Here is a 110,969-nt window from a genome sequence, read left to right on the forward strand (position 1 = left end):
GCCGGCGGACCTCAAGCATTTCAAGGCCATGACCCTCGGCAAGCCGATCATCATGGGGCGCAAGACTTGGGATTCCCTCGGCCGTCCATTGCCCGGCCGGCTCAATCTGGTGGTCAGCCGCCAGGAAGGGCTGCTGCTGGAAGGTGCGGAAGTCTTCACCAGCCTGGAGGCCGCCCTTGAGCGCGCCGACGCCTGGGCGCGGGAGGAAGCAGCCGAGGAACTGATGCTGATCGGTGGCGCCCAGCTTTATGCCCAGGGCCTGGCGATAGCCGACCGCCTCTATCTCACCCGCGTGGAACTGGCGCCGGAAGGCGATGCGTTCTTCCCGGAAGTGTCGCAGCAGGACTGGCGCCTGGCTTCCAGCATCGAGCACGAGGCGACGACGGACACGCCGGCCTACGCCTTCGAGGTGTGGGAGAAGCGCTGACGCGCAGGATTTGGGCGTGAAGTCATCCGGGACTGCTGCGCGGTCCTTCGCGAACGAATGCGCTTACACGCTCAGCTCCCTGAGCTCCGTTCGCACCTTCCCTTCTTCGATCCGCAGAAACCCCACCGACACCGGCAGGCTGAAGCGCCTGGGTCCGGCGCTGCCCGGATTCACGTGCAGAAGCCCGGCGCGTTCGGTGATCAGCGGCTTGTGGGAGTGGCCGGTGACTACCACGCTGAAGCCGCGCCCGGCGAGATCGCTGGGGATATCCGCCTGGTCGTGCACCAGATAGATGCCGATTCCGCCCAGCCGCAACGCTTCCGCTTCATTGATGCCATCCGCCCAGGTTTCACGGTCGTTGTTGCCGCGCACTGCGGTAAGCGGTGCCAGTTGGCGCAGGGCGTCGAGGATTTCAGGCTTGCCGATATCGCCGGCATGCAGGATGTGGTCGCAGCCTTGCAGGGCCGCCATGGCCTGGGGGCGGAGGAGTCCGTGGGTGTCGGCGATCAGGCCAATGCGGAGGGTTGTCATGGAATGGGCCTCATCACTGGATGAAGCCCATTCTGCCACTCAGCGAGGGTGCGCCGGGGTTTCCGGCAAGAACCAATTCAGCAGCAGGGCGCAGAGGCCGCCGGTGGCGACGCCGGATTCGAGGATGTTGCGCAGGGCCGCCGGCATGTGCGCGAGAAATTCCGGCACCTGGGATACGCCCAGGCCCAGGGCCAGGGAGACGGCGATGATCAGCAGGGCGCGACGATCGAGCGTGGTGCCGGCGAGGATATTGATGCCGGACGCGGCCACGGCGCCGAACATCACCATGGCGGCGCCGCCCAGCACCGGCTCGGGAATCGCCTGGAGCACGCCGGCCACTGCCGGGAACAGGCCCAGCAGCACCAGCATCAGCGCGATCCACAGGCCGATATGGCGGCTGGCGATGCCGGTCAACTGAATCACGCCGTTGTTCTGCGCGAAGATCGAGCTGGGGAAGGTGTTGAACAGGCCCGCCAGCAGCGAGTTGGCGCCGTTCACCAGCACGCCACCCTTGATCCGCTGCATCCACAGCGGGCCTTCCACCGGCTGCCGCGAGACCTTGCTGGTGGCGGTGACGTCGCCGATGGCTTCCAGGGAGGTGACCAGGTAGATCACCAGCATCGGCACGAACAGCGACCAGGAGAAGCCCAGGCCGAAGTGCAGCGGCACTGGCACTTGTACCAGCGGCGCGTCGTGCAGGCCGCTGAAGTCCAGGCGGCCGAGCCAGGCGGCCAGCGCATAGCCCACCAGCAGAGCGATGACGATGGCACAACTGCGCATCCACACCAGCGGAATGCGGTTGAGCAGCAGGATCACCCCCAGCACGGTGCCGGACAGCAGCAGGTTCTCGCCGTTGGCGAAGCTGCCGTTGGCCATGGCGCCGAAGCCGCCGCCCATGCTGATCAGGCCGACCTTGATCAGGGTCAGGCCGATCATCAGCACCACGATGCCGGTCACCAGCGGGTTGATCAGGCGCTTGACGAAGGGCAGCACGCGGGAGATGCCCATCTCGACGAAGGCGCCGGCCATCACCACGCCGAGGATGGCGGCCATCACCGCTTCCACCGGCGTGCCCTGCTTGACCATCAGCGCACCGCCGGCGATCAGCGGGCCGACGAAGTTGAAGCTGGTGCCCTGGACGATCAGCAGGCCGGCGCCGAAGGGGCCAAAGCGCTTGCACTGGACATAGGTGGCAATACCGGAAGCCACTAGGGACATGGAGACGATCAGGTTGGTGTCCCGCGCCGATACGCCCAGCGCCTGGCAGATGAGCAGGCCGGGGGTGACGATGGGCACGATGATGGCCAGCAGGTGCTGCAACGCGGCCAGCAGGGCGGCCAAGGGGCGCGGCTTGTCTTCCAAGCCGTAGAGCAGCTCGCTGCGGGGCTCGGTTACGGGGGGCTTTTCCAGTGAAGTCATGGCGATCGACCGCAAAAAAGCGGCGATTCTACTGCGTGGGAGGGGTTGGGCGAAGCGATAGCCGTCCAATGAGAATCTGTAGGAGCGATTTCAATCGCGATAGGGTCGCGTAGCGGCCCCAATTGCAGGGCAACTCTGCGGGCTCTGCATTCGCGAATGAATTCGCTCCCACAAGAAAGTAGAAAGCCCGGCGCAAGGCCGGGCTATCCATTGGAGCGGTTGCGATCAGCCTTCCAGCATCGACTTGTCGCGCACCGCGCCCTTGTCGGCGCTGGTGGCCAGCAGGGCGTAGGCCTTGAGGGCGGTGGTCACCTTGCGCGCGCGCGGCGCGGCGGGTTTCCAGCCTTTCTTGTCCTGCTCGACGCGGCGGGCGGCCAGTTCGTCATCGGACACCAGCAGGTTGATGCTGCGGTTGGGGATGTCGATCAGCACCTTGTCGCCATCCTGCACCAGGCCGATGGCGCCGCCCGCGGCGGCTTCCGGCGAGGCGTGGCCGATAGACAGGCCCGAGGTGCCGCCGGAGAAGCGCCCGTCGGTGAGCAGGGCGCATTGCTTGCCCAGGCCCTTGGACTTCAGGTAGCTGGTCGGATACAGCATTTCCTGCATGCCCGGGCCGCCTTTCGGGCCTTCGTAGCGGATGATGACGATGTCGCCGGCCTTCACTTCGTCGGCGAGGATGCCTTTCACGGCGCTGTCCTGGCTTTCGAAGATCTTCGCGGTGCCTTCGAAGACGTGGATGGACTCATCCACGCCGGCGGTCTTCACCACGCAGCCGTCGAGGGCGATGTTGCCGTAGAGCACCGCCAGGCCGCCTTCCTGGGAGTAGGCGTGCTCGACACTGCGGATGCAGCCTTCGGCGCGGTCGTCGTCCAGGGTGTCCCAGCGCGTCGACTGGCTGAAGGCGACCTGGGTGGGGATGCCCGCCGGGCCGGCCTTGAAGAAGGTGTGGACCTTCTCGTCGCGGGTCTGGGTGATGTCCCACTGGGCGATGGCGTCGGCCATGCTCGGGCTGTGCACGGTGGCGACGTCGGTGTGCAGAAGGCCGCCACGGGCCAGCTCGCCGAGGATGGAGAAGATGCCGCCGGCGCGGTGCACATCCTCCATGTGGTACTTCTGGATGTTCGGCGCCACCTTGCACAGCTGCGGCACCTTGCGCGAGAGGCGGTCGATGTCGCGCAGGTCGAAGGCCACTTCCGCCTCCTGGGCGGCGGCCAGCAGGTGCAGGATGGTGTTGGTGGAACCGCCCATGGCGATGTCCAGGGTCATGGCGTTCTCGAACGCCTTGAAGTTGGCGATATTGCGCGGCAGCACGCTGTCATCGCCCTCACCGTAGTAGCGCTGGCACAGCTCGACGGCCAGGCGGCCGGCGCGCAGGAACAGCTGTTCGCGGTCGGCGTGGGTGGCCAGGGTGGAGCCGTTGCCCGGCAGCGACAGGCCCAGGGCCTCGGTCAGGCAGTTCATCGAGTTGGCGGTGAACATGCCGGAGCAGGAGCCGCAGGTGGGGCAGGCGCTGCGCTCGTATTCGGCGACCTTCTCGTCGGAGCAGGAGTCGTCGGCGGCGACCACCATGGCGTCCACCAGGTCCAGGCCGTGGCTGGCCAGCTTGGTCTTGCCGGCTTCCATCGGGCCGCCGGAGACGAACACCACGGGGATGTTCAGGCGCAGGGCGGCCATCAGCATGCCGGGGGTGATCTTGTCGCAGTTGGAAATGCAGACGATGGCGTCGGCGCAGTGGGCGTTGACCATGTATTCCACGGAGTCGGCGATGATCTCGCGGCTCGGCAGGGAATAGAGCATGCCGTCGTGGCCCATGGCGATGCCGTCGTCCACGGCGATGGTGTTGAATTCCTTGGCCACGCCGCCGTGCTTCTCGATCTCGCGGGCGACCAGCTGGCCCAGGTCCTTCAGGTGCACGTGGCCAGGCACGAACTGGGTGAAGGAGTTGGCGATGGCGATGATCGGCTTCTTGAAGTCCTCGTCCTTCATCCCGGTGGCGCGCCACAGGGCACGGGCGCCGGCCATGTTGCGGCCGTGGGTGGAGGTTTTCGAGCGGTAATCGGGCATGACGGTTTCCTGCGGCTGATCAGGTATCGGTAAGAGTCTCATCGTGAGCGCGGAACGAACCGGATGCAAACGGCAGATGGCCGTTCGGTCGGTGGTGGCCGGAAGGCGGGGCGGGGTCTCCGCTCGCTCGGCCGGGGCTCACAGGCCCGCCGGAGGATGGTTGGCGAGGAATCGCCCGATTCTACGCCGGGCCCGACCGGCAGGGAAAGGCTGGCGGTCGGGCCCGGCGCGTGGCGCCGCCCCTGGTGTGGCGGAGGGACGCCGCGATCAGCTGTTGGGCAGCAGGCGGCAGGTCAGGCTCTTGATGTAGCGGGTCTCGGCGATGGCCGGGTGCACCGGGTGGTCCGGACCCTGGCCGCCGCGCTCCAGCAGGAGGATGTTGCGATCCAGGTGGCGGGCGCTGCCGAGCAGGATGTTCTGCAGGTCGTCTTCCGGCAGGTGCATGGAGCAGGAGGCGCTGACCAGGATGCCGTCCTTGTTCAAGAGGCGCATGGCCTGCTCGTTGAGGCGGCGGTAGGCGGCTTCGCCGTTCTTCAGGTCCTTCTTGCGCTTGATGAAGGCCGGCGGGTCGGCCACCACCACGTCGAAGCGTTCCTCGGCGGCCTTGAGCTCCTTGAGGGCTTCGAAGACGTCGCCTTCGACGCAGGTGACCTGCTCGGCGACGCCGTTGAGGGTGGCGTTGCGCTCCACGCCGTCCAGGGCGACACCCGAGGCGTCGACGCAGAACACTTCGCTGGCGCCGAAGGCCGCGGCCTGCACGCCCCAGCCGCCGATGTAGCTGAACAGGTCGAGTACGCGCTTGCCCTTCACATAGGGCGCCAGGCGCGCGCGGTTCATGCGGTGGTCGTAGAACCAGCCGGTCTTCTGGCCTTCCATCACCGGCGCTTCGAACTTCACGCCGTTCTCTTCCAGGGCGACCCACTCGGGCACCACGCCAAAGGCGGTGTCGACGTAACGCTCCAGGCCCTCGGCGTCACGGGCGCTGGAGTCGTTCTTCCAGAGCACGCCACGGGGTTTCAGCACCTGCACCAGGGCGTCGAGGACGGCGGCCTTGTTGCGCTCCATGGCGGCGGAGGCGAGCTGCACCACGAGGATGTCGTCGAAGCGGTCCACCACCAGGCCGGGGAGCAGGTCGGAGTCGCCGTAGACCAGGCGGTAGAAGGGCTTGTCGAACAGGCGCTCGCGCAGGCTCAGGGCGACGTTGATGCGATGCACCAGCAGGGATTTGTCCAGCACATGCTTGACGTCGCGGGACACCAGGCGGGCGCAGATCAGGTTGTTCGGAGAGAGCGCCACCACGCCCAGGGGCTTGCCGCCTGCGGCTTCGAGGATCGCCTGGTCGCCCGGCTGGAACAGGTTCAGCGGGGTGGCGACCACGTCCACCTCGTTGCTGTACACCCATAGGTGGCCGGCGCGCAGGCGTCGGTCGGCATTGGCTTTGAGGCGCAGGCTGGGCAGGGACATGACAAAGGCTCCGGCAAAAGAGCGCGATTATAACGCAGCGGCAGGCTTCGCCGCTGTGTGGTCGATGGCCGTTCAGCCGGTTCGAGCGGTCCATTCCTCGCACGCGCAAAGCGGCGAGATCCCGGGGTCGAGGCAATCGGCAACAGAGCGGAACGTCCCTTGGGGATGCGTTGAAATCTACCTTCGAACGCTCATTTTCCACGCTATATCGGCGCGCCTGCGTCCGATATCGATTCGCATGGTTTTCGCGTGAAGATTTTTCGTACAAGTCCTGAGTCCTTTGTTTGGGGTGTTAATAGGAGTATTCCTATTAGTTGGTCGGGTTGGTTTGAGTGCAACTTTTTCAATATATTGGGCGAGTTGTTTTCACTGGCAGGAATACTTCAATGTCATTCGTTCTCCATTCAAAGTATTTCCATTTGCAGGCCTGAAAGAGGATCGCATCTGTTAATCCGGAATAGCGATTCATGCTGAATTTAGCAGGGGGCTTCATGTCTTCCGTTAAAGTCGTGTCCAGCTATGCGTCTGGGCGTATTGTCAAGCAGTAGAACATTAGGAGTTTTATATTCATGCAAGAACTGACCATGCAGGAAGTTGAAGAGGTTTCGGGCGCCGGTATTCTCGGCGGCATAAAAGGCCTCGTCGAGGGGGCCTACCAGGGCGCCATGGAGGGGGCCGAGCTGGGTGTCAGCGCCGGCAGCACGGGTGGCTCTACCATTGGCGGCATCTTTGGCCCGCCGGCTGCCGTGGTTGGTGGCACACTCGGTTTCATCGGATTCGGAGTCCTGGGTGCCATCAAGGGTGGTGTCGAAGGTCTCTTGTCGCCCGGCTGGTAATTATCAGCTGCGCGGAAAAGTTCAATGGCATCATTGATTGATGCCATTGAACTTGACTGTTTCGGATGAGTAAGGCGCGTCCCGGTTGGCCAAAAAAGTCGTTTGAACATCCTGTCGTATAGGGCGGGATGTTCGGATGTTTGCACGGGGATGTCCTGCGCGGTGATCGTGAAACTATCCGGTGCCATGGAGACGTCCAGTCAGTCCGATTAAACGGTCTCGGCCGCCTCGCGTCGAGGTAGCCAGCGCCACGGAAGTGCCCTTGAGTGTCGGCGCAGTTTTTTGGGCAGGATACCGCCCCAGACCCGAGTTCTCCGGGTAGACTGCGCGCTCAGCCAACTTCCGCCATCGCCCCTCATGGTTCAAGAACTCACCGCCGAGCAGATCCGCCAGGTCCTGCAGGGCATCAGCGTACCGCCGCAGCCGCAAATCATGGTCGACCTGCAAATGGAGCAGGTCATGCCCAACCCGGACCTGAAGACCATCGCCCGCCTGATCAGCCAGGACCCGGGCCTCTCCGGTGCGCTGCTGAAGATCGTCAACTCGCCCTTCTTCGGCCTCGCCAATCGCATCGCCTCGATCCAGCAGGCGGTGAACCTGCTGGGCTGCAACACGGTGATCAACCTGATCAACGCGCAGTCGATCAAGGGCGAGATGAGCGACGAAACCATCGTTACCCTGAACCGTTTCTGGGACACCGCCCAGGACGTCGCCATGACCTGCCTGACCCTGGCCAAGCGCATCGGCTACCAGTCGGCGGACGAGGCCTATGCCCTCGGGCTGTTCCACAACTGCGGCGTGCCGCTGATGATCAAGCGCTTCCCGGACTACATGGTGGTGCTGGAGGAGGCCTACGCCAGCGCGAGTCCCGAGCGCCGCGTGGTGGACACCGAGAATCGCCTGCTGAATACCAACCATGCGGTGGTCGGCTATTTTACCGCGCGCTCCTGGCGCCTGCCGGAGCACCTCTGCGAGGCCATCGCCAACCACCACAACGCCTTGTCGATCTTCAGCGACGACTCCGGGCGCGACGCCCAGCTCAAGACACTGCTGGCGATCCTCAAGATGGCCGAACACATTTGCGCCTCGCATCTGGTGCTGGGCAACCAGGCCGAGGACTATGAGTGGCTGAGCATCCGCGCCCAGGTGCTGGACTATGTGGGACTGTCGGAGTACGACTTCGAGAACCTCAAGGAAAGCATTCGCGAGCTCGGTCTGAGCTGAGCTCCGCTGCGCCATGAACCGAGATACCGATGCCTGAACTACCTGAAGTCGAAACCACCCGCCGCGGCATCGCGCCTTTCCTCGAAGGCCAGCGCGTCAGCCGGGTGATCGTGCGTGAACGCCGCCTGCGCTGGCCCATTCCCGAAGACCTGGACGTGCGTCTGTCCGGCCAGCGCATCCTGCGCGTGGAACGCCGTGCCAAGTACCTGCTGCTGGGCGCCGAAGCCGGCACCCTGATCAGCCACCTGGGCATGTCCGGCAGTCTGCGCCTGGTGGAAGCCGGCCTCGAAGCGGCCAGGCACGAGCACGTGGATATCGAGCTGGAGTCGGGCATGGCCCTGCGCTATACGGACCCGCGTCGCTTCGGCGCGCTGCTCTGGAGCGAGGACCCGCTGAACCACGAGCTGCTGCGCCACTTGGGGCCGGAGCCGCTGACCGAGCTGTTCGACGGCGAGCGCCTGTTCCAGCTGTCCCGTGGCCGCGGCATGGCGGTGAAGCCGTTCATCATGGACAACGCAGTGGTGGTGGGCGTCGGCAACATCTACGCCAGCGAGGCGCTGTTCGCCGCCGGCATCGATCCACGCCGCGAAGCCGGCTCGATTTCCCGGGCGCGCTATCTGAAGCTGGCGGTGGAGATCAAGCGCATCCTCGCCCAGGCCATCGAGTGCGGCGGCACCACCCTGCGCGACTTCGTCGGCGGCGACGGCAAGCCCGGCTACTTCCAGCAGGAGCTCTGGGTGTACGGGCGCGGCGGCGAGTTCTGCAAGCAGTGCGGCTCCGGCCTCCGGGAAGTCCGTCTCGGCCAGCGCGCCAGCGTCTATTGCCCGCGCTGCCAGCGCTGAATCCGTGCCGGGCCGGCCGGTTCGGCATCTCGCCTACCCACTCACAACGACAAGAAAGAAGACGGTTCCATGCAAGGCAACTACCTGCCCCGCAATCCTTTTGCCGAGGCGATCGGCCATGGCGTGCTGCGCCTGATGGGCTGGCGCATCGAGGGACGCCTGCCGGCCCTCGACAAGTTCGTGGTGATCGGCGCCCACCACACCTCCAACTGGGATTTCGTGCTCTTCCTCGCGGTGAAGTTCGTGCTGCGCCTGAACGCCCGCTGGTTCGGCAAGCACACCCTGTTCCGCTGGCCCTTCGCCGGGCTGCTGCGGCGCTGGGGTGGCGTGCCCATTCATCGCCACCTCAAGTCGAACAGGGTCGACCAGGCGGTGGAGCGTTTCCGCGAAAGCCGCGAGTTCATGCTGGTGATCTCGCCGGAAGGCACGCGCAAGCGAGTGGAACGCTGGAAGATGGGCTTCTACCACATCGCCCGTGGCGCCGGCGTGCCCATCGTCCCGACAGCCCTGGACTACGTGGGGCGGCGGGTGGTGATCGGCCCGCCTTTCGTTCCCAGCGGCGACGAGCAGTCCGACCTGCGCCAGCTGCTGGCCTTCTACCGGCCCCACGTCCCGAAAAAACCCGACTACGCTTTCAATGGCGATTGAAGGCCATCACGCTGTCAGTCCGCCCCGCACTGATATAGTTTTCCGCACACCCATAGCTGAAGGATCGCCCGCATGAACCTGTTCCGCACGACCGCTGCTGTCCTGGCGCTGACCACTGGCCTGCTGGCGCTGCCGGCGAATGCGGAAGTGGTGCAGGAAAACGTCAGCGGCGACCCCATGTACACCGCCGACGCCCCCACCGGCTACCGCATGGCCGGCGACATCGTCATTGCCCGGCCGCTGCTGCTGGGCGCCACCATCATCGGCACCGGCCTGTTCATCATCAGCCTGCCGTTCTCCGCCTTGGGCGGTAACGTCGAAGAAGCGGCCCAGGAACTGGTGGTGGTGCCGGCCAAGGAAACCTTCGTGCGCTGCCTGGGTTGCACCATGAGCGGCTACCGGAAAGATTGATTCCTGCTCCCCCGCGACGGCCCCTCATTCGGGGCCGTCGGCGTTTCAGGGGGGGCGCTCGCCGCGCGGGTGAACCCCGGCAGGGTCGGCGCTACCGCACCTTGTCGATTTCGAGCACGCTGGAAAGGCCGAGGCCGCGCGGGTCGCTGGCGGCTTCCAGGCTGCCCTTGGCCTTGTTCCAGAACAGCACCTGCTGGTTGCCGTAGTTGCGCTCCAGGGGCTTGAGGCTGTAGCCACGGGCGCGCAGTTCGGCGCTTTCGCTGCTGCTGAAGGCGCCCGGTTCGTGCTCGATCTGGTCCGGAAGGTACTGGTGGTGATAGCGCGCCACCGCCGGCCAGCGATTCACCGGCTGACCATCCAGGTACTCCAGCACCGAGAGCAGCACCATGCTGGGAATCCGGCTGCCGCCCGGCGTGCCGAAGGCGGTGAAGGCCTCGTCGCTCTCGATGAAGGTGGGGCTCATGGAGGACAGCGGTCGCTTGCCCGAGCCCACCGCATTGGCCTGGCTGGCGGTCAGCCCATAGGCGTTGGCACCTTCCGGGTTGGCGGCGAAGTCGTCCATTTCGTCGTTGAGCAGCACGCCGGTGCCGGGCACGGTGAAGGCCGCGCCGAAGGGCAGGTTGATGGACAGGGTGGCGGCCACCGCGTTGCCGTCCTTGTCGATCACCGCGAAATGGGTGGTGTGATCGCCTTCGCGCCAGGGCGGCGACGGCGGCAGGCTGCTGCTGGGGGTGGCGCGGCGGGCGTCGATGCCTTTCGCCAGCCGCTTCAGGTAGTCGGCGTCGAGCAGTTTGGCAGTGGGGATGGCGACGAAATCCGGGTCGCCGAGCAGGCCACGGTCGCGGTAGGCGCGGCGCAACGCTTCCACCACGTAATGGGTGCGCTGCACGCGGTCGGCCGTGCGCCAGGGCAGTTCCTGCAGCATGGCCAGGCTCTGGGCCAGGGCGATGCCGCCGGCCGACGGTGGCGGGGCGCTGATCAGCTCGCGGCCTTCGGCCAGGCGGAAGCGGATCGGCTGGCGCTCCACGGTCTTGTACTCGGCCAGGTCGCGCAGGCTCCAGATGCCGCCGGCGGCATTCACGCCCTGTACCAGTTTGTCGGCGGTGGCACCGCTGTAGAACCCGGCCTTGCCGTAGCGGGCGATGCGCTCGAGTGTGTCGGCCAGCTCCGGTTGGCGCAGCAGGCTGAACTCCTCCGGGATCTCGCCCTTGTGGTCGAGGAACAGCCGCGCCGTCTCGCGGTCGTCGCGCAGGGACGACAGGCGCCAGGCGGCGCGTTCGCGGTAGATGCGATCCACCGAGATGCCGTCGCGGGCCAGGCGGATGGCCGGGGTCAGGCTGTCGGCCAGGGGCAGGCGGCCGTAGCGGCCGGAGAGATCGGCCAGGGCCGCCGGCAGGCCGGGGATGGCGGCGGCCAGCGCGCCGTCCAGGGACAGGGCGGGATCGACCTTGCCGTTGCGCACGTAAAGGCGCGCGTGGGCGGCCAGGGGGGCACGTTCGCGGGCGTCGAGGAAGCGGTAGACGGGCTTGTCGCCGCCCTGGCGGAGCAGGAAGAAACCGCCGCCGCCGAGGCCCGATCCGTAGGGCTCGGCCACCGCCAGGGCAGCGCTGATGGCGACCGCGGCGTCGAAGGCGTTACCGCCGTGGGCCAGGGTTTCCAGGCCGGCCACGGTGGCCGATGGGTGGGGGGTGGCGACCGCCGCGCGGCCAGGCTCGGCGGCCTGCAGGGCGCCCGCGCAGAGCAGGAGCAGCGTCGCGAGCAGCGCGCCGCGGCGGTTGGCGCCGCAATCCGGGCGGCCCATGGGTCAGGCCTTGCCGGTGAGCTTCAGGTATTTCTGCATCAGCTCATCCTTGCTTTCGACATGGGCCTCGTCGAGGGGAATGCAATCGACGGGGCAGACCTGTTGGCACTGGGGCTCGTCATAGTGGCCCACGCATTCGGTGCAGAGGTTGGGATCGATCACGTAGATCTCCTCGCCCTGGGAAATCGCGCCATTCGGGCACTCGGGTTCGCAGACGTCGCAGTTGATGCAGTCGTCGGTGATCTTGAGGGACATGGGAACAACTCCTGCCGTCGCCGGACGGCGGCGGCCTTGTGCAGAAAATAGCGGAATTGTGCCGGATTGCCGCGATCGACGCACGCGCCGATCACGGCGGCGGGCCTGTTCAGGATCTCGCGAGCTGGCGAGTCAAGGCCGAGGGCGCGGAGTTTACGTGCGGCAAAGGAGCAAGCCCGAGGCCATTTCCAACGCCGCCATTCCGACGTGCAGCCGGTCCTGGGTCAGCGCTTGAAGCGCTCGGCCAGGGCCTGGGCCACGGCCGGGTGGACGAACTTGCTGATGTCGCCGCCCAGGGCCGCTATTTCGCGCACCAGGGTCGAGGAGATGAAGGAATACTTTTCCGACGGGGTGAGGAACATGCTCTCCACGTCCGGCGCCAGTTGGCGGTTCATGTTGGCCAGCTGGAACTCGTATTCGAAGTCGGACACCGCGCGCAGGCCGCGCAGGAAGACATTGGCGTTCTGCTCCTTGACGAAATGCGCCAGCAGGGTGGAAAAGCCCACCACTTCGACGTTCGGCAGGTGCTTGGTGACCTCACGGGCCAGTTCCACGCGCTGCTCCAGGCTGAACAGCGGATTCTTCTTCGGGCTCGCGGCGACGGCGATGACCACGCTATCGAACAGTCGAGAGGCGCGTTCGATCAGATCGCAGTGGCCCTTGGTGATGGGATCGAAGGTGCCCGGATACAACACTCGGTTCATCGCAACGTCCTGGCAGGGGACCGAAAGGGAATCGGATGGTAGCGCAGCAGGTCCCCGCGGCCAAGATTAGGTGGCACACGGGGACGTGCGGCAGGCGCGTCAGGCCCGCGCCAGGCGTTCGGCCAGGGCGCTGGCCAGCTTGGCCGTGATGCCATAGACCGACAGCTGCGGGTTGGCGCCGATGCTGGTCGGGAACAGCGAGCCATCGTGGATCGACAGGTTGGCCAACTGGTGGTGCCGGCCCAGGCTGTCTGTCACGGCCTGCGCCGGATCCTCGCCCATGGCGCAGCCACCCATCACATGGGCGCTGCCCAGGCGCGCGCGGTGCAGTTCCAGCGGCAGGCCGTCGATCAGGTTGCGCGCTTCGTCGAGGGTCTTCACGTAGCCGGCGCCGTTATGCAGCGGCAGCACGGCGCGGGCACCGGCGGCGAGCTGGATTTCGGCCATGACGTGGAAGGCGCGGCGAATGCCGTCCCAGGTGTAGTCGGTCATGCGGTAGTCGAGCACCGGGCTGCCGTCCCCGCGCAGCTCCACCGTGCCCTCGGCGCTCTCCGGGTGGAAGCCGTCGCGCATCAGCGCCAGCATCACGTTGGTATGGGGTAGCTGTTCCATGCGCAGGGCGTTGTCGACGCCGAAGTGTCCCAGCAGGGTGGTGGTGAGCGCGGGTTGCAGCGGCGGTACTTCCAGTTTGTAGGACATGCGCCCGGTGGTGCCGTCATCCCACTGGAAGTGGTCGGAATAGATGGATTGCGGCGCGCCGTAGAAGGGGTTGATGACCCGGTCGAACTGCGCGGCGGAGAAGTTCACCACGTGCAGGAAGGTGCGTTTGCCGAGCCGGCCGTTGGGGTCCGGCGCCCGGGAGCGCAACAGCACGCCGGGGGTGTTGATGCCACCGCCGGCGAGCACATAGTGGCGGGCCCTGACGGTGATCCGGCGGCCGTTGGGCGCCACGCAGCGCTCGTCCAGGCCGAGGCATTCGATGCCGGTGACCTTGTCGCCGTCGATTAGCAGCTTTTCGGCGCGGGCGAGGTAGAGCAACTCGCCACCCTTGTCCAGGGTGGCGGGAATGGTGGTGACCAGCATCGATTGCTTGGCGTTGGTCGGGCAGCCCACGCCGCAGTAGCCCAGGTTCCAGCAACCGCGCACATTGCGCGGGATCACCTTCCAGTGCAGGCCGAGCTTTTCGCAGCCCAGGCGGATCACGTCGTTGTTCGGGTTCGGCGGGATGGCCCAGGGCGACACGCCCAGGCGCTGTTCCATTTTCTCGAACCAGGGCGCCATCTCGGCCGCCGACAGGCCTTTCACGCCGTGCTCGCGGGCCCAGTGCTCAAGGGTCGGTTCCGGCGTGCGGAAGCTGGACGTCCAGTTCACCAGGGTGGTGCCGCCCACCGCGCGGCCCTGGAGGATGGTGATGGCGCCATCCTTGGTCATGCGCCCGATGCCTTCCTGGTAGAGGCTCGAGTACGCGTCGGCCTCCTGCATTTTGAAGTCGGAGCTGGTCTTCAGCGGGCCTTCCTCGATCAGCAGGACCTTGAAACCGGCCGCGCTGAGGATTTCCGCCGTGGTGCCGCCGCCCGCGCCGCTGCCGACGATGGCAACATCGGCTTCCAGGGTCAGGTCGCTGTCCAGGCGTGAGCCGTTGTGGGTTTTCCAGCCGCGGGCCAGGCCTTCGGCGAAGGGATCGGGTACAGGCATGTCAGGGTCTCGGACGAGTTCTTGTTATGGGAGACGGGCGCTCAGATCGACGGTGGGCCCGGATAGCCGCAGTGCGCCCAGGATTCCGGCCGGCCGTACCAGGCCATCATCACCAGCTTCAGCAGCGCGGCGTGGCCCATCTTCAGCAGGCCGATGGCGCTGTTCTCCCAGCGTTCGAGGAATTCTCGGATCGCCTGGTCGCTGGCCTTCTCCCAACTGCCCCAGACGCCGGTGAGCGGGCCGCGGGTGATGGGCAGGGCGAGCACGTCGAACAGCTGCAGCGTCAGCTTGAGCATTTCCGGCGACAGATGGTGCAGGGCGTAGTCCAGGCTCTGCAGGGTGCCGTCCACCGCCTGGGGCATACGCTCGGTGGGTACGGCGCCTTCCAGCATCACCGGCGCCAGGGCGCGGAGGAACGGCAGGTCGGACTCGCGCAGCACTGCGAAGCCGACAGCCGGGCCGCTGGCCGAGCAGCCGGTGAGGCTGGCGGTGACCCCGGCGGTGGCGAGGAAGGCCGAGCCGAACAGGCCGACCTTGAGCAGGTGGCGCCGGGAAAGACCGGGCGCCTGGAAAGTGGTTTCGCTCATTGTTGTTATCTGCCTGCGAAAGCCCGGTTCAGCGGACGAAGAGTGTGTACACCAGCTTCTGGATGGCCTTGCCGTAGGGTGGATAGATCATCTTCGCGGCATTGAAGCGCTGCTTGATGAACACGCCCTTGGCCTTACTGAACGTGAGGAAGCCTTCGTGGCCATGGTAGTGGCCCATGCCGGAAGGGCCGACGCCGCCGAAGGGCATGTCGTCCTGGGCCACGTGGAGCAGGGTGTCGTTCAGGCACACGCCGCCGGAGTGCGTTTCGTGCAGCACGCGCTGCTGCTCGGCCTTGCCGTAACCGAAGTAGTAGAGGGCCAGCGGGCGCGGCCGGTCATTGATGTAGGCAAAGGCATCGTCGAGGCGGCGATAGGGGACGATGGGCAGCAGCGGGCCGAAGATTTCCTCCTGCATCAGCTTCATCTCGTCGCTCGCGTTCAGCACCAGGGTATGGGGCAGGCGCCGGCCCTGGGTTTCGGGGAACAGCGGGACCAGCCGTGCGCCCTTGGCTTCGGCGTCGGCCAGGTAGCCGTTCAGTCGGCCCAGTTGGCGCTCGTTGATGATCGCGGTGTAGTCGGGGTTGTCCTTGAGTTGCGGGAAGAAGCCCTGCACGGCCTGACGATAGGCCTCGACGAAGCCCTCGACGCGGTCCTCGGGCACCAGCACGTAGTCCGGGGCCACGCAGGTCTGGCCGGCGTTCAGGGTCTTGCCGAAGGCGATGCGCTCGGCGGCGTCGGCCAGGGGGACGTCCGCGGAGACGATGGCCGGCGACTTGCCGCCCAGCTCCAGGGTCACCGGGGTCAGGTTCTCGGCGGCGGCGCGCATCACATGCTTGCCGATGCTGGTGGCGCCGGTGAACAGCAAGTGGTCGAAGGGCAGGCGGGAGAACGCCACGCCCATGTCGGCCTCGCCCAGGGCCACGGCCACCAGGTCTTCGGGGAAGATGCGCGCCAGCAGGTCCTTGACCAGTTGGGAGGTGGCCGGGGTGGATTCGCTCATCTTGATCATCACCCGGTTGCCCGCCGCCAGGGCGCCCACCAGAGGGCCGATGGCCAGGTACAGCGGGTAGTTCCAGGGCACGATCACGCCCACTACGCCAAGGGGCTGGTAGACCACCTTGGCCGAGGCCGGCTGGAATGCCAGGCCGACGCCACGGCGGGACGGTTTCATCCATTTCTTCACGCGCTTGGCGGCGTAATGGATGCCGTGCAGGCTGGGCATGATTTCCGCCAGCAGGGTCTCGTCGGCGGAGCGGTTGCTGAAGTCGCTGGAGATGGCGGCGATCAGCGCGTCCTGCTCGGCGAACAGCAGCTCGCGCAGGGACTTCAGCCACTGGATACGCTGCTCGGCGCTGGGCATGGGGTTGGCGCGGAACGCCTCGCGCTGGCCCTTGAACAGGGTCTCCAACTGGCTGATCTGCTGCTGGCTTTGTTGCAGGTAGGCGATATCGGCGACCATGGCGCGGTTCCTCGCGGTTCGGGGAGCGTCGTCCGCTCCGCTGGGCGGATACGGCGAGGCACTGTTGTTGTGGTGTCGCTGGACTTCTAGAGCAATTACTCTAATCTGTCAAATAGCTTGCCCGTCGGACTGCCCGGCGGCAGCCCAACGAAAGCAGGGCAAGCTGGCCGTGGGTAACACCGGGTGTTTCGCAATGCCTCGCCGGTGTACCTTTGCCGAGCCCCACCGAAAGCAGGAAAGTCCGTTCCGATGGCCCAACGACCCAAGACCCGCGACCGCATCGTTCTGGAGAGCCTCGGGCTGTTCAACACCCAGGGCGAGCGCAACGTCACCACCAACCACATCGCCGCGCACCTGGGCATGTCGCCGGGCAACCTCTATTACCACTTCCGCAACAAGCAGGAGATCATCGGCGAGCTGTTCAGCCAGTACGAAGCGCGGGTGGACGGTTTCCTGCGCCTGCCGGAAGGTCGCGCGGTGACGCTGGAGGACAAGACCTTCTACCTGGAGTCACTGCTGGCGGCCATGTGGGATTTCCGCTTCCTGCACCGCGACCTGGAGCATCTGCTGGAATCCGATGGGCAGCTCGCCGCGCGCTACCGCCTGTTCGCCCAGCGATGCCTGGACCACGGCCAGACCATCTACCAGGGGTTCGTGGAGGCGCGCATCCTGCTGATGACCCCGGCCCAGGTCGAGGCGCTCACCCTGAACAGCTGGATCATCATCACCTCCTGGGTGCGCTTCCTCTGCACCACCCGCGGCGAGGCCGGCGATCTCAGCCAGGAACTGCTGCGGCGCGGCATCTACCAGGTTCTGGCGCTGGAGAGTGGCTACCTGGCGCCCGAGTTGCAGCCGGCGGTCAAGGTGCTCTACGAGAAGTTGTACGTGCCGCTGCAGCAGGTGGTGCCGGCCTAACGGCAGCGTGCCAGCCAGCCGGGAATCCGCCGTTCCAGATAATAGGCTGGCTTGCCCGGCGCCCCTTCGACGAAGCCCACGTGGCCGCCTCGTTCGTGCAGTTCCATCTGCGTGGTGGCGGAGAGCTCGTGGGCGTCCGGCAGGCTGTGGCGAAACACGAAGGGGTCGTCGCTGGATTGGATCAGCAGGGTGGGCACGCGGATGCCGCCAAGGTAGTAGCGGCTGGAGGCCCGTCGGTAGTAGTCCTGGGCGTCGCTGAAGCCGTGCAGGGGCGCGGTGACGCGGCCGTCGAACTCCCAGAAGGTGCGCAAGTCGTCCAGGGGACCCAGGCGCTCCAGGATGGACAGGTGCTCGGCCTGGCCCTGATGGGCGAACAGGCGTTGCTTGTTCCTCACGTAGGCCACCATCTCGCGCATGAAGTGCCGTTGGTAGACCCGCGAGAAACCGAGGGCGATGCGGTCGGCGCATTGGTCCAGGCGATAGGGCACCGACACCGCCACCGCGCCCTGCAGGCCGCAATCCTCGCCCGTTTCGCCCAGGTACTTGAGCAGCACGTTGCCCCCCAGCGAGTAGCCCACCGCAAAGAGCGGCGCCAGTGGGCGGCTGGCGCGCAGGTGACGCACGGTGGTCGCCAGGTCCTCACTGGCGCCGGAGTGGTAGCCGCGCGGCAGCAGGTTGGGTTCTCCGGAGCAGCCGCGCCAGTTGATCGCCACGCTGGCCCAGCCACGCGCCGCCAGCTGCTGCTGCAGGCCGAGCACGTAGAGCGACTGGGAGGAACCGGTGAGTCCGTGCAAGACCAGCACCAGGGGCGCGGCGGCCTCGTGCGGGCCGTGCCAGTCCAGGTCGAGGAAGTCGCCGTCGTCCATCCACAGGCGTTCGCGCTGGCGCGAAAGCCGTGGCGGCTGGCGGCAGAAGGGCGACCAGAGGGTCTGCAGGTGCGGGCCGGGCAACCACCAGGCGGGCTGGAAGCCGGCGCTGGCGGTCGCAGGGGAGTAGAACTGGTTCATCGGGGTTGCCGTCGGTCAGGCGTTGCTGCTCTCGCCCGCTGCGCGCTGCCAGAGGGCGTAGTACACCTGGCCGGCTTTCTTCTCCCGGTGCAGGCGCCAGTTGCCCGGCAGGCCCAGCGTGGAGGGCGGGTTCTCGCTTTCGGTATAGACCCAGGCGCGGGGTGCCAGCCAGCCCCGTGTTTCCAGAAGGTTACAGACAGGTGTCAGGAGGTTCTGGTTGAACGGCGGATCGAGGAACACCAGGTCGAAGGCGCTGGGCGTTTGGGTGTCCAGGTAGCGCAGGGCGTCGCTCTGCAGCAGTTGACCACGGTCGCAGCGCAGCACGTCCAGATGGCTGCGCAGGGCGGCCACCGAGTCCGGGTTGAGGTCCAGCGCCAGGCCGGCGGCGGCGCCCCGGGACAGGGCTTCGAGGTAGAGCGCGCCGCTGCCGGCGAAGGGGTCGAGGACGCGGGCGCCCTCCACGTGAGGCGCCAGCCAGTTGAACAGCGTTTCGCGAACCCGGTCGGGGGTGGGGCGCAGGCCGGGGCCGTCGGGGAAGGCGAAGCGCCGCGAGCGCCATTCCCCGCCAATGATGCGCAGTTGACCCTGGCCGCCATGGGCGGGGCGCGCGGGTTTGGTGTTGGGCTTGCGCATCAGTGCTCCGGTACGCCGCTGGGCAGTTCGGCGGGTTTGGCGGTGGGCGGCGGCAGCTCCTTCTGCGGGACGGTCGGGCCGGCCGTGACGATGACGAACTGGTCGGGGTTCAGGTGCCTGGCCATGACGGCCTTGACCTGGGCCACGTCCAGCGTCTGGACCTTGGCCATGAAGTCTTCCAGGTAGGTCAGCGGCAGGTCGTAGAAGCCGATGGCGCCCAGTTGGCCGACGATGTCGGCGTTGCTGGCGGTGGACAGCGGGAAGCTCCCGGCCAACTCGCGCTTGGCATCGTCCAGCTCCTTCTGGGTGGGGCCTTCGGCCAGGTACTGGCGAACGATGTCCTGGATCAGCTTGAGGGTGCCCTGGCTCATCTCGGCGCGGGTCTGCAGGCCGATCATGAAGGGGCCGCGCACCTGCATGGCGGTGAACCCGGAGCTGATGCCGTAGGTCAGGCCGCGCTTCTCGCGCACTTCCTCCATCAGCCGGGTACCGAAACCGCCGCCGCCGAGGATCTGGTTGCCCAGGTAGAGCGCGGCGTAGTCCGGGTCGTTCCGGTCGATGCCGAGCTGGGCGAGCATCAGGTGGGTCTGGTTGGACGGGAACTCGATGTGGTTGACGCCCGCCTTGGGCGTTTCCGGCTCCGGCAGCCTGGGCAGCGCACCGCCTTGCGGCAGGGCCCGGGATACCTGGTTGGTGATGGTCTCGGCGTCGGCGCGGGACAGGTCGCCGACCAGGGCGATCACCACGTTGCCGGCGGCGTAGGCCTTCTGGTGGAAGTCACGCAGCTGGGCGACGCTGATGCCGGGAACGGACTTCTCGTTGCCTTCGCTGGCGTGGGCGTAGGGGTGCTGGCCGTAGAGCTTCTCGAACAGCTCCAGGCCGGCGAGCTTGCCGGGGTTCTGCTTCTGGTATTCGAAGCCGGCGAGCATCTGGTTCTTGATCCGTGCCAGGGAGTCCTCGGGGAAGGTCGGGGCACCGATCACCTGGGTGAACAGCTGCAGGGCCGGCTCGCGCAGTTCGGGAGTGGTCAGACTGCGCAGGCTGGCGATGGCCATGTCGCGGTAGGCACCGTTGCCGAACTCGGCGCCCAGGCTCTCGAAGCCTTCGGCAATGGCGGTGACGTCCTTGCCAGCCACGCCCTCGTTGAGCATGGCGTTGGTCAGGGTGGCCAGGCCCGGAGTGCCGCCATCCTGGCTGCTGCCGGCGGCGAAGGTCAGGCGCAGGTCGAACATCGGCAGCTCGGGGGCGGCGACGAAGAGCACCTTGGCGCCTTCGGCGGTCGTCCAGCTCTGGATATCCAGGGTACGGCGGCCTGGCGCCTTGCTGCCCAGCGCCGCGAGGGACTGCAGGCCGGCGGCAGGGGCCGGCGTGGCGGTTTCGGCGGTGGCGGTGCCGGCCGGGCGGTTGACGATGAATCCCAGCACGCCCAGCAGGGCGACCAGGGCCAGGCCGAGCAGGCCGTAACGCAGGCCATTGCGCTCATTCATGGTTGGCCTCCTCGGGCAGGATGTGGGCGACGCTCAGGCGCTCGCGGGTGAAGAACGTCCGTGCGGCGGCCTGGATATCGTCGGGTGTCACGGCTTCCAGGGCGGCGAGCTCCTGGTCCATCAGCCTCCAGGACAGGCCGACGGTTTCCAGCTGGCCGATGGTGGTGGCCTGGCTGGTGATGGAATCGCGCTGGTAGACCAGGTCGGCGATGACCTGGGCGCGTACGCGCTTGAGTTCCTCGGCACTGGGCGGGGTGCTCTTGAGGTCTTCCAGTTGGCGCCAGATGCCGGCCTCGGTCTGCTCCAGGGTCTTGCCTTTCTGCACGTTGGGCGTGGCGCTGATGACGAACAGGCTGTCGCCGCGGGGGAAACCGTCGTACCAGGCGGAGGCGCCGCTGACCAGTTCCTCGCCGCGCTCCAGGCGACTCGGCAGGCGGGCGCTGTAGCCACCATCGAGCAACGTGGAGAGCAGCCGCAGGGCATGAACCTGGCGGGCCTCCTTGGCAGTCGCCAGGCCCGGTACGTTGAAGCCCATGACCAGGCTCGGCAGCTGGGTGCGCACGTGCAGGGTCAGGCGGCGTTCGCCGGGGGTGGCCAGTTCCAGGGGCTTCTTCGCGGGTGGTACTGCGCGCTTCGGAATGTCGGCGAAATAGCGTTCGGCGAGGGCTTTGACTTCATCGGGGGTGACGTCGCCCACCACCACCAGGGTGGCGTTGTTCGGCGCGTACCAGGACTCGTACCAGTGGCGCAGCTCCTCCACCGTCATGCGGTTGAGGTCGGCCATCCAGCCGATGGTGGGGGTGTGATAGCCGCTGGCCGGGTAGGCCATCGCCTTGAAGCGTTCGAAGGCCTTTGCGGTGGGCTTGTCGTCGGTGCGCAGCCGGCGTTCTTCCTTGATCACCTCGATCTCGCGGGCGAACTCCTCGGGGGGCAACTTGAGGCTGGCGAGGCGGTCGGCCTCCAGCTCGAAGGCGACGCCCAGGCGGTCGCGGGCCAGTACCTGGTAATAGGCGGTGTAGTCGTCGCTGGTGAAGGCGTTTTCCTCCGCGCCGAGCTCACGCAGGATGCGCGAGGCCTCGCCGGGGCCGAGCTTGCGGCTGCCCTTGAACATCATGTGTTCGAGGGCGTGGGAGAGGCCAGTCTGGCCGGGCGTCTCGTAGCTCGAACCGACCTTGTACCAGAGCTGGGATACCACCACGGGCGCGCGATGGTCTTCGCGGACAACGACCTTCAAGCCGTTGTCCAGGGTGAACTCGTGGGTGGGTTGGTTGTCTGCGGCGAGGGCCAGGGCAGGCAGGCAGAGGGCGCAATAAAGCAAGCCGGCGGCTTGTCGGGCGATGGCTTTCATCGATGTTCTTGACCTGTCGGACGGCCCCGGCGGTCGTACCGCCAGCGGGCGAAGAGGTGCTAGGATACCCCATCCTTTCCCGGGGCGGCGAAGCGGGCCAGCGTAGAGCCAGCACTGCTGCTCCCTTGAGATGCAATCGACTCATGTTTGGTTCCAACGACGACAAGAAAGCTCCGGCTCCGGCCGGGGAAAAGAAATCCTTGTTCGGCTGGCTGCGCAAGAAGCCCCAGGAAGCCGCTCCCGCTGCTCCTCCGGCGGAGCCGGTGAGCTCGGGCGAGGCGCAGGTTCCGGCCGTACCAGCACCGACGCCCGAGGCCGCTGTGGTTGCCCAGCCGGCTCCGGCGGCCGACGCCACGCCGAACGTTGCCGAGACCCCGGTGCCGGACGCTGCGCCCACGATGGTCGAGGCCCCTGCGCCGGCCCCGGCGGTGAACGAAGCGCCCAATCCCACGCCGGCGATTGCCGAAGCGCCACCCGTGGCCGAGCCTCCTGCTCCTGCTCCTGCTCCTGCTCCTGCTCCTGCTCCTGCTCCTGTGCCGGAAGCGGGTCAGCCGGTTCCGGCCCTTGAATCCGCGCCTGTCGCACAGGCCATCGCGGCGGCCGCCGAACCCGCCAAGGGCAGTTTCTTCGCCCGTCTCAAGCAAGGTCTGTCGAAGACCAGCGCGAGCCTCGGCGAAGGCATGGCCAGCCTGTTCCTCGGACGCAAGGCCATCGACGACGACTTGCTGGACGAAATCGAAACCCGGCTGCTCACCGCCGACGTCGGCGTGGAAGCCACCACCGCCATCGTTCAGAGCCTGACCCAGAAGGTCGCGCGCAAGCAGTTGGCCGACAGCGACGCGCTCTACAAGGCCCTGCAGGAAGAGCTGGCTGCCCTCCTGCGGCCAGTCGAGCAGCCGCTGAAGATCGGCGGCGGCAGTGCGCCTTACGTGATCCTGGTGGTCGGCGTGAACGGTGTCGGCAAGACCACCACCATCGGCAAGCTGGCGAAGAAGCTGCAACTGGACGGCAAGAAGGTCATGCTCGCCGCCGGCGACACCTTCCGTGCCGCCGCCGTGGAGCAACTGCAAGTGTGGGGCGAGCGCAACAACATCGCCGTCATCGCCCAGCACACCGGCGCCGACTCCGCTTCGGTGATCTTCGACGCCGTGCAGGCTGCCAAGGCCCGGGGGATCGATGTGCTGATCGCCGACACCGCCGGCCGCCTGCACACCAAGGACAACCTGATGGAAGAGCTGAAGAAGGTGCGCCGGGTGATCGGCAAGCTGGACGAAACGGCTCCTCACGAAGTGCTGCTGGTGCTGGATGCCGGCACCGGGCAGAACGCCATCAACCAGGCCAAGCAGTTCCACCAGGCGGTGAATCTGTCCGGCCTGGCGCTGACCAAGCTGGACGGCACCGCCAAGGGTGGGGTGATCTTCGCCCTGGCCAAGCAGTTCGGCCTGCCGATCCGCTACATAGGCGTGGGCGAAGGCATCGACGATCTGCGCACCTTCGAAGCCGACGCCTTCGTCAAGGCCCTCTTCGCCGAGCGGGAGTCCGCATGATTCGATTCGAGCAGGTCGGCAAACGCTATCCCAATGGTCATGTCGGCCTGCACGAACTGAGTTTCCGCGTCCGCCGTGGCGAGTTCCTCTTTGTCACCGGCCATTCCGGCGCCGGCAAGAGCACCCTGTTGCGCCTGCTGCTGGCGATGGAGCGCCCCACCAGCGGCAAGCTGCTGCTGGCCGGGCAGGACCTGTCGACCATCACCAACTCGCAGATTCCCTTCCTGCGCCGGCAGATCGGTGTGGTCTTCCAGAACCACCAGCTGCTGTTCGACCGCAGCGTATTCGACAACGTGGCCCTGCCGCTGCAGATCCACGGCCTGTCCAAGGCGGAGATCGCCAAACGGGTGAGCGTGGCGCTGGAGCGTGTGTCCCTGGCGGACAAGGCCGAGCTCTACCCGGCCGACCTGTCCACCGGCCAGCAGCAGCGCGTCGGCATCGCCCGCGCCGTGGTCCACCGCCCGGCCTTGCTGCTGGCGGATGAGCCCACCGGTAACCTGGACCCGCGTCTGGCGGCCGAGATCATGGGCGTATTCGAGGACATCAATCGCCTGGGTACCACCGTGCTGATCGCCAGTCACGACCTGGCGCTGATTGCACGCATGCGTCATCGCCTGCTCACCCTGCAACGTGGTCGCCTGATCGGCGACGGGGAGGCCGTATGAGCGCCAAGCAGATGCCGCCGCCCAAGCCCGCCGAGCGCGTGGGGGCTTCGCCGCGCCACGTCGAGTCCCCGGAACACCACGACGACGGTCCGGATTTCCGTACCCTGCTGCACGCCTGGCTGGAGAGCCATCGCGCCAGCCTGGTGGACAGCCTGCGCCGGCTGGGCCGCCAGCCCATCGGCAGCTTTTTTACCTGCCTGGTGATGGCCATCGCCCTCAGCCTGCCCATGGGCCTGTCGCTGTTGCTGAGCAACGTCGAGCGCCTCGGGGGTTCCTGGCAGCGCGCGGCGCAGATTTCCCTGTTCATGAAGATGGACGCCAGCGAGTCCCAGGGGCAGAAGCTGCGCGACGAGATTGCCGGCATGCCGGACGTGGCCGAGGCCGAGTGGATCAGTCGCGAGCAAGCCCTGGCCGAACTGCAGCAGCAGTCCGGCCTCGGGGAGGCCCTCAAGGAACTGCCGCAGAACCCGCTGCCGGGCGTGGTCCTGGTCACGCCCAGGGAGGTCGACAAGGCGGCCCTTGAGGCCCTGCGCCAGCGCCTGTCCGAGCTGCCCGGCATCGAGCAGGCGCAACTGGACCTGGTCTGGGTCGAACGCCTCTCGGCGATCCTCAAGCTGGGCGAGCGGTTCGTCTTCGGCCTGGCGGTGCTGCTGATCCTGGCGCTGCTGCTGGTGATCGGTAACACCATTCGTCTGCACATCGAGAACCGTCGCACCGAGATCGAGGTGATCAAGCTCGTGGGCGGCACCGACAGCTACGTGCGCCGTCCCTTCCTCTATATGGGGGCGCTCTATGGCACGGGTGCCGGGTTGCTGGCCTGGCTGGTGCTGGCCTACGGCCTGGATTGGCTGAACGATGCCGTGGTGCGTCTTGCCGGCCTCTACGGCAGCGACTTCGCCCTGGCCGGCGTGCCCCTGGGCGATGGGCTGTCCCTGTTGCTGGGGGCCGTGCTGCTGGGGTACATCGGTGCCTGGCTGGCCGTCGCCCGTCATCTCAGCGAACTGGCGCCGCGTTAGTCGGCGCCGGTTTCGCGTCTTTCTGCACAGCGTGTAAGGAAACTTTTACACCCCCTTGCAGTCAGATTGGCCAGTGCTACACTGCGCGAGCTTTAGTGAGTCGGAGGATTCGCATGACCACTTCCCTGCAACCTGTCTATGCCCTGGCCCCCGGTGCGAACCTGGAGGCTTATGTGCATGCGGTCAACGGCATTCCGCTGCTGACTGCCGAGCAGGAGCGCGAACTGGCCGAACGCCTCTTCTATGAACAAGATCTGGAAGCGGCACGGCAGATGGTGTTGGCGCACCTGCGCTTCGTCGTACACATCGCCAAGAGTTATTCCGGCTATGGCCTGGCCCAGGCCGACCTGATCCAGGAAGGCAACGTCGGCCTGATGAAGGCCGTCAAGCGCTTCAATCCCGAGATGGGTGTGCGCCTGGTGTCCTTCGCCGTCCACTGGATCAAGGCCGAGATCCATGAATTCATCCTGCGCAACTGGCGGATCGTGAAGGTCGCGACCACCAAGGCGCAGCGCAAGCTGTTCTTCAACCTGCGCAGCCAGAAGAAGCGTCTGACCTGGCTGAACAACGATGAAGTCCATGCGGTGGCCAACACCCTCGGTGTCGAGCCCCATGAAGTCCGTGAGATGGAAAGCCGTTTGACTGGCCAGGACATGGCGTTCGACCCGGCGGCGGATGCCGACGACGACACCGCCTTCCAGGCCCCGGCGCATTACCTGGAAGACCATCGTTACGACCCGGCGCGCCAGCTGGAGGAGGCCGATTGGAGCGACAGCTCCACCGCCAACCTGCACGAAGCGCTGGACGGCCTGGACGAGCGCAGCCGCGACATCCTCTACCAGCGTTGGCTGGCCGAGGAAAAGGCCACGCTGCACGACCTGGCGGCCAAGTACAACGTCTCCGCCGAGCGTATTCGCCAGTTGGAGAAGAACGCCATGAACAAGCTCAAGGGCTTCATTCAGGCGTGATGCTGAAACCCGGAAAAGCCGCACCTCGGTGCGGCTTTTTTCTGCCTGGAGAAAACCGCCATGCCCCTGCCATCCCTGCGCTCCAGTCACTGGCTGCTGTTCGCCGCAGTCGCCGTGCTGTTCTTTGCCCTGGCGCTGTGGATGAGCCGGCAGCCCGCCAAGGCCGAACCGCTGACCTGGTTGGTGGAGTGGCAGGACATGGTGATCGTGCCACTGGCCGAGGGCGACCTGCCGCTGGCGAAACTGGCCGAACTGGCGCCGGGCGAACTCTGGCTGCAGCCGCGCGCGGGAGGTCCGCGCCTGGTCTTTCGCGCCGAGCAGCAGCGGAAGGAAGGCGCCTGGCGGCTGGAGGCCGAGCTGGGGCTCAGTGAGAGCGAGCGCGCCAGCCTGCTCAAGGTCCTGGGCAAGGGGCGCGAGGAACAGCCTCTCAGTGCCGACCTGCTGGCGCAGTTGGATGGACATCGGGTGGCGGTGCTGAACATGGTGCCGATGGTCGAAGTACCGGCTGCGCGCCTGGCCGCCAGTATCGGCCCGCCGCGCCTGCGTCTGCGCACCGGCGACGGGGAGGCCTGGATCTATCCCCAGCAAGGCCTGAGCGTGCATGTGCTGGATGGCAAGCTGCAATTGCTGCACCTGGTGCCGCGCGAGGCGATGAAGCACTGATCCCGGCCGGCTTGCCGCGCGTCGGTCGCCCCCCTCCAGAGGTTTTCGGTATCAGAGCTGCTTGAGGTAGCTGCTGCCGCCCAGTTGATTCATCTGCCGGCGAATCCAGCCGGCGCGGCTGTCGACATGGCGGCTGGGGCGTGCAGGGCTCCAGTGGCGCGGGTTGGGCAGCACCGCCGCGAGCAGTGCCGCCTGCTGCCGCGACAGGCGCGCGGCGGGCACGCCAAAGTGCTGGCGCGCCGCCGCCTCGGCGCCGAACACGCCATTGCCCCATTCGACGCTGTTCAGGTAGACCTCGAGGATGCGCTGCTTCGGCCAGAACAGCTCGATCAGGCCGGTGAACCAGACTTCCAGTCCCTTGCGGACCCAGTTGCGGCCGGACCAGAGGAAAAGGTTCTTCGCCACCTGCTGGCTGAGGGTGCTGGCGCCGCGCAGCGAGCCGCCACGCTCGTTGTGCGCCAGGGCCTTGCGGATAGCGGGGATGTCGAAGCCCCAGTGCCCGGCGAACTTCTGGTCTTCGGCGGCGATCACCGCGACCTTCAGGTCGTCCGGCAGTTCATCCCAGGACACCCAGTCGCGTCGGAGGTCGATGGGCTTGCCGTCGAACCAGGATTCGATCTTGCGTTCGACCATCAGCATCGAGCCGGGCGGCGGTACCCAGCGGAACAGGATCACCAGCAACGCGGACGCCGCTGCGAACCAGAGCAGCAGTATGAACAGGCGGCGGCGAATGGTGCGGAACATGGTGGGGACCCTGGCTTGGCCCTGGGAAATTTGCGCGCCATTATAGCGGCCGTCCGTCTTCTGTCTGGAGTTCCCATGGCGCGCCTGTTCCTGTTGCTGTCCGCATTCGCCGGTTTTACCGGAGTGGCCCTTGGCGCCTTCGCCGCCCACGGGCTGAAGAGCAGGCTGACACCCGACTACCTGGCGGTGTTCCAGACCGGCACCCATTACCAGTTGATCCACGCCCTGGCCCTGTTCGGCACAGCCCTGCTGGCGCTGCACGCGCCGGGCCGTCTGGTGAGCCTGGCCGGCGGCTTCTTCGCCTTCGGCATCCTGCTGTTTTCCGGCAGCCTGTATCTGCTGACCCTGTCCGGGATCGGCAAGCTCGGCATCATCACCCCCTTCGGTGGTCTGGCCTTCCTCGCCGGGTGGTTGTGCCTCGGGCTGGCGGCCTGGAACCTCGCCGCCCGCTGACTTGACCGTGGCGTCAAATTACGGGACGAATGGCGCCGTTTTGCCTTGGTCCGACGCGGCTATCGGGCTAGAATGCCGTCCCTTTTCCAGTTGTGACTGATCCGTCATGCGTATTCAGTTGAACGGCGAATCCTACGAACTGCCCGAAGGTCAGACCGTTGCGGACCTCATCTCCCGCCTGGATCTGGCCGGCCGACGCGTCGCGGTCGAACTCAACCTCGACATCGTGCCGCGCAGCCAGCACGCCGCCACCGCCCTGCGCGACGGCGACCGCGTCGAGGTGGTCCACGCCATCGGCGGCGGCTAGCCAGCACGCCCCGTGCCCGCCCGCAGCATCCGTTCCGTACTTCACGCCATCCCCTCTGCCCGCCAGGAGTCCAGCATGAGCCCTACGCCGATCGACAAGCCCTTCACCCTCGCGGGCCGCACCTATCAGTCGCGTCTGCTGGTGGGCACCGGCAAGTACAAGGACCTCGAGGAAACCCGCGTGGCCATCGAGGCCTCGGGCGCCGAGATCGTCACCGTGGCGGTGCGCCGCACCAACATCGGCCAGAACCCGGACGAGCCGAACCTGCTGGACGTGATTTCGCCGGACAAGTACACCATCCTGCCGAACACCGCCGGTTGCTATGACGCTGAAGAAGCGGTGCGCACCTGCCGCCTGGCACGCGAGCTGCTGGATGGCCACAACCTGGTCAAGCTGGAAGTCCTGGCCGACCAGAAAACCCTCTTCCCCAACGTCGTCGAAACCCTCAAGGCCGCCGAGCAACTGGTCAAGGACGGCTTCGACGTCATGGTCTACACCAGCGACGACCCCATCATCGCCCGCCAACTGGCCGAGATCGGCTGCATCGCGGTCATGCCCCTGGCCGGCCTGATCGGCTCGGGCATGGGCATCTGCAACCCCTGGAACCTGCGCATCATCCTCGAGGAAGCCAAGGTTCCGGTGCTGGTGGATGCCGGTGTGGGCACCGCATCCGACGCGACCATCGCCATGGAGCTGGGCTGCGAGGCCGTGCTGATGAACACCGCCATCGCCCATGCGCAGAATCCGGTGATGATGGCCGAGGCCATGAGGCACGCCATCGTCGCCGGGCGCCTCGCCTATCTGGCCGGGCGCATGCCGCGCAAGCTTTACGCCAGCGCTTCTTCACCGCTGGACGGACTGATTCGCTAAGTTCCACTGACAGGTTTTCGCACAATGATCGAACAACAGGGCTCGCCGGTTATCGCCGACGAAACGCGCCACCACCGCACCATCAAGAGTTTCGTGATGCGTGCCGGGCGCATGACCGAAGGCCAGCAGCGCGGTCTCGACCAGGGCTGGCCGAAGTTCGGCCTGGAGCTGGCCGACGGCCCGCAGGATTTCGATGCCCTGTTCGGCCGCCGTGCGCCACGCACCTTCGAAATCGGTTTCGGTATGGGCCACGCCACCCTGGAAATGGCCGCCGCCGCGCCGGAGCAGGACTTCATCGGTGTCGAGGTACACCGGCCCGGTGTCGGTGCGTTGCTCAATGGCGCGCTGACCCAGGGGCTTTCCAATATCCGTGTGTACAGCTGCGATGCCCTGGAAGTCCTGCGCGATTGCGTGGCCGACGCCAGCCTGGACCGCGTCCTGCTGTTTTTCCCCGATCCCTGGCACAAGTCCCGCCATCACAAGCGACGTATCGTCCAGCCGGCCTTCGCCGAACTGGTGCGACGCAAGCTCAGGGTTGGCGGCGTGCTGCACATGGCCACCGACTGGGAACACTACGCCGAGCACATGCTGGAGGTGATGAATGCCGCCCCCGGCTACCGCAACCTGGCCGAGGACGGCCGCTTTGTCCCGCGCCCGGACGAGCGCCCGGTGACCAAGTTCGAGCGCCGTGGCGAACGCCTCGGCCATGGCGTCTGGGACCTCAAGTTCCAGCGCATCGATTAACCGCGCGCCGGCATACCTGATTAGACCGGGACCACCCGGCTCCTCACCTGATCCGACGATAGCAACGCCTGCCCACTGGTCGGGCGGCATAAGAATAAGAGCGGCGCGGCCACGACTGCGTCGTGAGGAGAAGGCTGTGTTGTTGAGAACATTCGGATATCTGCTCCTGGCCGGCTGCGCCCTGCAGGCCCAGGCCAAAGTCGACGCCACCCAGGCCGCCCGTCTCGGGCAGGACCTCACCCCACTGGGCGGCGAACGCGCCGGCAATGCCGCCGGCACCATCCCCGCCTGGACTGGCGGCCTCGCCAGCCCGCCGGCCGGCTACCAGCCGGGCATGCACCACCCGGACCCCTACGCCGGTGAAGCGCCGCGTTTCATCATCGACGGCAACAACCTCGGCCAGTACGAGGCACTGTTGACGCCAGGCCACAAGGCCCTGCTGCAAGAACACCCGGATTACAGGCTGCGGGTATTCCCCACCCACCGCAGTGCCGCCGCTCCGCAACGCATCTATGACGCCACCCGCTTCAATGCCGGCAATGGCACCCTGATCGCGGGCGGCAACGGCGTGGAGGGCGTGGCCGCGGGCGTTCCCTTCCCGATCCCGGCCGACGGCCTGGAAGCCATCTGGAACCACATCCTGCGTTATCGCGGCGAGCAGATTCACTTCACCACGAACCAGGCGGCGGTCCTCACCAGTGGCAGCTACAACCTGCTCAAGCTGGAACGCGACATCTACTTTGTCTACGGGCGCGAGGGGATGACCCCGGGCAACCTGGAGAACACCCTGTTCTTCTACAAGTACCGCGTCGTCGCCCCGGCCAAGCTGTCCGGTTCGGCGCTGGTGGTGCAGGAAACACTCGACCAGGTGCTGTCGATCCGCAAGGCCTGGCGCTTCAACCGGGGCGAGCGCCGCGTGCGCCGCCTGCCGATGCTGGCCTACGACACCCTGCAGCCCGATACCAACGGCCTGGCCACCGCCGATGTGGTGGACGCCTACAACGGCGCACCCGACCGCTACGAGTGGCACCTGCTGGGCAAGCAGGAAATGCTGGTGCCCTACAACAGCTACGCGGTGCACCAGAAGGGCATTCCCTACGAGCAGATCCTCAAGGCCGGCCATGTGAACCCCGACCTGCTGCGCTACGAGCAGCACCGCGTTTGGGTGGTGGACGCGACCCTGCGCAAGGGCTTCAGCCATCCCTACGCCAAGCGCCGCTTCTACTTGGACGAGGACAGCTGGCAGATCCTCGCCGTCGACCTCTACGACAAGGAGGAGCGTCTGAGCGGCCTGCAGGAAAGTCATCCGATCAGCTACTACGATGTCCCCATGTTCGGCAGCACGCTGGAAACCATCTACGATTTCGTGGGCGACCGTTACTTCGTCGATGGCCTCGACAACAACGAACCCATGTATGATTTCAACGCTCCGCTCAGCCCCAGGGACTTCACGCCCCAGGCGCTACGGCGCGAAGGCAACTGATTCCGGCCTGCCTGGCCATCCCAGCCGCCCCTCGGGGCGGCTTTTTAATGGGCGGGTGTTTTTTGCCGAATCCGCTCCATGGCTAGGGGGGGCCGAGCCGGCGAAACCCCGCGAGAGATGGGCGTTGGGCCTCTACGACAGCACTGCGGGCGGCATTCGCGAGCGAGATCGCTTCCACAGGGGCGCTCAGTTGATCAGCTCGGCGCCGGTCAATGTGGCTTCCGGCAACGTCGGTGGCGCCGGGCTGACCTGCATGTACTTGATGCTTTCCCGTGGAATCAGCAGCAGGTCGCCGTCCACCTCGATGCTGAGGAAGGGGGATTGCAGTTGCTGGCGCAGGCCCCGGGCAATTTCAACCGGATCGGCGCTTTGCTGGGGAAAGCGCAGGGCCAGGCGCTGGCCGTCCTGGAAGTGCAGGTAGAGGTGTTTGATCGGCTTCATGGGCATGCTCCCTGGGGTGGCGGCCATTGGCCGCCAGAGAAGCTGCCGGCCTCAATTGCGATCGGCGATCACACCGATCACGAAGAAGACTAGTAGCAGGACCGGCGCCAGGGTGTAGTTGTTGAAGTAACCCAGGCCCTTAGCCAGCCAGGGTGTCAGGTAGATCATCGCCAGGCCGTAACCCACCGCGCAGAGCAGCACGAACAGCAGGGTGCGGAAGAGGAAGTTGAGGCTGCCGATGCGCTGTTGCACCCAGGCGTTCAGGGAGGGCCCGAACAGCACCAGCAGGGTGGCCATGATGGCCAGGGCGATATCGTGCAGGTGGCCGCGGCTCCAGCGCGACAGGGTGGCGATCAGGTCCAGTACGACGTCCATCCAGGGTGTCCTTGGCGAAGAGGTTCGGGGGCAGACGATTTCAAATCCGCGGTGCGCCCGTCAAGGCAGGAAGTGCTGCAGCAGGTCGTTGAGGAACAACTGGCCTTCGCGGGTGGCCGCGAGGCGTTGCGGGTCCTTCAGCAGCAGGCCACGGGCCTCGGCTCCGCTGCGGGCCGCGCTGAGGCTGGCCAGCGGCAGGCCGGTGCGTTGAGTGAACAGTTCCGCCGGCACGCCGTCCGTGAGGCGCAGCACATTCATGAGGAATTCGAAGGGCAGTTCGTCCTGGTCGAGGTGACGCTCTCCCGCCTGGAAGCGCTTGGCCGGGTCCAGGTAGTCCTTCGGCAGGCGAGTCTTCCAACTGCGGATGATGCGGCCTTCCGGGCTGCTCAGCTTGGCATGCGCGCCGGCGCCGATGCCGAGGAAGTCGCCGAAGGTCCAGTAGTTGAGGTTGTGGCGCGCACGCAGGCCGTCACGGGCGTAGGCGGACACCTCGTACTGGGCGTAGCCCTGTTCCGCCAGCAGCGCCTGGCCGGCCTCCTGGATGTCCCAGAGGATGTCGTCCTCGGGCAATTCCGGCGGTTGGCTCCAGAACACCGTGTTCGGCTCCATGGTCAGCTGGTACCAGGAGAGGTGTGTGGGCCCCTGGGCGATGGCAATGCGCAGGTCTTCCAGGGCGTCCTCGATGGATTGCTCCGGCAGGCCGTGCATCAGATCCAGGTTGAAGTTGTCGAAGCCGGCGCGGCGGGCCATGTCGGCGGCGCGCACGGCTTCCTCGCCGCCGTGGATGCGTCCGAGGGCCTTGAGCTTGGCTTCCTGGAAACTCTGCACGCCGATGGACAGGCGGTTGATGCCGAGCTGGCGATAGGCGGCGAACTTGGCCTGTTCGAAGGTGCCGGGGTTGGCTTCGAGGGTGATCTCGATGTTGCGGGCGAAGGGCACCCGCTGCTCCACGCCGTCCAGCAGCCGGCCGATGGCATTGGCGCTGAACAGGCTTGGGGTGCCGCCACCGAAGAAGATGGAAGTCAGCTCGCGGCCGTGGACATGCCCCAGGTCCTGTTCAAGGTCTGCCAGCAGGGCGTCGATATAGGCCTCTTCAGGCAGCTCCGGACCGGCGGCGTGGGAGTTGAAGTCGCAGTAGGGGCACTTGCGCACGCACCAGGGAATATGGACGTAGAGCGACAGGGCTGGCAGCTGGAAGCCCGGGGCCTGGCTTTCAGCTGCCGGGTGCGGGCCGGGGCCGTTCATATTCCCAGCCGCTGCCTGAGCAGGGCCATGGCACGGGCGCGGTGGCTGAGGCGGTTCTTCTCGGCGGGCGCGAGTTCGGCGGCGGAGGCGCCACATTCGGCGACCCAGAACAGCGGATCGTAGCCGAAGCCCTGCTCGCCGCGGGCCTCGAACAGGATGCTGCCGCGCCATTGGCCTTCGCAGAGGATCGGCAGCGGGTCGTCGGCGTGGCGCAGCAGGGCCAGGCTGCAGATGAACTGGGCGCCGCGCTCGGCTTCGGGCACGTCGCGCAGCACGTCCAGCAGCTTGGCGTTGTTCGCCGCGTCACCCCTGCCGTCGGCGTAGCGCGCCGAGTAGATGCCAGGGGCGCCGCCGAGGGCATCCACTGCCAGGCCGGAATCGTCGGCCAGTGCCGGCAGGCCGGACACCCGCGCCGCGTTACGCGCCTTGAGGATGGCGTTCTCGACGAAGGAGAGGCCGGTTTCCTCCGGCTCCACGCTGCTGAATTCGGCGATCGAGCGAACCTTCACGCTGTCGCCGAGCATGGCCTGGAGTTCCTTGAGTTTGCCGGCGTTGTGGCTGGCCAGCACCAGTTCTTTGAAGGGCATCATTCGTCGGGGAAGATTTCCTGGTTGAAGCTGATGGTGTGCGCCGGCTCGCCGCCCTGCTGCACGTTGAGCGTGAAGCTCATGACCTCGCGCTCGCTGATGGGGAACTGCGCCAGGTAGTAGATGGCTTCGCCCTCGCTGACCTGCTTGAACTGCAGCGGGGTGATCTGGCCGAGCAGGTTCTTCACCTGGCCGCTGACGCTCGCGGTGCTGGCCTTGCCGGCCTTGAGCACGGCGACGTTGATCACGCCCTGGGACTTGCTGCGGGTCAGGCCCACGGCGGCGGCGATATCCGGCTGCAGGAAGCTGGAGTTGAAGGCGTTGTAGTGCACGTCCAGGTCGCCGAAGGTCTGCTTGCGCTCGGCAACTGCCGGCAGGGCCAGGCACAGGGCGAAAAGGAACAGGGCTAAACGACGCATGGTGGGCCTCCTTTGATTCAGACCGCGACGCGGTGGTCCGCAAGACCCGGGCCGCTGACGCGATAGATGCCGATCTCACCCAACAGATTAGGCCAAAGCCGGCTGGGCAGGTTGTGCCGGTGCTCGTGGTCGACGGCCAGGTGGTCGAGGACTTTCACCTGCATTTCGCGGCACAGCTGTTCGAAGTCCTTGAAGGTGCAGAAGTGGATGTTCGGCGTGTTGTACCAGGTGTAGGGCAGGAACTCCGATACCGGCATGCGCCCGTAGCGGGCGAGGTACCAGCGGCAGCGCCAGTGGCCGAAGTTGGGGAAGGTGATGATGCACTCGCGACCCACCCGCAGCATTTCCTGGAGGATGCGGTCGGGGTAGTGCACGGCCTGCAGCGCCTGGGTCATCACCACCACGTCGAAGCTGTTGCTGGCGAAGTTGCCCAGGCCCTTGTCCAGGTCCTGCTCGATCACGTTCACCCCACGGTCGATGCAGTGGGCGATGTTCTCCGGGTCGATCTCCAGGCCATAGCCGCTGACCTGCTTGTGGTCGCGCAGCCAGGCCAGCAGCTCGCCGCGGCCGCAGCCGAGGTCGAGTACCCGGCTGCCGGCGGGAATCCAGTCCTGGATGATTTCGAGGTCGGCACGCATGGGTTACACCGCAATCCTGTTCATGTAGCTGCTGAAGGCCTGGAGGTAGCGCGGGATCGGCATGAGGAAGGCATCGTGGCCCTGGGGCGCGTCGATCTCCAGGTAGCAGACGTTCTTGCGCGCCGCGGTCAGGGCGTCGACGATCTCCCGCGAGCGGGCCGGGGAGAAACGCCAGTCGGTGGTGAAGGACATCACGCAGAAGTCCGCCTTGGCCGCCGCCAGGGTTCGCGCCAGGTCGCCGTCGTGGGCGGCGGCCGGGTCGAAATAGTCCAGCGCCTTGGTCATCAGCAGGTAGGTGTTGGCGTCGAAGCGTCCGGAGAACTCCTCGCCCTGATAGCGCAGGTAGCTTTCCACCTGGAACTCCACGCTGTGGAAGTCGTAGTTCAGCTTCTCGCTCTTCAGGCCGCGCCCGAATTTCTCGCCCATGGCGTCATCCGACAGGTAGGTGATGTGACCGACCATGCGCGCGAGCATCAGTCCGCGCTTGGGGATCACGCCCTGTCCCTGGAAATGCCCGCCGTGGAAGTCCGGGTCGGTGAGGATGGCCTGGCGCGCCACTTCGTTGAAGGCGATGTTCTGCGCCGAGAGTTTGGGCGCCGAGGCGATGGCCAGGCAGTGGCGCACGCGCTCGGGGTAGCTGATGGTCCATTGCAGGGCCTGCATGCCACCGAGGCTGCCGCCCACCACCGCGGCCCACTGCTGGATGCCGAGGACATCGGCCAGGCGCGCCTGGCTGTTGACCCAGTCTTCCACCGTCATCACCGGGAAGTCGGCACCGAAGGGCGAGCCGGTGGCGGGGTTGATGCTGGAGGGACCGGTGGAGCCGTTGCAGCCGCCGAGGTTGTTCAGGCTGACGACGAAGAACTTCAGGGTATCGATGGCCTTGCCCGGGCCGATGCAGCTGTCCCACCAGCCCGGCTTGCGGTCTTCCATGCTGTGGTAGCCGGCGGCGTGGTGGTGGCCGGACAGCGCATGGCAGATCAGTACCGCATTGCTGCGCGCTTCGTTCAGTTCACCGTAGGTTTCGTAGACCAGCTCGTAGTCGGCCAGGCTGCGGCCGCAGGCCAGTGCCAACGGTTCGCTGAAACGCTGCGCCCGGGGACTGACCAGGCCGACGGAATCTGCGGGAATGGCGGTGGGCATCGCAACCCTGCTCTCGATTTTGGGAAGGGCGCCAGTCTAAAGAGCGCCGCCCCCTGCGGCAAGCGCGGGGGGCGGCGGATAAAGCATTGAATAATCAGGCGCTACGGGCGTTCAGGCGGACTCTCCACCGCGCTGTTTGCGGGCGGCCACCGGCAGGTTGACGACCTTGCCCATACGCTGCATGGGCGAGGGGCGGCGGAAGGTGCGGAGCATCTCGTTGGCTTCGGCAATCTGTTGTTCCAGCTCCTCGGTATAGCGTTCCAGTTGCTGGCCGCGCTGGCGGGAGAGCTGGGTTTCCTGGGCGAGGGCCTTGAGCCGGAGCATGTGGGTTTCCAGCAGCTGCTTGTGCTCCATGGTGTGCTGAATCAACGGCATCAGCGCGTCGCCGGCCCACTGCGCGACTTCCAGGCGCAGGCGCTGGTGCATGCCGATGACTTCCTGCACCAGGGTGTCGAAGAAGCGCTTGCCGAGCTGGCGCTGCTCGGTGAGCAGGGTCTTGGGATGCAGGCGGAACTGGTCGGCCTTGTCGCGCAGTTGGGCGAGTTCGCGGAGGTAGCGCTGGACATTGAACTGCGGCGCGTCGACCCCGTGCAGCGGGTTCTCCTCGTTGTGCCGGCGGTAGATGGCCGAAACCATCGTGTTCGCCATTTCGGCCTCGTGTTCCAGGCTGCGCAGGTCGTCCCCGACCGCGCGGAAGAAATTCAGGATGCTCTGGTTGATGCCAACGGTGGTCCAACTGCCGGTGAGTTCGCGACGCAGGCGCGCCAGGTGTTCGTCCAGGCGTTCCGTGCGGGCGGCGTTGCGCAGGATGTCGCCCTGGCGTTTGAGCAGGCGCTGATTGGTCTTCAGGCCAAGCAGGCGGCGGTGGTGCTGGGCGTGGTCTTCCTTGGTGCGGGCGGTCAGCTCGAAGAGCATCTGGCCGTTGTCCTGCTGGTGGCTGTCGAGCATCGACTGCTGCTCGCGGACCTTGTCCAGGCGCAGGTTGAGCACGTGCAGGCTGTTCTGCAGCAGCACCATCATCTGGTGCGCCACATGGTCTTCGATCAGGCGTTCCTTCTGGGTGACGATGCGGTCGCAGAGCAGCTCTTCCAGGGCGCCGATCTGGCTGCGGGCGAGCAGCTCGCCATCCTTGCGCACCTTGGCCAGCAGCGCCTGCTTGGCCGACAGCGGCAGGACCTCGTCGCTGCGGATGCCGAGCTGGCGGGCGGTGGTTTCCTGGATGCGGCGGATGGCGCCCTGCACGAAGCTCTCGCCGGCCAGATCGTCCCAGAGCACATCGATCTTGTTCAGCACGGCGAAGAGATGGGCCTGGGTGTCTTCGTCCAGTTGGCGGATGTGCTGCTGCCAGACGTTCATGTCGCTGGCGGTGACGCCGGTATCGGCCGAGAGCAGGAAGATGATGGCCTGGGCGCTGGGCAGCATCGACAGAGTCAGTTCGGGTTCGCTGCCGAGGGCGTTCAGGCCGGGGGTATCGAGGATGCGCAGGCCCTGGCGCAACAGCGGGTGGTCGAAGTTGACCATGGCATGGCGCCAGGCCGGCACCAGCACCTCGCCGGGGCGTCCGGTGGGGTCGAGCATGTCCGGGTGGAAGCCGAGCTGGATGGCCTGTTCCACCGGCATCGGCTTGGTCCGCGCGACCTGGGTGAAGGCCTGGATCATGTTGTCGGCGTCGCTCGGGTCCAGCGGGATGTTCACCCAGTGCCGCGGCGCGCGCTTGAACTGCGCCACGCTGGCTTCGGCCATGCGCGATTCGATGGGCAGCAGACGGATGTAGGAGCGTTCCGAGCGGGGATCGTAGAACAGCTCGGTGGGGCACATGGTGGTCCGTCCGGCCTGGGACGGCAGCATGCGCTGGCCGAACTCGGAGAAGAACAGGCTGTTGATCAGCTCGGTCTTGCCACGGGAGAACTCGCCGACGAAGGCCAGGGTGATGTGGTCAGTGCGGAGCAGCCGCTGGGCGCGTTCCAGCTTGGCGCAAAGCGCGTCGGAGCCGAGCCGGTTGTGCTCAAGCCAGCTTCTGTAGCGGGTGATCTCCCGCAGCAACTCACGTTTCCAGGCAACGTAGGCGTCAACTTGCTGACTGAGACGCTCCATGCTCATTCAGGCTCTCCTCGCTTCTCGCATCCTGCGTACGGGGTGGGGTGGCGATTGTGCCGGCGAGTCATACCACGACATCCCGGGCATTTCTCCGGGGCGAGGTAGAGGCAGAGTGCCAGCTCGTCATTGCTCGGCATTATGCGCCTTGCAGGGGGATCGTCAATTGCCGACGGCGCGATGCCCGCCTTAAGGTCGGTCAGGGCTGCCGAGCGGTCAATCCGGGCAGGTCGGGCAGGGTCTTCGGGCGCTGGATGCGTACCCGTTTCTGGCGGTTCAGTTCGCCGCTTTCCAGGCTCACCTGACTCTTGGCCACGCCAAAGGCCTGGGCCAGGAAAGCCATCAGGTGGGCGTTCGCCTTGCCGTCCACCGGCGGCGCGGTGAGGCGGATCTTCAGGCGTTCGCCGTGCAGCCCGGCGAACTCGTCGCGGCTCGCCTTGGGCTGCAGGTGGCAGTCGAGGATCAGGTCCTCGCCTGCCCAGCGGTACCAGGTCACAGGAACGGGCTGAGGATCTGTGGCATGCCGGTCATGGCGGCCAGGTTGCCGATTACCAGCATATCCAGCAGTTTCAGCGCAATGAAGGCGAAGATCGGTGAAATATCCAGGCCGCCGAGGTTCGGCAGCAGCTTGCGGAAGGGCATCAGCAACGGTTCGCAGATCTGGTTCACCAGCTGCGCGCCGGGGTTGTAGCTGCCCGGGGCGACCCAGGAGAGGATCACGCTGATGATCAGGGCGAAGAAGAACACCTTCAGGAACAGCGAGGTGACGCCGATGATCGACCAGATCAGCAATTGCAGCACGTAGCCGCCGACGCCGTAGCCCATCAGGGTCAGGGTGACGATCATCAGCAGCAACTGGACCAGAATGGCCAGCACCAGGGAGGCCAGGTCCAGGCCACCGAAGCCGGGGATGATCTTGCGCAGCGGGTTGAGCAGCGGCTTGGTGGCGCGCACCACGAACTGGCTCAGCGGGTTGTAGAAGTCGGCGCGCACCAGTTGCAGGATGAAGCGCAGCAGGACGATCAGCAGGTAGAGGCTGCCGAGGGTCTGGACCACGTAGATGGCGGCGGTATTGAGTCCGGTCATCGAAAGCTCCTTATTGGCCCAGTTGTTCGGCCAGTTCGGCCGAACGCCGGTCGGCGGCGTCCAGGGCCTGTTGCACCAGGGCTTCGAAGCCGCCGGCCTGGAAAGTCTTGATCGCCGCTTCGGTGGTGCCGTTGGGCGAGGTCACGCGGCGGCGCAGTTCGGCGGCGTCGACGTCGCTGGAAACGGCCATGCGCGCGGCGCCCAGGGCGGTCTGCAGGGTCAGTTGCTCGGCGGTCGCGCGGGGCAGGCCGAGCTTTTCGCCGGCGGCGGTCATCGCCTCCATCAGCAGGAAGTAGTAGGCCGGGCCGCTGCCGGACACGGCGGTGACGGCGTCGATCAGCCTCTCTTCCTCCAGCCACAGGGCGATACCCACGGCAGACAGCAGTTGCTCCGCCTGCTGGCGCTGGGCGGCGCTGACCTGGGCGTTGGCGTACAGGCCGCTTGCGCCCATGCCCACCAGTGCCGGAGTGTTGGGCATGCAGCGCACGATGGGGCGCGGGCCGAGCCAGGCGGCCAGGCTGGCGCAGGTGATGCCGGCGGCGATGGATACCACCAGTTGGCCTTCGCTGAGGCTGGGCGCAAGGGCCTGGCAAACGCCCTTCATGACTTGCGGCTTGGTCGCCAGGACCACCACGTCGGCGCCCTGCACGGCTTCGGCGTTGCTTTCCACCACGGCGATGCCGTGTTCGGCGGCGATCTTCGCGCGTTGCTCGGCGCCGGGGTCGCTGGCGCGGATGTGGTCGGCGGCGACGCCCTGGGCGCGCAGGCCGCCGATCAGGCTGGCGGCCATGTTGCCGGCGCCGATGAATGCGATGCGGGGAGTGCTCATCAATGCTTCCTTATGAATGCGAGGTCTGGCCGTAGTCGCGGGCGCCGAACAGCGCGGTGCCGATGCGCACCCAGGTGGCGCCTTCGGCGATGGCCGCCTCGAGGTCATGGCTCATGCCCATGGACAGGGTATCCAGGGCCGGGTTCAGTGCCGCCTGCAACTGGCGCAGGCGGGCGAAGGCGGCGTGTTGCTCCGCCACGTCGTCGGTGGGTTCGGGAATGGCCATCAGGCCGCGCAGGCGCAGGTTGGGCAGGTCCGCCACGGCGGCGGCCAGGGCCGGCAGCTCATCGGGGGCGCAGCCGGACTTGCTGGCCTCGCCGCTGACGTTCACCTGCAGGCAGATGTTCAGCGGCGGCAGGTGCGCTGGGCGCTGGGCGGAAAGGCGCTCGGCGATCTTCAGGCGATCCACCGAGTGCACCCAGTGGAAATGTTCGGCAATGGATTTGGTCTTGTTCGACTGGATCGGGCCGATGAAATGCCAGGTCAGCGCCAGATCACCGAGCTCGGCCTGCTTGGCCAGGGCTTCCTGCAGGTAGTTCTCGCCGAAGTCGGCCACGCCGGCGGCGAAGGCTTCGCGGACGGCGGCGGCGGGTTTGGTCTTGCTCACGGCCAGCAGGCCGATGCCTGCAAATTCTCGCCCAGAGGCTTGCGCCGCCTCACGGATACGCGCGCGAACCTTTGCAATATTGTCTGCTATCGTGGACATTACCTGCGCTCAACAGCCCGGCCTGAGTGGGGTCTGCGGCATTCTAACTGCCGCTGGAAAATGTAGCGAGCGACGGCCGGGCGGGTCGGCTTCGACAGCCTCGAGCCCGGCGCAGTGATCATTCAGCGGTCTGCAAACCGTTTGCTTCGAATTGGGGAGCCCAATGGACATTACTGAGCTGCTTGCCTTCAGCGCCAAGCAGGGCGCTTCGGACCTGCATCTCTCGGCCGGCCTGCCACCCATGATTCGCGTCGATGGCGACGTGCGCCGGATCAACCTGCCGGCCCTGGACCACAAGCAGGTCCACGCGCTGATCTACGACATCATGAACGACAAGCAGCGCAAGGATTACGAAGAGTTCCTCGAGACCGACTTCTCCTTCGAAGTGCCTGGCGTCGCGCGCTTCCGGGTCAACGCCTTCAACCAGAACCGCGGCGCTGGCGCCGTGTTCCGGACCATTCCGTCCAAAGTGTTGACCATGGAAGACCTGGGGATGGGCGAGATTTTCAAGAAAATCTCCGACGTTCCCCGTGGTCTGGTGCTGGTCACCGGTCCCACCGGTTCGGGCAAGTCCACCACCCTGGCGGCCATGCTCGACTACCTGAACAGCACCAAGTACCACCACATCCTCACCGTGGAAGACCCGATCGAATTCGTCCACGAGTCGAAGAAGTGCCTGATCAACCAGCGGGAAGTGCACCGCGACACCCTGGGGTTCAACGAAGCCCTGCGCTCGGCCCTGCGTGAAGACCCGGACATCATCCTGGTGGGCGAGATGCGCGACCTGGAAACCATCCGCCTGGCGTTGACCGCCGCGGAAACCGGTCACCTGGTATTCGGCACCCTGCACACCACTTCCGCGGCCAAGACCATCGACCGGGTGGTGGACGTGTTCCCGGCCGAGGAAAAGGCTATGGTCCGCTCCATGCTCTCCGAGTCCCTGCAGGCGGTGATTTCCCAGACCCTGCTGAAGAAGATCGGCGGCGGCCGGGTGGCGGCCCACGAGATCATGATCGGCACCCCGGCCATCCGTAACCTGATCCGCGAGGACAAGGTGGCGCAGATGTACTCGGCCATCCAGACCGGCGGCTCGCTTGGCATGCAGACCCTCGACATGTGCCTCAAAGGGCTGGTCAGCAAGGGGCTGGTCAGCCGCGAGAGCGCGCGGGAAAAGGCCAAGAGCCCGGAAAACTTCTGACCCGCCTGAACGGCGCCGGCCCATCACAGCGAGAACATCATGGAATTCGAGAAACTGCTGCGCCTGATGGTGGAAAAAGGTGGTTCCGACCTCTTCATCACCGCCGGCGTGCCGCCGTCGATGAAGGTCAACGGCAAGATCATGCCGGTCAGCAAGAACCCCATGTCGCCGGAGATGACCCGGGAAACCGTGCTCGGCGTGATGAACGAGCAGCAGCGCCGCGACTTCGCCGAGCACCACGAATGCAACTTCGCCATCAGTGCGCGGGGCATCGGCCGTTTCCGCGTCAGCGCCTTCTACCAGCGCAACCTGGTGGGCATGGTGCTGCGCCGGATCGAGACGACCATCCCCACCATCGAAGAGCTGAAACTCCCGGAAGTTCTCAAGAAGCTGTCGCTGACCAAGCGTGGCCTGGTGCTCTTCGTCGGCGCCACCGGCACCGGCAAGTCCACCTCCCTGGCGGCGATGATCGGCCACCGCAACAAGAACAGCAGCGGCCACATCATCTCCATCGAAGACCCGATCGAGTTCATCCACCAGCACCAGAACTGCATCGTTACCCAGCGCGAGGTGGGCATCGATACCGAATCCTTCGAGGTGGCCCTGAAGAACACCCTGCGCCAGGCGCCGGACGTGATCCTCATCGGCGAGGTGCGGACCCGCGAGACCATGGACCATGCCATCGCCTTCGCCGAGACCGGCCACCTGTGCCTGGCCACCCTGCACGCCAACAACGCCAACCAGGCGCTGGACCGCATCATCAACTTCTTCCCCGCCGACCGGCAGCAGCAGGTGTGGATGGACCTGTCGCTGAACCTCAAGGCCATCGTCGCCCAGCAACTGGTGCCGGCCCCCGACGGCAAGGGCCGTCGCGCGGTGATCGAGGTACTGCTGAACACCCCGCTGGCCGCGGACCTGATCCGCAAGGGCGAGGTGCACGAACTCAAGGGCCTGATGAAGCGCTCCACTGAACACGGCATGCAGACCTTCGACCAGGCGCTGTTCAACCTCTATTCCCAGGGTGAGATCACCTACGAGGACGCCCTGCTTTACGCCGACTCGGCCAACGACCTGCGGCTGATGATCAAGCTCGGTTCGGAGACCGATGGCGAACACCTGCAGCACATGAGCGACGGCCTGTCCCTGCAGGTCACCGAGGAAGACCCCGGACGCCGCTTCCGCTAAGCTCCCGCCCCTCGAACGGGCCCGCCACGGCGGGCTTCTTCGTATCCGGCTTCCGTCGGTTGGCGCCGAGCGTAGCGAGGCCCAATAATTCCGACACATTTCCCACAGCCTGCAGGAGGCAGCATGAATACCCGCCAGGACACCCACAGCAAGGTCATCGGTTACCTGCTCTGGATCTTCGGATTCCTTGGTTCCCACCGCTTCTACTATGGCAAGCCGGTCACTGGCACTATCTGGTTCTTCACGCTTGGGCTGTTCTTCATCGGCTGGATCATCGACCTGTTCCTGATCCCGTCCATGGACCGCGAGGCCTCTCTGCGCTTCAACCCCGGCCAGTACGACTACAACGTCGCCTGGATCCTGCTGACCTTCCTTGGCATCTTCGGTGTGCACCGCATGTACCAGGGCAAGTGGATCAGCGGCATTCTCTACCTGCTCACCGGTGGATTTTTCCTGCTCGGCGTGCTTTACGACTTCTGGACCCTGAACGATCAGGTGTCGGTGCTCAACGCGGGCTGACTGCGTGATACAGCGCTTTCTCGTGGGGGCGAATTCATTCGCTGACCGGACCGCCAGGTTCGATCCGCAGGCTTGCGGGGGACGCCGCGCGTCCCTTCGCGAATGAATTCGCTCCCACGGATTCATCCGTCCTGATGGACTGACCCCTTCGTCGGAACCCATGGCGGGCCCCCGCCTCGCCGCCTATGTTCCAGCGAGGGGCATAGGTTTCGCCCCTTGCCTGGTCGCGCAAGGAGGTGACGCCATGAACAGCGCCAAAGATGTCCGCCCCGCGGTCCTCGACCTGATCGGCAACACCCCGCTGGTGCGGGTGACGCGCTTCGATACCGGCCCTTGCACCCTGTTCCTCAAGCTCGAATCACAGAACCCCGGCGGCTCCATCAAGGACCGCATCGGCGTCGCCATGATCAACGCCGCCGAGCGCGACGGCCGGCTCAAGCCCGGCGGCACCATAGTCGAGGCCACCGCCGGCAACACCGGACTGGGCCTGGCCCTGGTGGGCCGCGCCAAGGGCTACCGGGTGGTGCTGGTGGTGCCGGACAAGATGTCCACCGAGAAGGTGCTGCACCTCAAGGCGATGGGCGCCGAGGTCCACATCACCCGCTCCGACGTCGGCAAGGGCCATCCCGAGTATTACCAGGACCTGGCCGGCCGCCTGGAGGCGGGGATTCCCGGCGCCTTCTTCGCCGACCAGTTCAACAACCCAGCCAACCCCCTGGCCCACGAATCCACCACCGGCCCGGAAATCTGGCAGCAGACCGGGCAGGACGTAGACGCCATCGTGGTCGGCGTCGGCTCCGCCGGCACCCTCACCGGTCTGACCCGCTATTTCCGACGGGTGCAGCCTGACCTGGAAATGATCCTGGCCGACCCGGTGGGTTCGGTGATGGCCGAGTACGTGCGCAGCGGCACCCTGGGCAGCGTCGGCTCCTGGGCCGTGGAGGGCATAGGCGAGGACTTCGTGCCGTCCATTGCCGACCTTTCCAGCGTGCGTCACGCCTACTCCATCAGCGACGAAGAGAGCTTCGCCCACGCCCGCGAGCTGCTGCGCGCCGAGGGCATTCCCGGCGGCTCGTCCACCGGCACCCTGCTGGCGGCGGCGCTGCGTTACTGCCGCGAGCAGAAGCGCGCGAAGCGGGTGGTCAGCTTCGTCTGCGACACCGGCACCCGTTACCTGTCCAAGGTCTACAACGACCAGTGGATGACCGATCAGGGGTTGCTGGCGCGCAAGCGTTACGGCGATCTACGCGACATCATCGCGCGGCGCTTCGAGGACGGCCGGGTGATCAGCGTGGGGCCCGACGACACCTTGCTCACCGCCTTCCAGCGCATGCGCCTGGCGGATGTCTCGCAACTGCCGGTGCTCAAGGAGGGGAGGTTGGCGGGGGTGATCGACGAGTCCGACATCCTGCTCGGCGTGCATGCCGACGCCACCCACTTTCGCCAGCCGGTGGCCAGCGTAATGACCACGCGCCTGGAAACCCTCGCCCCGGACGCCAGCCTGGGCGAGCTGCAGGCCGAGCTCGACCGTGGCCTGGTGGCCATCATCGCCGACGCCTCCGGCTTCCACGGTCTGATCACCCGCTCCGACCTGCTCAACCACCTGCGGAGGACACTCGCATGAGCCAGCAGGACGACGCCCCGCCACGCGCCTTCGCCACTCGCGTGATCCACGCCGGCCAGGCGCCCGACCCCTCCACCGGCGCCATCATGCCGCCCATCTACGCCAACTCCACCTACGCCCAGTCCAGCCCCGGCGTGCACAAGGGCCTGGACTACGGCCGTTCCCACAACCCCACGCGCTGGGCCCTGGAGCGCTGCGTGGCAGACCTGGAAGGGGGCGCCCAGGCCTTCGCCTTCGCCTCCGGCCTGGCGGCCATCGGCACAGTGCTGGAACTGCTGGATGCCGGCTCCCACATCGTCGCCAGCAACGATCTGTACGGCGGCACCTTCCGACTCTTCGAGCGGGTGCGCCGCGCCAGTGCCGGCCATCGCTTCAGCTTCGTCGACTTCACCGACCTCCGGCGGATCGAAGCGGCGCTCACGGGTGACACCCGCATGCTCTGGGTGGAGTCGCCGAGCAACCCGCTGCTGCAACTGGCCGACCTCGAGGCCATCGCTGCGCTCTGCCAGGGCCGCGACATCATCCTGGTGGCCGACAACACCTTCGCCAGCCCCTGGGTGCAGCGGCCCCTGGAGCTGGGGTTCGATCTGGTGGTGCACTCCACCACCAAGTACCTCAACGGCCATTCCGACGTGATCGGCGGCATAGCCGTGGTCTCGGCCGACAGCCGCTGCGACCCGCTGCGCGAGCGCTTGGGCTTCCTGCAGAACGCGGTGGGCGCCATCGCCGGCCCCTTCGACGCCTTCCTCACCCTGCGCGGGGTGAAGACCCTCGCCCTGCGCATGGAGCGCCACTGCAGCAATGCCCTGGAACTGGCCTACTGGCTGGAGCAGCAACCGCAGGTGGCGCGGGTCTATTACCCCGGCCTGCAATCGCACCCGCAGCACGGTCTGGCGCGTCTGCAGATGCATGGCTACGGCGGAATGATCGCCCTCGACCTGCGCACCGACCTGGCCGGCACCCGGCGGTTCCTCGAAGCCGTGCGCATCTTCACCCTGGCTGAGAGCCTGGGCGGGGTGGAAAGCCTGATCGAACACCCGGCGATCATGACCCACGCCAGCATCCCGGCAGAGATTCGCGCGGAACTTGGCATCGGCGACTCGCTGGTGCGCTTGTCGGTAGGGGTGGAGGACGTGGAGGACCTGCGCCAGGACCTGGCGCAGGCGTTGCGGCAGATATAGCTGATTGCGGGTTTTCTTAGGGCGCTGCTACCTCTACTCCGTCAGTTCACTCGCTTGCCCAGCAGTGTGTTGACTTCGCGCAGGTCGTCGATATCCAGCATTCCGCACGCGTACTTCAACTGCATTCTGGCCAGCAAGGTGTCAAAACGTGCGCGGGACAGCTGTTGTCTCGTATCGGCGAGTTGACTTTGTGCATCCAGCACGTCAAGGCTGATGCGCAATCCCAGCTTGTAGCCCAAGCGATTGGACTCGAGGGCCGACTGTGACGAGCGTTCGGCAGCTTCCAGCGCCTGTACTTTGGCCATTCCGCCGAAAAAACCCAGCCAAGCTCGCCGTGTCTCCAAGGTTGCGGCGCGGCGAGCGTCGTCCAAATCTGCTTCGGCCTTGATCAGAAGGCTACGCGCTTCGCGAACTGCCGAGCTGGTGGCTCCTCCCTCAAACAGGGGAAGACTCAGGCGCAGGCCGGCGCTCCTGGTTTCGTTGCGCAGGCAGCTGTCCGCTTGTTCCTGCAGGCTTTGGCTAAGCCGCAAGTGGAATCCACGCCCTCATAGATTCCACAATCCCCACTGCTGATTTTATCAAGAACTTTTATATGAAATTTTCTCATGGTTGGTCGTCCTTGGCTGATTGACTGTTGATTGGCGTATTTTTGTGGTTGCGGTCATTCTTAAGTGAGTGGAGTGATATAAGGACGTACCGCTCCCAAAACAATAGAAAGCCTGCCATGAAGCAGGCGGGGGTTTTGTTTTCCAGGTTGAGGGATAACAATAAAAATATTGTTGAGAGTGTGGCGCTTGCGGCTAGGTTGAAGTTTTTGCTTTTGTTTTCTAGGGATCTAAGTTCCCAGGCTAGTAGTTTGTCAAACATCCTGGTCATGGTTGAGTTCTATTGGCTCATGTGAACGCGTTTAAGTGATTTGGTGGGTCGATTGATTGTGAGTATTGCCTGGTGTTCCAAGTCAATTTGACGAATTTTCGGTGCAGGGGTTCTGCTTAGCTCAATCCAGAGAGATCTGTATGATTTTTGCGCGGCTGGTCTGGTGTTTTTGTTGGGCCCTCTATTGATATAGATATGGCTGCTTGGCTTCGAAGTTTGTTTGGCAGCTTTTATAAGTAGAGCTGTTAAGCAAAATCCGACAGGTGTAGGGGCGGACAATGTGCATGGCGATCGGCTCCATCCGTGTAGTGGTGTCGGATTTTCCACCGAGTGCTCCTACGGTTGAGATAGCTTATAAGTAACCAGTTCCTGCGATAAGGTCTAGTTCGCTAGTTGATAAAGGTCGCGCTGTTAGTCTTCTATGGGGTGGTGAACTTGTCTTATAGCTGCTTGGTGGCATGGCTGTGCCGATTTTAATTTGGTGGTTATACTTTTTGTTGTCCTTCCCAATATTGGTGGTCAATTATTAATGGGTGCAGTCTCTAATAATGCACTGCAGATGTCGGGGGAGGGTGTTTTTCTGGCCCGCCTGCATCGCGATCAGTTCCGTCCGTGTGCGGGCACCAGACTTGCGTAGTAACGCGGAGACATGGTCCCGAGCGGTGTAGTTGCTGATATCTAGCTTCTGGGCGATTTGCTTGTTGCTCTTTCCTTGCATCAGCAAATGCAAGACCTCTTGTTCCCTCTTGGTCATCCATGGCTCCTTTGCTACATGGCCGAACTGTCGCGCATTGCGAGCGACAGCGACTTCGGGGCGGAAGAGTGGTGTTTCATCATCCATTGACGAACTGGGCATCACTCACCAAGTGTTGTAAGAACATGGGAAGAGCTGCACAGGCTAGAAATAGGCTGCTAGATAGGGCAAGTGCGCAGAGTAGATATGGGAAAATTCCGTGCTCTGCTCCGGCGTTGTCGTACGTAGTGGTGGTATTGGCTGCGGAGGGCTTGAGCGAGCACCCGGCGATCATGACCCACGCCAGCATCCCGGCGGAGATTCGCGCGGAACTTGGCATCGGCGACTCGCTGGTGCGCTTGTCGGCGGGGGTGGAGGACGTGGAGGATCTGCGCCAGGACCTGGCGCAGGCGTTGGCGCGGGTTTGATGGGCTGAGAATGGGAGAGTGACGGCCGCTTCTCTCTCTGAGTCTGCTCGCCAGCAGTCTGGAACGAGTGACCTTCCCTGCCCCCGTTCTGGTGCTGCCTGACAGGGTGCATGCCGCTGTTCAGCGGTAATACGCATCCCATAGCGTGTTGCGAAACTTGTTGGTCGGATCCACGCGCTTCTTCAGGGCAAAGAACTCTTGGGCGCGCGGGTAGGCGAGAAGGAACTGCTCACGGCTGGCAAGGATCTGGTAGGGCAGGTAGTACGTGCCATGCGAGCGGAGCGCGGCATCGATCAGCTCGCGCGCCCAGACGGCGACCTCGGCGCGCTGGCCTGCGGAGGTGCCTTGACGGTAGTACAGCACCAGGGCAAACGTGTCGCCGCGTGCCCAGGCCAGCAGGGTTCCCGGATCTGCTTTGGCGTGGCGAATGGAAATATTGGTCACTTTGACCTTGTGCTTTTCCAGCACGGTTTTCATGCGAACCACGAAGTTGTCGAGTTCCGCTTCGGGAACGAAATACTCCTGCAGAACATAGCTGTAGCCGGGGCCGGAGATCGGCTGTAGCTCTCGTACATCGAGGCTGGCTTCGTGGTTGCGCCATTGCACCTGCTTGTTCTTGTACAGCAACGGATCCAGCGCTGCCTCGCGCATCATGGCGCCACTCTTGCTGGAAACCAGGCCGAGGGTGGTACGCATGAGCCTGTAGTCTCGATCAGCGGGCACCAGACGTTCCTTCACGGTAAGAGGTGCCCGAGTACGCACGTAGGAGACGGCACGTACGGTGCTGTAGTCATTGGGATAGAGAATGCCGTTGTGCATAACCATGTCCGGATTGTTGCGCACCTCCTGGTCGAAGAATCGCCTGTAGTCGGCCATCGGCATCACCTGGGAATGACGTTCCAGTCTGGCGTTCTCCGTAAGCGCAAGCGTGGCCTCGGCTATTACCCCGATCCCGCCGTAACCGCCGATGGCGCCGTAGAACAGCTCGCTTTCGTGCTCCGGGCTGGCCTCAACCAGACGACCGTCTGCCAGCACCAGGCGAATTGACTTTACTGCCAGTACCAGCGGGCCTTGTCCGATATAACGGCCATGGGAATTGACGCTGAGCGAACCTCCCACGGTGAAATTGGCATAGGACTGCATGATCAACGGTGACAGCTCATAGGGGTCGATGTACTCCAGGACCTCGCGCCAGGTGATGCCTGCTTGCACGCGAATCCATCGTTCACCGGGATTAAAAGACAGGACCTGGTTGTAGCGGCGCATGTCGAGTTGGAGGGCGTTTTCGCTGGCCGTTTGTCCGCCCATGCTGAAGCGACCGCCACCTATAGCGATTGGGCCAGCGTGCGTGCGAACTGCCTGAACGATTTGCTCCAGGCTGGTGGGTGCCAGGACGGCCTGGACCTGGATGGGATTGAGGCCGGAAACATCGTTTACGGTCTCCGCTGCCAGCAGCCGAGCGCTGATGAGCAGGGCGATGATCAGAATCAAGCGCATGGCGGAACGTCCTTGTTCATGTTGTTCATGTCGCTGGTTACCTACCCACTTCGGAAAGGGCGCCTGAACTATCCGCGTTGACCTGGAGTGGCTCATGGTCACGCACAAGCTGCTACGGAAGTAAGCCCTCGTCCGCGGCGGTAGAGGGGCGGGGTCAGTGGGCCGGCACCAGTTTCAGCACCTCGTGGCTGTTGGCCTGTACATCCTCGTCCGAGAAGTGCATGGGCACGTACTCGCCGCGGATGTAGGCCCCGGCCTGGTCCTTGTAGTGGCGGTCGAAGGGCACACCGCTCTGGCCTACGGGGTTGCTGCCCAGGGCGTGTTCGGCATCGGCCATGTCCACCAGGCGGCGGGTGGAAGGGCCGTAGAACACGTCCCAGGGTGCGCTGCCGACGCGATGGGACAGGTTGTTCGGCACTTCGTGGCCGCCGGGGGCGGCGAAGGGGCCGACGTTGAACAGCAGGTTCAGCGGTTTCTGCTGGCCCAGCGGGTGCGCGTGGGTCAGGGTGTGGCCATGGCCCCACTGCCAGGTCGCGCTGTCCTCGCCCAGGGTCTGTTTCAAGTGCGCCAGGCTGGCCTGCCAGGCGGACTTGATCGCCTCGGCGCGGGTTTCCTTGCGTGGCGTGTCGAGGCGGTCCCACCAGGGCGAATCGGCGTCGGCGGCCAGGCGCGGCAGGGCGCTGTCGAGGACACGGGTCTGCAGCAGGCTGTCGAAGAAGGCGTCTCCCAGTTCGTCGTGCAGCGCCGCCCTGGCCAGCTCGTAGGTGAACTGGTTGAACAGGGTGGCGGCCAGCGAATCCAGCGAATGGTCGCCATCCCAGTCGGCCAGTTGCTCCACCAGGGCCTTTTCCCGCGCGTCCGCCGCCGCCGCGTGCAGTTCCTCCAGCAACGGTGCCAGCAGGCGCGGGCCGTAGCCGGTGCCGGTGTCCAGCTGCAGGGCCTGGCTGTTGTACAGGTCCCACTTCACGCCGGGCTGGGCGAGGCGCTCGTTCAGGCGCTGGCCGCGGTCGGGCAGGTTGTAGTAGCCGGGAATGCCGGCACCGGTGGGCGACAGCGGCTGGTAGTTGGCCGAGACGATGTAGCCGCGCTCGGGGTTTTCTTCCTGGGGGTTGGTACTGAAGGGCAGGAAGCCGGGTTTGTCCGCCTCGCCGGTGCTGCCGTCGAGGATGAACGTGGGGTTCACCCCCTGCGGACGTTGCGGCAGCCGGGCGGAGGCCCACCAGCCGATATCGCCGTCGGCATTGGCCCAGACCACGTTCAGGCCGGGGGCGTGGATCTTCTCGGCGGCGGCGCGGGCCTTGTCCAGGCTGTCGGCGCGGTTGAGCTGGTAGAAGGCGTCGAGGATGGGGTTCTCGGTTTCCAGGAAGGCCCACCACATGGCGATGGGCGTCTTGCCGGCGGCCGCGCCCAGGGCGTCGTTGATGATGGGGCCGTGGGGCGAGCGGCGCAGGGTCAGCTTCACCGGCTCGCCATCCTTGACCTGGATGGTTTCTTCGCGGCTTTCCAGGTCGACCCAGTGGCCCTGGTACCAGACCTGCTCGGGGTTGTCCGGGTTGGTTTTCTCGGCGATCAGGTCGAGGTCGTCGTTCTGGAACATGGTCAGGCTCCAGGCGAACCGCCGGTTGTGCCCCAGGGACGCGACCGGGTTGAGCGCCTGGTGATGGCCATACAGCTCGAAGCCGGGATAGGCCAGCTGCGCTTCGTACCACACCGCCGGCACGGCGAAGCGGATGTGCGGGTCGCCGGCCAGCAGCGGCTTGCCGCTGGCGGTGCGGCTGCCGGACACGGCCCAGGCATTGCTGCCCTCGAACTGCGGCAGGCCGGCTTCCACCAGGGCCTGTTGGCTGAGTTGCGCCAGGCGGTTGAGGCCCTGCCAGTCGGCGCTGGCCAGGGGTTGGCGGATGACGCCCTCGGGGTGCCAGTCGAGGTCGAAAGCGTTCAGGTAATCGGCGCCCAGTTCGTCGCGAACGTAGGTCATCACCGGCTCCGTGCGAAAGGCGGCGGCGAAGCTGTAAGCCATGTAGCCGGCGATGGACAGGGTGTCTTCGACGGTGAAGGGGCGCTTGTCGATGCCCAGCAGGTCGAACTCCACAGGCGCGGGGCGGCTGTCCTGATACTGGTTCACGCCGTCGAGATAGGCCAGCAGTGCCTTGGTCGCCGGGCTGTGCATGTCCATCTTCTGCGCGTAGGCGTCGGCATGGGCGCGAATGCCCAGGGTGCGGAACAGGCGGTCGGTGTCCACCAGGCGGGCGCCGAGGACCTCGGCCAGTTCGCCACGGGCCAGGCGGCGCAGCATCTCCATCTGGAACAGCCGGTCCTGGGCCTGGACGAAGCCCAGGGCGCGGTACAGGTCGGCTTCGTTGGCGGCCTGGATGTGCGGCACGCCTCGCTCGTCGTAGCGCACGGTCACCGGCGCCTGGAGATGGGCCAGGGCCAGTTCGCCCTCGCGCAGCGGCTGCTTGCTTTCGCTGTACCAGACGGCGCCGCCGGCGGCCGCGGCGACGATGACGGCCAGGGCGGTCAGGGTGCGTTTCATGCACGATTCTCCTTGTTGTGGTCGCGGCATTCTCCCCAAGCCGATTCCAGCGGGCATTGACCGAAGACCCGTCGAATGGAAGTCTTCGGTCAACTCCGAGGAGCTGCCATGTCCGACGCCGTCCAGTCCGCCCCCCTGACCCATTCCGCCACCTTGCGCCGGTTGCTCTACGAGGCCATGGCGGACCTGGGCGTGGACCCCGCGCAGGTCTACCAGGTCGCCAACCAGCATCGTCGATTCCAGTCGCCGCCTGCCGATGGCCGCCTGCGCCATGACGATGCGCCGCAGTTCTGGCTGGCCGCCGACGCCCTGTTCGGCGATCCCGACATCGGCCTGCACCTGGGTGAGGTGATGAGGCCGCGCCTGCTCGATGAGGTGGGTTACCTGCTGTTGGCCAGCCGCGACCTGGGCGAGGCGCTGGCGAGCTTCCTGCGCTTCCAGCACATCCTGTCCGGTGGATTCGTCGCCCAGCTGCGGTCGGAGGGCGAGCGGGCGCGGTTGGTGATCGACCTCAACTACTTGGGCTACTCCTCGCTGCGCCAGCAGATGGAGTGCCTGGCGCTGCTGTTCACCAAGCTGCTGGGTTTCATCACCGATGACGAATTCCGCCTGGACGGCGTGGAGTTCCGCCACGCTCGCCCGGCACGGGTGAGCGAGCATCAGCGGTTGTTCGGCCTGCTGCCGGCGTTCGGCTGCGAACACGATGCACTGCTGTTCCCGGCGGTCCTGCTGAAACGCCCGTCGCGCACGGCCAATCCGGACCTGCACCGGTTGCTCTGGCAGCACGCGGAGACGCAACTGGAGGCGCTGGGGGGCAACGACCTCGTCAACCGCCTGCGTTACCTGCTGGGGGTGCGCCTGGGCCAGGCGGACTGCTCGCTGCAAGCCTGCGCCGCCGAACTCGGTTTCAGCGCCGGCGGCCTGCAGCGGATTCTGGCGGCGCAGGGCAGCAACCTGCGGCGGGTGCGCGAATCGGTGCAGCAAGTCCGCGCCGTGGAACTGTTGCGGCAGGGGCGGGCGATGCGCGAAGTCGCCCGGGCCTGCGGATTTTCCGAGCTGTCGCCGTTCTATCGGGCCTTTCGTCGCTGGTACGGCATGCCGCCGGAGGCTTACCGGGCCCGCCTGGAGCGGGCCTAGGCCGGTTCACGCCAGGCGCAGAAGCAGCCCGCCGCCAGAGTGCCACCGGCGCTGACCGGGCGGTTGGCGATCAGGGCTTCGAGGATGGGTTCGATGAAACTGTTGGCGGCGTTGCACACCGCCCCTTCGCTGTAAGGGCCAAAGTAGGCCAGGCGACCGTCGCGGTCCCAGATGCCGACGGCAGGCACCGCCGGCAAGTCCTCGGCCCCGGGCACTTCGGCCAAGGGCTGCAGGGCTTCCAGGCCGGGTGGCAGTTGGCCCTTGCTGCCGGGTTTCTGCAACGCATGGAAGGTCACGCCCAGGGGCGCGTAACGCTGGATCAGTTCGGCCAGGTGCTGCTGGTTGCCGGCGTTGCAGGGGCAGGCCGGGTCCCAGAAATGCACCAGGCGGATCGGTCCCGGGCCAGCGAGGTCGGCCGGCAGGCGCAGTCGCTCGCCGGAAAATACCGTGGCCTGCAGGTTGAAGGGGCGGACGTAGCGCGACTCGTACCAGCGCAGGGCCAGCAGGATGGCAATGACGCAGGCGAACAGGGCGAGGCTAGTGATCAGGGTCTTGGGCTGGGGTGCGCGCATGGTGAAGGGCCTGTGCGGGGGCGCGTAGCTTGCCACGTTGCGCCGGGCAGCAGAATATCGGCAGCCGGCCAGGACCCCAGGCGGTCCTGTGGACAGTTTCGTTTCATTCAGGGAAAGCCCGATGTCAGACCCCTTCCAGCCCGACCTGCTGCGCCCCCTGTTGCGACCCTTGGCCGCAGGCGCGGCCGACTTGCGCCAGGCGCGGAGCTACCGCGCGTTCTACCGGCTGGATTTCGCCACGCAGCATCCCGGTGTGCTGACCCGCCTGGGCTGCGTCGAGGCGGCCGGCTATACGCTGGTCAGCCAGCTCTGGCTGCCCCCGGAACCCCGCGCCAGCCTGGTGCTGCTGCATGGTTACTACGACCACATGGGCCTCTACGGCCACCTGGTGGACTGGGCGCTGGGTATGGGCTTCGCGGTGATCGCCTGCGATTTGCCGGGCCACGGCCTGTCCAGCGGTGCGCGGGCCAGCATCGGCGATTTCGCCGAGTACCAGGCCACCTTGCAGGCCCTGCTGGGCGAAGCCGCCGCGCTGAGTCTGCCGCAGCCCTGGCACCTGGCCGGGCAGAGCACCGGCGGCGCCATCCTGCTGGACTACCTGCTGACCGGCACGCCCCGCGCCGAGGTGGGCGAGACGCTGCTGTTCGCCCCGCTGGTGAGGCCGCGCGCCTGGGGCTGGTCGAAGTTCAGCTACCAGTTGCTGCGGCACTTCGTCGAAGAAATTCCCCGACGCTTCAGCGTCAACTCCAGCGATGCCGACTTCATCGAATTCGTCCACCACAAGGACCCGCTGCAACCGCAGACCCTTCCCACCGCCTGGGTCGGCGCCCTGGCCCGCTGGGTGCCGCGTATCGAGACGGCGCTGCGCAGCCCGCGCCGCCCGCTGGTGATCCAGGGAAGCGCCGACATGACGGTGGACTGGCGGCACAACCTGCGGGTGCTGGCGGAGAAGTTCGACCGGCCGGAGGTATTGATGCTGGAGGGCGCCGGGCATCATCTGGTGAACGAGGCGCCGGCCTATCGTCAGCGCTACTTCGGCTTTCTGCGGGAGCGATTGGGCTAGACCGGAAGAAGCATCGCCCCACGGCGCTGGGCCGGTGCGCGGCCGCCGGCCCCGTATTCGCCGCTAGGGGCCGCTACAGCCAGGGTTTCGGTGCCGTAGGGCGATATTCGACGGCGGAGGTCAGAGGTCCTGCTGGGCCGGCGTCAGGTTGGAGGCGTCCTGGCCCACCGCGAGGCCGGCGCGCACGGCGGCGAGGGCGGCCTGGTAGTAGGCCTGGCCTTCGGCGGACTGGGCGAAAGTGACGAACTCCTCCAGCTCCGGATCGGACAGGTCGCGGTAGACATAGAGCAGGGTGTTGTCCAGGTCGTTACCGATCTGCTCCATCAGCCGCTGGCGCTGGCCTTCGAGCATGCCCTGGGCCTGGCCGCCGCCGAGCAGGCCGGGAAGCATCTGGCTGAGGCTGTCGGCGGCGACGCCGGCCAGGGCCAGGCTGACTTCGGCGCCGGCCTCGCGGGCCGGCAGGGCCTGGGCCAGGTGGCGAATCAACAGGCGGCGGGTGGCGTCGGCTTCGATGCGCGGCAGGCCGTTGGCATGCTGAGCCAACTGGTCGCGACGGGTGGCCAGGGTTTCGGCGGCAATGATCTTGCGTCCCAGCGGCGACTGGAAGAAGGTCAGCGCCGGGCGCGGGTCATTCAACTGGCCGCGCAGCGCGGCCTGGGCGCGCTGGTCGATGGCCTGGGGCTGGAAGCGGCGGTTGCTGTTGTCCACCAGGGCCTGGTAGACCGCCGGTGGCAGGGTCTTCTGGTACCGCTGCTGGGCCGCCGCGAGGGCGTCGTTGAAGTGCGCGCGCTGCTCCGGCCAGCCGGCTGCCTGGTACAGGCTGGCGTGATCGTCGGCCAGGGCGGGCAAGCCGAAGAGGAGCAGGGTGACGGCGAAGAGCAGGCGCATGGAATCTCCTTGATGACGCAGTCCGCAGTTCGTATCGGACCCACGCTTACGGCATCGGTTCGGTGGGGTAAGGCAAAGGCGGCGGGCAGGCGGTGCGGGGTTGAGCGTGCGGCTATTCTCGGCGGACTGGGGCTTTATTGTCGAGGTGTCGGAAACCGCCTGAAGGCATGTAGGCGATGCCCGCGTCGCTGGTAGAATCGCGCCACCATGAATGCCTTTGCCGAATCTCCGCTGCTCGCCCTGATCGTCGACGACCTGGCCACCCAGGGCTGGTCCCATCAGTGCCTCATGCTGCCCGCCGACCTCACGGCCGCCCTGGCCGGGGAATGCCGTGCCCGAGCCGCTGCCGGCGACCTGGCGCCGGCCGCCGTGGGCCGTGGCGAAGGCCAGCGAATTCGCGAAGGGGTGCGCGGCGACCTGATCCAGTGGCTGGAGCCTGGCCAGTCGGCCGCCAGCGATGCCTACCTGGTGCTGATGGATGAGCTGCGCCAGCGGCTCAACCGCGAGCTTTATCTGGGACTGGAGGATTTCGAGTGCCATTTTGCCCTCTATCCCCCCGGCGCCTTCTACCAGAAGCACCTGGACCGTTTTCACGACGATGACCGCCGCGCGGTTTCGGTGGTGGCTTACCTGAACGCCGACTGGCAGCCGGAACAGGGCGGTGCCCTGCGCCTGCACCTGGCCGAGGGTGAGCGCGATATCCTGCCCGAGGGCGGCGGCGTGGTGCTGTTCCTCTCCGGCGAGCTGCCGCACGAGGTCCTTCCGGCCAGCCGTCAGCGCTTGTCTCTGGCGGGGTGGTTCCGGCGCCGTGCCTAGGTGCAAGTCGGCACCCTTTGGGAGAGTGACGATGCAGAAGATTCTGGTCAGCCGTTGCCTGCTCGGGCAGCGGGTGCGTTATGACGGCGGGGCCCACGGCCCGTTCGGCCTGCTGGAGCGCTGGCAGGCGGAAGGCCGCATCGTGCCGCTGTGCCCGGAAGTGGCGGGCGGCCTGCCGACACCGCGGGCGCCGGCGGAGATCGCCGGCGGGCGCGGCGGCGCCGTGCTGGACGGCGAACTGCCGGTGCTCACCGACGATGGCCAGGACGTGACCGCCGAATTTGTCGCCGGGGCGCGCATCGCCCTCGATCTGGTGGCCGTCCACGGCATCCGCATTGCGCTGCTCAAGGCGCGCAGCCCGTCGTGCGGCAATCGCGAGAACTATGACGGCAGCTTCAGCGGCGTGCGTGTCGCCGGCGAGGGTGTCACCGCCGCGGCCCTGCGCCGCGCCGGTGTCGAGGTGTTCAGCGAAGAAGAACTGGCCGAAGCGGCGGCGCGCCTGGCGGAACTGGAGGCGGGCTGAGTTCAGCGCGACGCGGCGGGCGGCTGGCTGAGGTCCCGGCCCAGCCAGTGCTCCGACAGGGTCGCGAGCCGGCCCTCGCTGCGCAGCTTGGCCAGGACCCGGTTGAGCTTGTCGCGGAAGGCCGGGTTGCCTTTCTGCAAGGGAATCGCCATCGGCTGCGCCGCGCTGCCTTCGGCCTCAGCCAGGGGGAAGGCATAGGGTTCGCTGAACTCCAGGGCGTCCTGGCCTTGTGCCGGTGCCAGCGACGGGGCCAGGGCGATGTCGTAGCGGCCGCTCCGCAGACCTTCCAGTATCTTGTCGCCGTCTTCCACCAGCAGGTCCGCCTCGACATTCAGCTCCGCCGCCAGGGCGCGTCCCAGTTCCACATCGAAGCCGGCCAGCTTGCCGTCCTCGTGGAAACCGTAGGGCGGATTGTCATCCGCCAGGGCGATGCGCAGGCTGCCGCGTTCCCACACATCGTCGAGCAGTTCCGCCTGGGCCAGGGGGCTCAGCAGGGCGAACAGGGCAGGCAGGCAGTACAGCGGACGCATGGGGACTTCCTCATTCTTGTCAGGGGTTTCGACCGGCGCGAATCGGGCGCCTTGCTCGGACAGCGAGTGAACCTATCTGGTTGCACGGAGTCTGGAATCTCGCTCACAAAACATGGAGATGTGTCATGAGGACTTTGTCTTTCCTGAGCCTGGGCGCCCTGCTGCTGGGCGCCGCCACCGCCACCCTGGCGGCCGTGCCACGCACCCCGGCACCCGAAGGCGCGCAGGTGTACTTCATCGAACCGGCCGATGGTGCCACCGTCGGCCAGACCTTCACCGTCAAGTTCGGTCTCAAGGGCATGGGCGTCGCGCCGGCCGGCGTCGATGCGCCCGCCACCGGCCATCATCACCTGCTGATCGACCAGGATGAAGCACCGGCCATGGATATGCCGTTACCGATGACCGACAGCCTGCGCCATTTCGGCAAGGGGCAGACGGAAACCCAACTGACCCTGCCACCCGGCAAGCACACGCTGCAATTGCTGGTGGGCGACAGGAACCACGTGCCGCTGGCGCCGGCGGTGATCTCGAAAGAGATCACCGTGATCGTCCAGTAAAGACGCGGGACAGCAAAAAGGGAGGCCGAGGCCTCCCTTTTTTCATGTCCAGCCCGTTCCGCTTAGCGGCTCGCGAACAAGGCAGAAACAGCTGAGGAGAGCGGCGTTTACGACTGTAAAGGAGCCTCTCCGAGGCTGTTTCCAATGCAATAGCGCCGACGCGCAGCAGTCCCTGTTCAGAACAGGACGCGGCTGCGGATCGTGCCGTTCACGTGCTGCAGCTTCTCCAGCGCCAGGTCCGAGTACTCGGCATCGACGTCGATCACCACGTAGCCGACCTTCTCGTCGGTCTGCAGGTACTGGCCGGAGATGTTGATGCCGTTGTCGGCGAACACCTTGTTGATCTCGCTCATCACGCCCGGCACGTTCTGGTGGATGTGCAGCAGGCGGTGCTTGCCCGGGTGGGACGGCAGGGCCACTTCGGGGAAGTTGACCGAGGACACCGAGGTGCCGTTGTCGCTGTACTTGACCAGCTTCTCGGCCACTTCCAGGCCGATGTTGGCCTGGGCCTCGGCGGTGGAGCCGCCGATGTGCGGGGTCAGGATCACGCGGTCCAGGCCACGCAGCGGGCTTTCGAATTCCTCGTCGTTGGACTTGGGCTCGACCGGGAACACGTCGATGGCGGCGCCGATCAGGTGCTCGTCCTTGATGGCTTCGGCCAGGGCGTCCAGCTTGACTACGGTGCCGCGCGCGGCGTTGATCAGGATGCCGCCCTTCTTGATGGCGCGGATTTCCTTCTCGCCGATCATCCACTGGGTGGACGGCAGCTCGGGCACGTGCAGGGAGACGATGTCGCTCATGCCGAGCAGCTCGTGCAGGTTGCCCACCTGGGTGGCATTGCCCAGCGGCAGCTTGGTCACGGTGTCATAGAAGTACACCTGCATGCCCAGGGCTTCGGCCAGGACCGAGAGCTGGGTGCCGATGGAGCCGTAGCCGACGATACCCAGCTTCTTGCCACGGATTTCAAAGGAGTTGGCCGCCGACTTGATCCAGCCGCCGCGATGGCAGGAGGCGTTCTTTTCCGGGATGCCGCGCAGCAGCAGGATGGCTTCGGCCAGCACCAGCTCGGCGACGGAGCGGGTGTTGGAATAGGGCGCGTTGAACACGGCGATGCCGCGCTCGCGGGCAGCGTTCAGGTTGACCTGGTTGGTGCCGATGCAGAAGCAGCCGACGGCGATGAGCTTCTTGGCGCAGTCGAACACCTCTTCGGTGAGCTGGGTGCGCGAGCGGATGCCGATGAAGTGGACGTCGGCGATCTTTTCTTTCAGTTCTTCACCCGAAAGGGCGCCCTTGAGGTACTCGATATTGGTGTAACCGGCGGCCTTCAGGGTGTCCACGGCATTCTGGTGGACGCCTTCGAGAAGAAGGAACTTGATCTTGCTCTTTTCGAGAGAGGTCTTGCTCATCTGCGTACCTATGTATCCCGGTAAAAATGACAGAAGCGGGCCGTGGGGGAAGTTGGCTGCGACCCGTAAAATCGGCTGCAGCGCACGATTCGCGGGGTGCGTATGCTAGCATGATCTCCTTTTCCCTTGCTCGGTTGCGACCTGAATCGTTCTCAGGGCGACCATGAATGATTTGAGAGTTCCGCTGATGACCAACGCTGCCCTGATCGAAGAGCTGAAGACCCTGGTTGAGCCCGGCAAGATCCTGACCGACGCTGCGTCCCTGGAGGCGTACGGCAAGGACTGGACCAAGCATTTCGCCCCCGCGCCCAGCGCCATCGTCTTCCCCAAGAGCATCGAGCAGGTGCAGGCCATCGTTCGCTGGGCCAACCAGCACAAGGTGGCGCTGGTCCCCTCCGGCGGCCGTACCGGCCTCTCCGCCGCCGCCGTGGCGGCCAATGGCGAGGTGGTTGTCGCCTTCGACTACATGAATCAGATCCTCGAATTCAACGAATTCGACCGCACCGTGGTTTGCCAGCCGGGCGTGGTCACTGAGCAGCTGCAGAATTTCGCCGAGGAAAAGGGCTTGTACTACCCGGTGGACTTCGCGTCCGCCGGCTCCAGCCAGCTTGGCGGCAACATCGGCACCAATGCCGGTGGGATCAAGGTGATTCGCTACGGCATGACCCGTAACTGGGTAGCCGGTCTGAAAGTGGTCACTGGTGCCGGCGACCTGCTGGAGCTGAACCGCGACCTGATCAAGAACGCGACCGGCTACGACATGCGCCAACTGTTCATCGGCGCCGAGGGCACCCTGGGCTTCGTGGTGGAAGCCACCATGCGCCTGGACCGTGCCCCGAAGAACCTCACCGCCATGGTCCTCGGCTCGCCCGACCTGGACTCCATCATGCCGGTGCTGCATGCCTTCCAGAGCAAGCTGGATCTCACCGCCTTCGAATTCTTCTCCGACAAGGCCATGGCCAAGGTCCTGGCCCGTGGCGACGTGCCGGCGCCCTTCGAGACCGAATGCCCCTTCTACGCGCTGCTGGAGTTCGAGGCCGCGTCGGAAGAGATCGCCAACGATGCCCTGGCCACCTTCGAGCATTGCGTCGAGCAGGGCTGGGTGCTGGACGGCGTGATGAGCCAGAGCGAACAGCAGCTGCAGAACCTGTGGAAACTGCGCGAGTACATCTCCGAGACCATCTCCCACTGGACGCCGTACAAGAACGACATCTCGGTCACCGTCTCCAAGGTGCCGGCGTTCCTGCACGACATCGACGCCATCGTCGAAGCCAACTACCCGGACTTCGAAGTGGTCTGGTTCGGCCACATCGGCGACGGCAACCTGCACCTGAACATCCTCAAGCCGGACAACCTGTCCAAGGACGAGTTCTTCGCCAAGTGCGCCACTGTGAACAAGTGGGTGTTCGAGACCGTGCAGAAGTACAACGGCTCCATTTCCGCCGAGCATGGCGTGGGCATGACCAAGCGTGACTACCTCGGCTACAGCCGCTCGGAGCCGGAGATCGCGGTGATGAAGGCGATCAAGGCGGTGTTCGATCCCAACGGCATCATGAACCCCGGAAAGATTTTCAGTTGAGCAGGCAGGAGGTGGAGCGATCCACCGCCTGTTTCGTATGGACACCGTTCAGGAGTCGGTCAATGAGCTACCAGCATCAGTACGTCGATGGCACCCCCATACATTTTTCCCTGGGCAAGGTGGTCTGCGTCGGCCGCAACTACGCCGAACACGCCCGGGAACTGAACAACCCCGTGCCCACCGAGCCGCTGCTGTTCATCAAGCCGGGGTCCTGCGTGGTGCCGCTGGCCGGCGGCTTCAGCATTCCCCGGGATCGCGGCGCGGTGCACTACGAAGCGGAAATCGCCGTGCTGATCGGCAAGCCGCTGTCCCGCCATCCCGATGAAGAGGAAGTGCGCGACGCCATCTCCGGTTTCGCCCCGGCCCTGGACCTGACCCTGCGCGACGTGCAGGCGAAGCTGAAGGAAAAGGGGCTGCCCTGGGAAATCGCCAAGTCCTTCGATGGTGCCTGCGTGCTGGCGCCCTTCGTGCCGGGCGATGCGCCCGAACAACTGGACGACATCGGCATCCGCCTGACCATCAATGGTGAAATCCGCCAGGACGGCAACAGCCGCGACATGCTCAACCCCATCCTGCCGCTGATCCGGCACATGGCCGGGCATTTCAGCCTGCAGCCGGGCGATGTGATCCTCACCGGCACCCCCGTGGGTGTCGGCCCGCTGAACCCGGGCGACGAACTGGTGCTGGAGCTGGTGGGGCACAGCGCTTTCGACAGCCGGGTCATCTGATCCGGCCGACCGGCGGCGGGGGGTTCACGGAACTTTAACCGGCATATGGCTTTCTCTTGGCGACCTCATCGCCGAGTAGTACCCGATGCCTTTCCGTTTCCCGCCGTTCATCCGCCGCCGCCGGCTGATGTTGGGACTGGTTGCCGCCCTGGCCGGCACCGCCGCGCTTACCCGTTACATGCACTGGGACGACCGTGCCCTAGTCTGGCTGGGCGAGCAGCAGCTGAGCCAGGCGCAGCGCGCCGCCAGCATCTGGCTGCCGGGCTACAAGGCCGTGCTGCAGGGCAAGCCCCTGGCGGGCCTGGAAGAAGACGAAACCTCCGACCTGGCCTACAACCCGGTCACCGGCACCCTGTTCACCGTCACCGGCAAGTCGCCGACCCTGGTAGAGCTGAGCCGCGACGGTGAGGTGCTGCGCAAGATTCCGCTGAATGGCTTCTCCAATCCCGAAGGCGTGGCCGTGCTGGAGCACGGCCATGTGGCGGTGACCGACGAGCGCCGCCGCACCTTGTCGATCTTCGAGCTGGACTCGCAAACCCGTGAGCTGAACGCCGGCAGCACGCCGGAGTTCGACCTGGGCTTTCCCGATTCGGGCAACAAGGGCTTCGAAGGCATCGCCTGGGACCCGGCCAAGGGGCGGCTGATCCTCGGCAAGGAACGTGGCCCGGTCGCCCTGTTCAGCCTCGGCAGCGACGGCAACGAGGCGCTGGACGAAGGACTGCACCCCCTGCCCAGCTATGGCCTGGGCATGCGGAACCTGTCCGCCCTCAGCATCGACCCGCGCACCGGCCACCTGCTGGTGCTCTCCGCCCAGTCCAACCTGCTGCTGGAACTGGACGAACAGGGCGAGCCGATCAGCTTCATCAGCCTGCTCGGCGGCATGAACGGTCTGGAGCGTCGTATTCCCCGTGCCGAAGGCGTGGCCATGGACGAGCGCGGCGATATCTACGTGGTCAGCGAGCCGAACCTGTTCTACGTGTTCCGCAAGGAACGGGCGGCCAGCGTCGACAAGGGCTGATGCTTCGATGGGGCGGTTAAGCTTCGCTTAAGGCGCTTTTAAGCCTCGATTCAGCCAGCGGCCCTAGCCTGATCCCATCAACCACACAACGGGATCACCACCATGAAAGCCCACTACCTCGCCCTGCTGGCCGCCCCTCTGTTCTCCACTGCCGTCCTGGCCAGCAGCTACACCGGCCCCGGCGCCACCGCCCAGATCAACACCGTCGCCGCTGCCCTGGAAGCCGCCGACGATGCGCCGGTGGTGCTGCAAGGGCAGATCGTTCGCCGCATCAAGGGCGATATCTATGAGTTCAAGGACGCCACCGGCACCATGAAGGTGGAAATCGACGACGAAGACTGGCCGCCCCAGAGCATTGGCGAGAAGGACACCGTCAAGCTGACTGGCGAAGTGGATCGCGACCTGATGGGCCGCGAAGTGGATGTGGAGTTTGTCGAGCGGGTGAACTGAGTTAGTGCGACAAACCCTGTGGGGGCGAATGAATTCGCCCCCACATGCATCGGGCTCTCGGCTGGGGTCACGCCACGCTGTCGAACCCCTGCAACACGTTGATTGCGTTGATGCCGATTTCCTCCACCGCATAACCCCCCTCCATCACGAAGAGCGTCTGCAGGCCGAGCTTGCCGATGATCTCGCCCATACGCAGGTAGTCCGGGCTGTCCAGCTTGAACTGCGAGATGGGGTCCTCCTTGAAGGTATCCACCCCCAGCGACACCACCAGCGCGTCCGGTGCGTATTCGGCGATCCGCCGGCAGGCGTCGGCGAGCGCCAGGCTCCACACCGACCAGTCGCTGCCCGAGGCCAGTGGGTAATTGAAGTTGAATCCCTCGCCCACACCCAATCCTTTCTCGTCGGCGAAGCCGAGGTAGTAGGGGTACTCGAAGCGCGGATCGCCGTGGATCGAGGTGAACAGCACATCGGCGCGGTCGTAGAAAATGTCCTGGGTGCCGTTGCCGTGGTGGTAGTCCACATCCAGCACGGCGATCCGTTTCGCCCCCGCGTCTAGCATCGCCTGCACGGCGATGGCCGCGTTGTTCAGGTAGCAGTAGCCGCCCATGTAGTCGGCGGCGGCGTGGTGGCCCGGCGGGCGGCAGAGGGAGAAGATGCCGCGCGCGCCCTTGCGCAGTTCGGCCTGACCGGTGAGGGCGACGTTGGCCGAGCTGGTGATGGCCTGCCAGGTGCCGGCGGTGATCGGCGCGCCGGCGTCGAAGGAGTAGTAGCCGAGGCGGCCGTCGATATCGGTGGGCTCCACCTGGCGCAGGCGCCGGGTCGGCCAGGCGATGGGCAACATGTCGTGGCTGCGGCCCTTGGCCTGCCAATCACTCCAGGCATTCCGGAGAAAGTTGACGAAGCCTTCGCTGTGCACCCGCAGGATGGGTGACAGACCGAAGTCGGTGGGCGCCTGGATGGCGCCCAGCTTCACCGCCTTGGCGCGGTCCAGCACCATGTCGGCGCGGCTGGGCTTCTCGAAACAGGGGGTGAACTGGCCACCGATCAGCTCGTGCTTGCCGTGGTGCAGGTGGTGGTCATCGGTGTAGATCGTCAGCATCGGCGTCTCCTTGCGGCTAGCGCATTATCGGGTTCATTCGTGCTCGGAAAACTGCACGTGCGGCGCGGGGCGACGGAAACCGCCGGTCTGCACGGCAAGGTAGGCCAGGCCGACGGCGAACCAGCCCAGGCCGATGGCCAGGGTCAGGGCCGACAGGCTGGTCCAGAGCCAGGCGATCAGGGCGAAGCCGATCAGCGGGACCAGGCCGTAGCGCAGCAGGTCGGCACCGGTTCGAGGGCGGCCGTCGAACAGGTAGGTGCGGATCACCGCCAGGTTCACCGCGGAGAAGGCCACAAGGGCACCGAAGCTGATCATCGAGGCCAGGGTGGCGAGGTCGATGGTCACCGCCAGCAGCGATACCAGGGAGACGATCAGGATGGCGGCGGTGGGCGTCTGGAAGCGCGCGGACAGGGTGCCGAACAGGCGACGCGGCAGGATGCCGTCGCGGCCCATGCTGTAGAGAATGCGCGCAACCGAGGCCTGGGACGCCAGGGCCGAGCCGGCGGCGCCGGCCACATAGGTGGCGGTGAAGAAGGCCGCGAGGAACTGGCCGCCGGCCTGCAGCATCACTTCGTTGGCGGCGGCGTCCACGTCCTGGAAGCGGCTTCCCGGAAACACCAGTTGGGCGATCAGGGCGAGGACGAAGAACAGCACGCCGGCGCTGAGGGTGGTGATGACGATGGCGCGCGGGATGTCGCGTTTCGGGTCGCGGGCCTCCTCGGCCAGGGTGGAGACTGCGTCGAAGCCGAGGAAGGACAGGCAGAGCACCGCCGCACCGGCCATCAGCGGCGCCAGGCCGGGCTGGCTGCCGTCGCCGATGAAGGGGGCGCTGAAGTCGATGGGCGCACCCATGAGGCTTTTTCCGGCCATGGCCAGGAAGACCGCGACGAACACCAGTTGGGCAATGACGATCAGGTTGCTCATGCCCGATACCGAGCTGATGCCCAACACGTTGAGCACTGTCACCAGGCCGATGGCGCCCACCACGAAGACCCAGGCCGGCACTTCGGGGAAGGCGATGTTGAGGAAGAGGCCGATCACCAGGTAATTGATCATCGGCAGGAACAGGTAATCCAGCAGCAGCGACCAGCCGGCGAGAAAGCCCACGCCGGGGCCGAAACTCAGGCTGGTATAGGAATAGGCCGAACCGGCAATGGGATAGCGGCGCACCATGTAGCTGTAGGACAGGGCGGTGAAGATCATCGCCAGCAGGGTCACCACGTAGGCCAGGGCGGTGCGGCCGCCGGTCATTTCGGTGACTACGCCGTAGGTGGTGAAGATGGTCAGCGGCACCATGTAGACCAGGCCGAAGAACACCAGGGCGGGCAGCCCGAGGATTCGCCTGAGGGCCGTGCCCTGGGCGCTGTGGGCGTAGTCGCTGGGCAGCCCGGTGCGGGTGTCGAGGCTGGCGGAAGGGATAGTCATTGTTCTTCTCTCCAAGGCTTTACTGAGCGCCGCTGGGCGGCGCCTGGGTCGCGGTGCGGGCGATCCATGCAGGTGCGAGGCCGGGTCCGTTGCGCATCCGGCGGTGCGCGGGCAGTCAGTAAGGGGAGGGGCGAGGTATCGGTGGGACGGTGGAGGCGAAGGCGGTGCGGATCGAAAGTGCGCGGGACATCGTCGTTTCTCTCTAGCCATTGTTCTTGTTGAATCGGCGCCTGCTGTGGGCGCCTGCTAGTCGCATGCCGTTCGATTCTGTCAGCGACGCACCGGGGGCATAACCCTGCAAAGGGTCAATAAGGGATCGAGATGGCCAACTTGCATGGCCGTGTGGAATGGTTTGAATGCGCTCGCCGGTAGGTTGGTGCGGGCCACGCTGGTCCGAGCTTGCGAGGCCCAACGAGCAGATGTCGGACCCGCCGCGCGTGGTGCGTAGGATGGGTGCAGCTTGCGAACCCCATCACCTTCGTCGATGGGGTTCGCTTCGCTCTACGCCATCCTACGGTCCTTGCTTTTACTTCTTGAGCTTGGTCCACACCTTGCTGCGCAGGGACAGGGCTTTTGGCGAGCAGAGCTTGAAGGTGCGCAGGCGGTCCAGCTTGTCCTGCGGGGTGTTGATGGCCGGGTCGTCGAACAGCGCCTGCTCCATGAACTTGTCCGAGCCTTCCACGGCGTTGTTGTACTTGGCGAAGTTGGAGGCGGCGGCGATGTTTTCCGGCTGCATCATCCAGTTGATGAAGACGTGGGCCTCTTCCACGTTCACCGCGTCCTTGGGGATCACGAAGTTGTCGATGAAGACATGGATGCCTTCCTGCGGATAGACGTAGACCAGGCTGTCGCGCTGGGCGTGGGCGCGGTGGAAGGCGCCGTTCCACTGCATGTGCATGGCGACTTCGCCGGCGGCCATGCGCTCGATGGTGCCGTCGCTGTTGTACATGGCCAGCAGCGGCTTCTGCGCCAGCAGCAGGTCCTGGATCTTCTTCGCGTCCTTCGGGTCCTCGGTGCACTGGTCGATGGACAGGTAGTGGGAGGCGGCGATGTACAGGTCTTCGATCGAGTTCAGCGCCACCGCCTTGCCCTTCAGTTCGGCCGGCGGCTCGAAGAAGGGCTTCCAGCTTTCATCCAGCTTGCCGCCGGGCACCTGCTGGCTGTCGTAGCTGTAGCCGGTGGTGCCCCAGAGATAGGGCACGCTGTAGTCGTGGCCGGGGTCGAAGTCGAGGGTCTGGAAGTTGGCCTTGAGGTTCTTCAGGTTGGGCAGCTTGGACTTGTCGAACTTCTGCAGCAGCCCGTCGCCGGCCATGATCTGGATGAAGCTGTCCGACGGCACCACCACGTCGTAGGCGCCGCCGCCGGCCTTGAGCTTGGCCAGCAGGGTCTCGTTGCTGTCGTACGCGTCCAGGGTGGCCTTGATCCCGGTGTCCTGCTCGAACTTCTTCAGGAGTTCCGGTGGGTAATAGTCCGACCAGTTGGCGAAGTGCAGGGTGCCTGCGGCCTGGGCGGAACCGGCCAGGCCGGTGGCGAGCAGGAGGGCGAGGGCAAGCGGGGTACGACGGGTCATGGTCAAGCTCCTTGCGGGTCGTGGACGGGTCAGCGCTTGCGCTGCCCGACGTAGTAGGACAATGCAACGAAAGCTATGGAAATCACGAGGATGATCGAGGAAATGGCGTTGATCTTCGGCGAGATACCCATCCGTATCGAACTGAAGATGTACACCGGCAAGGTGGTGGCGCCGGCCCCGGCGACGAAGTAGGTGATGACGAAGTCGTCCATGGAGATGATGAAGGCCAGCATCGCCCCGGAGAGGATGCCGGGCATCAGCAGCGGGAAGGTCACCTTCCAGAAGGCCTTCCAGGGCGAGGCGTAGAGGTCGGCGGCGGCCTCCGCCAGGCGTGGGTCCATGCCTTCCAGGCGGGCGCGGATCGGCAGGTAGGCGAAGGGAATGCAGAACACCACGTGGGCGATGAGGATGGTGAACAGCGACAGCTTGAGGCCGATGAAGGCGAAGAACATCAGGGTGGCGACCGCCGTGACGATCTCCGGCACCAGCAGCGGCAGGCCGAGCACCCCGCTCATCAGCGTCTGCCCGCGGAAAGCGCGGCCGCGCATGCCGAGGGCCGCCAGGGTGGCCAGCGCGGTGGCGATCAGGGTGGCGAAGGTGGCGACGATCAGCGAGTTCTTCGCCGCGCGGACAATTTCCGGGTCGTTGGCCACCACCGAGTACCACTTGAGGCTGAAGCTTTCCCAGATGGTCGCCGACTGGCCGCCATTGAAGCTCAGCGCCACCAGCACCAGGATCGGCACGTAGAGGAAGGCGAAGAATAGCCAGGCGGTGGGGCGTACCCCGGTGAAGCGCCAGAGCGGGTTGCGCATGTTCATGGATGGCCCCCGGCGGCGCCCGGCTTGAAGCGCAGGCTGTAGAGCAGCATCGCCAGCAGCACGAAGCCGAGCAGGGCGAAGGACAGCGCCGCGCCCAGTGGCCAGTTGTGGGAGGCGCCGAACTGCAGCTGGATCAGGTTGCCGATCATCAGCGACTTACCGCCCCCCAGCAGCTCGGGAATGATGTAGTTGCCCAGCGAAGGGATGAACACCAGGATCGCCCCGGCGATTATCCCCGGCATGGCCAGCGGCACGATGACCCGGCGCAAGGCCTGGAAGCGGTTGGCGCCCAGGTCGAAGGCGGCCTCCACCAGGCGCCAGTCGAGCTTTTCCAGGCTGGTGTAGATGGGCAGCACCATGAAGGGCAGGAAGCTGTAGAGCAGGCCGATGACCACAGCGACATCGGTGTAGAGCAATCCCAGGGCGCCGTCCGACAGGCCGAACACGCCGAGGCCGCTGTCCACCAGGCCGCCATTGCGCAACAGCAGGATCCAGGCGTAGACCCGCACCAGCAGATTGGTCCAGAAGGGGACCGTGACCAGGAACAGCAGCAGGTTGCGCCTGCGCTCGCTCTGCAGGGCCAGGTAGAGCGCGGTGGGGAAGCCGATCAGCAGGCAACCGAAGGTGGTCAGCACCGAAAGCCAGAAAGAACGCTGGAAGATCTGCAGGTAGTCGGTATTGAACACCAGGCTGTCATCCAGATCGCGCTCGTAGAGGAAGTTGATGTAGGCCTCTACGGAATACTGGTCCCACTTCACGCCGCCGTAATCGCCGGGCGCCAGGATCGACACCAGGAACATGATCCCCAGCGGCAGCACCAGGAAGGCCAGCAGGGCGAGCATGGCCGGGCTGGTGAGCAGCAGGCGCCGGCGCAGTTGGCGAACTGCCGCCTGGGCGCGCAGGGTGCTCATTCAGGCAGCACCCGGACGGCTTCGCTGGGCACCTGCACCCGCACTTTCTCACCGGCGGAGTGGGCGGTCAGCGCGCCGTTGCGGTTCTGCTGGCGCACGCGGAAGCCGCTCTGGCCGGCGACGTTGAGGTGGTAGACGGTGTCGGTGCCGACATACACCACGTTCTCGATCTCGCCGGCCAGGTTGCCCTGGTCGTCGAGGCAGGTGCGCTCCGGGCGGATCGCCAGGGTCACCGCGCCGCGTCGCGGGCTATAGGCGCTGAGCAGTTGGCCGTCGGGCAGCAGCACCCCGCGCTCCAGGGCCTCGCCTTCGAGGAAGTTGGTTTCGCCGATGAAGTCCGCCACCGTGCGGTTCAGCGGGGCCTCGTAGATTTCCGTGGGTGTGCCGACCTGGAGAATGCGGCCCTTGCTCATGACGGCAATGCGGTCGGACATGGTCAGGGCTTCTTCCTGGTCGTGGGTGACGAAGATGAAGGTGATGCCGGTTTCGTGCTGCAGGCGCTTGAGCTCGATCTGCATCTCCTTGCGCAGCTTCTGGTCCAGCGCCGAGAGGGATTCGTCCAGCAGCAGCACCTTGGGCTTGTTGGCCAGGGCGCGGGCCAGGGCGATGCGCTGTTGCTGGCCGCCGGACAGCTGGTCGGCGCGGCGCCCGCCCACATCCGGCAGTTTCACCAGCTCCAGCATGCGCTGCACCGTGGCGTCGATCTCTTGGCGCCCGAGGCCACGCATCTCCAGGCCGAAGCCGATGTTCTGCGCCACCGTCATGTGGGGGAACAGGGCGTAGCTCTGGAACACGGTGTTGACCGGCCGGCGAAAAGGCGGGAGGCCCTGCATCGCTTCGCCGTAGAGGCGGATCGTGCCGGTGCTGGGCTGCTCGAAGCCGGCGATGAGTCGCAGGAGGGTGGTCTTGCCGCAGCCGGAGGGACCGAGGAGGGTGAAGAACTCGTTGGCGCGGATTTCCAGGGACACATCGTCGAGGGCCTTCACGCCCTGCCCAGGATCGCCGAACTCCATGCACACACGGTCGACACTGATCGCGCTGGTCATGCTGATCACAAGCTCTAAGGGTTTGTTCTTATTGGGCTTTTCTTCTCTCGCTGATGAAGCGGCCCTTGTTTGTCCCGATTCTGTCAGCAGCCCTGTCCGGTTAAGAACGATAGATCAGGTCAAAAGGGGATATTTCCGGCCAAGTTGTGGGGGTGTGACGGGCGTCGCAGGGGCGCAGAAGCTGTAGGGGCGAATGAATTCGCCCCCCACACAAGGAAGTTTCAGCCTCAGGAATGGGTCAGCGCCGATACAGGCTTGGCGACTGCCCGCTCCAGCGCTGGAAGGCATGGCGGAAACTGGCGGTTTCGCTGTAGCCGAGCTGCTCGGCGATCAGGTAGATGGGCAGGTCGGTCTGCGCCAGCAACTGGCGCGCCTTGTCGTAGCGTACTTCGTCCAGCAGGCGCTGGAAGCTGGTGTTCAGCCGCTGCAGGTGGCGGCGCAGGGTGCGTTCGGAGCGGTGCAGTTGGCGCGCCACGCTGTCCAGGTCGCAGGCCTCGCGCAGGTGATTGGCCAGGTGCTGGCGTATCTGGTCGAGCATGTCGTGACGGCTGCTGAGCTGGGCGTCCAGCTTCAGGCATTGCTGCAGGCCGTAATGGCAGGTGACCGGGTCGGCCAGCGGCAGGGGGCGTTCGAGCAGGGCCGCGTCGAAGCAGAGCGCATTGCGCGGCGCGCCGAACTCCACCGGGCAGCCCAGGATCTGCGCGTGGCTGGCGGCGTACAGCGGCGGACGATAGGCCAGGCAGACGCGCGTCGGGTGGATGCTGGTGCCGAGCAGGTCCTGCACCACGGTGAGCAGCGAGCTCAGGCACAGCTCGGTGTTGAACACCGTCAGCTCCGGTGCGTAGCGGTAGCCGTCGGCTACCAGACGGGCCTCGGCGCCCTGCTCCTCCAGGCTCAGCTTGAAGTAGGTCCCCAGCAGCGCCGGGTGGCCGAGGGCCAGGGTGAGGGCGTCGCGCAGGGTGCGGCTGGCGAGCATGGTGTAGCCGAGCATGCCGTAGGCGGATACGTGCATGCGCAGGCCGAGGGAGAGCCCCAGGGCCGGGTCGCGGGTGCTGGCCAGCGCGTTGGCGAACACGCGCAGTTCCTGGGCATGGCTGATGAGCTTGTCGGGCGTGTCGAGGTCGGTACAGGCGACGCCGCTGCCGTCCAGCAGGCGGCTTCTGTCGATGTCGCTGTCGGCCAGGGTCGCGACGGCCAGGGCGATGGTGTGCAGGGTGGTGAGTGCGCGTGCTTCCGGTAGCAGTGCGGTAGCCATTTTCCGTCCCCTTCTGTAACGCGCACGGTCGCATTTCGCGCGTTAAGCTTCAGTTCAGGCAGAGTTCCAAGGGGCTCTGTATCCTTCGGCGCGTCCTGAACCCTGAGTCCTTTTCCGATGCGTGCTCTCGTGACCCCGCGGCGGCTGGTGGCCGCCATCTTGCTGCTGATTCTGGTGCTGCTCGGCATCGCCGCCCAGCAGTTCCGGCTCTTCGAACGGGGCCTGTTCGTCCTGCAAGAATGGCGCCACGCCTCCGAATGGCGGGACCGCTCCATCTGGCTGCCGGATTACCGGGTCGCCATCGAGGCCAAACCCATCGAAGGGTTGTCGGACGACGTTTCCGCCCTGACCTACGACCCGAACCGCCACAGCCTCTTCACCGTCACCAACCAGCGCCCGGAAATCATCGAACTGTCCCTGGATGGACACCTGATCCGCCGCATCGAGCTCGTCGGATTCGGCGACCCGGAGGCGATCGAGTACATCAGCAAGGGCGTCTACGTGATCACCGACGAGCGCTTGCAGCGCCTCATCAAGGTGCGCGTGGAGGAAAACACCACGCGCATCGATGCCGGCGAATCCCAGCAGTTGTCCCTCGGGATCGACCGCTCCGGTAACAAGGGCTTCGAGGGCCTGGCCTACGACTCGGTCGGCCAGCGCCTGTTCGTGGCCAAGGAGCGCGACCCGGTGCGCATCTACGAGATCCACGGCTTTCCCCACACCAATGCGGACAAGCCGTTCGCCGTCCACGTGGTGGACGATCCCAAGCGCGACGCGCGTCTGTTCGTCCGTGACCTGTCCAGCCTGCAATACGATGAGGGCAGCGGCCATTTGCTGGCGCTGTCCGACGAGTCCCGGCTGGTGCTGGAACTGAACGCCGACGGCAAGCCGATCAGCACCCTGTCCCTGCTGCGCGGCATGCACGGCCTGCAGCGGGCGGTGCCGCAGGCCGAAGGCGTGGCCATGGATAACGAAGGCAACCTCTACCTGGTCAGCGAGCCGAACCTGTTCTACGTGTTCCGCAAGCCGGCGCGCGACTGATCAGCTCTGGTCGTCGAGGGTGGCGCCGGGTGCGTTGTGCTTCACTGACTCGATGCCCGCACTGGCGCTGGCGGCGCTGGCGTACATCTGGCTCTGGCCGATGACCTGGCCGTTGGTGGCCTTGAGGACGAAATAGAACTTGCCGTTGCTGGCGGCCTTGCTTTCGAAGGCGCCGTCGCGAGCGGCGTTCTTGCGCACCGATTCGATGCCGTTCAGGGCGGAATCCTTGGCCTTGTACAGCTCGCTGGTGAGGATGGTCTCGCCGTTGCCGGCGTTCAGGTTGAAGTGGAACTGGCCGTCGCTGGCCTTCTTCAGGTGGAATTTCCCGGCCATGGGTGCGTCTCCTCTGTTCATTGGCGGTGAACGGCGCCATCCGGCGCCGTGCCATCAAATCTAGACGCTTTCCCGCAGGCCGGGACGCCGCCTCAGGCGGTGAGGTGTTTCACGCCGTCCTGGGTGCCGAGCAGCAGCAGGTCGGCCGGGCGCGCGGCGAACAGGCCGTTGGTGACCACGCCGACGATGTTGTTGATCTGCTCTTCGAGCTGCACCGGGCTGTCGATTTGCAGGTTGTGCACGTCGAGGATGATGTTGCCGTTATCGGTCAGCACGCCCTCGCGGTAGACCGGGTCGCCGCCCAGTTTCACCAACTGGCGCGCCACATGGCTGCGGGCCATGGGGATGACTTCCACCGGCAGCGGGAAGGCGCCGAGCAGCGGGACCAGCTTGCTCCCGTCGGCGATGCAGATGAAGGTCTTGGCCACGGCGGCGACGATCTTCTCGCGGGTCAGCGCCGCGCCGCCGCCCTTGATCAGTTCGAGGCGCTCGTTGCTCTCATCGGCACCGTCGACGTAGAACTCGAGGTCGCCAACGCTGTTCAGGTCATACACCGGGATGCCGTGGCCCTTGAGGCGCTGGGCGGTGGCCTCGGAACTGGCCACGGCGCCATCGAAGGCCATCTTGTGCTGGGCCAGCAGGTCGATGAAGAAGTTGGCGGTGGAGCCGGTGCCGACGCCGATGATGCTCTTCTCATCGAGCTTGGGGAGGATGACGTCGATGGCGGCCTGGGCAACGGCCTGCTTGAGCTGGTCCTGGGTCATGCTGTGGGGTCCGAATGGAGGAGAGTCGAGGGCGCGGATTATAGCCGGTCGGCCGGGTAAAACCCCGCAATCTCTGTGGTCGCCCGACGAATCCCTGGGGTAGACTCGCGCTTCCCGTGAAATGCCCGCCAGTGAAGCCGCGATGCTTGAAGAATACGTGAAGAAGACCCTGACCTCGCGCGTCTACGACGTCGCCGTGGAAACGCCCCTGCAGCCCGCCCGTCAGCTCACCGAGCGCCTGGGCAACCAGATCCTGCTCAAGCGCGAGGACCTGCAGCCGGTCTACTCCTTCAAGATTCGCGGCGCGTACAACAAGATCGCCCAGCTGTCCCGCGAGGAACTGGCGCGCGGCGTGGTCACCGCTTCGGCCGGCAACCATGCCCAGGGCGTGGCCCTGGCGGCGCGCGAGCTGGGCGTGAAGGCGACCATCGTGATGCCGCGCACCACGCCGGAACTGAAGGTGCAGGGCGTGCGTGCCCGCGGCGGCAAAGTGGTGCTGCACGGCGACGCCTTCCCCGACGCCCTGGCCCACTCGCTGAAGCTGGTGGAAGAGAAGGGCTACGTCTACATCCACCCCTACGACGACCCGGAAGTGATCGCCGGCCAGGGTACGGTGGCGATGGAAATCCTCCGCCAGCACCCCGGCCGCCTGGACGCGATCTTCGTCCCGGTGGGCGGTGGCGGCCTGGTGGCGGGCATCGCCGCCTTCGTCAAATACCTGCGTCCCGAGGTGAAGGTGATCGGCGTCGAGCCGGATGACTCCAATTGCCTGCAGGCCGCCCTGGCTGCCGGCGAGCGCGTGGTGCTCGGCCAGGTCGGACTGTTCGCCGATGGCGTGGCGGTGGCGCAGATCGGCCAGCACACCTTCGATATCTGCAAGCGGTACGTGGATGAGGTGATCACCGTCAGCACCGACGAAATCTGTGCGGCGATCAAGGACATCTACGACGATACCCGCTCCATCACCGAACCCGCCGGCGCCCTGGCGGTGGCCGGGATCAAGAAGTATGTCGAGCGCGAGGGCGTGCGTGACCACACCCTGGTGGCGATCGACTCCGGCGCCAACATCAACTTCGACCGGCTGCGCCACGTGGCCGAGCGTGCCGAGCTGGGTGAAAAGCGCGAGGCGATCATCGCCGTGACCATCCCGGAGCGCCCTGGCAGCTTCAAGGCCTTCTGCGAGGCCATCGGCAAGCGCCAGATCACCGAATTCAACTACCGCTACAACACCGACGCCGAGGCGCACATCTTCGTCGGTGTGCAGACCCACCCGGAAACCGACCCGCGCGCGGCGCTGGTGGACAACCTGCGTGCCCAGGGTTTCCCGGTGCTGGACCTGACCGACAACGAACTGGCCAAGCTGCATATCCGCCACATGGTGGGTGGCCATGCGGTGCGTATCAGCGACGAGTTGGTCTTCCGCTTCGAGTTCCCCGAGCGTCCGGGCGCGCTGTTCAACTTCCTCCACAAGCTGGGCGGCCGTTGGAACATCACCATGTTCCACTATCGCAATCACGGCGCCGCCGACGGCCGCGTGGTGGCTGGGCTGCAGGTGCCGGCGGAAGAGCGCGGCCAGGTGCGCGAGGCACTGGATGCCATCGGCTACCCCTATTGGGATGAGAGCGACAACCCTGCTTACCAGCTCTTCCTCGGCTGAGCGGGGCGTCGCTGCGGCGGAGCGGGCGGCTGCTAGGCTTTGACTCAGCCGCCCACGCCTGACAAGGACCCGTTTCATGGAAAACTACCTGCTGTTGCGTATCCTCCACGGCCTGGCCACCCTGCTGTTCTTCGGCGGGCTGGCGGGGCTGGCCTGGTACGGCTGGCGCAACTTTCGCTCTGGCGATGCCGACCTGCTCGGGTCCAGCCTGCGGCGCATCCTGCTGATCGGCGTACCGTTGCTGATTCTGGTCGGCGCGTCGCTGCCGGTCAGCGGTTGGTGGATGGTCGACCTGGCAGGCCTGCCGCTTGGCCAGACCTGGTTGCTGGGTGGCGCCATCCTTTATCTGTTCGGCTGCATTGCCTGGCTGCTGCTGTTCGGCCGCATCGCGCGGCTGCGGGAACAGGCGCTCGCCGAGGGCGGGCCGGCGGCCGGTCCGGTGCGACGCAGCCTGAAGTTCGGCGCCGTGTATGGCGCGTGCGGTCTGCTGCTGTTTCTCGCCGTGCTGGCGCTGATGCTGGCCAAACCGCTCTGAGGCGCGGCGCCAGGCTCGCATGACCCTCTACTTCCTCCTCAAGACTGTCCATGGCCTGTTGGCCGCCGTGCTGCTCGGTACGATGGCGGTCGGGTTGTTCTTCGCCCATCGGGCGCGCAAGGTCGGAGACCCCCAACAGGTCGCCATGACCTTTTCCTCGCTTGTGCGGCTGGATCTCTGGTTCATCGCCAGTTCCGCCATGCTGTTGCCGCTGACCGGCCTGGCACTGGCCAAGGTGGGTGGATGGCCCGTGGGCCAGCTCTGGTTGCTGTGGAGTACCGGGCTTTACCTGTTGGCGGCGCTCTGCTGGCTACCGCTGTTCTGGCTCCAGGTACGCATCCGCAATCGGGCGCGCCGGGCTCTGCGGGACGGCCAGCCGCTCGCGCCGGCGATTGCGGCTTATCTGGTCTTACGCACTTGGCTGGCGGTATTTCTGCTGGGGGTGCTGGTGGCGGTCTACGCGCTGATGGTGATCAAGCCGCTCTGAGCGGCTGCGCACGGCAGGACCTAGCGCAGGGAAATCACCGGCCAGCCGCGCCTCTCTGCTTCGGCGCGGAGTTTCGGGTCAGGGTCCACCGCCACCGGGCGGGTCACCTGCTCCAGCAGCGGCAAGTCGTTCAGCGAGTCGCTGTAGAAGCTGCTGTCCTCCAGGCTGAAGCCGGTCTCTCCCAGCCAGCGGGCGAGTCGGGTCACCTTGCCTTCGCGGAAGCACGGCACATCGGTGGTGCGGCCGGTGTAGCGGCCGCCGGCCATCTCGCATTCGGTGGCCAGCAGGGTTTCAACGCCCAGGCGCCGGGCGATCGGCGCGGTGACGAAACGGTTGGTGGCGGTGATGATCAGCAGCTTGTCGCCGGCGGCGCGGTGCTCGGCCAGCAGGGCCTCGGCCTTGGGCAGGATGATGGGTTCGATGCAGTCGCGCATGAACTCGCGATGCCATTGGTCGAGTTGTCCCATCTCGGTGCGGCCAAGGATCTCCAGGCTGAAGTTGAGGTAGTCGCGGATCTCCAGGCGACCCGCCAGGTAGTCCTGGTAGAACGCATCGTTGCGCGCCTTGTAGGCAATCCCGTCGAGGATGCCGCGCTCGCAGAGGTAGTCGCCCCAGGCGTGGTCGCTGTCGCCGCCCAGCAGGGTATTGTCGAGGTCGAAAAGAGCCAGGCGCACGTCGTGATTCCTGCAGGGAGGCTTCGAAGGGCGGCCAGAATAGCCGCTTTCAATGGGGCTGCCCATCACGAGAAAGGCTCGCGTTGCTGCGTTTGCGGGCTTTATGGAACAATGCCGGAACATGCGTTTGCGAGGTTGAGTGCCGTGATCGATTCCGATGGTTTCCGCCCGAATGTCGGCATCATTCTCGCCAATGATGTCGGGCAGGTGCTTTGGGCCCGGCGTATCAATCAGGATGCCTGGCAGTTCCCGCAAGGCGGGATCAATCCGCGGGAGACGCCCGAAGAGGCACTTTTCCGGGAGTTGAACGAAGAAGTCGGCCTGGAAGAGCAGGATGTGAAGATTCTTGCCTGCACCCGCGGCTGGTTGCGCTATCGTCTGCCCCAGCGCCTGGTGCGCACCAACAGCCAGCCGTTGTGCATCGGCCAGAAACAGAAGTGGTTCCTGCTGCGTTTGCAGTCGGATGAGAACAAGGTACGGATGGACCTGACCGGCAAGCCGGAGTTCGACGGCTGGCGATGGGTCAGTTACTGGTACCCCCTGGGCCAGGTGGTGACATTCAAGCGTGAAGTCTATCGCCGCGCCCTGAAGGAACTAGCACCGCGCCTGCTGGCGCAAGACTGACCCGGAGAAAGGCAGCCTAGCCATGCTCAACACGCTGCGCAAGATCGTTCAGGAAGTGAACGCCGCCAAGGATCTGAAGGCGGCGTTGGCGATCATCGTGCAGCGGGTCAAGGAGGCCATGGGCAGCCAAGTCTGCTCGGTCTACCTGCTGGACCCGGAATCCAACCGTTTCGTGCTCATGGCCACCGAAGGCCTGAACAAGCGCTCCATCGGCAAGGTCAGCATGGCCCCCAACGAAGGCCTCGTCGGCCTGGTGGGCACCCGCGAGGAGCCGCTGAACCTCGAGCACGCCGCCGACCACCCCCGCTACCGCTACTTTGCCGAAACCGGCGAAGAACGCTTCGCCTCCTTCCTTGGCGCGCCGATCATCCACCACCGCCGGGTGATGGGGGTATTGGTGGTGCAGCAAAAGGAGCGCCGTCAGTTCGACGAGGGCGAGGAAGCCTTCCTCGTCACCATGAGTGCGCAGCTCGCCGGCGTGATCGCCCATGCCGAAGCCACTGGCACCATCCGTGGCCTGGGCCGCCAGGGCAAGGGTACCCAGGAAGCCAAGTTCGTCGGTGTTCCCGGGGCCCCGGGCGCCGCCGTGGGCACGGCGGTGGTGGTGCTGCCGCCGGCCGATCTGGAAGTGGTGCCCGACCGTGCGGTGGATGACATCGAAGCCGAGGTCGAACGCTTCAAGCAGGCCCTGGAGGCGGTGCGCGAAGACATGCGCCGGCTCTCCAGCAAGCTGGAAACCCAGTTGCGGCCCGAAGAACGCGCCCTCTTCGACGTCTACCTGATGATGCTCGACGACGCCTCCATCGGCCTGGAGGTCAAGCGTGTGATCCGTACCGGCCAGTGGGCCCAGGGCGCCCTGCGCCAGGTGGTGATGGAACACGTCACGCGCTTCGAACTGATGGACGATGCCTACCTCCGCGAGCGCGCCTCCGACGTCAAGGATCTCGGTCGCCGCCTGCTCGCCTACCTGCAGGAAGAGCGCAAGCAGAACCTGGTCTACCAGGAGAACACCATCCTGGTCAGCGAGGAGCTGTCCCCGGCCATGCTCGGCGAAGTGCCGGAAGGCAAACTGGTGGGCCTGGTCTCCGTGCTGGGCTCGGGTAACTCCCACGTCGCCATCCTCGCCCGTGCCATGGGCATCCCCACCGTGATGGGCGTGGTCGACCTGCCGTATTCCAAGGTCGACGGCATCGACATGATCGTCGACGGCTACCACGGCGAAGTCTTCACCAACCCCTCGCCCGAGCTGCGCAAGCAGTACAGCGAAGTGGTGGAAGAGGAACGTCAGCTGGTCAAGGGGCTGGATGCCCTGCGCAGCCTGCCCTGCGAGACCCTCGACGGCCATCGCATGCCGCTCTGGGTGAACACCGGCCTGCTCGCCGACGTGACCCGCGCCCAGGAGCGTGGCGCCGAAGGCGTCGGCCTGTACCGCACCGAAGTGCCGTTCATGATCAACGAGCGCTTCCCCAGCGAAAAAGAGCAGCTCGCCATCTACCGCGAGCAGCTCGCCGCCTTCCACCCGCTGCCGGTGACCATGCGTACCCTGGACATCGGCGGCGACAAGGCGCTGTCCTATTTCCCCATCAAGGAAAGCAACCCCTTCCTCGGCTGGCGCGGAATCCGCGTCACCCTCGACCATCCGGAAATCTTCCTGGTCCAGGTGCGAGCCATGCTCAAGGCCAGTGAAGGCCTGGAAAACCTGAAGATCCTGCTGCCGATGATTTCCGGCATCCATGAGCTGGAAGAGGCCCTGCACCTGATCCACCGCGCCTGGGGCGAAGTGCGCGACGAGGGGGTGGATATCCCCATGCCGCCGATTGGGGTGATGGTGGAGATCCCCGCCGCCGTGTACCAGACCAAGGAGCTGGCGCGGCAGGTGGACTTCCTCTCGGTGGGCTCCAACGACCTGACCCAGTATCTGCTGGCGGTAGACCGCAACAACCCGCGCGTCGCCGACCTCTACGACTACCTGCATCCGGCGGTGCTGCAGGCGCTGAGGAAGGTGGTGGGCGACGCCCACGCCGAAGGCAAGCCGGTGAGCATCTGCGGCGAGATGGCGGGCGATCCGGCTGCGGCCGTGCTGCTGCTGGCCATGGGCTTCGACAGCCTGTCGATGAACGCCACCAACCTGCCTAAAGTGAAGTGGCTGTTGCGCCAGGTCACCCTGAGCAAGGCCAAGGAACTGTTGGAGCAGCTGATGGCCATCGACAACCCGCAGGTCATCCACAGTTCGTTGCATCTCGCCCTGCGCAACCTGGGGCTGGGCCGGGTGATCAACCCGGCGGCGACCATCCAGGCCTGAGGTCGGGGCGCGAGTTCGGATCATCCGGGTCCAGGACCGGATGAAGAGGTCCCAATCGGTTCGCCTGAGCGCAGGATGCTTATGGACAAGCTCGAACACCTCGACCAGTGCTATGGCACCACCCGCGAAGAGATCGAGCGCACCCTGCGCTTCGCCCTGGACATCGTCAGCGACGGCATCTGGGACTGGAACATCCGCACCAACCACGTCAAGCGCAGCCCGGGCTGGTACTCCATGCTCGGCTACCCGACGGACAGCCTGCCGGAGGATGTGGACACCTGGCGCTCGGTGATCCATCCGGGTGATTTCGAGCGGGTCATGCGCGGCTTCCAGGCTTACGTGGAGGGTGAAAGCCTGATCTACGCCGAGGACTACCGCTGTCGATGCCGGGACGGCAGCTACCTGTGGATCAGCGATCACGGACGCTTCGTCGAGTTCGACGAAAGCGGTCAGCCGACGCGGATGATCGGCGCCCATCGCAATATCCACCAGCGCAAGATGGCCACCCTGGAGCTGCAGAACAAGAACCAGGAGCTCCTGGCGCTCAATCGCCAATTGGAAACCCTGGTGGCTGCGCGCACCGAAGCCCTACGCCAGGCCAACGAGGCGCTGGCCCGGCAGGTAGCCACCGCCATGCGCCTGAGCGAGACCGATCCTTTGACCCAGGTGTCCAACCGTCGTCACTTCGAGCGCTGCCTGCACACGGAGTGGCAGCGCTTCCAGCGCCACGGCCATGCCACCGCGCTGCTGATGTTCGACTTGGACCATTTCAAGCGCATCAACGACAGCCACGGCCACCCCATCGGTGACCGTGCCCTGATGGCGGTCAGCCGCGCGATCCGCGCGGCGCTGCGGGAGGAGGACTGTTTCGCCCGCTGGGGCGGCGAGGAGTTCATCGCCCTGTTGCCGGATACCGGGCTGGAGGCGGCGCTGCAATTGGCCGAGCGCCTGCGCGTGCTGGTCGGTGAGTCCGATCCCGGTCTGCCGTCGCGGCTCACGGCCAGTTTCTCGGTAGCGGCCATGCAGCCGGGGGAGGGCATCGAGTCCTTGCTCAAGCGCCTGGATGATGGGCTGTACCGTGCCAAGCAACGGCGTGATTGCATTGAGGCTTGCTGAGGCTGTGTAGGTGATGTGAACGGTGTGCAGCGCAGGTGCCCGGTCAAGCCGGACCGAGCGCCCTCGTAGGCGGGGGCTGAGCTTGCGAAGCCGCGATGCCGGGGCTGTTGGGCCTCGCTGCGCTCGGCGCCAGCCGACGGAATCCCGGACAGTGAATGAAAAAGCCCGCCGGCTGGCGTAATGCTGTTCACATAAGCATTTGAGCTGCAGCCGAGGCTCCCCGAGAATCCGATGCCAGACCTCTGGCATCGGATTTTTTATGTCCTTTCAACAGCAGTTGCTCGACCTGGGCGAGTTGTTCAACTTCTCCGACTTGAGCACTTTCACCCAAAACATCCCGATCGAGTGGGTGGCGTCGGCGCTGGACCTTTCTGCCCAGGCCACCATCCGCCGCCGGCGCCTGCCCAGTGATCAGGTGCTCTGGCTGGTGCTCGGCATGGCCTTGTTCCGCGACGAGCCGGTCCATGAGGTGGCGCGGCGCCTGAACATCTGCGCCCAGGGTCTGGCCTCCGGCCACCTGCTGGCCAGAAGTGGGGTCACCGAGGCACGCAAACGGCTGGGGGCCGATCCGGTTGAATGGCTGTTTCGCCAGACGGGTCAGCAATGGGGGTGTGAGCGCTATGACGGCGATAGCTGGCAGGGCCTGCAGGTGTTGGCGGTGGATGGTGCACTGCTGCGCACCCCGGATACACCCGAACTGCGGGAGCATTTCGGCTCTGGCAATACCGCCACTGACCGTCAGACGCCGTTCCCCATGCTGCGGCTCGTGGCCCTGATGAATGTGCGCTCGCACTTGATTCTGGATGCCCAGCTGAGCCCATACCGGCGCAGTGAAATGCGCTTGGCCGATGCCTTTGTGCAGCAGATTCCCGACCATTCGGTGACCTTGTTCGACAAGGGGTTCTGGAGCGCCGATTTGCTGTTGGGGTTGAACAAGGGCGGTGACCACCGACATTGGTTGATCCCGGCCCGCCAGGGCCTGGTCAGCGAGGAAGTGACGCGTTATGGCAAAGGGGATCGCCTGTTGCGCATGAAGGTGTCGCCCCAGGCGCGAAACCGTAACCCGAACCTACCCACGCACTGGGAGGTGCGCGAGGTCAGCTACGAAGTCCAGGGCAAGGTAAAAACCGTTCTGACCTCGCTGCCGGCCGAGCGCTACAGCGCCAAGGCGGTCGCCACACTGTACCGGGAGCGCTGGGAGATCGAACTGGGTTTCCGGAACATCAAGAGTTCCCTGCAGCAGAATGCGGTGACCCTGCGCAGCAAGGTCAAGGCGTTGGTCTACCAGGAGGTCTGGGGATTGTTGCTGGCCTACAACATCATCCGCCGTGAGGCCGGTCAGGCGGCAGTCGCCTTCGGCCGCTCACCCGCCGACATCCGCTTCAAGCCGGTGGCTCACTATATCGCCGTGCAATTGATCGTGATGGCGGCGGCCAACCCGATTTCGGCCACGGGCCGTCGCCTGTCGGAGTTGCGAGCCGGTATTGGCGGACTGTTTCTGGATCACCGCCCCAAGCCATCAAGACCCAGGACGGTAAAGATTTCCAAGACCCGCTACCCGGTGGACCGCAAGGCTGCTCCGCTTAAGTGAACAGCATTACGCCGATGCGGGGCTTTTTCATGGGGGTGGGATCAACCTTCGAAGATGATCCGCCCGTCCACCAGGGTGTAGCGCACCTTGCCCGGCAGGCAGTGGCCGATGAAGGGGCAGTTATCGCCCCTGGAATTCCAAGTCTCGCCAGCCAGGGTGCAGGCCTGCGGGTCGAACAGTACCAGGTCGGCCGGCGCGCCCACCGCCAGACGGCCGGCAGGCAGGCGCAGGGCGCGGGCCGGACCGGCGGTGAGCCGGGCCAGCAGGGTGGGCAGGTCGAGCAGACCGTCCTGCACCAGGGTCATGGCCAGCGGCAGCAGCAGTTCCACGCTGCTGATGCCGGGCTCGGTGGCGCCGAAGGGCGCGAGCTTGGCATCCGCCTCGTGAGGTTGGTGATGGCTGGCGATGGTGGAGATCACGCCGCTCTTCACCGCCTCGCGAAGGCCATCCCGATCGGCGCGGGTGCGCAGCGGCGGTTGCACGTGGTAGAGGCTGGAGAAATCGATCAGCGCCTCGTCGGTGAGGATCAACTGGTACATGGCCACGTCGGCGGTGACCGGCAGGCCACGGGCCTGGGCCTGGGCGATCAGCTCGGCGCCACGGGCGCTGGTGATCTGGCTGAAGTGGGCGCGCACGCCGCTCTGCTCCACCAGCAGCAGGTCGCGGGTCAGGGCCACGGTCTCGGCGGTTTCCGGGATGCCGGCCAGGCCGAGGAAGCTGGCCGTGGGGCCTTCGTGGGCAAGGCCGCCTTCGGCGAGTGAGGCGTCCTGGGAGTGGAAGACCACAGTCAGGTCGAAGGTGGCGGCGTATTCGAGGGCGCGGCGCTGCACGCGGTTGCTGGCGAAGCTGGCCAGGCCGTTGCCGAAGGCCACGCAGCCCACGTCACGCAGGGCTACCAGTTCGGACAGTTGCTCACCGGCCAGGCCCCGGGTCAGGGCGCCGATGGGAAAGACCTTGGCGTGGCCGGCCTCCTGGGCGCGGTCGAGGATGAGTTCCGCCACGGCCGGGGTATCCAGCACCGGGCGGGTCAGGGGGGGGCAGCAGAGGCTGGTGACGCCGCCGCTGACGGCCGCCAGGGTTTCGCTGGCGATATTGCCCTTGCGGCTGTAGCCGGGCTCGCGCAGGGCGACGGACAGGTCCACCAGGCCGGGCGCGGCCACCAGGCCGTTGGCGTCCAGGGTCTTGTCCGCGGCAAAGCCGGCCGGCGCCTGGCCGAGGGCGGCGACCTTGCCGCCTTCGAGGAAGAGGTCGGTGACCTGGTCGTGGCCGCTGGCCGGGTCGATCAGGCGGGCGCCGAGGATATGGATACGCATCAGTTCAGCTCCTCGGCTTCCTGGTTCAATTGGCGTTGCGCGGCCTGGCCGCTCATGGCCATGGAGAGCACGGCCATGCGCACGGCGATGCCGTAGGTGACCTGGTTGAGGATCACCGATTGGGCGCCGTCGGCCACCGCGGATTCGATCTCCACGCCCCGGTTGATCGGTCCCGGGTGCATGACGATGGCGTCCGGCTTGGCCAGCGCCAGGCGCTGGGTGCTCAGGCCGTAGAGTTTGTAGAACTCGCCCTCGCTGGGCAGCAGGCCGCCCTGCATGCGCTCGCGTTGCAGGCGCAGCATGATCACCACGTCGACATCCTTGAGGCCCTCGGCAAGGTCGGTGTAGACCTTCACCCCGTACTGCTCGACACCCACCGGGATCAGGGTTTTCGGGCCGATCACGCGGATGTCCGGGCAGCCCAGGGTGCGCAGGGCGAGCATGTTCGAGCGGGCCACGCGGGAGTGCAGGATGTCGCCGACTATGGCCACCGAAAGGTTTTCGAAGCCGCCCTTGTGACGGCGGATGGTGAGCATGTCGAGCATGCCTTGGGTCGGGTGCGCGTGGCGGCCGTCGCCACCGTTGATGATGGCCACCTCCGGGCTTACGTGCTCGGCGATGAAGTGGGCCGCGCCGGAGTCGGCGTGGCGCACCACGAACATATCGGCGGCCATCGCCTCCAGGTTGCGCAGGGTGTCGAACAGGGTCTCGCCCTTGCTGGTGGAGGAGGTGGAAACATTGAGGGTGATGACGTCCGCGGACAGGCGCTGAGCCGCCAGCTCGAAGGTGGTGCGGGTACGGGTGGAGTTCTCGAAGAACACATTGCACACCGTCTTGCCTCGCAGAAGCGGGACTTTCTTCACTGCGCGGGCGCCGACTTCGAGAAAGGAGTCAGCGGTGTCGAGGATTTCCGTCAGCAGCTCGCGGGGCAGACCGTCGAGCGAGAGGAAGTGGCGCAGCTGGCCCTGGTCGTTGAGCTGCAGCGGGCGCTTGGCGTCTGTCGGCATGGGGCAGGCCCTGAAAGGTTACGGGAATTCGGAAGGGTCAGGCGGGTGAAGCGAGGTCCTGGCGCTCGAGGGTGAGCGGCGTGGGGCCGAGCAATTTTACCCGTTCCGTGGCGCCCAGGGACAGGGTCGCGCCGACCACGTCGGGGCGTACCGGCAGCTCGCGGGCGTTGAGGTCGAGCAGGCAGACCAGGGTTACGCTGGCCGGGCGGCCGTAGTCGAAGAGCTCGTTGAGGGCCGCGCGAACGGTGCGTCCGCTCATCAGCACGTCGTCAATCAGCACCAGGTGCTGGCCCTCGATCTCGAAGGGCAGTTCGGACGGGCGCACCTGCGGGTGCAGCCCGCTCTGGGTGAAGTCGTCGCGATAGAAGGACACGTCCAGGGTGCCCATGGGGCTGGTCTCGCCCAGTTGCTCCAGCAGGGCCTGGGCGACCCAGATACCCCCGGTGCGGATGCCGATGTAGCGGGGCTCAACGATGTTGCGGGCCTTGAGATGGGCTTGCAGGTCGCTGGCCATCCGCGGCAGCAGTTCGGCGGGGTTGGGCAGGGTCATCGGCGGTCCTCGCGTTCTGGATTCAGGAAGTTGCGCTGTTCTCGGCCAGCCAGCCTTCCAGCAGCAGGGCGGCGGCCAGGGCGTCCACCGGGCGCTCGCGGTAGCCGTCGCGTTGGCCCTGGGCCAGGCGTTGGCCCTTGGCCTCGAAGGTGGTCAGGCGTTCGTCGTGGGTGAATACCGGCAGGTTGAAGCGGCCATTCAGGCGACGGGCGAATTTTTCCGCGCGCGCGCTCATCTCGCTGGGCGTGCCATCCATGTTCAGCGGCAGGCCGACGACTATCGCGTCGGGCTGCCATTCGCGGATCAGCGCTTCCACCTGCTGCCAGTCGGGCACGCCGTTCTGGGCTTTCAGCACCTTCAGTTCGCGGGCCTGGCCGGTCACCGCCTGGCCGACGGCGACGCCGATCTGGCGGGTGCCGTAGTCGAAGCCAAGCAGCAGGCGCAGGGGTTTTGCGTCGGTCATCAGGCGTGCCCGGCCTGGGCGGTGAGCAGGCTGAGGTTGACACCCAGGCGCGCGGCGGCGGCCGCGAGGCGTTGCTCGGACGGGGTGTCGAAGAGGATGGACAGGTCCGCCGGGCAGGTCAGCCAGGCGTTATCGCTGAGTTCGGCTTCCAGCTGCCCGGCATCCCAGCCGGCATAGCCGAGGGCTACCAGGCTCTTCTGCGGGCCGCCGCCGTCGGCGATGGCGAAGAGCACGTCCTGAGAGGTGGAAAGCGCCAGCTCGCCCAGTTCCAGGGTGGCCTGGAAGCTGTGGCCGGTGGGGTGCAGGACGAAGCCCCGGTCGGTCTGTACCGGGCCGCCGGAATAGATGGGCAGGCCCTGGCAGCGCGCGGGTGGGCTGGCTTCCGGTCGTAGTTGTTCAAGCACGTCGCTCAGGCTCAGGCCGTTGGGGCGGTTGATCACCAGGCCCATGGCGCCCTGCTCGTTGTGTTCCACCAGGTAGGTGACGGTCTGGGCGAAGTTGGGATCGGCCATGTGCGGCATGGCGATCAGGAAATGGTGCTTGAGGTAGCTCGGTGCGCTTTTCATGTGGGCTAGTTTCAGGCTTAAGGCGGAAGGCTTCAAGCGGTACGGCGGCCGACGCCGGAGTCCTGGTTGAAGCCTAGAGCCTATATCGGTCGGCTGCCGTCAGTTGCTCGACAGGCGGTCGCCACGTTCGAAACGCCAGGTGCGGATGATCTCCAGGCGGTCGATGTCCGCCAGGTCGCCGGTGAAGGGCGCGAAGGGCGCGGCGAGACGGACGATGCGCATGGCGCCCTGGTCCAGCACCGGCTGGCCGGAGGACTCCAGCACCTGCACTTCGTAGAGGGTGCCGTCGCGATTGATCGAGACCAGCAGCCGCAGGTTGCCGTAGATGCGCTGACGGCGGGCCTCGTCCGGGTAGTTGAGGTTGCCGATGCGCTCGATCTTCTTGCGCCACTCCTCCTTGTACCAGGCGCCCTTGTCGCGCATGGTCGAGGCGGCATTGAGGCGGTGGATACGCGGGCGCTTGGCGTAGAGCTGGCGCTCCTTGTCCAGTTCCGCCTCGAGGCTGGCGATTTCGGCGGAGAGCTGCGAGCTGTCGAAGGTGGGCGCCGGCGCCGCTTCGGGCTGGGGCCTGGTCTGCTCACGCTTGACCGTGGTCTTCTGCGGTTGCGGGGCCTTGGTCGCCACGGCGGCCTTGGGCGCTTCCTTCTTCGGCGCCTGGGGCGGGGTGGCAGGGGGCGTGGTCTTGCGGATTTCCTTGTCCTGGAAGGGGGCCTGCTCGGTGGTCTTGGGCGTGGCCTTGTGCTCCAGGGTGCCGCTGCCCTGCTGGTTGGCCTGGGCGAGGAAATCGGCCTTCTTCGGTTGCTCCTCGCTCTTGAAGGTGGCGAGGGTGATTTCCAGTGTCTTGCTGATCTGCTGCGGGTCGCCGACGGTGAAGCCGACGCCGAGGATCAGCGCGACGTGCAGGGCGGCGGCGAGAAACAGGGTAAAGCCCAGCCGATCCGCCGGGCGTACGCCGGCGGACAGTTGGGAAGTGGTGTTCACGGCTGCGTTCATCGCCAGTCAGCTTGCTTCAGATAGCGGCGCAGTCTGCCGAAGCGAGGCTGTGAGCTGCAAGCGACAAGCGCCAAGCTGTTACCTGCTTCAAGGTTGTTGCTGGCGGCCGGTCGCTTTCAGCTTGGCGTCGATGGCATCCATCAGGCGCTCGCCAATGCGCGTGTCGTAGGCCTTGTCGATCTCCCGGATGCAGGTCGGGCTGGTCACGTTGATCTCGGTGAGGTGCTCGCCGATCACGTCCAGCCCGACGAACAGCAGGCCTTTCTCCCTCAGGGTCGGGCCCACGGTGGCGGCGATCTCGCGGTCGCGCTCGGTCAGCGGACGGGCCTCGCCACGGCCGCCGGCAGCCAGGTTGCCACGGGTCTCGCCGGCGGCGGGGATGCGTGCCAGGCAGTAAGGCACCGGCTCGCCGTCGATCATCAGGATGCGCTTGTCGCCGTCCTTGATCGCCGGCAGGTAGCGCTGCGCCATGATCTGCTGGCTGCCGTGCTGGGTCAGGGTTTCGAGGATCACCGAGAGGTTCGGGTCGCCGGCGCGGTGGCGGAAGATCGAAGAGCCCCCCATGCCATCAAGGGGTTTGAGAATGATGTCACGCTGTTCTTCGGCAAACTCGCGCAGAATGTCCGCTCGTCGGCTGACCAGGGTCGGCGGCGCGCACTGGGGGAACAGGGTGGCGAAGAACTTCTCGTTGCAGTCGCGGAGACTCTGCGGGCGGTTGACCACCAGCACGCCGGCCCGTTCGGCCTGCTCCAGCAGGTAGGTGGAGTAGACGAATTCGTTGTCGAACGGGGGGTCCTTGCGCATCAGGATCACGTCAAGGTCGGAAAGCGGCGTGTCGGTTTCGCCGTCCAGTTCGAACCAGTGGTCGGGATCGAGAAATACCTTCAGAGGGCGCATGCGCGCGCGAGCTTCACCGTTTTTCTGGTATAGGTCCTGCTGTTCCATGTAGAACAGCGACCAGCCGCGCTCCTGGGCCGCCAGCAGCATGGCCAGGGAGCTGTCCTTCTTGAAGGAGATTTGCGCAATGGGGTCCATGACGATCCCGAGGCGAACGCTCATGGGGGGTCTCCGCAACAGGTTTCAAGGGGCGCGCCAGACACGGCGGGCCGGTTGGATAAGGCGCTCAGGGTGGCGCCGGCATTGATTGCGGTCAAGGGAAAAACCTTCCCTGGAAGGGGAGGAATCACAGATGCGGGGGCGTGTAGCTTGCGTCTGGAGACTGTGCTAAAAAGGCCCGACGATTGGGTCGCAGCCCATCGGTTGCAGGGCCTCAGGCACATATATAAAGCAGAATAACGACTCACCGAGGCGATGGTAGGGCGAACATGGAACAGCATTCCGAGGGTTTGAAGGTCATGGTGATCGACGATTCGAAGACGATTCGTCGCACCGCCGAGACTTTGCTCAAGAAGGTGGGGTGCGAGGTCATCACTGCAGTCGATGGTTTCGATGCCTTGGCCAAGATCGCCGATTCCCACCCGAACATCATCTTCGTCGACATCATGATGCCGCGCCTGGACGGGTATCAGACCTGTGCCCTGATCAAGAACAACAGTGCTTTCAAGTCCACCCCGGTGATCATGCTGTCCTCCAAGGACGGCCTGTTCGACAAGGCCAAGGGTCGCATCGTCGGTTCCGATCAGTACCTCACCAAGCCCTTCAGCAAGGAAGAGCTGCTCGGCGCGATCAAGACTCACGTCCCTGATTTCACCCCGGTGGAGCAAGCCTCCTGAAGTCCGGCCTTGATGGCCGGTGAAGCCTTTCCGTATGGGGAACACCATGGCTCGTATTCTGATTGTTGATGACTCGCCGACTGAGATGTACAAGTTGACCGCCATGCTCGAAAAGCATGGCCATCAGGTACTCAAGGCCGAGAACGGCGCCGATGGCGTGGCCCTGGCCCGCCAGGAGAAGCCGGACGCCGTCCTGATGGACATCGTGATGCCCGGTCTCAACGGCTTCCAGGCGACCCGTCAACTGACCAAGGACGCCGAAACCAGCCATATTCCGGTGATCATCGTCACCACCAAGGACCAGGAAACCGACAAGGTCTGGGGCAAGCGCCAAGGCGCCAAGGACTACCTGACCAAGCCGATCGAAGAAGACACCCTGATCAAGACGCTGAACGCCGTACTGGCCGGCTGACTGCCGCGCCAGGCCCCGAACCATAACTATTACAAGCAGGCCAAGGCCGGTCGCCATGTCGGACTCACAGACTCCCTTCCAGCTCCTCTTCGCGATCGACCAGCGCTGCCGTGCGCTGGCGGCGGGCCTGCCTGCCCAGCAACAGGTGGTGCAGAGCTGGAGCGGCATCGGATTCCGCATGGGCGAGCGCCTGTTCGTGGCCCCCATGGGGGAGGTTTCCGAAGTGCTGCATGAGCCGCGCTTCACCTCGCTCCCCGGCGTGAAGACCTGGGTCAAGGGCGTTTCCAACGTCCGTGGCCGGCTGCTGCCGATCATGGACCTGTGCGGTTTCTTCGGCAGCGACCTGTCGCCCTTGCGCAAGCAGCGCCGGGTCCTGGTGGTGGACCACCAGGAGATATTCGCTGGCCTGGTGGTCGACGAAGTCTTCGGCATGCAGCATTTTCTGGTGGACGCCTTCAGCGAGGAGCTGCCTCCGCTGGAGGCCAGCATCCAGCCTTTCATCCATGGCGTCTTCCATCGCGAGCAGCCCTGGCTGGTATTCAGCCCGCATGCGCTCGCGCAGCACCAGGCGTTCCTCGAGGTCGCTGTCTAGGTTCGACGCGGGGCGCGCGGCGCTCCGTACGGGTCTCCGGCGGCGAAGCTCCGGGGGCCGTTGCTTCAAGGTTGGGCCGGCCTTGCCGGCCCTTTGGCGTTACATGGGAATACAGTGGTTGGTCCAGGCGGGGGCCCGATAATGAAAAGACTGAACGCAGGCAATCTGTTTTCCGGGGTGCGCAGCACATCGCTGATCGCCGGACTCTTCGTGGTCCTGATCATCGCCATGGTGCTGCTGTTCGCGAACTTCGCGTACCTCAATACCCAGGCGAACCATGACAAGGAATACATCAGTCACGCCGGCGAGCTGCGCGTGCTGTCCCAGCGTATCGCGAAGAACTCCAGTGAAGCCGCGGCGGGCAAGGCCGAGGCCTTCGCCTTGCTGAAGGACGCGCGCAACGACTTCGACCAGCGCTGGAATTTCCTGCTGAAAGGCGACGCTTCCACCAGCCTGCCCGCCGCGCCCGATGCCGTGAAGGCCGAGATGGACGCCGTGCAGAAGGACTGGGAAAGCCTGCGCAAGAACGCCGACGCCATCCTTACCAGCGAGCAGACCGTACTTTCCCTGCACCAGGTAGCCGCCACCCTGGCCGAGACCATTCCGCAGCTGCAGGTCGAGTACGAGGAAGTGGTGGACATCCTGCTGGAAAGCGGCGCCCCCGCCAGCCAGGTGTCCGTGGCCCAGCGCCAGTCGCTGCTGGCCGAACGTATCCTCGGCTCGGTGAACAAGGTGCTGGCCGGCGACGAGGACTCGGTGCAGGCCGCCGACATGTTCGGTCGCGACGCCAGCCTGTTCGGCCGCGTCCTGAACGCCATGCTCGAAGGCAACGCGGCGATGGAGATCACCAAGGTCACCAACACCGAAGCCCTGGAGCGCCTGCAGGAGATTTCCGAGCTCTTCGAATTCGTTTCCGGCTCGGTGGACGAGATTCTCGAAACCTCGCCCGAACTCTTCCAGGTCCGCGAGTCCGCCAACACCATCTTCACTGGCTCCCAGACCCTGCTGGACAAGGCCTCCGGCCTGACTACCGGTTTCGAGAACCTGGCCGGCGGCCGTGGCCTGAATACCCTCGCCGGCTACGTACTGGGCGCCATCGCCCTGGGCGCGATCATCCTCATCGGCCTGGTGATGGTACAGAGCACGCGCAACCGACTGGCCGAGACCGCGGCGAAGAACGAACGTAACCAGGCCGCGATCTTGCGTCTGCTCGACGAGATCGCCGACCTCGCCGACGGTGACCTGACCGTGGCCGCGACCGTGACCGAGGATTTCACCGGTGCGATCGCCGACTCCATCAACTACTCCATCGACCAGCTCCGCGAACTGGTGGAAACCATCAACCTGACCGCCGTGCAGGTGGCCGCCGCCGCCCAGGAAACCCAGGCCACCGCCATGCACCTGGCCGAGGCATCCGAGCACCAGGCACAGGAAATCGCCGGCGCGTCCGCCGCGATCAACGAAATGGCCGTGTCCATTGACCAGGTATCGGCGAACGCCTCGGAATCCTCGGCGGTAGCGGAGCGTTCCGTAGCCATCGCCAACAAGGGCAACGAAGTGGTGCACAACACCATCACCGGCATGGACAACATCCGTGAACAGATCCAGGACACCTCGAAGCGGATCAAGCGCCTCGGTGAGTCGTCCCAGGAGATCGGTGACATCGTGAGCCTGATCAACGACATCGCCGACCAGACCAACATCCTCGCCCTGAACGCCGCTATCCAGGCGTCCATGGCCGGCGACGCGGGCCGCGGCTTCGCCGTGGTGGCGGACGAAGTACAGCGCCTCGCGGAACGTTCCTCCGCCGCGACCAAACAGATCGAGGCCCTGGTGAAGACCATTCAGACCGACACCAACGAGGCGGTGATCTCCATGGAGCAGACCACCTCCGAAGTGGTCCGCGGCGCCCACCTGGCGCAGGACGCCGGTGTGGCCCTGGAAGAGATCGAGAAGGTATCCAAGACCCTTGCGGCGCTGATCCAGAACATCTCCAACGCCGCTCGTCAGCAGGCGTCCTCTGCCGGCCACATCTCCAACACCATGAACGTGATCCAGGAGATCACCTCGCAGACCTCCGCCGGTACCACCGCTACCGCGAAGAGCATCGGCAACCTGGCGAAGATGGCCAGCGAGATGCGCAAGTCGGTTTCCGGCTTCAAGTTGCCGGAAGCCCAGGACATAGCCTGAGCAGGGGAGGCGCCGCGGCCTGAGGTCGCGGCATGACGGCCATGAATCAAGGGCACGACAGCATGCAGCCAGGCGGCGTCTGGGCCTTGAAACCCCTGGCCGACATGACGACAGCGGAGTTCCACGACTGGCAGAAGCTGCTCGAGGAACGTACCGGCGTGGTGGTCAACGACCAGCGCCGTTCCTTCCTCCAGGCCAACCTCAGCGCGCGGATGCGTGAGCTCGGGGTGCAGGATTACGCCAGCTACTATCGGCAGGTCACCGACGGTCCGCGTGGCGCGGTGGAGTGGTCGACCCTGCTGGACCGCCTGACCGTGCAGGAAACCCGCTTTTTCCGTCACCCGGCATCCTTCGAGCTGCTTGCCGACTACTTGCGCGGCCGCGTCGAGGGAGGCCTGGCGCGGCCCCTGGAGATCTGGAGCGTGGGTTGCTCCAGCGGTGAAGAGCCCTATTCCCTGGCCATGCTGGCGGCCGAGGCGCTTAGTGGTACCGAACAGCCGAACTACTACGGCGTGACCGGCACCGACATCAGCCTCAGCGCCCTGGCCAAGGCCCGCGAGGGCCTGTACGGCGCCCGGCGTCTGGAACAACTGGATGCGGCGCTCGCCGAGCGCTATTTCCAGGTGCAGGAAGACGGTCGCTACAAGGTAGTGCCGAGCCTGGCCGCGCGGATGTGTTGCGCCCGGCTCAATGTGCTGGAACTGGCCAAGGCGCCAATGTCCGGCATGGACGTAATTTTCTGCCAGAACCTGTTGATCTACTTCCGCCGCTGGCGCCGCCGGGAAATCCTCAACCGCCTGGCCGAGCGCCTGGCGCCGGGAGGCCTGATGGTGCTGGGCGTGGGCGAAGTAGTGGGTTGGCAACATCCGGACCTTGAGCCGGTGGCCAACGAACAGGTTCTGGCATTCACCCGGAAGGGATAGCAGACGGCTATGACTGATCGGCACGACTACGTCGCCCTCGAGTGGGTCAAGGGCGAGATCGCGGAAACCCTGAAGCAGGCGCGGCAGGCCCTGGAGGCCTTCGTCGAAAACCCGCAGGACCCGACACGGATGCGCTTCTGCCTGACCTATATCCACCAGGTCCAGGGCACGCTGCAGATGGTCGAGTTCTACGGCGCGGCCCTGCTCGCCGAGGAAATGGAGCGCCTGGCCCAGGCCCTGATGGAAGACCGCGCGGCCAACCGGGGCGAGGCCCTGGAAGTGCTGATGCAGGCCATCCTGCAACTGCCGCCCTATCTGGACCGCATCCAGAGTGCGCGCCGCGACCTGCCGATGGTCCTGCTACCGCTGCTCAACGACCTGCGCGCTGCCCGTGGCGAGAACCTGCTGTCGGAAACCAGCCTGTTCGCCCCGGACCTCTCTCGCGTGCTGCCAGCCCTGTCCATGGACACCCTGGCGCGGATGCGTACCGCCGAGCTGTCGGTGCTGCTGCGCAAGCTGCGGCAGATGCTGCAGACGGCCCTGGTGGGCGTGATCCGCAACCAGGACCTGGCCGCCAACCTCGGTTACATGGCACGGGTCTTCGCCCGCCTCGAATCCCTCTGCCAGGATGCGCCGCTCGGCCCGCTCTGGCAGATCGCCTCCGGCCTGGTGGAAGGCCTGGCCAACGGCTCGGTGGTCAACGGCTCCTCGGTGCGCAACCTGCTGCGCCAGGTGGACAAGGAGCTCAAGCGCCTGCTGGAGCAGGGGGCCGATGGTTTCAACCAGGCGGCGCCGGAAGAGCTGGTGAAGAACCTGCTGTTCTACGTCGCCAAGGCGCCGGCCCAGTCACCGCGCATCCGTGCCCTGAAGGAGCGCTACCGCCTCGACGAAGCCCTGCCGGATACCTCCGTGGTCGACGAAGAGCGCGCCCGCCTCGCCGGCCCCGACCGCGATGCCATGCGCTCGGTGGTGACCGCCCTCTGCGAGGAACTGGTGCGGGTCAAGGACAGCCTCGACCTGTTCGTGCGCAGCGATCGCAGCGGCGTGGCTGAGTTGGACGCCCTGTTGCCGCCGCTCAAGCAGATCGCCGACACCCTGGCGGTGCTCGGTTTCGGCCAGCCGCGCAAGGTCATCCTCGACCAGATCGACGTGATTCACGGCCTGTCCCTCGGCCAGCGCGAACCCAGCGATGCGGTGCTGATGGATGTCGCCGGTGCGCTGCTCTACGTCGAAGCCACCCTGGCCGGCATGGTCGGCCCGGTGGAAGAAGGTGCTACCGAAGAGAGTCACCTGCCCACCACCGATGTGGCACAGATCCACCAGTTGGTGATCAAGGAGGCGCGCAACGGCCTGGAACAGGCCAAGGACGCCATCATCGAGTTCATCGCCTCGCAGTGGAATCACGAACACCTGGCCCGTGTGCCGGAGCTGCTGACCCAGGCCCGGGGTGGTCTGGCGATGATCCCCCTGCCGCGCGCCGCTGCCCTGCTGGGCGCCTGCAACCGCTATATCCAGGAGCAACTGCTGGCGCGCAAGGCCGTGCCCAACTGGCAGAGCCTGGATACCCTCGCCGATGCCATCACCAGCGTCGAGTACTACCTCGAACGCCTGTCCGAAGACCATGCCGCCCAGGGCGACCTGATCCTCGACGTGGCCGAGGAAAGTTTGGCCACCCTGGGTTATCCGCTTCAGGAGAAGCCCTCCATCCTCGATCGTGTGGAGGAGGACGAGACCCCCGCGCCCCTGGCCGATCCGTTGCAGGAAATCGAAGTGCTGGCTGCCGAAGAGTCGGAGCTGCAGCAGCATCTGGACCCGGACGATGAACCGGAAGCGCAGATGCCCGAGAACCTGGCCCACGAGCCGGCTACCGAAAGCCCCGATCGTGGTGTGGACGCTCCGCCGGAACTGCCCGCAGCGCCCGAGACGCTGGCTGCCACCAGCGAACTGCTGGTTTCCGACGACAACTGGAACCTGGGCGAGGCTGACGCCGAGCCGACTGTCGAACACATCGACTTCAGCCTGGACGCGCCGCTGGAGCTTGCCGTAGCGCCCGAGGCGCCGGCTGCCGATAGCGAACGGCCGGTCCCCGACGAGAACTGGAGCCTGGGCGAGTTGAGTGCCGACCCGGCGCCCGGCCTTGGTGCGTCGTCCGAAGCCGGCCTGGCCCTGGCGCTGGAGGGCGAGACTCTGCCCGGCCTCGACCTGGCTGAGCTGGACAGCCTGCCGACTGAAACCGAACTGCCGGTGGCGGAGGAGGGCGAATTGCTCGACCTCAGCCTCGACACGCCTTTGGAGTTCGACGCAGGCCAGCCCCTGCCCAGCTTCGACCTGGCCGACCTGGAGGAGCTGCCCGCAGCCTTGCCGGGTGACCCGTCCGCCCTCGACATGCCGCAGGAAACCCCTGACGAGCTGCCGGGGCTCGATTTCGACGAACTGGAAAGCCTCCCGGCCGCCGAACCGCTGGCCGAACTGGACGTGCTGAGCCTGGAAGACCTGCCGGCGCCCCTGGAGTGGGACGAAGCCTCCCTCGCCGAACTCGGTCTGCCGGAGGTGGAACTGCCGGAAGCGCTGCCGGAGGAGCCCGTGCAGGCGCCCGCCGCCGAGCGGCCGCTGTCCCTGGCCGAAGTCATGGCGGCGCCGGTACCGGCGTTCAACCCGCCGGCCCGTGAGGTGCCGCCAAGCCTGCTACCGCCTCCCGCCGACGAGGAGCCGGTGGACGACGAACTGCAGGAAGTCTTCATCGAAGAGGCCGGTGAGGTGCTGGAAACCCTGGGCGAACAACTGCCGCGCTGGTGCGCTGACAGCACCGATCGCGATGCCCTGGGCGAAGTGCGGCGTGCTTTCCACACCCTCAAGGGCAGCGGTCGCATGGTGCGCGCGCTGGTTATCGGCGAGCTGTCCTGGTCGGTGGAAAACCTGCTCAACCGCGTGCTGGATCGCAGCATCGAGGCCGATGAGCCGGTGCGGCAAGTCGTCCAGGATGTGGTCGATCTGCTGCCGGCACTGGTCGAGGAATACGCCGCCAAGGCCCAGCGTCAGCGTGACGACGTCGACCAACTGGCCGCCGCCGCCCACGCCCTGGCCAAGGGGCAGAGCCTCCCAAAATCTGACGCCCCGGGTTCAGAGCTGGCTGTCGAGCCCGCGGGCGAGCCGCACGCTCCGGCGGTCACCGAGTCCGGCGATGCGCTGGACCCGCAATTGCTGGACATTTTCCGCAACGAGGCCGAGCTGCACCTGGACACCCTTGCCGGCTTCATCAAAGCCTGCGACCAGGAGCTGCCCCAGGCGATCAACGACGACCTCCAGCGTGCCCTGCACACCCTCAAGGGCAGCGCGCACATGGCCGGCATCCTGCCGATCGCCGAGATCGCCACGCCCCTGGAGAAGCTGGCCAAGGAATACAAGACCAACCTGCTCAGCATCGACCTCTCCGAGGCCGAACTGCTGCGGGATGCGCTGGGCCTGCTGCGCCAGGGCGTGGCCCAGCTGGACAATGCACCGCTGGCGTCGATTCCCGGCACCGAGGCGCTGCTGGAGCGCATCCGCCAGTTGCACCAGAACCGCCTGGACGCTGCCAACGCCGCCCGGCGCGACGACAAGGGCGAGAGTCGCGATCCGCAGATGATCTCCCTGTTCCTCGCCGAAGGCATGGACATCCTGCTGGACGCCGAGGATTTGCTGCGCCGCTGGCGCGAGCATCCGGCCGAGCGCCAGGAACTGGGCGCCTTGCTGGAGGAGCTGGATACCCTCAGCCGGGGCGCCGAGATGGCCGAGCTGCCGCAGATGGAGGAACTCTGCGAAGCCCTGCTGGACGTCTATGGCGCCGTCGACGAAGGCAGCCTGCCGGTCAGCGAGCGCTTCTTCAGCGAGGTCGAGGCCGCGCACGAGGCGCTGATCGGCATGATGGACCAGGTGGCCGCCGCGCTGGAAGTCACGCCCCAGCCCGAACGCGCCCAGGCCCTGCGCAATCTGCTGCAGGAGGTGGTGGACCCGGTGGCCCTGGCGCTGCTGGAACCCGGCATGCCCGACCTGGAGATCGAAGAGCTGGACGCGGAAGGCATCGACTGGCCGACCGGCGAAGACAGCCCGACCTTGCCGGAACCGGCCGACCTCGACGCGCAGGCGGCGCTCGATGCCGACCCGCTGGATGAAGTGCCGGCCGACCTGGATGAGGAAATGGTGTCCATCTTCCTCGAAGAGGCGGTAGACATCCTCGACAGCGCCGGCAAGGCCCTGGAGCGCTGGCTCGGCGAACCGGACAACAATCCGGCGCTGCTGGCCCTGCAGCGGGACCTGCATACCCTCAAGGGCGGTGCGCGGATGGCCGAGATCCGTCCCATCGGCGACCTCGCCCACGAACTGGAGTCCCTGTACGAAGGCCTGGTGGATCGTCGCTATAGCCATTCGCCGCGCCTGGCCGGCCTGCTGCAGAACAGCCATGACTGCCTCGCCTCGCTGCTGGAGCAGTTGCAGGCACGCCGGGCCCTGTCCGATCCGCTGCAGCTGATCCTGGACATTCGCGGCTTCCGCCAGGGCGGTGCGCAGAGCCTGTCCGCGGCGGTCGTGCGGCCGCAGCCCGAACTGGAAGAAGAAACCGCCGACCTCGACGCGCCGCATGCCGCCGCCAACGACGCGCAGGTGGATGAGGCCCAGGGCGAGTCGGAACGCTACGTCGAGATGCCCCTGGCCCAGTTGCTCGACATGCGAGCCGCCGAAGAGCCGACCGGTTACGCCTTGCCCGAACCGCAGGCATTCGATAGCGAGCAGGACCCGGAGCTGGTGGAAATCTTCCTCGAGGAGGGTTTCGACATTCTCGACAGCGCCGGCACGGCCCTGCAGCGCTGGATCGAGGCCCCGGACAACAGCCTCGAAGTCGAAGCCCTGCAACGAGACCTGCATACCCTCAAGGGCGGTGCGCGGATGGCCGAGATAGGCGCCATCGGCGACCTCGCCCATGAACTGGAATTCCTCTATGAAGGCCTCTGTGGCGGCCGACTGCGCGCCAGTCCGGCGCTGTTCAGCCTGCTCCAGGCCTGCCAGGACCGTCTCAGCGAAATGCTCGACGCGGTGCGCGCGCGCCGCCCATTGCCGGACGGCCAGGCGCTGATCGACGCCATCCAGGGCTGGCGCGCCAACCCCGGCGAGCAACTGAGCATCCCCGCCACCGTGCAACTGCAGCCGGCGGCGGAGGACGACCTGGATAGCCTGGCCGAGGCGGAGATCCTCGATATCTTCCTGGAGGAGGCCGACGACCTGCTGGAGGCCATGGAAGCCGCCATCGGCCAGTGGGAAGAGGCCCGCGAGGACGGCGCCCCCCTGGATGAACTGCTGCGTGTGCTGCACACCCTCAAGGGTGGCGCGCGGCTGGCCGGGCAGAAGCGCCTGGGCGATCTCACCCATGACCTGGAAGAACACCTGATCGAGGCCCAGCAACAGGGTGCGCCCTGGCCGGACAGCCTGTTCCTCGATGTGCAGTCCGGCTACGAGGGCCTGCAGGCCGAGCTGGAGGAGCTGCGTCAGCAGCTGGACCAGAGCCTGGCCGAGGACCTGCCGCCGCCGTCGGCACCGGCGGAGGTACCGGCGCTGGCCGGTCCGATCATTGCCGCCAGTTCGCAGCCCCAGGCCGTCCTCGAAGAGCGCGTGCTGCCTTTCGTCCGCCGGGCCCAGGACGCGGCCCAGGAGGCCGCCGCCCGCCGCGCGCCTCAGGAATTGGTGAAAGTGCCGGCCGAGCTGCTGGAGGGCCTGGTCAACCTGGCCGGCGAAACCTCCATCTTCCGGGGCCGCGTGGAGCAGCAGGTCAGTGACTTCAGCTTCACCCTGAGCGAAATGGAAGCGACCATCGAGCGGGTGCGTGACCAACTGCGCCGTCTCGACACCGAGACCCAGGCGCAGATCCTCAGCCGCTACCAGGCCGAGGCCGAACGGGCCGGCTACGAGGATTTCGATCCGCTGGAAATGGACCGACACTCGCAGTTGCAGCAGCTCTCGCGGGCACTGTTCGAGTCCGCGTCCGACCTGCTCGACCTCAAGGAAACCCTGGCGGCGAAGAACCGCGATGCCGAGACCCTGCTGTTGCAACAGGCGCGGGTGAACACCGAGCTGCAGGAAGGCCTGATGCGCACCCGCATGGTGCCCTTCGACCGCCTGGTGCCGCGCCTGCGCCGGATCGTCCGGCAGGTGGCCAGCGAACTGGACAAGCAGGTGGAGTTCGTCGTCGGCAACGCCGAGGGCGAAATGGACCGTACCGTGCTGGAACGCATGGTCGCGCCGCTGGAACACATGCTGCGCAACGCCGTCGACCACGGTATCGAAAGCCCCGAGCTGCGCCGTGCCTCGGGCAAGCCAGAGCCCGGCACCATCCGCCTGAACCTGGGTCGCGAGGGGGGCGACATCGTCCTGACCCTGGCCGACGACGGTGCCGGCATCAAGCTCGAGGCGGTACGCCGCAAGGCCATCGAGCGCGGCATGATGGACGCCGATTCCGACCTGTCGGACCACGAGGTGCTGCAGTTCATTCTCGAACCGGGCTTCTCCACCGCCGACAAGGTCACGCAGATCTCCGGCCGTGGCGTCGGCATGGACGTGGTGCACTCCGAGGTGAAGCAGCTCGGCGGCAGCATGAGCATCGATTCCACGCCGGGCGAGGGCAGCCGCTTCCTCATCCGCCTGCCGTTCACCGTCTCGGTGAACCGTGCGCTGATGGTGCTCTCCGGTGAGGACCTCTACGCCATTCCGCTGAACACCATCGAAGGCATCGTGCGGGTCTCCCCTTACGAGCTGGAGACCTATTACCAGCCGGATGCGCCGCGCTTCGAGTATGCCGGGCAGAACTACGAGCTGAAGTACCTCGGCGACCTGCTCGGCAACGGCCAGCAGCCCAAGCTGGTGGGCCAGAGTCTGCCGCTGCCGGTGATCCTGGTGCGTTCCAGCGAGCACGCGGTGGCGGTGCAGGTGGACGCCCTGGTGGGCTCCCGCGAGATCGTGGTGAAGAGCCTCGGCCCGCAGTTCGCCGGCGTTCACGGGATCTCCGGCGCCACTATCCTCGGCGACGGTCGCGTGGTGGTGATCCTCGACCTGCTGGCGACCATCCGCTCGCGCCACGCGCACCTGGTGCAGCCGCAACTGCGCTCGGCCAGCGCCCACCTGCTGCCGGCGGAAGCGGACCTGGAGCGTCCGCCGCTGGTGATGGTGGTGGACGACTCGGTGACCGTGCGCAAAGTCACCAGCCGCCTGCTGGAGCGCAACGGCATGAACGTGCTCACGGCCAAGGACGGGGTGGACGCCATCGCCCTGCTGCAGGAGCAGCGACCGGACATCATGCTGCTCGACATCGAGATGCCGCGCATGGACGGCTTCGAGGTGGCGACCCTGGTCCGCCACGACGAGCGCCTGAAGGACCTGCCGATCATCATGATCACCTCGCGTACCGGCGAGAAGCACCGCGAGCGTGCCATGTCCATCGGCGTCAATGACTACCTGGGCAAGCCTTACCAGGAGTCCCTGCTGCTCGAAACCATTCAGCATCTGGTCAAACGGACATGACAGAGAAGACTTCTGCACGCATCGCCGTGCTTGCCGACACCTCGCTGCAGCGCCATGTGCTGCAGCAGGCGCTGACCGGCAACGGTTACCAGGTGGTGCTCAACAGCGACCCCGCCCGCCTCGACGAACAGGCCCTGAGCGCCTGTGAGACCGACCTCTGGCTGGTGGACCTGGCGCTTTCCGAGGATTCGCCCCTGGTGGACAACCTGCTGGAGCGCGCCAGCGCGCCGGTGTTGTTCGGCGAAGGCCATGCTCCCGAGCGCCATTCCGAGCACTACCCGCGCTGGGAGCGGCGCCTGTTCGGCAAGCTGAAGAAGCTGGTCGGTGACCCGGCGGTGGCGGTGGGACCGAGTCTGGAAATCCTGCTGGCCGAGGCCCAGCGCCCGGCGCGCCTGGAGCTGCCCAAGGCCCTGGCCGACACGCCGCTGCAAGCCGGTGAGCCGGCGCGCCAGGTATGGCTGCTGGCGGCTTCCCTGGGCGGCCCTGCGGCGGTCAAGGCCTTCCTCGACGCGCTACCCGGCGGCCTGCCGGTCGGGTTCCTCTACGCCCAGCACATCGATCCCGGCTTCGAGGCCGCGTTGCCGCAGGCAGTCGGGCGCCATAGCCAGTGGCACGTCAACCAGGCCCGTCACGGTGACGCCGTGCGCTGCGGCGAGGTGGTGGTGGTGCCCATCGGTCGCGAACTGAATTTTACCGATGACGACCACATGCAGGTGGTCGACCGGCCCTGGCCGGAACCCTACAGCCCGTCCATCGACCAGGCCATGCTCAACCTCGCCCAGCGCTTCGGCGCCCAGTGCGGCGTGATCGCCTTCAGCGGCATGGGCAGCGACGGCAGTGCCGCGGCCGCCTACCTGCGCCGTCAGGGCGGCCTGATCTGGACCCAGAGCGCGGAGAGTTGTGCCTGTTCGAGCATGCCCGACAGCCTGCGCGAAGGCGGCTACAGCAGCTTCAGTGGCGACCCGCGCGAGCTGGCGGCGAAACTGGTCGAACATCTGGCCGCGCAGACCCTTGCCCAGGAATTCAAATGAGCCAAGCCGTTACCACCCAGAACAGCACTGCCAGCCTTACCGGGCTGCTGCTGCCGTTGTCCGACCGTACCCTGCTGGTGCCCAACGTGGCCCTGGCCGAACTCATTCCCTACCGCGCGCCCCAGGCGACGCCCGGCCTGCCCGCCTGGCTGCTGGGGCAGGTGGCCTGGCGTGACCTGCGCCTGCCGCTGCTGTCTTTCGAAGCCGCCGCCGGCGGCGAGGTGAAAGTCGGCTCCGGGGCTCGGGTGGCGGTGCTCAACGCCCTGGGCGGCCGCCCCCATGTGAAGTTCATCGCCCTGCTGCTGCAGGGCATTCCCCGCTCGCTGAAGCTGGAGGAGGACCTGCCCCGCGCGAACGCGCCGTTGGCGGTACTCGAACTGGATGCGGTTCAACTGGGTACCGACGTGGCGAAGATTCCCGATCTGGTGGCTCTGGAACAGATGTTGGCGGATGCGGGCCTGATCTGAAACGGCGGCAGAGCCGGATTAAAGCGCTTGAGGCTGAAGGCTCAACGAAAAAGTCCGGCGTGGTACCTGTAGGTTGGGTAGAGGAACGAAACCCAACACGCAGGCGCCGATAACAGCGCTGACGGCTTGAGGCTGAACGCAACGCGGGTGTGGGAGTTCATTCGCGAAGGGCAGAAGACTGCCTTCAGCCTTCAGCCTTCAGCCTTCAGCCTTCAGCCTTCAGTCTAAAAATCGCCCCACAACTGCTGCGCGACACTCAGCGCCACCACCGGTGCGGTTTCGGTGCGCAACACCCGCGGGCCCAGCCTCGCAGCGTGGAAGCCGGCGGCCTTGGCCGCGTCCACTTCCGTTTCGGAGAGGCCGCCCTCGGGGCCGATGAGGAAGGCCAGGCGCCCCGGTCGGGCGTGGCTGGCCAGGGGTTCCGCCACCGGATGCAGCACCAGCTTGAGGTCCGCTTCGACCTGGCGTTGCCAGTCGGCGAGGGTCACCGGCGGATGGATCACCGGCAGCACCGAGCGGCCGCACTGCTCGCAGGCGCTGATGGCCACCTGGCGCCAGTGGGCCAGGCGCTTGTCGGCGCGCTCGTCCTTCAGGCGCACCTCGCAGCGCTCGCTGACGAGGGGGCTGATTTCCGCCACGCCCAGCTCGGTGGCCTTCTGGATCGCCCAGTCCATGCGCTCGCCACGCGACAGGCCCTGGCCCAGGTGTACCCGCAACGGCGATTCGGCCATCCCGGCGAAGGTTTCCCGCAGGTCCACCCGCACCGCCTTCTTGCCCACTTCCACCAGCTCGCCGAGGAACTCCTGGCCGGAGCCGTCGAACAACTGCACGGCGTCGCCGGAGGCCAGGCGCAGCACGCGGCCGATGTAGTGGGCCTGCGCTTCGGGCAACTCGTGCTGGCCAAGGGAGAGCGGGGCGTCGATGAAGAAGCGGGAGAGGCGCATGGGGCGTTCGGGCCGGCAAGGGACAGGCGCGCAGTGTAAGGCCTGGCGCGCCGTCCGTGTTACCCGTCCGCGATCAGCCCGGGTCGCGGTGGTTCGGGTGCAGGTCCGTCGCCACCGGCACGCTGACGGCCTCGCGGGTGGCGATGTCGATGCCTTCGCTGGCCACCTCGGCGAGAAAGTCGATCTGCTCCTCGGTGATCACGTAGGGCGGCAGGAAGTACACCACGTTGCCCAGCGGACGCAGCAGGGCGCCGCGCTCCAGGGCATGCTGGAACACCTTCAGGCCCCGGCGTTCCTGCCAGGGGTAGGGGGTCTTGGCGGCCTTGTCCTGGACCATCTCGATGGCGAGTACCATGCCGGTCTGGCGCACTTCGGCCACGTTGGGGTGATCCGTCAGGTGGGCGGTGGCGGTGGCCATGCGCATGGCCAGCTTGCGGTTGGCCTCGATCACCCGGTCCTGCTCGAAGATGTCCAGGGTGGCCAGGGCCGCGGCGCAGGCCAGCGGGTTGCCGGTGTAGGTGTGGGAATGGAGGAAGGCGCGCAGGGTCTGGTAGTCGTCGTAGAAACCCTGGTAGACGGCTTCGGAGGTGAGCACCGCGGCCATCGGCAGGTAGCCGCCGGTGAGCGCCTTGGACAGCACCAGGAAGTCAGGGGCGATGCCGGCCTGCTCGCAGGCGAACATCGTGCCGGTGCGGCCGAAGCCGACGGCGATCTCGTCGTGGATCAGGTGCACGCCGTAGCGGTCGCAGGCCTCGCGCAGCAGCTTGAGGTACACCGGGTGGTACATGCGCATGCCACCGGCGCCCTGGATCAGCGGCTCGACGATGACCGCCGCGACCTCGTCGTGGTGTTCGGCCAGGGTGCGTTCCATATGGGCGAACATGGCGCGGGAGTGTTCCTCCCAGCACATGCCCTCAGGACGCAGGAAGCAGTCCGGGCTCGGTACCTTGAGGGTGTCCAGCAGCAGCGATTTGTAGGTTTCGGTGAACAGCGCCACGTCGCCCACCGACATCGCCGCCACGGTTTCGCCGTGGTAGCTGTTGGTCAGGGTGACGAAGCGTTTCTTGCGTTCCAGGCCCTGGTTGCGCCAGAAGTGGTAGCTCATCTTCAGCGCCACTTCGATGCCGGAGGAACCGTTGTCGGCGTAGAACACCCGGTCCAGGCCCTTGGGGGTGATCCTCACCAGGCGCTCGGACAGCTCGATCACCGGCTGGTGGCTGAAGCCGGCGAGGATCACATGTTCCAGCTGGTCCACCTGGTCCTTGATGCGTTGGTTGATGCGCGGGTTGGCGTGGCCGAAGACGTTGACCCACCAGGAGCTGACGGCGTCCAGGTAGCGCTTGCCCTCGAAGTCTTCCAGCCAGACGCCTTCGCCGCGGCGGATCGGCACCACCGGCAGGCGTTCGTGATCTTTCATCTGGGTGCAGGGATGCCAGAGCACGGAAAGGTCGCGCTGCATCCAGTCGGCGTTGAGGCCCATGAGTCGTTCTCCTGTAGCGATCGACGAAGCCTATGCAATGCCTCGTCCCCGAACAAGCGGGACGCCCCCGGCTCGCCGCGCGGCACGTCTGGCCCGGTTGCCGGGGCTGGCGTATCCTGCGCGCCAATTCAGCACGACACGGCCTCACCGAGGGGGATTTTCATGCCTGCAGCCTGGCGCGCCTTGGCGCTCATCGTATTGGGGGGGCTTGGTGCGACGGCGCTGGCCAAGGACAAGCAGCCGACGGCCATCGTCATCGGCGGCGGCATGGCGGGCCTGACATCGGCTTACGAACTGCAGCAGAAGGGCTGGCAGGTCACCCTGCTGGAGGCCAGACCGAGCCTGGGCGGCCGCTCGGGGCTTGCGGCCAGCGAGTGGGTCGGCAGCGCCAGGCTGCAGCCGACCCTTTACCGTTACCTGGAGCAGTTCAAGCTCAAGGCCGTACCCGCGCCGGATTACGTGCGCACGCCGGGTTACCTGGTGAACGGCCACTACTTCACCGAGGCCGACCTGCTCAAGGAAGCGCCCAGCACGGTGGAGGGCCTGAAGCGCTTCGACAAGAGCCTGGACGACCTGGCCGCCGCCATCGACGACCCGATGAAGCCCCTGGCCAACCACACCCTGCAAAGCCTGGATGCCATCAGCGTCGCCCGCTGGCTGGAGAAGTTGAGCCTGCCGCCCACCGCCAAGGCGCTGGTGGACCAGCGCATCCGCTCGCGCTACGACGAGCCGTCGCGCCTGTCGCTGCTCTATCTCGCCCAGCAGGCCCGCGTCTATCGCGGCCTGCCGGACACCGAGATGCGTGCCGCGCGCCTGCCGGGCGGTAGCCAGGGCCTGGCGCAGGCCATGGCCAAGCAGATCAGGACCATCAAGACCAACGCCCGCGTCTCCGCCATCGTGCAGGAGCAGGACAGCGTTACCGTCAAGGTCGGCGGTACCGGCTACAAGGCCGATTACGCCGTGCTCGCCGTGCCCCTGCCGGCCCTCGGCAGGATCAGCCTGACGCCGTCCCTCTCGGCCTTGCAGCTGCGCGCCCTGAAAGACATCAACTACGGCTGGCGCGATCAGATGCTGCTGCAGTTCAAGAAACCGGTCTGGGGCAAGAGCCGCCTCTCCGGCGAGGTCTACAGCGACCAGGGCCTGGGCATGCTGTGGGTCGAGCCGGCCCTCAAGGGCGGCGCCAATCTGCTGATCAACCTGTCCGGCGACAATGCGCGCCTGATGCAGGCCTTCGGCGACCGGCAGATGGTCGACCAGGTGCTGATCCGCTTCGACAAGTACTTCCCGGGCGCCCGCGAGCAGTTCAAGGGCTACGAACTGCGCCGCTACGGCAAGGACGCCCTGGCTGGCGGCGCCTACCTGGCCTACGGTCCGGGCGAGATCAGCCTGTACTGGCGCTTGTGGGAACAACCGCTGGGCCGCGTGGTGTTCGCCGGCGAGCACACCGACGCGCTCTATCCGGGCACCCTGGAAGGCGCCCTGCGCAGTGGCCAGCGCGCCGCCTCCCAGGTGATCGACCTCAAGGCCGGCAAGGTGGTCGGCGCGGTCGAGGCCAAGGCCGAGACCAGCCCCGCGGCGGCGCCCAAGGCGCCCGCTGGCGAGGAGAAGAAAGGCTTGTTCTCGCGTTTCTTCAACTGACCGATATCCGGCGGCGAGTCATTCGCCGCCGGTCTCCTTCCGCGCGCCGTTCGGCAGCGCCCGACGAACTTTCAGGCCTTTCCTTCGACAAAGTCCTGCAAAGTCCGATTCGTTATAAAGATCGTATTGCCCGATATTTCAAAGCGAAAAATTCCGCTTTAATTCGATAGATTTGCCGCTAGGCTTTATCAATCGCGTTTACCGGCTTGGCTCCAAGGATGTTTCTTCATGCAATGGCGTAACTCCCCCTCCCGTTTCGGTCTGGTCAGCATTGTCTTGCACTGGGGAGTGGCCCTGGTCTTCGTCGGCCTGTTCGCCCTGGGGTGGTGGATGGTCGGCCTGAACTACTACAGCAGCTGGTACAAGACCGCGCCCGACCTGCACAAGGGCATCGGCATCCTGCTCTTTCTGGTGATGCTGGCGCGCCTGGTCTGGCGCTTCATCAGCCCGCCACCGCCGGCCCTGCCCAACCACGGCACCATGACCCGGCTGGGCTCCAAGCTGGGCCACCTGGTGCTCTATCTCGGCCTGTTCGCCCTGATGATCTCCGGCTACCTCATCTCTACCGCCGAGGGACGTGGCATCGCGGTGTTCGGCCTGTTCGAGGTTCCGGCCACCCTGACCGCCATCCCCGATCAGGAGGATGTTGCCGGTGCGATCCACGAATACCTGGCCTGGGGCCTGCTGATCTTCGCCGGCATCCATGCCCTGGCCGCCCTCAAGCACCACTTCATCGATCGCGACGCGACCCTGACCCGCATGTTCGGTCGCGCCGCCAAATAACGTTGCAACCTCTCAACAAGGAGATTCACCGATGCTGAAGAAAACCTTCGCCGCGCTGACCCTCGGTGCCGCGCTCTTCGCGGGCCAGGCCATGGCCGCCGACTATGTGATCGACAAGGAAGGCCAGCACGCCTTCGTCAACTTCAAGATCGGCCACCTGGGCTACAGCTACATCTACGGTACCTTCAAGGACTTCGACGGCACCTTCAGCTTCGACGAGAAGAACCCGGAAGCCAGCAAGATCAAGGTCACTCTGAAGACCGCCAGCGTGGACACCAACCACGCCGAGCGTGACAAGCACATCAAGAGCGGCGACTTCCTCAACGTCAGCAAGAATCCCACCGCGACCTTCGAGTCCACCTCGGTCAAGTCCACCGGCCAGGGCACTGCCGACGTGACCGGCAACCTGACCCTGAACGGCGTGACCAAGCCGGTCGTGATCAAGGCCAAGTTCGTTGGCCAGGGCGACGACCCGTGGGGTGGCTACCGCGCCGGCTTCGAGGGCACCACCACCGTCAAGCTGAAGGACTTCGACATCCAGAAGGACCTCGGCCCGGCGTCCCAGACCGCCGAGCTGATCATCTCCTTCGAGGGTGTGCGTTCCTAAGCGCGCGTTCCTGCGGGAACAGAACGCCGGCCTTGCGCCGGCGTTCTGCTTTATGGCCGCACCTCGGGCGTTTCCCGCCCCGGAAACGAAAACGCCGGCACGAGGCCGGCGTTTCCATGGGCGCTTGAAACTCAGCGATTGCGGGTCAGCAGGGCTGGTTTCTCGCCGCGCGGGCGGTTGCTCTGTTGCAGTTCGTCGAGTTGCTCCGGCGTCGGATAACGATCGGCGCGGGACTCTTTCATGATGATCTTCGGTGCCGGCTTGCTGGCACGCGAATCCTGCACGGCCGGCTCATCGCGACCCCGGGAAACCAACTGATCCTCGCCACGACGCGGACCATTGCCACGGCCCTTGGCTGCCTTGCCCTGGCCCTGCTTGCTGCCTTGTTTCTGGCCGCCCTGGCGCGGGTTGCTGCCCTGGCTGCGACCCTGGCCACCACGGCCCTGGCCTTGTCCACCTTGACCCTGCCCTTGCTGGCGCTGGCCTTGACCCTGGCCCGAACCGCCACGGCGATTGCGGCCCTGGTTCTGACCCTTGGGCGGGTAGGGGCTGACGTAGTCGACGCGGTTGCCGAAGTTATCGACGTCGTCGTCGAGGAACTCTTCCGGGTCACGCTCAGGTGCGGCCTGGGGGGCGCGCTGCGGCCTGGGCTGCTGTGGCTGGCGTTGGCCGGTGGCCTGCTGGCCTTGCTGCTCCTGGCCTTGGCCCTTGCCCTTGCCGCGGCGACGGTTGCGGCTCTTGCGCGGCTTGCCTTCACCCTCGCCGGCTGCATCCCTGGCTTCGCCGGAACCCTGCTGGGCAGCGGGACCCTTGCCTTCGCGCTTGGGCTTGTCGGCGCGGGGCTGGCGCTCGGGGCGCGGCGGACGGGCTTCGGGGCGTTCGGCCTCGACGGTCGCCGGGTCGAAACCCAGGGTGTCGCCATCCGGAATTTTCTGCTTGGTCAGACGCTCGATGGCCTTGAGCAGCTTCTCTTCATCGGGTGCCACCAGGGAGATGGCTTCGCCGCTGCGGCCTGCACGGCCGGTACGGCCGATGCGGTGCACGTAGTCTTCCTCGACGTTGGGCAGCTCGAAGTTGACCACGTGGGGCAGTTGATCGATGTCCAGGCCGCGGGCAGCGATGTCGGTGGCCACCAGGATGCGTACGTCGTTCGCCTTGAAGTCCGCCAGGGCCTTGGTGCGGGCGTTCTGGCTCTTGTTGCCGTGGATCGCGGCGGCGCTCAGGCCGTGCTTGGTGAGGTACTCGGCCAGGCGGTTGGCACCGTGCTTGGTACGGGTGAAGACCAGCACCTGCTCCCAGGCTCCCAGCGTGATCAGGTGCGCCAGCAGGGCGCGCTTGTGGCTGGCGGGGAGACGGAACACGCGTTGTTCGATGCGCTCCACCGTGGTGTTCGGCGGCGTCACTTCGATGCGCTCGGGATCGTGCAGCAACTTGTTGGCGAGGTCGACGATGTCTTTCGAGAAGGTCGCCGAGAACAGCAGGTTCTGACGCTGGGGCGGAAGCTTGGCGAGGACCTTCTTCACATCGTGGATGAAGCCCATGTCGAGCATCCGGTCGGCTTCGTCGAGCACCAGGATTTCCACGTGGGAAAGGTCGACGCTGCCCTGGCCGGCCAGGTCGAGCAGGCGGCCGGGGCAGGCCACCAGCAGGTCGACGCCCTTGGACAGGGCCTGCACCTGGGGATTCATGCCGACGCCGCCGAAGATGCAGGTACTCACCAGGCTCAGGTCGCGGGCGTAGACCTTGAAGCTGTCATGCACCTGGGCGGCGAGTTCGCGAGTTGGCGTCAGGACCAGCACGCGCGCCTGGCGCGGGCCGTGGCGCTGGGATTTGTCGGGATGACCGTTGGGGAACAGGCGTTCCAGCACGGGCAGCGCGAAACCGGCGGTCTTGCCGGTACCGGTCTGGGCGGCGACCATCAGGTCGCGACCTTGCAACACGGCGGGAATGGCCCGCTGTTGCACGGGAGTGGGCTGGGCGTAGCCGGCGGCTTCGACGGCGCCGACCAATGCCTCGGAGAGACCGAGGGAAGCAAAGGACATGGGAAATCCTGTGTAGTTCTAGGGGCTGGCCCGATAGGGTGATCGTGTCTGGCTCGAATCGCGGCAATGGCGCGCGATCCCGACCGGTCCTGCTGGCCGAAGGGATGGCTCAGCGTCCGGGCGTATGCCTGACGGAGCGCCGAGTATAACAGTTCCTCGGCAATGTACAGCCCTTGCGGTGCTCAACGGTTAATGGAGTTTGCCACGCCCGGCTCGCGATAACGCTTCAGCAGTTGCGCGTAGCCGGGTTCCTGCTTGAAGCGCTTGAGCGCTTCGCCAAAGCGTTCGGCCAGGCCTTCCAGGCGTGGCTGGCGGCGGAAGGCCAGGTACAGACGGTCACGGCTGACCACCCGTTCATGCTGCCCGATGTCAGCCTCCAGCCCCATCTGGCGGACCAGGAAACGGCCAGCGCGGCGGTCGTTGACCACCAGGTCGACGCGGTCGCGCACCAGCTTGCCGAGATTGGCTTCATGGGTGGGGGCCGGTTCGCGGATGAACAGCGGCGAGCTGCGGAAGGCCGGGTCCGCGTACCAGTAGCCGGGAGAAACCCCCACCTTCAGGCCCCGCAGGTCGTCCAGGCGCTGGAAGGGGTAGGGCCGCTGCCGGGCGTAGAAGAGCACG

The 110,969-nt window shown here is 66.0% G+C and carries 106 protein-coding genes and 1 pseudogene (2 of these 107 running past the window's edge); 51 read left to right on the plus strand and 56 right to left on the minus strand.

All coding sequences use genetic code 11. The features are described 5' to 3' along the window. A protein-coding gene (locus PJW05_RS01165; RefSeq protein ID WP_271410121.1) for a dihydrofolate reductase crosses the window boundary here: on the plus strand, positions 1–427 show its 3' portion. 86 nt of this gene lie to the left of the window's left edge; only the last 427 of its 513 coding nucleotides appear in the window; its start codon lies beyond the left edge, outside the window; its stop codon occupies positions 425–427. A 63-nt stretch (positions 428–490) separates the two neighbouring features. Here the strand turns inward: PJW05_RS01165 and PJW05_RS01170 are convergent, their stop codons facing one another. The 4 genes from PJW05_RS01170 to PJW05_RS01185 all read right to left on the minus strand — a co-directional run bounded on the left by PJW05_RS01170 (position 491) and on the right by PJW05_RS01185 (position 5,905). Then, entirely contained in the window at positions 491–958 is a 468-nt protein-coding gene (locus PJW05_RS01170; RefSeq protein WP_271410122.1) for a metallophosphoesterase family protein, read from the minus strand. 39 nt (positions 959–997) lie between these two features. Further along, the gene (locus tag PJW05_RS01175; protein ID WP_271410123.1) at positions 998–2,377 is read right to left on the minus strand and encodes a nucleobase:cation symporter-2 family protein; all 1,380 of its coding nucleotides are present in this window, start codon (positions 2,375–2,377) and stop codon (positions 998–1,000) included. Positions 2,378–2,602: 225 nt separating this feature from the next. Further along, positions 2,603–4,441, minus strand: a complete 1,839-nt coding sequence (gene ilvD / locus PJW05_RS01180; protein ID WP_271410124.1) for a dihydroxy-acid dehydratase — start codon at positions 4,439–4,441, stop codon at positions 2,603–2,605. Between the two features lie 267 nt (positions 4,442–4,708). Then, positions 4,709–5,905: a class I SAM-dependent rRNA methyltransferase gene (locus PJW05_RS01185; RefSeq protein ID WP_271410125.1), complete on the minus strand. Its 1,197-nt coding sequence runs from the start codon at positions 5,903–5,905 to the stop codon at positions 4,709–4,711. A 569-nt stretch (positions 5,906–6,474) separates the two neighbouring features. On the opposite strand from PJW05_RS01185, the gene PJW05_RS01190 reads away from it, so the two are divergent. From PJW05_RS01190 to PJW05_RS01210, 5 genes are all read left to right on the plus strand, one after another. Next, positions 6,475–6,741, plus strand: coding sequence for a hypothetical protein (locus PJW05_RS01190; protein WP_271410126.1), 267 nt, complete (start codon positions 6,475–6,477; stop codon positions 6,739–6,741). Between the two features lie 357 nt (positions 6,742–7,098). Continuing rightward, positions 7,099–7,965 carry an HDOD domain-containing protein gene (locus PJW05_RS01195; RefSeq protein WP_271410127.1) on the plus strand — a complete coding sequence of 289 codons (867 nt, stop codon included), beginning with the start codon at positions 7,099–7,101 and terminating at the stop codon, positions 7,963–7,965. Positions 7,966–7,994: 29 nt separating this feature from the next. Then, complete coding sequence (gene mutM / locus PJW05_RS01200; RefSeq protein WP_271410128.1) at positions 7,995–8,807, plus strand: bifunctional DNA-formamidopyrimidine glycosylase/DNA-(apurinic or apyrimidinic site) lyase; 813 nt, start codon at positions 7,995–7,997, stop codon at positions 8,805–8,807. A gap of 69 nt (positions 8,808–8,876) precedes the next feature. Further along, on the plus strand, positions 8,877–9,455 hold the full coding sequence (locus PJW05_RS01205) for a lysophospholipid acyltransferase family protein (RefSeq protein ID WP_271410129.1): 579 nt from the start codon (positions 8,877–8,879) through the stop codon (positions 9,453–9,455). Positions 9,456–9,527: 72 nt separating this feature from the next. Continuing rightward, the gene (locus PJW05_RS01210; RefSeq protein ID WP_271410130.1) at positions 9,528–9,866 is read left to right on the plus strand and encodes a multidrug transporter; all 339 of its coding nucleotides are present in this window, start codon (positions 9,528–9,530) and stop codon (positions 9,864–9,866) included. A 91-nt stretch (positions 9,867–9,957) separates the two neighbouring features. On the opposite strand, the gene ggt is transcribed toward PJW05_RS01210, so the two are convergent. From ggt to PJW05_RS01240, 6 genes are all read right to left on the minus strand, one after another. Next, positions 9,958–11,667 carry a gamma-glutamyltransferase gene (gene ggt / locus PJW05_RS01215; protein ID WP_271410131.1) on the minus strand — a complete coding sequence of 570 codons (1,710 nt, stop codon included), beginning with the start codon at positions 11,665–11,667 and terminating at the stop codon, positions 9,958–9,960. A 3-nt stretch (positions 11,668–11,670) separates the two neighbouring features. Beyond that, on the minus strand, positions 11,671–11,922 hold the full coding sequence (locus tag PJW05_RS01220; RefSeq protein ID WP_003455709.1) for a YfhL family 4Fe-4S dicluster ferredoxin: 252 nt from the start codon (positions 11,920–11,922) through the stop codon (positions 11,671–11,673). Between the two features lie 224 nt (positions 11,923–12,146). After that, a complete protein-coding gene (coaD, locus tag PJW05_RS01225; RefSeq protein WP_271410132.1) occupies positions 12,147–12,626 on the minus strand; it encodes a pantetheine-phosphate adenylyltransferase in 480 nt (159 codons plus the stop codon). A 99-nt stretch (positions 12,627–12,725) separates the two neighbouring features. Beyond that, on the minus strand, positions 12,726–14,321 hold the full coding sequence (locus tag PJW05_RS01230; protein ID WP_271410133.1) for a GMC family oxidoreductase: 1,596 nt from the start codon (positions 14,319–14,321) through the stop codon (positions 12,726–12,728). Between the two features lie 41 nt (positions 14,322–14,362). After that, positions 14,363–14,908 (minus strand): twin-arginine translocation pathway signal protein, encoded by a 546-nt coding sequence (locus PJW05_RS01235; protein WP_271410134.1) that lies wholly within the window; start codon positions 14,906–14,908, stop codon positions 14,363–14,365. Between the two features lie 28 nt (positions 14,909–14,936). Continuing rightward, on the minus strand, positions 14,937–16,367 hold the full coding sequence (locus tag PJW05_RS01240) for a coniferyl aldehyde dehydrogenase (protein ID WP_271410135.1): 1,431 nt from the start codon (positions 16,365–16,367) through the stop codon (positions 14,937–14,939). A 249-nt stretch (positions 16,368–16,616) separates the two neighbouring features. Here PJW05_RS01240 and PJW05_RS01245 point away from each other — a divergent pair, with 249 nt between their 5' ends. Beyond that, positions 16,617–17,282 (plus strand): TetR/AcrR family transcriptional regulator, encoded by a 666-nt coding sequence (locus PJW05_RS01245; RefSeq protein WP_271410136.1) that lies wholly within the window; start codon positions 16,617–16,619, stop codon positions 17,280–17,282. Here the strand turns inward: PJW05_RS01245 and PJW05_RS01250 are convergent. From PJW05_RS01250 to PJW05_RS01265, 4 genes are read right to left on the minus strand one after another with little or no spacing between them, the layout of a single operon-like run. After that, positions 17,279–18,289: a hydrolase gene (locus PJW05_RS01250; RefSeq protein WP_271410137.1), complete on the minus strand. Its 1,011-nt coding sequence runs from the start codon at positions 18,287–18,289 to the stop codon at positions 17,279–17,281. The genes PJW05_RS01245 and PJW05_RS01250 overlap by 4 nt on opposite strands. Positions 18,290–18,304: 15 nt before the next feature. Next, positions 18,305–18,922, minus strand: coding sequence for a 16S rRNA (guanine(966)-N(2))-methyltransferase RsmD (gene rsmD / locus PJW05_RS01255; RefSeq protein WP_271410138.1), 618 nt, complete (start codon positions 18,920–18,922; stop codon positions 18,305–18,307). Beyond that, entirely contained in the window at positions 18,922–20,409 is a 1,488-nt protein-coding gene (locus PJW05_RS01260; RefSeq protein WP_271410139.1) for a M16 family metallopeptidase, read from the minus strand. Before PJW05_RS01260 ends, rsmD begins: the two co-directional genes overlap by 1 nt. After that, entirely contained in the window at positions 20,402–21,757 is a 1,356-nt protein-coding gene (locus PJW05_RS01265; RefSeq protein WP_271410140.1) for a M16 family metallopeptidase, read from the minus strand. Before PJW05_RS01265 ends, PJW05_RS01260 begins: the two co-directional genes overlap by 8 nt. A gap of 143 nt (positions 21,758–21,900) precedes the next feature. On the opposite strand from PJW05_RS01265, the gene ftsY reads away from it, so the two are divergent. The 5 genes from ftsY to PJW05_RS01290 all read left to right on the plus strand — a co-directional run bounded on the left by ftsY (position 21,901) and on the right by PJW05_RS01290 (position 26,616). Then, positions 21,901–23,304 carry a signal recognition particle-docking protein FtsY gene (gene ftsY / locus PJW05_RS01270; protein WP_271410141.1) on the plus strand — a complete coding sequence of 468 codons (1,404 nt, stop codon included), beginning with the start codon at positions 21,901–21,903 and terminating at the stop codon, positions 23,302–23,304. After that, positions 23,301–23,969 carry a cell division ATP-binding protein FtsE gene (gene ftsE / locus PJW05_RS01275; protein ID WP_044871017.1) on the plus strand — a complete coding sequence of 223 codons (669 nt, stop codon included), beginning with the start codon at positions 23,301–23,303 and terminating at the stop codon, positions 23,967–23,969. Before ftsY ends, ftsE begins: the two co-directional genes overlap by 4 nt. Next, positions 23,966–24,985, plus strand: coding sequence for a permease-like cell division protein FtsX (gene ftsX, locus PJW05_RS01280; RefSeq protein WP_271410142.1), 1,020 nt, complete (start codon positions 23,966–23,968; stop codon positions 24,983–24,985). The genes ftsE and ftsX overlap by 4 nt, the downstream gene beginning before the upstream one ends. 113 nt (positions 24,986–25,098) lie before the next feature. After that, entirely contained in the window at positions 25,099–25,953 is an 855-nt protein-coding gene (gene rpoH, locus PJW05_RS01285; protein ID WP_271410143.1) for an RNA polymerase sigma factor RpoH, read from the plus strand. 60 nt (positions 25,954–26,013) lie between these two features. Continuing rightward, on the plus strand, positions 26,014–26,616 hold the full coding sequence (locus PJW05_RS01290) for a hypothetical protein (RefSeq protein WP_271410144.1): 603 nt from the start codon (positions 26,014–26,016) through the stop codon (positions 26,614–26,616). Between the two features lie 51 nt (positions 26,617–26,667). On the opposite strand, the gene mtgA is transcribed toward PJW05_RS01290, so the two are convergent. Beyond that, on the minus strand, positions 26,668–27,360 hold the full coding sequence (gene mtgA, locus PJW05_RS01295) for a monofunctional biosynthetic peptidoglycan transglycosylase (protein WP_271410145.1): 693 nt from the start codon (positions 27,358–27,360) through the stop codon (positions 26,668–26,670). 75 nt (positions 27,361–27,435) lie between these two features. On the opposite strand from mtgA, the gene PJW05_RS01300 reads away from it, so the two are divergent. From PJW05_RS01300 to PJW05_RS01320, 5 genes are all read left to right on the plus strand, one after another. Continuing rightward, positions 27,436–27,813 (plus strand): DUF423 domain-containing protein, encoded by a 378-nt coding sequence (locus PJW05_RS01300; protein WP_271410146.1) that lies wholly within the window; start codon positions 27,436–27,438, stop codon positions 27,811–27,813. A gap of 106 nt (positions 27,814–27,919) precedes the next feature. Further along, the gene (thiS, locus tag PJW05_RS01305; protein ID WP_271410147.1) at positions 27,920–28,120 is read left to right on the plus strand and encodes a sulfur carrier protein ThiS; all 201 of its coding nucleotides are present in this window, start codon (positions 27,920–27,922) and stop codon (positions 28,118–28,120) included. Between the two features lie 75 nt (positions 28,121–28,195). Beyond that, positions 28,196–28,990 carry a thiazole synthase gene (locus PJW05_RS01310; protein ID WP_271410148.1) on the plus strand — a complete coding sequence of 265 codons (795 nt, stop codon included), beginning with the start codon at positions 28,196–28,198 and terminating at the stop codon, positions 28,988–28,990. Between the two features lie 24 nt (positions 28,991–29,014). After that, the gene (gene trmB / locus PJW05_RS01315; protein WP_271410149.1) at positions 29,015–29,734 is read left to right on the plus strand and encodes a tRNA (guanosine(46)-N7)-methyltransferase TrmB; all 720 of its coding nucleotides are present in this window, start codon (positions 29,015–29,017) and stop codon (positions 29,732–29,734) included. 139 nt (positions 29,735–29,873) lie between these two features. Then, a complete protein-coding gene (locus PJW05_RS01320; protein ID WP_271412158.1) occupies positions 29,874–31,217 on the plus strand; it encodes a DUF1329 domain-containing protein in 1,344 nt (447 codons plus the stop codon). A gap of 186 nt (positions 31,218–31,403) precedes the next feature. Here PJW05_RS01320 and PJW05_RS01325 read toward each other — a convergent pair whose 3' ends face one another. The 12 genes from PJW05_RS01325 to PJW05_RS01380 form a co-directional block, all read right to left on the minus strand. Then, the gene (locus PJW05_RS01325; protein WP_271410150.1) at positions 31,404–31,658 is read right to left on the minus strand and encodes a hypothetical protein; all 255 of its coding nucleotides are present in this window, start codon (positions 31,656–31,658) and stop codon (positions 31,404–31,406) included. A 51-nt stretch (positions 31,659–31,709) separates the two neighbouring features. Beyond that, positions 31,710–32,033 carry a DUF3392 domain-containing protein gene (locus PJW05_RS01330; protein WP_271410151.1) on the minus strand — a complete coding sequence of 108 codons (324 nt, stop codon included), beginning with the start codon at positions 32,031–32,033 and terminating at the stop codon, positions 31,710–31,712. A 60-nt stretch (positions 32,034–32,093) separates the two neighbouring features. Beyond that, entirely contained in the window at positions 32,094–33,278 is a 1,185-nt protein-coding gene (gene hemW / locus PJW05_RS01335; protein ID WP_271410152.1) for a radical SAM family heme chaperone HemW, read from the minus strand. Continuing rightward, the gene (gene rdgB / locus PJW05_RS01340; RefSeq protein WP_271410153.1) at positions 33,275–33,868 is read right to left on the minus strand and encodes an RdgB/HAM1 family non-canonical purine NTP pyrophosphatase; all 594 of its coding nucleotides are present in this window, start codon (positions 33,866–33,868) and stop codon (positions 33,275–33,277) included. The genes hemW and rdgB overlap by 4 nt, the downstream gene beginning before the upstream one ends. Continuing rightward, positions 33,865–34,284 (minus strand): DUF4426 domain-containing protein, encoded by a 420-nt coding sequence (locus PJW05_RS01345; RefSeq protein ID WP_271410154.1) that lies wholly within the window; start codon positions 34,282–34,284, stop codon positions 33,865–33,867. Before PJW05_RS01345 ends, rdgB begins: the two co-directional genes overlap by 4 nt. Positions 34,285–34,301: 17 nt before the next feature. Continuing rightward, positions 34,302–34,922: a methionine biosynthesis protein MetW gene (gene metW, locus PJW05_RS01350; RefSeq protein WP_271410155.1), complete on the minus strand. Its 621-nt coding sequence runs from the start codon at positions 34,920–34,922 to the stop codon at positions 34,302–34,304. A 3-nt stretch (positions 34,923–34,925) separates the two neighbouring features. Further along, entirely contained in the window at positions 34,926–36,065 is a 1,140-nt protein-coding gene (metX, locus tag PJW05_RS01355; RefSeq protein WP_271410156.1) for a homoserine O-succinyltransferase MetX, read from the minus strand. Positions 36,066–36,176: 111 nt separating this feature from the next. Next, a complete protein-coding gene (locus PJW05_RS01360) occupies positions 36,177–38,165 on the minus strand; it encodes a dynamin-like GTPase family protein (RefSeq protein WP_271410157.1) in 1,989 nt (662 codons plus the stop codon). Positions 38,166–38,358: 193 nt separating this feature from the next. After that, positions 38,359–38,655 (minus strand): DUF167 domain-containing protein, encoded by a 297-nt coding sequence (locus PJW05_RS01365; RefSeq protein WP_271410158.1) that lies wholly within the window; start codon positions 38,653–38,655, stop codon positions 38,359–38,361. Further along, a complete protein-coding gene (locus tag PJW05_RS01370) occupies positions 38,652–39,245 on the minus strand; it encodes a YggT family protein (protein ID WP_271410159.1) in 594 nt (197 codons plus the stop codon). The genes PJW05_RS01365 and PJW05_RS01370 overlap by 4 nt, the downstream gene beginning before the upstream one ends. 10 nt (positions 39,246–39,255) lie before the next feature. Further along, positions 39,256–40,074, minus strand: coding sequence for a pyrroline-5-carboxylate reductase (proC, locus tag PJW05_RS01375; RefSeq protein ID WP_271410160.1), 819 nt, complete (start codon positions 40,072–40,074; stop codon positions 39,256–39,258). 10 nt (positions 40,075–40,084) lie between these two features. Continuing rightward, positions 40,085–40,780, minus strand: coding sequence for a YggS family pyridoxal phosphate-dependent enzyme (locus PJW05_RS01380; protein ID WP_271410161.1), 696 nt, complete (start codon positions 40,778–40,780; stop codon positions 40,085–40,087). A gap of 163 nt (positions 40,781–40,943) precedes the next feature. Here PJW05_RS01380 and pilT point away from each other — a divergent pair, with 163 nt between their 5' ends. From pilT to PJW05_RS01405, 5 genes are all read left to right on the plus strand, one after another. Continuing rightward, positions 40,944–41,978 carry a type IV pilus twitching motility protein PilT gene (pilT, locus tag PJW05_RS01385; RefSeq protein WP_271410162.1) on the plus strand — a complete coding sequence of 345 codons (1,035 nt, stop codon included), beginning with the start codon at positions 40,944–40,946 and terminating at the stop codon, positions 41,976–41,978. Positions 41,979–42,017: 39 nt separating this feature from the next. Beyond that, positions 42,018–43,163: a PilT/PilU family type 4a pilus ATPase gene (locus PJW05_RS01390; RefSeq protein WP_271410163.1), complete on the plus strand. Its 1,146-nt coding sequence runs from the start codon at positions 42,018–42,020 to the stop codon at positions 43,161–43,163. 123 nt (positions 43,164–43,286) lie between these two features. Further along, on the plus strand, positions 43,287–43,682 hold the full coding sequence (locus PJW05_RS01395; protein ID WP_271410164.1) for an NINE protein: 396 nt from the start codon (positions 43,287–43,289) through the stop codon (positions 43,680–43,682). Positions 43,683–43,926: 244 nt separating this feature from the next. After that, positions 43,927–45,306, plus strand: a complete 1,380-nt coding sequence (locus tag PJW05_RS01400) for a pyridoxal-phosphate dependent enzyme (RefSeq protein ID WP_271410165.1) — start codon at positions 43,927–43,929, stop codon at positions 45,304–45,306. Next, entirely contained in the window at positions 45,303–46,487 is a 1,185-nt protein-coding gene (locus PJW05_RS01405; protein WP_271410166.1) for a trans-sulfuration enzyme family protein, read from the plus strand. Before PJW05_RS01400 ends, PJW05_RS01405 begins: the two co-directional genes overlap by 4 nt. A 41-nt stretch (positions 46,488–46,528) precedes the next feature. On the opposite strand, the gene PJW05_RS01410 is transcribed toward PJW05_RS01405, so the two are convergent. Next, the gene (locus tag PJW05_RS01410) at positions 46,529–47,017 is read right to left on the minus strand and encodes a TolC family protein (protein WP_271410167.1); all 489 of its coding nucleotides are present in this window, start codon (positions 47,015–47,017) and stop codon (positions 46,529–46,531) included. Between the two features lie 872 nt (positions 47,018–47,889). After that, positions 47,890–48,117: a LuxR C-terminal-related transcriptional regulator gene (locus tag PJW05_RS01415; RefSeq protein WP_271410168.1), complete on the minus strand. Its 228-nt coding sequence runs from the start codon at positions 48,115–48,117 to the stop codon at positions 47,890–47,892. A 245-nt stretch (positions 48,118–48,362) separates the two neighbouring features. Between PJW05_RS01415 and PJW05_RS01420 the strand changes: the two are divergent. Next, positions 48,363–48,524, plus strand: a pseudogene (locus PJW05_RS01420) (PLP-dependent transferase); the annotation flags it as partial. A gap of 120 nt (positions 48,525–48,644) precedes the next feature. Here the strand turns inward: PJW05_RS01420 and PJW05_RS01425 are convergent. Both PJW05_RS01425 and PJW05_RS01430 read right to left on the minus strand, forming a co-directional pair. Next, on the minus strand, positions 48,645–50,021 hold the full coding sequence (locus PJW05_RS01425) for an FAD-binding oxidoreductase (RefSeq protein ID WP_271410169.1): 1,377 nt from the start codon (positions 50,019–50,021) through the stop codon (positions 48,645–48,647). 154 nt (positions 50,022–50,175) lie between these two features. Next, entirely contained in the window at positions 50,176–52,557 is a 2,382-nt protein-coding gene (locus PJW05_RS01430; RefSeq protein ID WP_271410170.1) for a penicillin acylase family protein, read from the minus strand. Between the two features lie 108 nt (positions 52,558–52,665). Here PJW05_RS01430 and PJW05_RS01435 point away from each other — a divergent pair, with 108 nt between their 5' ends. Further along, positions 52,666–53,694 (plus strand): AraC family transcriptional regulator, encoded by a 1,029-nt coding sequence (locus PJW05_RS01435; RefSeq protein WP_271410171.1) that lies wholly within the window; start codon positions 52,666–52,668, stop codon positions 53,692–53,694. Here PJW05_RS01435 and PJW05_RS01440 read toward each other — a convergent pair. Then, on the minus strand, positions 53,691–54,266 hold the full coding sequence (locus PJW05_RS01440; RefSeq protein WP_271410172.1) for a DUF6436 domain-containing protein: 576 nt from the start codon (positions 54,264–54,266) through the stop codon (positions 53,691–53,693). The two genes, PJW05_RS01435 and PJW05_RS01440, sit on opposite strands and share 4 nt — an antisense overlap. A gap of 121 nt (positions 54,267–54,387) precedes the next feature. Here PJW05_RS01440 and PJW05_RS01445 point away from each other — a divergent pair, with 121 nt between their 5' ends. Further along, complete coding sequence (locus tag PJW05_RS01445; RefSeq protein ID WP_271410173.1) at positions 54,388–55,329, plus strand: alpha/beta hydrolase; 942 nt, start codon at positions 54,388–54,390, stop codon at positions 55,327–55,329. A 120-nt stretch (positions 55,330–55,449) separates the two neighbouring features. Here the strand turns inward: PJW05_RS01445 and PJW05_RS01450 are convergent, their stop codons facing one another. Further along, a complete protein-coding gene (locus PJW05_RS01450) occupies positions 55,450–56,217 on the minus strand; it encodes a hypothetical protein (RefSeq protein ID WP_271410174.1) in 768 nt (255 codons plus the stop codon). A 207-nt stretch (positions 56,218–56,424) separates the two neighbouring features. Between PJW05_RS01450 and PJW05_RS01455 the strand changes: the two genes are divergently transcribed. Both PJW05_RS01455 and PJW05_RS01460 read left to right on the plus strand, forming a co-directional pair. Continuing rightward, positions 56,425–57,033 carry a 2OG-Fe(II) oxygenase gene (locus PJW05_RS01455; protein WP_271410175.1) on the plus strand — a complete coding sequence of 203 codons (609 nt, stop codon included), beginning with the start codon at positions 56,425–56,427 and terminating at the stop codon, positions 57,031–57,033. A 31-nt stretch (positions 57,034–57,064) separates the two neighbouring features. After that, positions 57,065–57,556: a DUF523 domain-containing protein gene (locus PJW05_RS01460; RefSeq protein ID WP_271410176.1), complete on the plus strand. Its 492-nt coding sequence runs from the start codon at positions 57,065–57,067 to the stop codon at positions 57,554–57,556. A gap of 2 nt (positions 57,557–57,558) precedes the next feature. Here the strand turns inward: PJW05_RS01460 and PJW05_RS01465 are convergent, their stop codons facing one another. After that, a complete protein-coding gene (locus PJW05_RS01465; RefSeq protein WP_271410177.1) occupies positions 57,559–58,086 on the minus strand; it encodes a transporter substrate-binding domain-containing protein in 528 nt (175 codons plus the stop codon). A 125-nt stretch (positions 58,087–58,211) separates the two neighbouring features. On the opposite strand from PJW05_RS01465, the gene PJW05_RS01470 reads away from it, so the two are divergent. After that, complete coding sequence (locus PJW05_RS01470; protein ID WP_271410178.1) at positions 58,212–58,643, plus strand: DUF4399 domain-containing protein; 432 nt, start codon at positions 58,212–58,214, stop codon at positions 58,641–58,643. Between the two features lie 176 nt (positions 58,644–58,819). On the opposite strand, the gene serA is transcribed toward PJW05_RS01470, so the two are convergent. After that, complete coding sequence (serA, locus tag PJW05_RS01475) at positions 58,820–60,049, minus strand: phosphoglycerate dehydrogenase (RefSeq protein ID WP_271410179.1); 1,230 nt, start codon at positions 60,047–60,049, stop codon at positions 58,820–58,822. A 187-nt stretch (positions 60,050–60,236) separates the two neighbouring features. On the opposite strand from serA, the gene PJW05_RS01480 reads away from it, so the two are divergent. The 4 genes from PJW05_RS01480 (at position 60,237) to PJW05_RS01495 (ending at position 63,824) form a co-directional block, all read left to right on the plus strand. Then, positions 60,237–61,628, plus strand: a complete 1,392-nt coding sequence (locus PJW05_RS01480) for an FAD-binding oxidoreductase (protein ID WP_271410180.1) — start codon at positions 60,237–60,239, stop codon at positions 61,626–61,628. 62 nt (positions 61,629–61,690) lie between these two features. Further along, a complete protein-coding gene (locus tag PJW05_RS01485) occupies positions 61,691–62,356 on the plus strand; it encodes a fumarylacetoacetate hydrolase family protein (protein ID WP_271410181.1) in 666 nt (221 codons plus the stop codon). An 85-nt stretch (positions 62,357–62,441) separates the two neighbouring features. Next, positions 62,442–63,374 (plus strand): SdiA-regulated domain-containing protein, encoded by a 933-nt coding sequence (locus PJW05_RS01490; RefSeq protein ID WP_442969201.1) that lies wholly within the window; start codon positions 62,442–62,444, stop codon positions 63,372–63,374. A gap of 102 nt (positions 63,375–63,476) precedes the next feature. Next, on the plus strand, positions 63,477–63,824 hold the full coding sequence (locus PJW05_RS01495; RefSeq protein ID WP_271410182.1) for a NirD/YgiW/YdeI family stress tolerance protein: 348 nt from the start codon (positions 63,477–63,479) through the stop codon (positions 63,822–63,824). 67 nt (positions 63,825–63,891) lie between these two features. Here the strand turns inward: PJW05_RS01495 and PJW05_RS01500 are convergent, their stop codons facing one another. The 7 genes from PJW05_RS01500 to PJW05_RS01530 form a co-directional block, all read right to left on the minus strand. After that, positions 63,892–64,923, minus strand: coding sequence for a histone deacetylase family protein (locus PJW05_RS01500; RefSeq protein ID WP_271410183.1), 1,032 nt, complete (start codon positions 64,921–64,923; stop codon positions 63,892–63,894). A gap of 33 nt (positions 64,924–64,956) precedes the next feature. Further along, positions 64,957–66,348 carry an APC family permease gene (locus PJW05_RS01505; RefSeq protein WP_271410184.1) on the minus strand — a complete coding sequence of 464 codons (1,392 nt, stop codon included), beginning with the start codon at positions 66,346–66,348 and terminating at the stop codon, positions 64,957–64,959. A gap of 526 nt (positions 66,349–66,874) precedes the next feature. Continuing rightward, positions 66,875–67,918, minus strand: coding sequence for an ABC transporter substrate-binding protein (locus PJW05_RS01510; RefSeq protein WP_271410185.1), 1,044 nt, complete (start codon positions 67,916–67,918; stop codon positions 66,875–66,877). A 29-nt stretch (positions 67,919–67,947) separates the two neighbouring features. Further along, the gene (locus PJW05_RS01515) at positions 67,948–68,736 is read right to left on the minus strand and encodes an ABC transporter permease (protein ID WP_271410186.1); all 789 of its coding nucleotides are present in this window, start codon (positions 68,734–68,736) and stop codon (positions 67,948–67,950) included. Next, positions 68,733–69,647 (minus strand): ABC transporter permease, encoded by a 915-nt coding sequence (locus PJW05_RS01520; RefSeq protein WP_271410187.1) that lies wholly within the window; start codon positions 69,645–69,647, stop codon positions 68,733–68,735. Before PJW05_RS01520 ends, PJW05_RS01515 begins: the two co-directional genes overlap by 4 nt. Further along, entirely contained in the window at positions 69,644–70,693 is a 1,050-nt protein-coding gene (locus PJW05_RS01525) for an ABC transporter ATP-binding protein (RefSeq protein ID WP_271410188.1), read from the minus strand. Before PJW05_RS01525 ends, PJW05_RS01520 begins: the two co-directional genes overlap by 4 nt. 238 nt (positions 70,694–70,931) lie before the next feature. Then, a complete protein-coding gene (locus PJW05_RS01530; RefSeq protein ID WP_271410189.1) occupies positions 70,932–71,948 on the minus strand; it encodes an AraC family transcriptional regulator in 1,017 nt (338 codons plus the stop codon). Positions 71,949–72,065: 117 nt separating this feature from the next. On the opposite strand from PJW05_RS01530, the gene PJW05_RS01535 reads away from it, so the two are divergent. Continuing rightward, positions 72,066–72,989: an SdiA-regulated domain-containing protein gene (locus PJW05_RS01535; protein WP_271410190.1), complete on the plus strand. Its 924-nt coding sequence runs from the start codon at positions 72,066–72,068 to the stop codon at positions 72,987–72,989. Here the strand turns inward: PJW05_RS01535 and PJW05_RS01540 are convergent, their stop codons facing one another. Continuing rightward, positions 72,990–73,322, minus strand: coding sequence for a YegP family protein (locus tag PJW05_RS01540; RefSeq protein ID WP_271410191.1), 333 nt, complete (start codon positions 73,320–73,322; stop codon positions 72,990–72,992). Between the two features lie 92 nt (positions 73,323–73,414). Then, complete coding sequence (gene rpiA / locus PJW05_RS01545) at positions 73,415–74,086, minus strand: ribose-5-phosphate isomerase RpiA (RefSeq protein ID WP_271410192.1); 672 nt, start codon at positions 74,084–74,086, stop codon at positions 73,415–73,417. Positions 74,087–74,228: 142 nt separating this feature from the next. Between rpiA and ilvA the strand changes: the two genes are divergently transcribed. The 3 genes from ilvA (at position 74,229) to PJW05_RS01560 (ending at position 76,765) form a co-directional block, all read left to right on the plus strand. Further along, the gene (ilvA, locus tag PJW05_RS01550; protein WP_271410193.1) at positions 74,229–75,743 is read left to right on the plus strand and encodes a threonine ammonia-lyase, biosynthetic; all 1,515 of its coding nucleotides are present in this window, start codon (positions 74,229–74,231) and stop codon (positions 75,741–75,743) included. A 76-nt stretch (positions 75,744–75,819) separates the two neighbouring features. Next, positions 75,820–76,278, plus strand: coding sequence for a DUF2269 family protein (locus PJW05_RS01555; RefSeq protein WP_271410194.1), 459 nt, complete (start codon positions 75,820–75,822; stop codon positions 76,276–76,278). A 19-nt stretch (positions 76,279–76,297) separates the two neighbouring features. After that, positions 76,298–76,765: a DUF2269 domain-containing protein gene (locus PJW05_RS01560; protein WP_271410195.1), complete on the plus strand. Its 468-nt coding sequence runs from the start codon at positions 76,298–76,300 to the stop codon at positions 76,763–76,765. A 20-nt stretch (positions 76,766–76,785) separates the two neighbouring features. Here PJW05_RS01560 and PJW05_RS01565 read toward each other — a convergent pair whose 3' ends face one another. Then, complete coding sequence (locus PJW05_RS01565) at positions 76,786–77,439, minus strand: HAD family hydrolase (RefSeq protein ID WP_271410196.1); 654 nt, start codon at positions 77,437–77,439, stop codon at positions 76,786–76,788. 144 nt (positions 77,440–77,583) lie between these two features. Between PJW05_RS01565 and PJW05_RS01570 the strand changes: the two genes are divergently transcribed. The 4 genes from PJW05_RS01570 to PJW05_RS01585 all read left to right on the plus strand — a co-directional run bounded on the left by PJW05_RS01570 (position 77,584) and on the right by PJW05_RS01585 (position 83,072). Continuing rightward, positions 77,584–78,063 (plus strand): RNA pyrophosphohydrolase, encoded by a 480-nt coding sequence (locus PJW05_RS01570; RefSeq protein WP_028629542.1) that lies wholly within the window; start codon positions 77,584–77,586, stop codon positions 78,061–78,063. A gap of 22 nt (positions 78,064–78,085) precedes the next feature. After that, positions 78,086–80,365, plus strand: coding sequence for a phosphoenolpyruvate--protein phosphotransferase (gene ptsP / locus PJW05_RS01575; RefSeq protein ID WP_271410197.1), 2,280 nt, complete (start codon positions 78,086–78,088; stop codon positions 80,363–80,365). An 81-nt stretch (positions 80,366–80,446) separates the two neighbouring features. Further along, positions 80,447–81,481 (plus strand): sensor domain-containing diguanylate cyclase, encoded by a 1,035-nt coding sequence (locus PJW05_RS01580; protein WP_271410198.1) that lies wholly within the window; start codon positions 80,447–80,449, stop codon positions 81,479–81,481. Between the two features lie 259 nt (positions 81,482–81,740). Beyond that, positions 81,741–83,072 (plus strand): IS4 family transposase, encoded by a 1,332-nt coding sequence (locus PJW05_RS01585; RefSeq protein ID WP_271410199.1) that lies wholly within the window; start codon positions 81,741–81,743, stop codon positions 83,070–83,072. A gap of 41 nt (positions 83,073–83,113) precedes the next feature. Here the strand turns inward: PJW05_RS01585 and PJW05_RS01590 are convergent, their stop codons facing one another. From PJW05_RS01590 to gshB, 7 genes are all read right to left on the minus strand, one after another. After that, a complete protein-coding gene (locus PJW05_RS01590; protein ID WP_271410200.1) occupies positions 83,114–84,385 on the minus strand; it encodes a dihydroorotase in 1,272 nt (423 codons plus the stop codon). Then, positions 84,385–85,392: an aspartate carbamoyltransferase catalytic subunit gene (locus PJW05_RS01595; RefSeq protein ID WP_271410201.1), complete on the minus strand. Its 1,008-nt coding sequence runs from the start codon at positions 85,390–85,392 to the stop codon at positions 84,385–84,387. Before PJW05_RS01595 ends, PJW05_RS01590 begins: the two co-directional genes overlap by 1 nt. A 37-nt stretch (positions 85,393–85,429) precedes the next feature. Next, positions 85,430–85,942 (minus strand): bifunctional pyr operon transcriptional regulator/uracil phosphoribosyltransferase PyrR, encoded by a 513-nt coding sequence (gene pyrR, locus PJW05_RS01600; protein ID WP_271410202.1) that lies wholly within the window; start codon positions 85,940–85,942, stop codon positions 85,430–85,432. Between the two features lie 22 nt (positions 85,943–85,964). Then, the gene (gene ruvX / locus PJW05_RS01605) at positions 85,965–86,405 is read right to left on the minus strand and encodes a Holliday junction resolvase RuvX (RefSeq protein ID WP_271410203.1); all 441 of its coding nucleotides are present in this window, start codon (positions 86,403–86,405) and stop codon (positions 85,965–85,967) included. Next, the gene (locus tag PJW05_RS01610; protein WP_271410204.1) at positions 86,405–86,971 is read right to left on the minus strand and encodes a YqgE/AlgH family protein; all 567 of its coding nucleotides are present in this window, start codon (positions 86,969–86,971) and stop codon (positions 86,405–86,407) included. Before PJW05_RS01610 ends, ruvX begins: the two co-directional genes overlap by 1 nt. Positions 86,972–87,070: 99 nt before the next feature. Continuing rightward, on the minus strand, positions 87,071–87,964 hold the full coding sequence (locus tag PJW05_RS01615; RefSeq protein ID WP_271410205.1) for an energy transducer TonB: 894 nt from the start codon (positions 87,962–87,964) through the stop codon (positions 87,071–87,073). Between the two features lie 87 nt (positions 87,965–88,051). Then, the gene (gene gshB, locus PJW05_RS01620; protein WP_271410206.1) at positions 88,052–89,023 is read right to left on the minus strand and encodes a glutathione synthase; all 972 of its coding nucleotides are present in this window, start codon (positions 89,021–89,023) and stop codon (positions 88,052–88,054) included. 266 nt (positions 89,024–89,289) lie between these two features. Between gshB and pilG the strand changes: the two genes are divergently transcribed. The 8 genes from pilG (at position 89,290) to PJW05_RS01660 (ending at position 102,854) form a co-directional block, all read left to right on the plus strand. Next, positions 89,290–89,697, plus strand: a complete 408-nt coding sequence (pilG, locus tag PJW05_RS01625) for a twitching motility response regulator PilG (RefSeq protein ID WP_003455569.1) — start codon at positions 89,290–89,292, stop codon at positions 89,695–89,697. A 46-nt stretch (positions 89,698–89,743) separates the two neighbouring features. Next, positions 89,744–90,109 carry a twitching motility response regulator PilH gene (gene pilH, locus PJW05_RS01630; protein ID WP_271410207.1) on the plus strand — a complete coding sequence of 122 codons (366 nt, stop codon included), beginning with the start codon at positions 89,744–89,746 and terminating at the stop codon, positions 90,107–90,109. A 55-nt stretch (positions 90,110–90,164) separates the two neighbouring features. Continuing rightward, entirely contained in the window at positions 90,165–90,701 is a 537-nt protein-coding gene (locus PJW05_RS01635) for a chemotaxis protein CheW (RefSeq protein ID WP_271410208.1), read from the plus strand. 141 nt (positions 90,702–90,842) lie between these two features. Next, entirely contained in the window at positions 90,843–92,891 is a 2,049-nt protein-coding gene (locus tag PJW05_RS01640; RefSeq protein WP_271410209.1) for a methyl-accepting chemotaxis protein, read from the plus strand. Positions 92,892–92,953: 62 nt separating this feature from the next. Beyond that, positions 92,954–93,814, plus strand: a complete 861-nt coding sequence (locus PJW05_RS01645; RefSeq protein WP_271412160.1) for a protein-glutamate O-methyltransferase — start codon at positions 92,954–92,956, stop codon at positions 93,812–93,814. Positions 93,815–93,823: 9 nt separating this feature from the next. Further along, positions 93,824–101,356, plus strand: a complete 7,533-nt coding sequence (locus tag PJW05_RS01650; protein ID WP_271410210.1) for an Hpt domain-containing protein — start codon at positions 93,824–93,826, stop codon at positions 101,354–101,356. Next, the gene (locus tag PJW05_RS01655) at positions 101,353–102,387 is read left to right on the plus strand and encodes a chemotaxis protein CheB (RefSeq protein WP_271410211.1); all 1,035 of its coding nucleotides are present in this window, start codon (positions 101,353–101,355) and stop codon (positions 102,385–102,387) included. The genes PJW05_RS01650 and PJW05_RS01655 overlap by 4 nt, the downstream gene beginning before the upstream one ends. Beyond that, on the plus strand, positions 102,384–102,854 hold the full coding sequence (locus PJW05_RS01660) for a chemotaxis protein CheW (RefSeq protein WP_271410212.1): 471 nt from the start codon (positions 102,384–102,386) through the stop codon (positions 102,852–102,854). The genes PJW05_RS01655 and PJW05_RS01660 overlap by 4 nt, the downstream gene beginning before the upstream one ends. Before the next feature lie 224 nt (positions 102,855–103,078). On the opposite strand, the gene PJW05_RS01665 is transcribed toward PJW05_RS01660, so the two are convergent. After that, complete coding sequence (locus PJW05_RS01665; RefSeq protein ID WP_271410213.1) at positions 103,079–103,798, minus strand: 16S rRNA (uracil(1498)-N(3))-methyltransferase; 720 nt, start codon at positions 103,796–103,798, stop codon at positions 103,079–103,081. 73 nt (positions 103,799–103,871) lie between these two features. Then, positions 103,872–105,278: an adenosylmethionine--8-amino-7-oxononanoate transaminase gene (locus PJW05_RS01670; protein WP_271410214.1), complete on the minus strand. Its 1,407-nt coding sequence runs from the start codon at positions 105,276–105,278 to the stop codon at positions 103,872–103,874. Between the two features lie 162 nt (positions 105,279–105,440). On the opposite strand from PJW05_RS01670, the gene PJW05_RS01675 reads away from it, so the two are divergent. The 3 genes from PJW05_RS01675 to PJW05_RS01685 all read left to right on the plus strand — a co-directional run bounded on the left by PJW05_RS01675 (position 105,441) and on the right by PJW05_RS01685 (position 108,306). Continuing rightward, positions 105,441–106,916, plus strand: coding sequence for a flavin monoamine oxidase family protein (locus PJW05_RS01675; protein ID WP_271410215.1), 1,476 nt, complete (start codon positions 105,441–105,443; stop codon positions 106,914–106,916). 228 nt (positions 106,917–107,144) lie between these two features. Beyond that, on the plus strand, positions 107,145–107,699 hold the full coding sequence (locus PJW05_RS01680; protein WP_271410216.1) for a cytochrome b: 555 nt from the start codon (positions 107,145–107,147) through the stop codon (positions 107,697–107,699). Positions 107,700–107,730: 31 nt separating this feature from the next. Next, positions 107,731–108,306, plus strand: a complete 576-nt coding sequence (locus PJW05_RS01685; protein WP_271410217.1) for a YceI family protein — start codon at positions 107,731–107,733, stop codon at positions 108,304–108,306. A gap of 131 nt (positions 108,307–108,437) precedes the next feature. On the opposite strand, the gene PJW05_RS01690 is transcribed toward PJW05_RS01685, so the two are convergent. Continuing rightward, positions 108,438–110,348, minus strand: a complete 1,911-nt coding sequence (locus PJW05_RS01690) for a DEAD/DEAH box helicase (protein WP_271410218.1) — start codon at positions 110,346–110,348, stop codon at positions 108,438–108,440. Between the two features lie 182 nt (positions 110,349–110,530). After that, a protein-coding gene (locus PJW05_RS01695; protein ID WP_271410219.1) for a substrate-binding periplasmic protein crosses the window boundary here: on the minus strand, positions 110,531–110,969 show its 3' portion. Its footprint extends 314 nt past the window's final position; 439 of the gene's 753 nt are visible here — the last part of the coding sequence; the start codon falls outside the window, past its right edge; it ends in the stop codon at positions 110,531–110,533.

Origin of the sequence: Pseudomonas sp. Q1-7 (genome assembly GCF_028010285.1) — a bacterium.
Taxonomy (GTDB): domain Bacteria; phylum Pseudomonadota; class Gammaproteobacteria; order Pseudomonadales; family Pseudomonadaceae; genus Metapseudomonas.

Coding starts and splice junctions, on each gene's coding strand:
- PJW05_RS01610 (WP_271410204.1), bottom strand. CDS start 86,971: ATGAAAAGCGCACCGAGCTACCTCAAGCACCATTTCCTGATCGCCATG.
- mutM (WP_271410128.1), top strand. CDS start 7,995: ATGCCTGAACTACCTGAAGTCGAAACCACCCGCCGCGGCATCGCGCCT.
- PJW05_RS01400 (WP_271410165.1), top strand. CDS start 43,927: ATGAACAGCGCCAAAGATGTCCGCCCCGCGGTCCTCGACCTGATCGGC.
- proC (WP_271410160.1), bottom strand. CDS start 40,074: ATGAGCACTCCCCGCATCGCATTCATCGGCGCCGGCAACATGGCCGCC.
- PJW05_RS01480 (WP_271410180.1), top strand. CDS start 60,237: ATGACCAACGCTGCCCTGATCGAAGAGCTGAAGACCCTGGTTGAGCCC.
- PJW05_RS01580 (WP_271410198.1), top strand. CDS start 80,447: ATGGACAAGCTCGAACACCTCGACCAGTGCTATGGCACCACCCGCGAA.
- PJW05_RS01185 (WP_271410125.1), bottom strand. CDS start 5,905: ATGTCCCTGCCCAGCCTGCGCCTCAAAGCCAATGCCGACCGACGCCTG.
- PJW05_RS01535 (WP_271410190.1), top strand. CDS start 72,066: ATGCGTGCTCTCGTGACCCCGCGGCGGCTGGTGGCCGCCATCTTGCTG.
- PJW05_RS01230 (WP_271410133.1), bottom strand. CDS start 14,321: ATGCCTGTACCCGATCCCTTCGCCGAAGGCCTGGCCCGCGGCTGGAAA.
- PJW05_RS01220 (WP_003455709.1), bottom strand. CDS start 11,922: ATGTCCCTCAAGATCACCGACGACTGCATCAACTGCGACGTCTGCGAA.
- rsmD (WP_271410138.1), bottom strand. CDS start 18,922: ATGCGCAAGCCCAACACCAAACCCGCGCGCCCCGCCCATGGCGGCCAG.
- thiS (WP_271410147.1), top strand. CDS start 27,920: ATGCGTATTCAGTTGAACGGCGAATCCTACGAACTGCCCGAAGGTCAG.
- PJW05_RS01520 (WP_271410187.1), bottom strand. CDS start 69,647: ATGAGCACCCTGCGCGCCCAGGCGGCAGTTCGCCAACTGCGCCGGCGC.
- metW (WP_271410155.1), bottom strand. CDS start 34,922: ATGCGTGCCGACCTCGAAATCATCCAGGACTGGATTCCCGCCGGCAGC.
- trmB (WP_271410149.1), top strand. CDS start 29,015: ATGATCGAACAACAGGGCTCGCCGGTTATCGCCGACGAAACGCGCCAC.
- PJW05_RS01680 (WP_271410216.1), top strand. CDS start 107,145: ATGCAATGGCGTAACTCCCCCTCCCGTTTCGGTCTGGTCAGCATTGTC.
- PJW05_RS01655 (WP_271410211.1), top strand. CDS start 101,353: ATGACAGAGAAGACTTCTGCACGCATCGCCGTGCTTGCCGACACCTCG.
- PJW05_RS01510 (WP_271410185.1), bottom strand. CDS start 67,918: ATGACCCGTCGTACCCCGCTTGCCCTCGCCCTCCTGCTCGCCACCGGC.
- PJW05_RS01500 (WP_271410183.1), bottom strand. CDS start 64,923: ATGCTGACGATCTACACCGATGACCACCACCTGCACCACGGCAAGCAC.
- ptsP (WP_271410197.1), top strand. CDS start 78,086: ATGCTCAACACGCTGCGCAAGATCGTTCAGGAAGTGAACGCCGCCAAG.
- PJW05_RS01405 (WP_271410166.1), top strand. CDS start 45,303: ATGAGCCAGCAGGACGACGCCCCGCCACGCGCCTTCGCCACTCGCGTG.
- PJW05_RS01585 (WP_271410199.1), top strand. CDS start 81,741: ATGTCCTTTCAACAGCAGTTGCTCGACCTGGGCGAGTTGTTCAACTTC.
- PJW05_RS01250 (WP_271410137.1), bottom strand. CDS start 18,289: ATGAACCAGTTCTACTCCCCTGCGACCGCCAGCGCCGGCTTCCAGCCC.
- PJW05_RS01330 (WP_271410151.1), bottom strand. CDS start 32,033: ATGGACGTCGTACTGGACCTGATCGCCACCCTGTCGCGCTGGAGCCGC.
- PJW05_RS01170 (WP_271410122.1), bottom strand. CDS start 958: ATGACAACCCTCCGCATTGGCCTGATCGCCGACACCCACGGACTCCTC.
- PJW05_RS01240 (WP_271410135.1), bottom strand. CDS start 16,367: ATGGTCGCCGATATCGCCTACCTGCAACAAAGCCAGCAGCAGATCAGC.
- PJW05_RS01615 (WP_271410205.1), bottom strand. CDS start 87,964: ATGAACGCAGCCGTGAACACCACTTCCCAACTGTCCGCCGGCGTACGC.
- PJW05_RS01325 (WP_271410150.1), bottom strand. CDS start 31,658: ATGAAGCCGATCAAACACCTCTACCTGCACTTCCAGGACGGCCAGCGC.
- rpiA (WP_271410192.1), bottom strand. CDS start 74,086: ATGACCCAGGACCAGCTCAAGCAGGCCGTTGCCCAGGCCGCCATCGAC.
- PJW05_RS01670 (WP_271410214.1), bottom strand. CDS start 105,278: ATGGGCCTCAACGCCGACTGGATGCAGCGCGACCTTTCCGTGCTCTGG.
- pilG (WP_003455569.1), top strand. CDS start 89,290: ATGGAACAGCATTCCGAGGGTTTGAAGGTCATGGTGATCGACGATTCG.
- PJW05_RS01675 (WP_271410215.1), top strand. CDS start 105,441: ATGCCTGCAGCCTGGCGCGCCTTGGCGCTCATCGTATTGGGGGGGCTT.
- pyrR (WP_271410202.1), bottom strand. CDS start 85,942: ATGACCCTGCCCAACCCCGCCGAACTGCTGCCGCGGATGGCCAGCGAC.
- ggt (WP_271410131.1), bottom strand. CDS start 11,667: ATGGGCCGCCCGGATTGCGGCGCCAACCGCCGCGGCGCGCTGCTCGCG.
- PJW05_RS01515 (WP_271410186.1), bottom strand. CDS start 68,736: ATGAACATGCGCAACCCGCTCTGGCGCTTCACCGGGGTACGCCCCACC.
- PJW05_RS01415 (WP_271410168.1), bottom strand. CDS start 48,117: ATGACCAAGAGGGAACAAGAGGTCTTGCATTTGCTGATGCAAGGAAAG.
- PJW05_RS01685 (WP_271410217.1), top strand. CDS start 107,731: ATGCTGAAGAAAACCTTCGCCGCGCTGACCCTCGGTGCCGCGCTCTTC.
- PJW05_RS01645 (WP_271412160.1), top strand. CDS start 92,954: ATGCAGCCAGGCGGCGTCTGGGCCTTGAAACCCCTGGCCGACATGACG.
- PJW05_RS01635 (WP_271410208.1), top strand. CDS start 90,165: ATGTCGGACTCACAGACTCCCTTCCAGCTCCTCTTCGCGATCGACCAG.
- PJW05_RS01210 (WP_271410130.1), top strand. CDS start 9,528: ATGAACCTGTTCCGCACGACCGCTGCTGTCCTGGCGCTGACCACTGGC.
- PJW05_RS01470 (WP_271410178.1), top strand. CDS start 58,212: ATGAGGACTTTGTCTTTCCTGAGCCTGGGCGCCCTGCTGCTGGGCGCC.
- rdgB (WP_271410153.1), bottom strand. CDS start 33,868: ATGATGCCCTTCAAAGAACTGGTGCTGGCCAGCCACAACGCCGGCAAA.
- PJW05_RS01195 (WP_271410127.1), top strand. CDS start 7,099: ATGGTTCAAGAACTCACCGCCGAGCAGATCCGCCAGGTCCTGCAGGGC.
- ftsX (WP_271410142.1), top strand. CDS start 23,966: ATGAGCGCCAAGCAGATGCCGCCGCCCAAGCCCGCCGAGCGCGTGGGG.
- PJW05_RS01450 (WP_271410174.1), bottom strand. CDS start 56,217: ATGCGCCTGCTCTTCGCCGTCACCCTGCTCCTCTTCGGCTTGCCCGCC.
- mtgA (WP_271410145.1), bottom strand. CDS start 27,360: ATGTTCCGCACCATTCGCCGCCGCCTGTTCATACTGCTGCTCTGGTTC.
- ftsE (WP_044871017.1), top strand. CDS start 23,301: ATGATTCGATTCGAGCAGGTCGGCAAACGCTATCCCAATGGTCATGTC.
- PJW05_RS01505 (WP_271410184.1), bottom strand. CDS start 66,348: ATGACTATCCCTTCCGCCAGCCTCGACACCCGCACCGGGCTGCCCAGC.
- pilT (WP_271410162.1), top strand. CDS start 40,944: ATGGACATTACTGAGCTGCTTGCCTTCAGCGCCAAGCAGGGCGCTTCG.
- PJW05_RS01190 (WP_271410126.1), top strand. CDS start 6,475: ATGCAAGAACTGACCATGCAGGAAGTTGAAGAGGTTTCGGGCGCCGGT.
- PJW05_RS01665 (WP_271410213.1), bottom strand. CDS start 103,798: ATGCGCCTCTCCCGCTTCTTCATCGACGCCCCGCTCTCCCTTGGCCAG.
- PJW05_RS01370 (WP_271410159.1), bottom strand. CDS start 39,245: ATGACCGGACTCAATACCGCCGCCATCTACGTGGTCCAGACCCTCGGC.
- PJW05_RS01425 (WP_271410169.1), bottom strand. CDS start 50,021: ATGCGCTTGATTCTGATCATCGCCCTGCTCATCAGCGCTCGGCTGCTG.
- PJW05_RS01435 (WP_271410171.1), top strand. CDS start 52,666: ATGTCCGACGCCGTCCAGTCCGCCCCCCTGACCCATTCCGCCACCTTG.
- PJW05_RS01640 (WP_271410209.1), top strand. CDS start 90,843: ATGAAAAGACTGAACGCAGGCAATCTGTTTTCCGGGGTGCGCAGCACA.
- PJW05_RS01445 (WP_271410173.1), top strand. CDS start 54,388: ATGTCAGACCCCTTCCAGCCCGACCTGCTGCGCCCCCTGTTGCGACCC.
- PJW05_RS01430 (WP_271410170.1), bottom strand. CDS start 52,557: ATGAAACGCACCCTGACCGCCCTGGCCGTCATCGTCGCCGCGGCCGCC.
- PJW05_RS01310 (WP_271410148.1), top strand. CDS start 28,196: ATGAGCCCTACGCCGATCGACAAGCCCTTCACCCTCGCGGGCCGCACC.
- PJW05_RS01595 (WP_271410201.1), bottom strand. CDS start 85,392: ATGCCGACAGACGCCAAGCGCCCGCTGCAGCTCAACGACCAGGGCCAG.
- PJW05_RS01300 (WP_271410146.1), top strand. CDS start 27,436: ATGGCGCGCCTGTTCCTGTTGCTGTCCGCATTCGCCGGTTTTACCGGA.
- PJW05_RS01650 (WP_271410210.1), top strand. CDS start 93,824: ATGACTGATCGGCACGACTACGTCGCCCTCGAGTGGGTCAAGGGCGAG.
- PJW05_RS01555 (WP_271410194.1), top strand. CDS start 75,820: ATGGAAAACTACCTGCTGTTGCGTATCCTCCACGGCCTGGCCACCCTG.
- PJW05_RS01455 (WP_271410175.1), top strand. CDS start 56,425: ATGAATGCCTTTGCCGAATCTCCGCTGCTCGCCCTGATCGTCGACGAC.
- PJW05_RS01495 (WP_271410182.1), top strand. CDS start 63,477: ATGAAAGCCCACTACCTCGCCCTGCTGGCCGCCCCTCTGTTCTCCACT.
- PJW05_RS01235 (WP_271410134.1), bottom strand. CDS start 14,908: ATGAGCGAAACCACTTTCCAGGCGCCCGGTCTTTCCCGGCGCCACCTG.
- PJW05_RS01540 (WP_271410191.1), bottom strand. CDS start 73,322: ATGGCCGGGAAATTCCACCTGAAGAAGGCCAGCGACGGCCAGTTCCAC.
- PJW05_RS01360 (WP_271410157.1), bottom strand. CDS start 38,165: ATGAGCATGGAGCGTCTCAGTCAGCAAGTTGACGCCTACGTTGCCTGG.
- metX (WP_271410156.1), bottom strand. CDS start 36,065: ATGCCCACCGCCATTCCCGCAGATTCCGTCGGCCTGGTCAGTCCCCGG.
- gshB (WP_271410206.1), bottom strand. CDS start 89,023: ATGAGCGTTCGCCTCGGGATCGTCATGGACCCCATTGCGCAAATCTCC.
- PJW05_RS01485 (WP_271410181.1), top strand. CDS start 61,691: ATGAGCTACCAGCATCAGTACGTCGATGGCACCCCCATACATTTTTCC.
- PJW05_RS01465 (WP_271410177.1), bottom strand. CDS start 58,086: ATGCGTCCGCTGTACTGCCTGCCTGCCCTGTTCGCCCTGCTGAGCCCC.
- pilH (WP_271410207.1), top strand. CDS start 89,744: ATGGCTCGTATTCTGATTGTTGATGACTCGCCGACTGAGATGTACAAG.
- PJW05_RS01390 (WP_271410163.1), top strand. CDS start 42,018: ATGGAATTCGAGAAACTGCTGCGCCTGATGGTGGAAAAAGGTGGTTCC.
- ruvX (WP_271410203.1), bottom strand. CDS start 86,405: ATGACCGACGCAAAACCCCTGCGCCTGCTGCTTGGCTTCGACTACGGC.
- PJW05_RS01560 (WP_271410195.1), top strand. CDS start 76,298: ATGACCCTCTACTTCCTCCTCAAGACTGTCCATGGCCTGTTGGCCGCC.
- PJW05_RS01245 (WP_271410136.1), top strand. CDS start 16,617: ATGGCCCAACGACCCAAGACCCGCGACCGCATCGTTCTGGAGAGCCTC.
- PJW05_RS01380 (WP_271410161.1), bottom strand. CDS start 40,780: ATGTCCACGATAGCAGACAATATTGCAAAGGTTCGCGCGCGTATCCGT.
- PJW05_RS01175 (WP_271410123.1), bottom strand. CDS start 2,377: ATGACTTCACTGGAAAAGCCCCCCGTAACCGAGCCCCGCAGCGAGCTG.
- PJW05_RS01460 (WP_271410176.1), top strand. CDS start 57,065: ATGCAGAAGATTCTGGTCAGCCGTTGCCTGCTCGGGCAGCGGGTGCGT.
- PJW05_RS01590 (WP_271410200.1), bottom strand. CDS start 84,385: ATGCGTATCCATATCCTCGGCGCCCGCCTGATCGACCCGGCCAGCGGC.
- ftsY (WP_271410141.1), top strand. CDS start 21,901: ATGTTTGGTTCCAACGACGACAAGAAAGCTCCGGCTCCGGCCGGGGAA.
- ilvA (WP_271410193.1), top strand. CDS start 74,229: ATGCTTGAAGAATACGTGAAGAAGACCCTGACCTCGCGCGTCTACGAC.
- PJW05_RS01290 (WP_271410144.1), top strand. CDS start 26,014: ATGCCCCTGCCATCCCTGCGCTCCAGTCACTGGCTGCTGTTCGCCGCA.
- PJW05_RS01205 (WP_271410129.1), top strand. CDS start 8,877: ATGCAAGGCAACTACCTGCCCCGCAATCCTTTTGCCGAGGCGATCGGC.
- coaD (WP_271410132.1), bottom strand. CDS start 12,626: ATGAACCGAGTGTTGTATCCGGGCACCTTCGATCCCATCACCAAGGGC.
- PJW05_RS01490 (WP_442969201.1), top strand. CDS start 62,442: ATGCCTTTCCGTTTCCCGCCGTTCATCCGCCGCCGCCGGCTGATGTTG.
- rpoH (WP_271410143.1), top strand. CDS start 25,099: ATGACCACTTCCCTGCAACCTGTCTATGCCCTGGCCCCCGGTGCGAAC.
- PJW05_RS01440 (WP_271410172.1), bottom strand. CDS start 54,266: ATGCGCGCACCCCAGCCCAAGACCCTGATCACTAGCCTCGCCCTGTTC.
- PJW05_RS01530 (WP_271410189.1), bottom strand. CDS start 71,948: ATGGCTACCGCACTGCTACCGGAAGCACGCGCACTCACCACCCTGCAC.
- ilvD (WP_271410124.1), bottom strand. CDS start 4,441: ATGCCCGATTACCGCTCGAAAACCTCCACCCACGGCCGCAACATGGCC.
- PJW05_RS01265 (WP_271410140.1), bottom strand. CDS start 21,757: ATGAAAGCCATCGCCCGACAAGCCGCCGGCTTGCTTTATTGCGCCCTC.
- hemW (WP_271410152.1), bottom strand. CDS start 33,278: ATGAACGGCCCCGGCCCGCACCCGGCAGCTGAAAGCCAGGCCCCGGGC.
- PJW05_RS01660 (WP_271410212.1), top strand. CDS start 102,384: ATGAGCCAAGCCGTTACCACCCAGAACAGCACTGCCAGCCTTACCGGG.
- PJW05_RS01525 (WP_271410188.1), bottom strand. CDS start 70,693: ATGACCAGCGCGATCAGTGTCGACCGTGTGTGCATGGAGTTCGGCGAT.
- PJW05_RS01690 (WP_271410218.1), bottom strand. CDS start 110,348: ATGTCCTTTGCTTCCCTCGGTCTCTCCGAGGCATTGGTCGGCGCCGTC.
- serA (WP_271410179.1), bottom strand. CDS start 60,049: ATGAGCAAGACCTCTCTCGAAAAGAGCAAGATCAAGTTCCTTCTTCTC.
- PJW05_RS01345 (WP_271410154.1), bottom strand. CDS start 34,284: ATGCGTCGTTTAGCCCTGTTCCTTTTCGCCCTGTGCCTGGCCCTGCCG.
- PJW05_RS01260 (WP_271410139.1), bottom strand. CDS start 20,409: ATGAATGAGCGCAATGGCCTGCGTTACGGCCTGCTCGGCCTGGCCCTG.
- PJW05_RS01395 (WP_271410164.1), top strand. CDS start 43,287: ATGAATACCCGCCAGGACACCCACAGCAAGGTCATCGGTTACCTGCTC.